The 90,465-nt window shown below is 72.2% G+C and carries 92 protein-coding genes and 2 pseudogenes; 45 read left to right on the forward strand and 49 right to left on the reverse strand.

From position 1 onward, the window contains the following. Positions 1–449 precede the first annotated feature (449 nt). Positions 450–761 carry a MazG-like family protein gene (locus AB0B57_RS32055; protein WP_357078404.1) on the reverse strand — a complete coding sequence of 104 codons (312 nt, stop codon included), beginning with the start codon at positions 759–761 and terminating at the stop codon, positions 450–452. A gap of 304 nt (positions 762–1,065) precedes the next feature. Between AB0B57_RS32055 and AB0B57_RS32060 the strand changes: the two genes are divergently transcribed. Both AB0B57_RS32060 and AB0B57_RS32065 read left to right on the forward strand, forming a co-directional pair. Next, entirely contained in the window at positions 1,066–2,436 is a 1,371-nt protein-coding gene (locus AB0B57_RS32060) for a hypothetical protein (RefSeq protein ID WP_357078407.1), read from the forward strand. Between the two features lie 94 nt (positions 2,437–2,530). Then, the gene (locus AB0B57_RS32065) at positions 2,531–4,159 is read left to right on the forward strand and encodes an alkaline phosphatase D family protein (RefSeq protein WP_357078412.1); all 1,629 of its coding nucleotides are present in this window, start codon (positions 2,531–2,533) and stop codon (positions 4,157–4,159) included. A gap of 62 nt (positions 4,160–4,221) precedes the next feature. Here AB0B57_RS32065 and AB0B57_RS32070 read toward each other — a convergent pair whose 3' ends face one another. Both AB0B57_RS32070 and AB0B57_RS32075 read right to left on the reverse strand, forming a co-directional pair. Beyond that, positions 4,222–5,007, reverse strand: a complete 786-nt coding sequence (locus tag AB0B57_RS32070; protein WP_357078415.1) for a hypothetical protein — start codon at positions 5,005–5,007, stop codon at positions 4,222–4,224. A gap of 585 nt (positions 5,008–5,592) precedes the next feature. Beyond that, positions 5,593–6,081, reverse strand: coding sequence for a VOC family protein (locus AB0B57_RS32075; protein ID WP_357078418.1), 489 nt, complete (start codon positions 6,079–6,081; stop codon positions 5,593–5,595). Positions 6,082–6,143: 62 nt separating this feature from the next. On the opposite strand from AB0B57_RS32075, the gene tsaA reads away from it, so the two are divergent. Further along, entirely contained in the window at positions 6,144–6,566 is a 423-nt protein-coding gene (gene tsaA / locus AB0B57_RS32080; RefSeq protein WP_357078421.1) for a tRNA (N6-threonylcarbamoyladenosine(37)-N6)-methyltransferase TrmO, read from the forward strand. A 33-nt stretch (positions 6,567–6,599) separates the two neighbouring features. Here tsaA and AB0B57_RS32085 read toward each other — a convergent pair whose 3' ends face one another. Together AB0B57_RS32085 and AB0B57_RS32090 are read right to left on the reverse strand one after the other, a co-directional pair. Continuing rightward, positions 6,600–7,229 carry an MBL fold metallo-hydrolase gene (locus tag AB0B57_RS32085; RefSeq protein ID WP_357078425.1) on the reverse strand — a complete coding sequence of 210 codons (630 nt, stop codon included), beginning with the start codon at positions 7,227–7,229 and terminating at the stop codon, positions 6,600–6,602. After that, on the reverse strand, positions 7,229–8,314 hold the full coding sequence (locus AB0B57_RS32090) for an S-(hydroxymethyl)mycothiol dehydrogenase (RefSeq protein ID WP_357078428.1): 1,086 nt from the start codon (positions 8,312–8,314) through the stop codon (positions 7,229–7,231). The genes AB0B57_RS32085 and AB0B57_RS32090 overlap by 1 nt, the downstream gene beginning before the upstream one ends. 129 nt (positions 8,315–8,443) lie before the next feature. Between AB0B57_RS32090 and AB0B57_RS32095 the strand changes: the two genes are divergently transcribed. From AB0B57_RS32095 to AB0B57_RS32105, 3 genes are all read left to right on the forward strand, one after another. Then, positions 8,444–8,863, forward strand: a complete 420-nt coding sequence (locus tag AB0B57_RS32095) for a hypothetical protein (RefSeq protein ID WP_357078431.1) — start codon at positions 8,444–8,446, stop codon at positions 8,861–8,863. Positions 8,864–8,883: 20 nt separating this feature from the next. Continuing rightward, positions 8,884–10,071, forward strand: a complete 1,188-nt coding sequence (locus AB0B57_RS32100; RefSeq protein ID WP_357078434.1) for a low temperature requirement protein A — start codon at positions 8,884–8,886, stop codon at positions 10,069–10,071. Between the two features lie 80 nt (positions 10,072–10,151). Next, positions 10,152–11,603, forward strand: coding sequence for a cryptochrome/photolyase family protein (locus AB0B57_RS32105; protein ID WP_357078437.1), 1,452 nt, complete (start codon positions 10,152–10,154; stop codon positions 11,601–11,603). A gap of 13 nt (positions 11,604–11,616) precedes the next feature. Here the strand turns inward: AB0B57_RS32105 and AB0B57_RS32110 are convergent, their stop codons facing one another. The 3 genes from AB0B57_RS32110 to AB0B57_RS32120 all read right to left on the reverse strand — a co-directional run bounded on the left by AB0B57_RS32110 (position 11,617) and on the right by AB0B57_RS32120 (position 14,098). Then, positions 11,617–13,098: an NAD(P)/FAD-dependent oxidoreductase gene (locus tag AB0B57_RS32110; protein ID WP_357078440.1), complete on the reverse strand. Its 1,482-nt coding sequence runs from the start codon at positions 13,096–13,098 to the stop codon at positions 11,617–11,619. A gap of 62 nt (positions 13,099–13,160) precedes the next feature. After that, entirely contained in the window at positions 13,161–13,619 is a 459-nt protein-coding gene (locus tag AB0B57_RS32115) for a hypothetical protein (RefSeq protein WP_357078443.1), read from the reverse strand. Then, entirely contained in the window at positions 13,619–14,098 is a 480-nt protein-coding gene (locus AB0B57_RS32120; RefSeq protein ID WP_357078446.1) for a hypothetical protein, read from the reverse strand. The genes AB0B57_RS32115 and AB0B57_RS32120 overlap by 1 nt, the downstream gene beginning before the upstream one ends. Before the next feature lie 44 nt (positions 14,099–14,142). On the opposite strand from AB0B57_RS32120, the gene AB0B57_RS32125 reads away from it, so the two are divergent. Genes AB0B57_RS32125 through AB0B57_RS32135 form a run of 3 tightly spaced genes read left to right on the forward strand, consistent with a single transcriptional unit; the run spans position 14,143 to position 17,228 of the window. After that, the gene (locus AB0B57_RS32125; RefSeq protein ID WP_357078449.1) at positions 14,143–15,141 is read left to right on the forward strand and encodes a WYL domain-containing protein; all 999 of its coding nucleotides are present in this window, start codon (positions 14,143–14,145) and stop codon (positions 15,139–15,141) included. Positions 15,142–15,192: 51 nt separating this feature from the next. Continuing rightward, positions 15,193–15,810: an ABC transporter ATP-binding protein gene (locus AB0B57_RS32130; RefSeq protein WP_357078452.1), complete on the forward strand. Its 618-nt coding sequence runs from the start codon at positions 15,193–15,195 to the stop codon at positions 15,808–15,810. Next, the gene (locus tag AB0B57_RS32135) at positions 15,807–17,228 is read left to right on the forward strand and encodes a DUF6297 family protein (protein ID WP_357078454.1); all 1,422 of its coding nucleotides are present in this window, start codon (positions 15,807–15,809) and stop codon (positions 17,226–17,228) included. The genes AB0B57_RS32130 and AB0B57_RS32135 overlap by 4 nt, the downstream gene beginning before the upstream one ends. Before the next feature lie 46 nt (positions 17,229–17,274). On the opposite strand, the gene AB0B57_RS32140 is transcribed toward AB0B57_RS32135, so the two are convergent. Next, positions 17,275–18,759, reverse strand: a complete 1,485-nt coding sequence (locus AB0B57_RS32140) for a PLP-dependent aminotransferase family protein (RefSeq protein WP_357078457.1) — start codon at positions 18,757–18,759, stop codon at positions 17,275–17,277. 62 nt (positions 18,760–18,821) lie between these two features. Between AB0B57_RS32140 and AB0B57_RS32145 the strand changes: the two genes are divergently transcribed. Both AB0B57_RS32145 and AB0B57_RS32150 read left to right on the forward strand, forming a co-directional pair. Next, positions 18,822–19,433, forward strand: a complete 612-nt coding sequence (locus AB0B57_RS32145) for a LysE family translocator (protein ID WP_357078460.1) — start codon at positions 18,822–18,824, stop codon at positions 19,431–19,433. 7 nt (positions 19,434–19,440) lie between these two features. Next, positions 19,441–20,181, forward strand: coding sequence for a phenylalanine--tRNA ligase beta subunit-related protein (locus AB0B57_RS32150; RefSeq protein WP_357078463.1), 741 nt, complete (start codon positions 19,441–19,443; stop codon positions 20,179–20,181). On the opposite strand, the gene AB0B57_RS32155 is transcribed toward AB0B57_RS32150, so the two are convergent. The 3 genes from AB0B57_RS32155 to AB0B57_RS32165 are packed head-to-tail and all read right to left on the reverse strand — an operon-like array spanning position 20,154 to position 21,524. Continuing rightward, entirely contained in the window at positions 20,154–20,756 is a 603-nt protein-coding gene (locus AB0B57_RS32155) for an MBL fold metallo-hydrolase (protein ID WP_357078466.1), read from the reverse strand. The two genes, AB0B57_RS32150 and AB0B57_RS32155, sit on opposite strands and share 28 nt — an antisense overlap. A gap of 25 nt (positions 20,757–20,781) precedes the next feature. Continuing rightward, the gene (locus tag AB0B57_RS32160; protein WP_357078689.1) at positions 20,782–20,919 is read right to left on the reverse strand and encodes a multicopper oxidase domain-containing protein; all 138 of its coding nucleotides are present in this window, start codon (positions 20,917–20,919) and stop codon (positions 20,782–20,784) included. After that, a complete protein-coding gene (locus AB0B57_RS32165) occupies positions 20,916–21,524 on the reverse strand; it encodes a hypothetical protein (RefSeq protein ID WP_357078469.1) in 609 nt (202 codons plus the stop codon). The genes AB0B57_RS32160 and AB0B57_RS32165 overlap by 4 nt, the downstream gene beginning before the upstream one ends. A gap of 178 nt (positions 21,525–21,702) precedes the next feature. Here AB0B57_RS32165 and AB0B57_RS32170 point away from each other — a divergent pair, with 178 nt between their 5' ends. The 3 genes from AB0B57_RS32170 to AB0B57_RS32180 all read left to right on the forward strand — a co-directional run bounded on the left by AB0B57_RS32170 (position 21,703) and on the right by AB0B57_RS32180 (position 24,115). Further along, entirely contained in the window at positions 21,703–22,800 is a 1,098-nt protein-coding gene (locus AB0B57_RS32170) for a DUF5919 domain-containing protein (RefSeq protein WP_357078472.1), read from the forward strand. Positions 22,801–22,849: 49 nt separating this feature from the next. Beyond that, positions 22,850–23,758 (forward strand): pentapeptide repeat-containing protein, encoded by a 909-nt coding sequence (locus tag AB0B57_RS32175; RefSeq protein WP_357078475.1) that lies wholly within the window; start codon positions 22,850–22,852, stop codon positions 23,756–23,758. Positions 23,759–23,878: 120 nt separating this feature from the next. Then, entirely contained in the window at positions 23,879–24,115 is a 237-nt protein-coding gene (locus AB0B57_RS32180; RefSeq protein WP_238648548.1) for a preprotein translocase YidC, read from the forward strand. Between the two features lie 7 nt (positions 24,116–24,122). Here AB0B57_RS32180 and rnhA read toward each other — a convergent pair whose 3' ends face one another. The 3 genes from rnhA to AB0B57_RS32195 all read right to left on the reverse strand — a co-directional run bounded on the left by rnhA (position 24,123) and on the right by AB0B57_RS32195 (position 27,401). Continuing rightward, complete coding sequence (gene rnhA, locus AB0B57_RS32185) at positions 24,123–24,596, reverse strand: ribonuclease HI (protein WP_357078479.1); 474 nt, start codon at positions 24,594–24,596, stop codon at positions 24,123–24,125. A gap of 211 nt (positions 24,597–24,807) precedes the next feature. Continuing rightward, on the reverse strand, positions 24,808–26,073 hold the full coding sequence (locus tag AB0B57_RS32190) for a lycopene cyclase family protein (RefSeq protein ID WP_357078482.1): 1,266 nt from the start codon (positions 26,071–26,073) through the stop codon (positions 24,808–24,810). Positions 26,074–26,129: 56 nt separating this feature from the next. Next, positions 26,130–27,401 (reverse strand): MFS transporter, encoded by a 1,272-nt coding sequence (locus tag AB0B57_RS32195; RefSeq protein ID WP_357078486.1) that lies wholly within the window; start codon positions 27,399–27,401, stop codon positions 26,130–26,132. Between the two features lie 145 nt (positions 27,402–27,546). Between AB0B57_RS32195 and AB0B57_RS32200 the strand changes: the two genes are divergently transcribed. From AB0B57_RS32200 to AB0B57_RS32230, 7 genes are all read left to right on the forward strand, one after another. Further along, complete coding sequence (locus tag AB0B57_RS32200; RefSeq protein ID WP_357078489.1) at positions 27,547–28,374, forward strand: metalloregulator ArsR/SmtB family transcription factor; 828 nt, start codon at positions 27,547–27,549, stop codon at positions 28,372–28,374. Positions 28,375–28,705: 331 nt separating this feature from the next. Then, positions 28,706–29,191 carry a hypothetical protein gene (locus AB0B57_RS32205; protein WP_357078493.1) on the forward strand — a complete coding sequence of 162 codons (486 nt, stop codon included), beginning with the start codon at positions 28,706–28,708 and terminating at the stop codon, positions 29,189–29,191. Between the two features lie 88 nt (positions 29,192–29,279). After that, complete coding sequence (locus tag AB0B57_RS32210; protein WP_357078496.1) at positions 29,280–29,891, forward strand: class F sortase; 612 nt, start codon at positions 29,280–29,282, stop codon at positions 29,889–29,891. 111 nt (positions 29,892–30,002) lie between these two features. Next, a complete protein-coding gene (locus AB0B57_RS32215) occupies positions 30,003–31,103 on the forward strand; it encodes a magnesium and cobalt transport protein CorA (RefSeq protein WP_357078499.1) in 1,101 nt (366 codons plus the stop codon). 139 nt (positions 31,104–31,242) lie between these two features. Further along, the gene (locus AB0B57_RS32220; RefSeq protein ID WP_357078503.1) at positions 31,243–31,671 is read left to right on the forward strand and encodes a YchJ family protein; all 429 of its coding nucleotides are present in this window, start codon (positions 31,243–31,245) and stop codon (positions 31,669–31,671) included. A 188-nt stretch (positions 31,672–31,859) separates the two neighbouring features. Beyond that, positions 31,860–32,609 (forward strand): hypothetical protein, encoded by a 750-nt coding sequence (locus tag AB0B57_RS32225; RefSeq protein ID WP_357078506.1) that lies wholly within the window; start codon positions 31,860–31,862, stop codon positions 32,607–32,609. After that, a complete protein-coding gene (locus tag AB0B57_RS32230; protein ID WP_357078511.1) occupies positions 32,606–32,992 on the forward strand; it encodes a VOC family protein in 387 nt (128 codons plus the stop codon). Before AB0B57_RS32225 ends, AB0B57_RS32230 begins: the two co-directional genes overlap by 4 nt. 40 nt (positions 32,993–33,032) lie before the next feature. Here the strand turns inward: AB0B57_RS32230 and AB0B57_RS32235 are convergent, their stop codons facing one another. The 3 genes and pseudogenes from AB0B57_RS32235 to AB0B57_RS32245 all read right to left on the reverse strand — a co-directional run bounded on the left by AB0B57_RS32235 (position 33,033) and on the right by AB0B57_RS32245 (position 36,571). Beyond that, complete coding sequence (locus tag AB0B57_RS32235; RefSeq protein WP_357078514.1) at positions 33,033–34,343, reverse strand: MFS transporter; 1,311 nt, start codon at positions 34,341–34,343, stop codon at positions 33,033–33,035. A gap of 677 nt (positions 34,344–35,020) precedes the next feature. Beyond that, positions 35,021–35,740 (reverse strand): annotated as a pseudogene (locus tag AB0B57_RS32240) (hypothetical protein); the annotation flags it as partial. Between the two features lie 360 nt (positions 35,741–36,100). Next, positions 36,101–36,571, reverse strand: a complete 471-nt coding sequence (locus AB0B57_RS32245) for a DIP1984 family protein (RefSeq protein WP_357078517.1) — start codon at positions 36,569–36,571, stop codon at positions 36,101–36,103. 207 nt (positions 36,572–36,778) lie between these two features. Here AB0B57_RS32245 and AB0B57_RS32250 point away from each other — a divergent pair, with 207 nt between their 5' ends. The 4 genes from AB0B57_RS32250 (at position 36,779) to AB0B57_RS32265 (ending at position 41,070) form a co-directional block, all read left to right on the forward strand. Continuing rightward, positions 36,779–37,888: an N-acetylmuramoyl-L-alanine amidase gene (locus AB0B57_RS32250; RefSeq protein ID WP_357078520.1), complete on the forward strand. Its 1,110-nt coding sequence runs from the start codon at positions 36,779–36,781 to the stop codon at positions 37,886–37,888. 85 nt (positions 37,889–37,973) lie between these two features. Next, positions 37,974–39,548, forward strand: coding sequence for an FMN-binding glutamate synthase family protein (locus AB0B57_RS32255; RefSeq protein ID WP_357078523.1), 1,575 nt, complete (start codon positions 37,974–37,976; stop codon positions 39,546–39,548). 404 nt (positions 39,549–39,952) lie between these two features. Continuing rightward, the gene (locus tag AB0B57_RS32260; RefSeq protein WP_357078526.1) at positions 39,953–40,477 is read left to right on the forward strand and encodes an N-acetyltransferase; all 525 of its coding nucleotides are present in this window, start codon (positions 39,953–39,955) and stop codon (positions 40,475–40,477) included. Continuing rightward, positions 40,474–41,070 carry a GNAT family N-acetyltransferase gene (locus AB0B57_RS32265; protein WP_357078529.1) on the forward strand — a complete coding sequence of 199 codons (597 nt, stop codon included), beginning with the start codon at positions 40,474–40,476 and terminating at the stop codon, positions 41,068–41,070. Before AB0B57_RS32260 ends, AB0B57_RS32265 begins: the two co-directional genes overlap by 4 nt. On the opposite strand, the gene AB0B57_RS32270 is transcribed toward AB0B57_RS32265, so the two are convergent. After that, positions 40,962–41,936: a WYL domain-containing protein gene (locus AB0B57_RS32270; protein ID WP_357078532.1), complete on the reverse strand. Its 975-nt coding sequence runs from the start codon at positions 41,934–41,936 to the stop codon at positions 40,962–40,964. The two genes, AB0B57_RS32265 and AB0B57_RS32270, sit on opposite strands and share 109 nt — an antisense overlap. An 86-nt stretch (positions 41,937–42,022) precedes the next feature. Between AB0B57_RS32270 and AB0B57_RS32275 the strand changes: the two genes are divergently transcribed. From AB0B57_RS32275 to AB0B57_RS32290, 4 genes are all read left to right on the forward strand, one after another. After that, the gene (locus tag AB0B57_RS32275) at positions 42,023–42,460 is read left to right on the forward strand and encodes a VOC family protein (RefSeq protein WP_357078535.1); all 438 of its coding nucleotides are present in this window, start codon (positions 42,023–42,025) and stop codon (positions 42,458–42,460) included. A gap of 57 nt (positions 42,461–42,517) precedes the next feature. Continuing rightward, positions 42,518–43,705, forward strand: a complete 1,188-nt coding sequence (gene dinB / locus AB0B57_RS32280) for a DNA polymerase IV (RefSeq protein ID WP_357078538.1) — start codon at positions 42,518–42,520, stop codon at positions 43,703–43,705. 124 nt (positions 43,706–43,829) lie between these two features. After that, positions 43,830–44,195, forward strand: a complete 366-nt coding sequence (locus AB0B57_RS32285; RefSeq protein ID WP_357078541.1) for a hypothetical protein — start codon at positions 43,830–43,832, stop codon at positions 44,193–44,195. A gap of 212 nt (positions 44,196–44,407) precedes the next feature. Continuing rightward, complete coding sequence (locus tag AB0B57_RS32290) at positions 44,408–44,845, forward strand: nitroreductase family protein (protein WP_357078544.1); 438 nt, start codon at positions 44,408–44,410, stop codon at positions 44,843–44,845. Here the strand turns inward: AB0B57_RS32290 and AB0B57_RS32295 are convergent. Beyond that, complete coding sequence (locus tag AB0B57_RS32295) at positions 44,790–46,250, reverse strand: nitrilase-related carbon-nitrogen hydrolase (RefSeq protein ID WP_357078547.1); 1,461 nt, start codon at positions 46,248–46,250, stop codon at positions 44,790–44,792. The two genes, AB0B57_RS32290 and AB0B57_RS32295, sit on opposite strands and share 56 nt — an antisense overlap. Positions 46,251–46,359: 109 nt before the next feature. On the opposite strand from AB0B57_RS32295, the gene AB0B57_RS32300 reads away from it, so the two are divergent. Then, positions 46,360–47,511, forward strand: a complete 1,152-nt coding sequence (locus AB0B57_RS32300) for a sensor histidine kinase (RefSeq protein ID WP_357078550.1) — start codon at positions 46,360–46,362, stop codon at positions 47,509–47,511. Beyond that, complete coding sequence (locus tag AB0B57_RS32305; RefSeq protein ID WP_357078553.1) at positions 47,511–48,164, forward strand: response regulator transcription factor; 654 nt, start codon at positions 47,511–47,513, stop codon at positions 48,162–48,164. The genes AB0B57_RS32300 and AB0B57_RS32305 overlap by 1 nt, the downstream gene beginning before the upstream one ends. 12 nt (positions 48,165–48,176) lie before the next feature. Here the strand turns inward: AB0B57_RS32305 and AB0B57_RS32310 are convergent, their stop codons facing one another. Continuing rightward, complete coding sequence (locus AB0B57_RS32310; RefSeq protein ID WP_357078556.1) at positions 48,177–49,160, reverse strand: NAD(P)H-binding protein; 984 nt, start codon at positions 49,158–49,160, stop codon at positions 48,177–48,179. A 63-nt stretch (positions 49,161–49,223) separates the two neighbouring features. Here AB0B57_RS32310 and AB0B57_RS32315 point away from each other — a divergent pair, with 63 nt between their 5' ends. After that, positions 49,224–49,349 carry a hypothetical protein gene (locus AB0B57_RS32315; protein ID WP_357078559.1) on the forward strand — a complete coding sequence of 42 codons (126 nt, stop codon included), beginning with the start codon at positions 49,224–49,226 and terminating at the stop codon, positions 49,347–49,349. Positions 49,350–49,357: 8 nt separating this feature from the next. Here AB0B57_RS32315 and htpG read toward each other — a convergent pair whose 3' ends face one another. Then, complete coding sequence (gene htpG, locus AB0B57_RS32320) at positions 49,358–51,286, reverse strand: molecular chaperone HtpG (protein WP_357078562.1); 1,929 nt, start codon at positions 51,284–51,286, stop codon at positions 49,358–49,360. A gap of 149 nt (positions 51,287–51,435) precedes the next feature. On the opposite strand from htpG, the gene AB0B57_RS32325 reads away from it, so the two are divergent. Continuing rightward, the gene (locus AB0B57_RS32325; RefSeq protein ID WP_357078565.1) at positions 51,436–52,134 is read left to right on the forward strand and encodes an SDR family oxidoreductase; all 699 of its coding nucleotides are present in this window, start codon (positions 51,436–51,438) and stop codon (positions 52,132–52,134) included. A gap of 109 nt (positions 52,135–52,243) precedes the next feature. On the opposite strand, the gene AB0B57_RS32330 is transcribed toward AB0B57_RS32325, so the two are convergent. Both AB0B57_RS32330 and AB0B57_RS32335 read right to left on the reverse strand, forming a co-directional pair. Continuing rightward, a complete protein-coding gene (locus AB0B57_RS32330; protein ID WP_357078568.1) occupies positions 52,244–52,750 on the reverse strand; it encodes a hypothetical protein in 507 nt (168 codons plus the stop codon). A gap of 135 nt (positions 52,751–52,885) precedes the next feature. Continuing rightward, positions 52,886–54,334: a M28 family peptidase gene (locus tag AB0B57_RS32335; RefSeq protein WP_357078571.1), complete on the reverse strand. Its 1,449-nt coding sequence runs from the start codon at positions 54,332–54,334 to the stop codon at positions 52,886–52,888. A gap of 203 nt (positions 54,335–54,537) precedes the next feature. Here AB0B57_RS32335 and AB0B57_RS32340 point away from each other — a divergent pair, with 203 nt between their 5' ends. Next, positions 54,538–57,309, forward strand: a complete 2,772-nt coding sequence (locus AB0B57_RS32340; RefSeq protein ID WP_357078574.1) for an ATP-binding protein — start codon at positions 54,538–54,540, stop codon at positions 57,307–57,309. 43 nt (positions 57,310–57,352) lie between these two features. On the opposite strand, the gene AB0B57_RS32345 is transcribed toward AB0B57_RS32340, so the two are convergent. Both AB0B57_RS32345 and AB0B57_RS32350 read right to left on the reverse strand, forming a co-directional pair. Next, positions 57,353–58,105: a hypothetical protein gene (locus tag AB0B57_RS32345; RefSeq protein ID WP_357078577.1), complete on the reverse strand. Its 753-nt coding sequence runs from the start codon at positions 58,103–58,105 to the stop codon at positions 57,353–57,355. Then, on the reverse strand, positions 58,102–58,602 hold the full coding sequence (locus AB0B57_RS32350; RefSeq protein ID WP_357078580.1) for a SigE family RNA polymerase sigma factor: 501 nt from the start codon (positions 58,600–58,602) through the stop codon (positions 58,102–58,104). Before AB0B57_RS32350 ends, AB0B57_RS32345 begins: the two co-directional genes overlap by 4 nt. A gap of 136 nt (positions 58,603–58,738) precedes the next feature. Between AB0B57_RS32350 and AB0B57_RS32355 the strand changes: the two genes are divergently transcribed. Further along, positions 58,739–59,575 carry a DUF3152 domain-containing protein gene (locus AB0B57_RS32355; RefSeq protein WP_357078583.1) on the forward strand — a complete coding sequence of 279 codons (837 nt, stop codon included), beginning with the start codon at positions 58,739–58,741 and terminating at the stop codon, positions 59,573–59,575. 22 nt (positions 59,576–59,597) lie between these two features. Here the strand turns inward: AB0B57_RS32355 and AB0B57_RS32360 are convergent, their stop codons facing one another. From AB0B57_RS32360 to AB0B57_RS32420, 13 genes and pseudogenes are all read right to left on the reverse strand, one after another. Further along, on the reverse strand, positions 59,598–60,365 hold the full coding sequence (locus AB0B57_RS32360) for a hypothetical protein (protein WP_357078586.1): 768 nt from the start codon (positions 60,363–60,365) through the stop codon (positions 59,598–59,600). Between the two features lie 178 nt (positions 60,366–60,543). Then, positions 60,544–61,077 (reverse strand): annotated as a pseudogene (locus tag AB0B57_RS32365) (snapalysin family zinc-dependent metalloprotease); the annotation flags it as partial. A gap of 172 nt (positions 61,078–61,249) precedes the next feature. Then, a complete protein-coding gene (locus AB0B57_RS32370) occupies positions 61,250–61,828 on the reverse strand; it encodes a dihydrofolate reductase family protein (protein ID WP_357078589.1) in 579 nt (192 codons plus the stop codon). Continuing rightward, positions 61,825–63,024 carry an RNA polymerase sigma factor gene (locus tag AB0B57_RS32375; protein WP_357078592.1) on the reverse strand — a complete coding sequence of 400 codons (1,200 nt, stop codon included), beginning with the start codon at positions 63,022–63,024 and terminating at the stop codon, positions 61,825–61,827. The genes AB0B57_RS32370 and AB0B57_RS32375 overlap by 4 nt, the downstream gene beginning before the upstream one ends. Positions 63,025–63,044: 20 nt before the next feature. After that, complete coding sequence (locus AB0B57_RS32380) at positions 63,045–63,398, reverse strand: YciI family protein (RefSeq protein ID WP_357078595.1); 354 nt, start codon at positions 63,396–63,398, stop codon at positions 63,045–63,047. A 40-nt stretch (positions 63,399–63,438) separates the two neighbouring features. Beyond that, positions 63,439–63,852 (reverse strand): DUF6069 family protein, encoded by a 414-nt coding sequence (locus AB0B57_RS32385; RefSeq protein WP_357078598.1) that lies wholly within the window; start codon positions 63,850–63,852, stop codon positions 63,439–63,441. A 119-nt stretch (positions 63,853–63,971) separates the two neighbouring features. Then, on the reverse strand, positions 63,972–64,361 hold the full coding sequence (locus tag AB0B57_RS32390) for a hypothetical protein (protein ID WP_357078601.1): 390 nt from the start codon (positions 64,359–64,361) through the stop codon (positions 63,972–63,974). 194 nt (positions 64,362–64,555) lie between these two features. Further along, complete coding sequence (locus AB0B57_RS32395) at positions 64,556–64,882, reverse strand: L-rhamnose mutarotase (protein ID WP_357078604.1); 327 nt, start codon at positions 64,880–64,882, stop codon at positions 64,556–64,558. A 362-nt stretch (positions 64,883–65,244) separates the two neighbouring features. After that, entirely contained in the window at positions 65,245–66,096 is an 852-nt protein-coding gene (locus AB0B57_RS32400; protein WP_357078607.1) for an NAD(P)-dependent oxidoreductase, read from the reverse strand. 371 nt (positions 66,097–66,467) lie between these two features. Then, on the reverse strand, positions 66,468–67,409 hold the full coding sequence (locus AB0B57_RS32405) for a hypothetical protein (RefSeq protein ID WP_357078612.1): 942 nt from the start codon (positions 67,407–67,409) through the stop codon (positions 66,468–66,470). Next, the gene (locus tag AB0B57_RS32410; RefSeq protein WP_357078614.1) at positions 67,406–67,741 is read right to left on the reverse strand and encodes a PadR family transcriptional regulator; all 336 of its coding nucleotides are present in this window, start codon (positions 67,739–67,741) and stop codon (positions 67,406–67,408) included. Before AB0B57_RS32410 ends, AB0B57_RS32405 begins: the two co-directional genes overlap by 4 nt. A gap of 191 nt (positions 67,742–67,932) precedes the next feature. After that, positions 67,933–68,130, reverse strand: coding sequence for a DUF397 domain-containing protein (locus AB0B57_RS32415; RefSeq protein WP_357078617.1), 198 nt, complete (start codon positions 68,128–68,130; stop codon positions 67,933–67,935). Then, entirely contained in the window at positions 68,123–69,001 is an 879-nt protein-coding gene (locus tag AB0B57_RS32420) for a helix-turn-helix transcriptional regulator (protein WP_357078620.1), read from the reverse strand. The genes AB0B57_RS32415 and AB0B57_RS32420 overlap by 8 nt, the downstream gene beginning before the upstream one ends. A 321-nt stretch (positions 69,002–69,322) precedes the next feature. Here AB0B57_RS32420 and AB0B57_RS32425 point away from each other — a divergent pair, with 321 nt between their 5' ends. The 5 genes from AB0B57_RS32425 (at position 69,323) to AB0B57_RS32445 (ending at position 72,982) form a co-directional block, all read left to right on the forward strand. Then, entirely contained in the window at positions 69,323–69,526 is a 204-nt protein-coding gene (locus AB0B57_RS32425) for a hypothetical protein (RefSeq protein ID WP_357078623.1), read from the forward strand. A 47-nt stretch (positions 69,527–69,573) separates the two neighbouring features. Then, on the forward strand, positions 69,574–69,786 hold the full coding sequence (locus tag AB0B57_RS32430; protein WP_357078626.1) for a hypothetical protein: 213 nt from the start codon (positions 69,574–69,576) through the stop codon (positions 69,784–69,786). A gap of 139 nt (positions 69,787–69,925) precedes the next feature. Continuing rightward, the gene (locus tag AB0B57_RS32435; RefSeq protein ID WP_357078629.1) at positions 69,926–70,555 is read left to right on the forward strand and encodes a TetR/AcrR family transcriptional regulator; all 630 of its coding nucleotides are present in this window, start codon (positions 69,926–69,928) and stop codon (positions 70,553–70,555) included. A 33-nt stretch (positions 70,556–70,588) separates the two neighbouring features. Then, positions 70,589–72,082, forward strand: coding sequence for an MFS transporter (locus tag AB0B57_RS32440; protein ID WP_357078632.1), 1,494 nt, complete (start codon positions 70,589–70,591; stop codon positions 72,080–72,082). A gap of 108 nt (positions 72,083–72,190) precedes the next feature. Beyond that, positions 72,191–72,982: a maleylpyruvate isomerase family mycothiol-dependent enzyme gene (locus AB0B57_RS32445; RefSeq protein WP_357078636.1), complete on the forward strand. Its 792-nt coding sequence runs from the start codon at positions 72,191–72,193 to the stop codon at positions 72,980–72,982. 41 nt (positions 72,983–73,023) lie between these two features. On the opposite strand, the gene AB0B57_RS32450 is transcribed toward AB0B57_RS32445, so the two are convergent. Then, a complete protein-coding gene (locus tag AB0B57_RS32450; protein ID WP_357078639.1) occupies positions 73,024–74,223 on the reverse strand; it encodes an RtcB family protein in 1,200 nt (399 codons plus the stop codon). A gap of 579 nt (positions 74,224–74,802) precedes the next feature. Between AB0B57_RS32450 and AB0B57_RS32455 the strand changes: the two genes are divergently transcribed. Both AB0B57_RS32455 and AB0B57_RS32460 read left to right on the forward strand, forming a co-directional pair. Next, entirely contained in the window at positions 74,803–76,194 is a 1,392-nt protein-coding gene (locus AB0B57_RS32455; RefSeq protein ID WP_357078642.1) for a glycosyltransferase family 39 protein, read from the forward strand. Positions 76,195–76,230: 36 nt separating this feature from the next. Next, the gene (locus tag AB0B57_RS32460) at positions 76,231–77,190 is read left to right on the forward strand and encodes a YafY family protein (RefSeq protein WP_357078645.1); all 960 of its coding nucleotides are present in this window, start codon (positions 76,231–76,233) and stop codon (positions 77,188–77,190) included. Here the strand turns inward: AB0B57_RS32460 and AB0B57_RS32465 are convergent. Further along, entirely contained in the window at positions 77,178–77,726 is a 549-nt protein-coding gene (locus tag AB0B57_RS32465; protein WP_357078649.1) for a hypothetical protein, read from the reverse strand. The genes AB0B57_RS32460 and AB0B57_RS32465 overlap by 13 nt on opposite strands. A gap of 66 nt (positions 77,727–77,792) precedes the next feature. After that, on the reverse strand, positions 77,793–79,100 hold the full coding sequence (locus tag AB0B57_RS32470) for an RICIN domain-containing protein (protein WP_357078652.1): 1,308 nt from the start codon (positions 79,098–79,100) through the stop codon (positions 77,793–77,795). Positions 79,101–79,257: 157 nt separating this feature from the next. Between AB0B57_RS32470 and AB0B57_RS32475 the strand changes: the two genes are divergently transcribed. Next, on the forward strand, positions 79,258–80,445 hold the full coding sequence (locus tag AB0B57_RS32475; protein ID WP_357078655.1) for a spore photoproduct lyase family protein: 1,188 nt from the start codon (positions 79,258–79,260) through the stop codon (positions 80,443–80,445). Positions 80,446–80,560: 115 nt separating this feature from the next. Here AB0B57_RS32475 and AB0B57_RS32480 read toward each other — a convergent pair whose 3' ends face one another. The 3 genes from AB0B57_RS32480 to AB0B57_RS32490 all read right to left on the reverse strand — a co-directional run bounded on the left by AB0B57_RS32480 (position 80,561) and on the right by AB0B57_RS32490 (position 83,088). Continuing rightward, the gene (locus AB0B57_RS32480; protein WP_357078660.1) at positions 80,561–81,067 is read right to left on the reverse strand and encodes a DinB family protein; all 507 of its coding nucleotides are present in this window, start codon (positions 81,065–81,067) and stop codon (positions 80,561–80,563) included. A 68-nt stretch (positions 81,068–81,135) separates the two neighbouring features. After that, a complete protein-coding gene (locus tag AB0B57_RS32485; protein ID WP_357078663.1) occupies positions 81,136–81,996 on the reverse strand; it encodes a M15 family metallopeptidase in 861 nt (286 codons plus the stop codon). Between the two features lie 123 nt (positions 81,997–82,119). Next, positions 82,120–83,088 (reverse strand): acetylxylan esterase, encoded by a 969-nt coding sequence (locus tag AB0B57_RS32490; protein ID WP_357078666.1) that lies wholly within the window; start codon positions 83,086–83,088, stop codon positions 82,120–82,122. A gap of 184 nt (positions 83,089–83,272) precedes the next feature. Between AB0B57_RS32490 and AB0B57_RS32495 the strand changes: the two genes are divergently transcribed. Continuing rightward, entirely contained in the window at positions 83,273–84,307 is a 1,035-nt protein-coding gene (locus tag AB0B57_RS32495) for a LacI family DNA-binding transcriptional regulator (RefSeq protein ID WP_357078669.1), read from the forward strand. Positions 84,308–84,427: 120 nt separating this feature from the next. Here the strand turns inward: AB0B57_RS32495 and AB0B57_RS32500 are convergent, their stop codons facing one another. From AB0B57_RS32500 to AB0B57_RS32510, 3 genes are all read right to left on the reverse strand, one after another. Then, positions 84,428–85,267, reverse strand: a complete 840-nt coding sequence (locus AB0B57_RS32500) for a peptidylprolyl isomerase (protein ID WP_357078672.1) — start codon at positions 85,265–85,267, stop codon at positions 84,428–84,430. Positions 85,268–85,387: 120 nt separating this feature from the next. Beyond that, complete coding sequence (locus tag AB0B57_RS32505; RefSeq protein ID WP_357078676.1) at positions 85,388–86,599, reverse strand: D-alanyl-D-alanine carboxypeptidase; 1,212 nt, start codon at positions 86,597–86,599, stop codon at positions 85,388–85,390. 47 nt (positions 86,600–86,646) lie between these two features. Continuing rightward, positions 86,647–87,375, reverse strand: a complete 729-nt coding sequence (locus AB0B57_RS32510) for a MerR family transcriptional regulator (RefSeq protein WP_357078679.1) — start codon at positions 87,373–87,375, stop codon at positions 86,647–86,649. Positions 87,376–87,541: 166 nt separating this feature from the next. On the opposite strand from AB0B57_RS32510, the gene AB0B57_RS32515 reads away from it, so the two are divergent. Continuing rightward, positions 87,542–89,836, forward strand: a complete 2,295-nt coding sequence (locus tag AB0B57_RS32515; protein ID WP_357078683.1) for an excinuclease ABC subunit UvrA — start codon at positions 87,542–87,544, stop codon at positions 89,834–89,836. 83 nt (positions 89,837–89,919) lie between these two features. On the opposite strand, the gene AB0B57_RS32520 is transcribed toward AB0B57_RS32515, so the two are convergent. Further along, positions 89,920–90,339, reverse strand: a complete 420-nt coding sequence (locus tag AB0B57_RS32520) for a protein-tyrosine phosphatase family protein (protein ID WP_357078686.1) — start codon at positions 90,337–90,339, stop codon at positions 89,920–89,922. Positions 90,340–90,465 lie beyond the last annotated feature (126 nt).

The following is a 90,465-nucleotide window of genomic DNA, read 5'->3' on the forward strand; positions in this document are numbered from 1 at the left end:
GGCGACCTGCGAGCGGGGGGCTCGTGGCGCCGGGGTCCAGGTGTAACGACCGGGGGGCCGGGGTCATTCCGGGTTGGCCCGTCGCGCGGCACCCTCGTCGGGGCGGTGCCTGCGGTCGTTCGTGGGGACTGCAACGACCTGCGGGCCGGGGGCATTCCGACCTGCGGGATCCGCATCCCCAACCCCTGCGGGTCGGGCGGGCGGCAGGTCGTGCTGCGATCGTCAGGGTGTGTAACGACCCCGGCCCGGCCACGATTCCGGCCCACGGGTGCGACCGGTCACCCGCCAAACACCCCAAAGCGGAAAAGCACCCCGGGCTACCCAGAAGGTCAGGCCCTGCCCCGGCTAGGGGTGATCCACTCAACTTTCAGGAAGTCGCGGTTTCCAACCCGGTGCGATGCCCGGTTTCCAGAAAGCCGAGTCGATCACCGCGTCACCCCCGGCGCCTTTCAGCCGGTGAGGCGGGAGCGCACCTTGGCGGCGCAGGCGTCCAGGACGGTCTGCGCGTCCAGTCCCAGGCTCTCGATGGCCACCAACGCCGTGAACGCGACGTCGGCCAACTCCGCCGCGACGTCCTCGCGGGTGTGCGTGACGCCTTTGCGAGGATTCTGCCCGAGCACCCCGATCCAGGCGGCCGATGCCTCCCCCGCCTCCTCGGTCACCTTGAGGATGCGGCAGGTCAGTTCGGTCTGCCCGGTGCCGTTCGCGGCGTCCAACCAGTTGCGCGACGCCCGGGCCGCCTCCCAGATCAACTCGTCCACGCCGACCAGTCAACCCGACCGGCCCACTGGCTCGGCCAACCGGGTGCACCCGTCGAGCGGCGAGGAACGCGACAACCCGCCACTGGGGGCAAGGGGGTGCGGATGGACGCACGGACCGGACGCGAAGAGCCGTACGTCGGGGCGTACGTGCAGGGTCTGATCGGCCGGACAGTCAGGCTTGACCAGCCGGTCAGCGAATCCATTGACACCTGTCGACGGCCGTCCTAGGTTCAGGACGCTACCGGCCGGTAGGCAACCGTCCCGCCTGGTCGCCCCGGGGCGACCTCCGTGATGGGGAGCATCGATGCTGTCCGCACCCGTTCGTACCCTCCGCCGTCTGCTCGCCACCACCGTGCCGCTGACCCTGGCGGTCGGGTTGGCCGGTGCCGCACCGGCAGGCGCCACCGATCGGGACGCGGGTGGCGGCCAGCCACTGCCCGGGTACACCATCGAGATCCCGCCGTTGGCCCCGCTGGTGGTGGGCGGCAAACCGACGACGGTACGCCAGGGCGTGCACCGCCACGCCGGGTACCTGATCGAGGTCCCCGCCCGGTGGAACGGCAACCTGGTGCTGTGGGCGCACGGCTACCGCGGCCAGGGCACGGTGCTCTCGCCGGAGCCGCCGGCCTTCGGGTTGCGCGAGCGTCTGCTGGAGCAGGGGTACGCCTGGGCGTCGTCCTCGTACGACCGCAACGGCTTCGACATCCGCTCCGGAGTGCTGGGCACCAGGGATCTGGCCGACCACTTCGGCCGGACTGTTCGCCGGCCACAGCACACCTACCTGGCGGGGGTGTCGATGGGCGGGTACGTCATCGGTCGCTCGCTGGAGCAGTACCCCGGCTCCTACGACGGCGCGCTGCCGATGTGCGGGGTGCTCGGTGACCAGGCGCTGTTGGACTTCTACCTGGACTACAACCTGGTCGCGCAGGCGCTTGCCGAGGTGCCGGCCCATCCCACTCCGGCCGACTACCTGACCAACGCGGTGCCCCGCATCCAGGTGGCGCTGGGCCTGGCGGGCCTGACTCCCACCGGGCCGGACACCACCACCGAGCGGGGCAAGCAACTGCGGGCGATCACGGTGAACCGTTCGGGTGGCCCTCGTCCCGGTGCGGACGCCGCGTTCGCGGTGTGGAAGGACTTCCTCTTCTCCATCAGCGTGCCCACCGGGAGTGGCAACTCCCCCGCCCAGCGGCCCGATCAACTCGCCACCAACCTGCTCACCCGCTACACCCCGAACAGCCCGGTCAACGTGAACGCCGCCGTGCGGCGGGTCGCACCGGAGAACGTCGTGCAGCGGCTCCTGCCGACGCTGACCGAGGTGCCGCGGATCGCCGGTCGGCCCAGTGCGCCGGTGCTCAGCCTGCACGGCCTCGGTGACCTGTTCGTGCCGTTCAGCATGGAGCAGGCGTACGCCGCCGACGTGGCGCGGCACGGTCGCGGCGGGCTGGTGGTCCAGCGGGCCATCCGGGCCGCGCAGCACTGCGAGTTCACCCCGGCGGAGGCCGGCGCCGCCTGGGACGACCTGGTGTCCTGGGTACGCACCGGCAAGCGCCCGGTCGGTGACACCGTGACGGATCCGGCGGTGGTGGCCCGACCCGACTACGGCTGCCGGTTCAGTGACCGGGACGCGTACGCCGCCGGGGTCGGCACTCGCCGCCTCTACCCGGCCTGCTGAGCGACGGGGTAATGGGAACCCCCGTCGACGGGTCGGCGAACACTCATCGACGGGGGCAGCGCACGAGCCATTATCGACGGTAGACACATAGACCATGACGAACACCCTTGACCGTCGTACTCTTCTGCGGGTGGCCGGAGCATCGGCTGGCACCTCCGTGCTGGCCGGCGTCACCCTCGCCGGTGGCATGCCGGCCCACGCGGCCGACGGCGCCTTCCAGCACGGCGTCGCCTCCGGTGACCCACTGCCGGACGGCGTCCTGCTCTGGACCCGGTTGACCCCGACCGCCGAGGCGCAGCCTGGCTCCGGCCTCGGCCCCGAGGTGGGCGTGACCTGGCAGGTCGCCGCCGACCCGGACTTCACCACGGTGGTAGCCGCGGGGACACAGCACACCGGACCGGCATCGGACCACACGGTGAAGGTGGCGGTGGGCGGCCTGGCACCGGCCACCACCTACTGGTATCGCTTCGGCCACACCGGCGGCTGGTCGCCGGCTGGTCGGACCATGACGGCGCCACCCGTCGACGCGGAGATCGACCGGCTGCGCCTCGGCGTGGTGTCCTGCGCGAACTGGGAAGCCGGGTTCTTCGCGGCGTACCGGCATCTGGCCGAGCGAGGCGACCTCAACCTGGTGGTGCACCTGGGTGACTACCTCTACGAGTACGGCAGCGGGGAGTTCGACGCGGGCGGCATGGTGGTCCGGCCGGTGCGACCCGCGCACGAGGTGCTCACCCTCGCTGACTACCGGATCCGGCACGCGCTCTACAAGACCGACCCGGACCTGCAGGCGTTGCACGCCGCAGTGCCGTGGGTGATCACCTGGGACGACCACGAGGTGGCCAACGACCAGTGGTCCGGCGGCGCGGAGAACCACACGCCGGGCACCGAGGGGTCGTTCGCCGGTCGGCTCGCCGCGGCGCGGCAGGCGTACCTGGAATGGATGCCGGTGCGTGTCGGGGTGGACGGCGCGATCTACCGCCGGCTGCGTTTCGGCCGGCTCGCTGAGCTGTCCATGTTGGACCTTCGCACGTACCGGTCACAGCAGGCGTCCGGGACCGCGGTCGACGACCCGGGACGCACCATCACCGGCGACACGCAGATGTCCTGGCTCAAGGCCGGGCTGGCCACGTCCAGCGCGCGGTGGAAGCTGGTCGGCAACCCGGTGATGATCGCGCGGGTGGACGTCGGGGCTCTGCCCGCCTGGCTGCTCGGCCCGCTGGGTGCCCTACTCGGCATCCCGCAGAACGGCGCGGTGCTCAACACCGACCAGTGGGACGGGTACAACGCCGACCGCAACGAGCTGGTCGACTACGTGCGCGCCACCGGCACCCGTGACGTCGTGTTTCTCACCGGGGACATCCACACCTCGTGGGCCAACGAGGTGACCACCCGATCCACCGGGCCGAACAACCCGGCCGCTGCCGAGTTCGTGGTGCCGTCGGTGACCAGCGACAACGTCAACGACTTCCTCGGCCTGCCCGCCGGCAACGCGCTCAGCGCGCTGGGTGCCGGCCTGCTGCGTTCGACGAATCCGCACGTTCGCTGGACCGAACTGGACGGGCACGGCTACGGCGTACTGGAGGTGACCCGCGAGCGGTGCCGGATGGACTGGTATCACCTGGCCGACCGCACCCGCGCGGCCAGCACCAGCCGGTGGGTCGCCGGCTGGTCGGTGGGCGCCGGCTCGGCGAAGCTGCGCAAGGAAGGCGCGCCGCTGGCCTGAGACCGGCACGACGACGCCGGCCGGCCCCCTGCACGGGGGCCGGCCGGTGTGTGTCGCGGGTGTCACCACATCTGCTGGACGATGTCCGCCGCCTGCTCCTCCCACTGCGCGTACGCATAGGGGAAGGCGGAGACCTGGACGGTCTGCGCGGCGGCGGTCAGCGGCAGGTCCTGCCAGCCGCCGATGTTCTTGAGCGCGGTGAAGAACGCCGTGGCGGCGTACTCCGGGTCGGTGATCTGGTCGGGCGTGCCCCAACCGGACGACGGACGCTGCTGGAACAGCCCCTGTGAGTCGTGGTCGTTGTACGCGCCGAGGTGGCCGAGGTTGTACAGCTTCGACTCCTGCAGCGAGGTGGCGACGCCGATCACGGCGCCCCGGTCGCCGACACCTGTCTTCTTGGCGGCGTCGACGATCGCTCGCGCGTTGGCCAGTTGCGCGTCGTCGAGCGGGATGCGCGACTGTGCGCCCTCAATGCCGTGCGGGATCAACTGGTCGCGGCTGGGCTTGCCGGCCGGCGGCTTGCCGGTGGCGGAGCCGGTGGTCAGCCCGGACTCGACGGGCTGGTCCTCCTGCCGGGCCGGGCTGGCGGCCTTGGCGGTGGCCTTGCCGGTGGCCAGGTCGATGGCGGCCACGGCGCCCTGGTGCGGTCCGGAGGTGACCGGGGCGGCGGCCGCGGTCGGTGCGAGCGCCAGACCGCCGAGGGCGGCCACACCCACCGCGCTGAGCGCGGTCTTGCGGTACGAGTCCTTGACGATGGCGGGGAGCCATCGGGTGTCCTTGGCGATGGCGGGAAGCCATCGGGTGTCCTTGGCGATGGCGGGAAGCCATCGAGTGAAGTCGACCTTCACGATGGTTGCCCTCTCGATCGTGCGGAACGCTCCGGGGTGAACGCTCCTCGGGAGATGACCGCGGAAGAGGGTTTGGGCTCCGGCGGTACGGGGGACACAACCAGGTTCACGTGTCGGTCATTCCGGAAATGCCCGACCGTCGGCCCGCTGCGGCGCCGGTCACGGGCGCAGAATCGGACATCGCGGGCTCGCCCGCATCGGGCCAGACGGCCGTGACAGAGGGTGTTTTTCGGAACCAAAGGCGATGCCTGGAAGCCAGCCTTTGCTCTGCATACCTATACGCACCAGCTACGTTTCGTGACGATGCGTTCGTATGGCGAAAAGCCTCGGCGTCGGGCGCAACGCGCCCATGCGCAGGTCACGGGGCATGGTGCATATAGGTAAGCAGAGCAAAGGGGCCAGGCAAGGGTGATGGGGGGGCAGGCAGTTGGCAGCTTGCCGCTACCGCCAGTGAGCCTCTGGGCCTCCGCACCCTGGGTAGTTGCCGTGCGGCTCTCCGTACCGGACGAGAAGTTGCCCGGTGACCGACACCGCGCCCCGGCCGATCAGCGCCGCGCCCACCGGGGGGACCGAAGCGGGGCAGGCTCAGTTGTCGCTGTCACGTCCGGGCTCCGCGTCCCGCCTCCCGACGCCCTGGTCCGGCTGGACGAGTTCCTGGAAGACGGTGATGTGCAGGCCGGCGGGGGCGTCGAGGCGGGAGTTGAGTGACTGCCACGGCGTACGCGTCGGCGGCGCGACCTCGCTCGCCCCGGCGGCCACCAGTCGGGCGGTCGTCGCCGCCGCGTCGTCCACCTCGAAGGCCACCCGGATGCGCGGCGCGACCTGCCGACCCACCTCGACCTCGTCGATGAGGCGTTTCTGCGCGGGGTTGGCGATCTCCAGGGTGGCGCGGCCGGCGTCCAGGATCACCACCCGGGCATCCCCGTCGCCGCTGAACGCCGCCTCCTCGGGCAGGCCCAGCGCGTCCCGGAAGAACGCGACGGCGGCTTCGTGGTCGGCGGCCTCCACCACGAGACGCAGCTGACGGACCACGGGCACGGGCGAGTCGGCGGGGACGGGCGAGTCGGCGGCCATGGGCGGGATCCTAGCGCCGCGGCGGGGCTAGGTTGGGACCGTCCACGAGGGAGGGAGCGAGGATGGTGGGGAGTGATGACGCGTACCTGTTGCACCCGGTCGGGCGGGTCGCCTCGTCGTTGACCGATGCGGCGAGCGCCCCGCGGCAGGGCGACGAGGGGGCGCCGGCGGCGTGGCTGGTCTTCGACCCGCAGGTCGAGCGGGCCCTGCGTGACCTGCGGGTCGGCGCGGAGTTGCTGGTGTTGACCTGGCTGGACCGGGCCCGACGCGACGTGCTGGCGGTGCACCCCCGGGGCGACGAGAGCCGGCCGGAGACCGGGGTGTTCAGCACCCGCTCCCCGCACCGGCCCAACCCGATCGGGCTGCACCGGGTGCGGGTGCTCGCGGTGGACGGGCTGCGCGTCGAGGTGGCCGACCTGGAGGCACTCGACGGCACCCCGGTCCTGGACGTCAAACCGGTGCTGGGCGCGGCCGACGAGCGCTGAGCCCGTCGACCACGCACCAGCACGCCGCAGGAGTCAGTGGCCGCGGGCCAGCCACTCCTGCAGGTGTGGCGCCTCCGCGCCGATCGTCGTGTCGTCACCGTGGCCGGTGTGCACGACCGTCTCCGCCGGCAGGGTGAGCAGGCGGGTGCGGATCGAGCCGACGATGGTGTCGAAGTCGCTGTACGAGCGGCCGGTCGCGCCCGGACCACCGGCGAAGAGCGTGTCGCCGGTGAACACCACACCGAGGTCCGGGGCGTGGAAGCTGCACGCGCCGGGGCTGTGCCCGGGGGTGTGCAGGACCCGCAGCGTGGTGCCGGCCACCTCGACGATCTGCCCGTCGTGCAGCTCGCCGTGCGGTGGCAGGTGCGGGTGGACCAGGTCCCAGAGGACCCGGTCGGCGGCGTGCAGCAGCACCGGCGCGCCGGTGGCCTCGGCCAGCTCGGGTGCCACCCGGACGTGGTCGTCGTGGGCGTGGGTGGCCAGGATCGCCCGGACCTTCCGATCACCCACCAGGGCGAGGATCGCGGCCACGTCGTGCGGCGCGTCCAGGACGACGCACTCGCGGTCGTCGCCGATCACCCAGACGTTGTTGTCCACGTCGAACGTCTGCCCGTCCAGGGAGAACGTGCCGGCGGTGACCGCACGGTCGACCCGGGCCGTCATCAGAACACCACCACCGAGCGGAGCACGTCGCCGTGGTGCATCCGGTCGAACGCGGTCTCGACCTGGTCGAGCGCGATCTCCTCGGTGACGAACGCGTCCAGGTCGAGCCGGCCCTGCAGGTACAGCTCGGTGAGCATCGGGAAGTCCCGGCTGGGCAGGCAGTCGCCGTACCAGCTGGACTTGAGGGCACCGCCGCGCCCGAAGACGTCCAGCAGCGGCAGCTCGATCTGCATCTGCGGGGTCGGCACGCCGACCAGCACCACCGTGCCGGCCAGGTCCCGGGCGTAGAACGCCTGCTTCCAGGTCTCCGGTCGACCCACCGCGTCGATCACCACGTCGGCACCGAAGCCGCCGGTCGCGGCACGGATCGCCTCGACCGGGTCGGTCTCGGAGGCGTTGACGGTGTGCGTGGCGCCGAACTTTCGGGCCCAGTCCAGTTTGCGGCTGTCGGTGTCCACCGCGACGATCGTCGTCGCGCCGGCGAGGGCCGCACCGGCGACCGCCGCGTCCCCGACGCCGCCGCAGCCGATCACCGCGACCGAGTCGCCGCGGGTGACGTTGCCGGTGTTCATCGCGGCACCCAGCCCGGCCATCACCCCGCAGCCGAGCAGACCCACGGCGGCCGGCCGGGCGGCCGGGTCCACCTTCGTGCACTGCCCGGCGTGCACCAGGGTCTTCTCGGCGAACGCGCCGATGCCCAGCGCCGGGGCCAGCTCGGTGCCGTCGGTCAGGGTCATCCGCTGCTTCGCGTTGTGGGTGTTGAAGCAGTACCAGGGGCGACCCCGACGGCAGGCGCGGCAGACCCCGCAGACCGCACGCCAGTTGAGCACCACGAAGTCACCCGGGGCCACGTCGGTGACGCCGTCGCCCACCTGCTCGACGATGCCCGCCGCCTCGTGGCCGAGCAGGAACGGGTAGTCGTCGTTGATGCCACCCTCGCGGTAGTGCAGGTCGGTGTGGCAGACCCCGCAGGACTGGATCCGGACGATCGCCTCCCCGGGGCCGGGATCGGGCACCACGATGGTGGTGACCTCGACCGGTGCGCCCTTGCTGCGGGAGATGACTCCCCGGACTTCCTGGCTCACTTCGCCTCCTGCTGGTGGTGTGTCGGCAGGCTACCGCGACCACCACGGCCAGCCCAGCCAGCCGGACGGGTTATCGCGGGTGTTGCGGGGTACGCGGGCCGCACTCGACCACGGCCAACGGGAGTAGCCATGAAACTCGCGCACCTGCCGCTACGGCTCAGCATCGGCGCGTATTTTCTCAACTCGGGTCTGGGCAAGCGCAACCTGGAGGGTGCCGCCGCGGAGGGCATGCACGGGATGGCGGTCGCCGCCATGCCGCAACTCGGCCAGTTGGACCCACCGCGCTTCGCGAAGCTGCTGGCGTACTCGGAGATCGCCCTGGGGGCCGCGCTGCTCGCGCCGGTCGTCCCGGCCCCGCTTGTCGGGTTGGGCCTGACCGCGTTCGGCGCGGGTCTGGTGCAGCTGTACCTGAAGACGCCGGGCATGCGGGAGCCGGGCAGCATCCGGCCGACCCAGCAGGGCGCCGGGCTCGCCAAGGACGTCTGGCTGGTCGGTGCCGGGCTGACCCTGGTGTTGGAGGGGCTGACCCACGGCCGTCGACGCCGGTGAGCCCAGCCTGAGGAGCGGCGGTGACCCACTCGCGTTCGGTGCGGCCGTTCTACCGGCCGATGCGGCCACGTCGCCGGGACGAACGGCACCGTGCGGCCACCCCACTGGAACTGTTCTTCGATCTCTGTTTCGTGGTGGCCGTGGCGCAGGCGGCCAGCAGTCTGCACCACGACGTCGCCGAGGGTCACCTCCGCCACGCCGCGACCAGCTACGCCATGGTGTTCTTCGCGATCTGGTGGTCGTGGGTGAACTTCACCTGGTTCGCCTCGGCGTACGACACCGACGACGACGTCTACCGGATCACCACCCTGGTGCAGATCTCCGGAGCGCTGATCCTGGCGGCCGGGGTGCCACGCGCCTTCGCCGACGGCGACTTCACCGTCATCACCTACGGGTACGTGGTGATGCGGCTGGCCGCCGTCGTCAACTGGACCCGAGCCGCCGTCGGCGACCCCCGCCACCGCGCGTCGGCGCGCCGCTACGGCATCGGCGTGACAGTGGTGCAGCTCGGCTGGCTGCTGCGGCTGGCGCTGCCCGTCGAGTGGGGCATGGCGACGTTCGTGCTGCTGGTGCTGGCCGACCTGCTGGTGCCGGCGGTGGCCGAACGCCCGGGCATGACGCCCTGGCACCCCGAGCACATCGCCGAGCGGTACGGCCTGTTCACCCTGATCGTGCTCGGTGAGGCCGTCCTGGCCATCTCGATCGCGATCCAGACCGGGCTCGACGCCGGGGAGCATGGCCTCTGGTCACTCGCGGCGGCTGGCGCGGTCATCGTGTTCGCGCTCTGGTGGCTCTACTTCGACCGGCCCAGCGAGGCGCCCGACCGGCTGCCGTACTCCCTGATCTGGGGCTACGGGCACTACCTGGTGTTCGCCGCGATCGCCGCGATCGGCGCCGGCCTGGGGGTGTCGGTGGACGTCGAGCGGCACCTCGCGCACGTCTCCGGGCGCACCGCCGCGTACGCGGTGGCGATCCCGATCGCCGTCTTCCTGCTCACGGTGTGGGTGCTCCAGGTACGCCGGCAGCAGCACGGCGCGGTGCTCGTCGCCTTCCCCGTCGTCGCGCTGCTGGCGCTGCTCGCGCCGCTCGGCCCGGCCCCGGTGCACGTGCTCGCGGCGCTGCTTGTCGCCCTCGTGACGCTGACCGTGCTGAGACGCCGCCGCGACGTCGGGCCGCACGCCGAGGTGGCCGGGGTCAACCCGGCCTGACCCGCCGTGGCGGGCATCCGGCAACCGGCGTCGGGCGCGGCACCGGGCGCGGCAGCCGGAAAGTAGGCAGAATTGCGGGCATGCCTCGCCGCCGATGGTTGCTGGCCGATCAGCTCGGGCCGCACTTCCTCGACGACCCCGACCAACAGGTGCTCCTGGTGGAGATCCGGGAGCTGTTCCGCGACCGGCCGATGCACCGGCAGAAGGCGCACCTGATCCTGTCCGCGCTGCGCCACCGTGCCGCAGAGCTGGGTGACCGGGCGCTGCTGCTGCGCACCGACACGTTCCGGGAGGCGCTGGCCCAGGTCGGTGACCCGCTGGAGGTGTGCCATCCGCACTCCCGGGCGGCGCTGCGTTTCGCCCGGTCGGTGCCGGGGCTGACCGTGCTGCCGCCACGCGGCTTCATCACCAGCCAGGCCGACTTCGCCCGCTGGGCGGACCGCCCGCGACGCGGCCCGCTGCGGATGACCGACTTCTATCGGCACGCCCGCCGCCACCACGAGGTGCTGACCGCCGCGACGGGGGCGGGACGCCGGCCCCGGGCCGAGACCCGGTCCGTGCCGGTGACGCCACCCCCGCCCCCACCGATCGTCGAGGATGACATCGACGCGGAGGTTCGCCGCGACCTGGACCGGTGGGCCGCCGACGGGGTGCGGTTCGTCGGCCGGGACGGCCCCCGCCTTTACCCGGCCACCCATGACGAGGCGCAGGCCCGGCTGACGCACTTCCTGACCCACCGCCTACCCGGGTACGGCCGCTACGCCGACGTGATGAGCATCGACGATCCGCTGCTCGCACACTCGATGCTCTCGTCCTCGTTCAACCTCGGGTTGCTGCACCCGGAGCCGGCGGTGCGCGCCGCCGAGCAGGCGTGGCGGGCCGGCACGGCCCCGCGTACGGCGGTGGAGCCGTTCATCCGGGGCCTGCTCGGCTGGCGGGAGTTCCTCTGGCAGCTCTACTGGTACTTCGAGCCGCGCTACCGGGGGGCGAACTGGCTGGCCGCGACCGAGCCGATGCCGCAGTGGTTCGCCGAGTTGGACGCCGACGCGGTGGAGGCCCACTGCCTGGCCGACGTCCTCGCGGCCGTCCGGGATCGGGCGTGGACGCACCAGACGCCCCGACTGCTGGTGTTGGCGAACTACGCGCTGCAACGCGGCTGGCGTCCCACCGACGTGGCGGACTGGTTCCAGCGCTGCTTCGTCGACGGCACCCACTGGGTGATGAACGCGACGGTGATCGGCATGAGCCAGTACGCCGACCTGGCCCGGGTGGACACCCGCCCGTACGCGGTGGACGGCACCGACATCGACGAGATCAGCGACTACTGCACCGGCTGCCGCTACACGCCGGAGCGGGCGCTCGGCGACCTGGCCTGCCCGTACACCGGGGGTTTCGAGAGTTTCCTGCACCGCAACCGGGCCCGGCTGCTGACCGATGCGCGGCTCGCTGCCGAACTGGAGCGCCGCGACGAGCCGGAGCACCGCGAGGCGGTGCTGGCCCAGGAGGAGAAGCGGGGCAGCACACCACCGTGACCCCGGCGGCAGCTCAGGCCACCTCGCGGGCCGGCGCCGCGGTAGCGCGGGAGAACCGAACCCCCTCGTCGGTGAGCCGGCCGTGCCGCATCAGCAGCACGTCGCGGGCGTAGTTCTGGTGCAGCCGCCAGGGCGCGCGCACACCCTGTCTGGGCAGCGCGTCGACACTGCGCAGCACGTAGGAGGACCGCAGGTCGATGAGCGGCGCCCGCTCGTCGTCGGCGGGCGGCAGCGGGGTGACGACCTGCTGGCCGGTGCGGTCCAGGTGGCGCAGCAGCCGGCAGACATACCCGGCGACCAGGTCGGCCTTGAGCGTCCACGACGCGTTGGTGTAGCCGACGGTCAGGGCGAAGTTCGGCACCCCGGACACCATCATGCCCTTGTAGGCCACCGTGTTCGCGAGGTCGACGTCGGTGCCGTCCACGCGCAGCCGCAGACCACCGAGGGCGAGCAGGTTCAGCCCGGTCGCGGTGACCACGATGTCGGCGGGCACCTGGGCGCCGGAGGTCAGGCGGACACCGTGCGCGGTGAAGGTGTCGATCGTGTCGGTCACCACCGACGCGTGGCCGTCGCGCACGGCGGTGAACAGGTCGCCGTCGGGTGCCACGCAGAGCCGCTGGTCCCACGGGTCGTAGCGGGGCGTGAAGTGCCTGTCGACGTCGTACCCCGCCGGGAGCCGGCGCCGCGCGGCCCGGCGCAGCACCCGCTTCACCAGGCCGGGGGCGCGCCGGCTGAGTTGGAAGGTGACGGTGGAGAGCAACACGTTCTTCCACCGCAGCACCGGGTACGCGGCCGTCGCCGGCAGCCGGCGCCGCAGCGCGTCGGCCAGCCGGTCGCGCGAGGCCAGCGCCAGGATGTACGTCGGCGAGCGCTGGAGCATCGTCACGTGGGCGGCCCGCTGGGCCAGCGCCGGCACCAGGGTGACCGCGGTGGCGCCGCTGCCGATCACCACCACCCGCCTGCCGGTGTGGTCGAGGTCGTCGGGCCAGTGCTGCGGGTGCACCAACCGCCCGGCGTACGCGTCGACACCGGGCAGGGCCGGGGTGTAACCCTCGTCGTAGCGGTAGTAGCCGGTGCAGGCGAACAGGAACGAGCAGGTCAGCATCACCGTCTCGGCGGTGTCGGTGCGCTGGGCGTGCACCGTCCACCGGGCGGTGCCGCTGTCCCAGTCGGCGCGCAGCACGCGGTGCCGGAAGCGGATGTGCCGGGGCACGTCGTACTCCCGGGCGGTCTCCCGCACGTACTCGCGGATGGTCGCGCCGTCGGCGATGGCCTTCGGGGCGGTCCACGGCTTGAACGAGTAGCCGAGGGTGAACATGTCCGAGTCCGAGCGGATGCCGGGGTAGCGGAACAGGTCCCAGGTGCCGCCGATGGCGTCGCGTGCCTCCAGCACCGCGTACGTCTTGTCGGGGCAGTCGCGGCGCAGGTGGCAGGCCGCGCCGATGCCGGACAGGCCGGCGCCGACGATGAGCACGTCGACGTGGTCGGAGGCCATCGCGTTCCTCCATCCGGGCGTGGTGCACGGACGTTAACACCGCACCCGGATGGAGGAAACGACTAGTCGGAGGCCTTGGTGGACGTCATGATCCAGTTGGTTTCCCAGGTCTGCTCGCCGTCGACCGAGAACGCCTGCTCCCAGCGGGCGGTGGTCGCGCTGATGTCCGACCAGATGAACCGGCACCGCACCGGCCGCCCCTCGTGCTGGTCGTCGGCGTAGAAACGGCCCACCCCGTCGACGAAGCGGCCCACCATCGGCGGCTGCCCCAGCACCCCGTCGACACTGCTCATCCAGTAGATCGACCACTCCTGCCGGGCCGGGTCGAAGATCCGGACGGTGGCGCCCGCGGAGCCCTTGGTCGGGAAGGTGATCTCGTCGAAGTTGCCGCCACCACCGAAGAAGCTGTGCGCGACCGACACCCCGGGAAACTCCTCCCACTCGTCGGAGCCCACCAGCCGCTCGCGCAGCCGCCGGTTTACCACGTTCCAGGTGCCCACATAGAAGTCGAAGTCGCCCATCAGCGGCCCACCGGCCCTTCCGCTCGCGTGTCGTTGAGATATCCAGCCAGGTTGGGGGTGTCCGGCGCAAGCAGGTGCCGAACCCAGGCGGCCCGCTCGTGCTCCAGCACCGCCAACTCCCACACACACCCGATCGCGGGTGGACGTACCTCCACGAAGTGGGTCGGGTCGTGGTCCGGGCAGTCCAGCGCCGGCTGCCCGGCCGCGGCGACGCGGACCTCCAGCGCGTTGTCCCACACCCAGGTGTACGCCAGCAGGTAGGCGCCGGTGTCCGCGCCCCGGTGCAGCACCACCCACCCGGCGGCCGGGGTGCCGTCGTCGACGATGTCCACCAACAGCAGGGGCAGTTGGTCGTACGCGGCCTTCTCCACCTCGGGCTCGATCGGTTGCTCCGGCTGGTCTATGTGGTAACGCTTGAGTTGCCGACCGTCCACCGTGATCGGTCCCGGCGTCCGTAGTTCCTTCTCGCGAAAAGCCATGCCGGGACGGTAGGACGGGTCCCCTGACAACTAGTGTCAGTGGAGTGCGGGCCTCTCGACTTCTTTCCCTCCTGCTGCTGCTCCAGCAGCACGGCCGGCTGACCGCCACCCAGCTCGCCGAGCGGCTGACCGTCTCCCCCCGCACGATCTACCGGGACGTGGAGTCGTTGCACGCCGCCGGCATCCCCCTCTACGGGGAGGCCGGGCACGCCGGCGGCTACCAGCTTGTCGACGGCTGGCGGACCCGGCTGACCGGGCTGACCACCGAGGAGGCCGACCGGCTGTTCCTGGCCGGGTTGCCCGGCCCCGCCGACGAGTTGGGCTACGGCGACGTGGTGGCCGCGCTGCAACTCAAGCTGCACGCCGCGCTCCCCGCGCCGCTGCGCGACCGGGCGACCCAGCTCCAACAGCGCTTCCACCTGGACACTCCCGGCTGGTACGCCGACGGCGACGCCTCCCCCGAGCTGGCCCGCACGGCCGAGGCGGTCTGGCGGCAGCACCGCGTCGAGGTGCGCTACCGCGGCTGGAACGGCGAGACGACCCGGGTGCTGGAGCCGTACGGCCTGGTGCTCAAGGGCGGCCGCTGGTATGTGGTGGCCGACCAGCCCGGCCGGGGCGCTCCGGCGACGTACCGGGTCAACCAGATCCTCGCGCTGACCCCGCTGCCGCAGGAGTTCGTCCGACCTGCCGACTTCGACCTGCCGGCCTGGTGGCGGGCGCACGTGGTGCAGTTCCGCGCCCGCCTGCACCGCGACGAGGCCACCGTCCGACTCTCCCCCGCCGGTCGGCAACGGCTGCGCGAGGTCGGCAGCGATCCGGTGGTGGCCGCGATGGACGCGAGCGCCCAGCCGCCGGACGCCCAGGGCTGGGTGACCGCGGTGCTGCCGATCGAGTCACTCACCCACGCCCACGGCGAGTTGCTGCGCCTCGGCGCCGACGTGGAGGTGCTGACCCCTGTCGCGCTGCGCGAACGCCTGGCCGCGACCGCCGCCGGGCTCGCCGCGCTCTACGCACCCGACGCGACGACGCCGCCGACCGCGTGACGTAGGTCGCTCAGGTTGGCCGCTGGCACCGCTCTGGGAGACTCTGTGCTCGTGGATGCGCTCTCGGTACGGGGACTTAGCCGCAACTTCGGCGACCTGGTCGTGCTCGACGACGTGAGTTTCACGCTCGCGGCCGGCCGGATCGCGGTGGTGCTGGGGCCCAACGGCAGCGGCAAGACCACCCTGCTGCGCTGTGTGGTCGGCGCCGACCGGCCGGACGCGGGTGAGGTGCTGGTGCAGGGTCGGCGGGCCGACGAGACCGACCCGCAGGTGCGGGCGCTGGTGGCGGCCGCCCTGGACGACATCGACTTCTTCCCGGACCTGTCCGTGGTCGAGCACCTGGAGCTTGTCGCGTACGCCCACGGGAGCAGCGCCGAGCCGGTCGAGGAGGTGCTCACCGAGCTGGGTCTGGAACCGGCCCGCGACCAGTTGCCGGTGACCCTGTCCAGCGGGCAGCGGCGCCGGTTGGCGTTGGCCTCGTGTTTCGTGCGGCCACGCCGGGTGCTGATCCTGGACGAGCCGGAGCAGCGCCTGGACGTCCGCGGGCGGCAGTGGCTCGCCGAGCGGCTGCTGCGGGAACGCGACGCCGGCACCGCCGTGCTGCTGGCCTCGCACGACCCGGAGCTGATCGACGCGGTGGTCGACGAGCGCATCGAGATCGGCCGGTGACCGCCCCGCCGGCCACGATCGCCGACACGCCGACCGGGGTGCCCACCGCCCGACAACTGCGTACCCACCTGCGTCGGGCCCGCAGCCGGCACCACGACCACTCCCTCGGCGAGGTGCTGGGCGACGCGTACGTCATCGTCCTGTTCACCGGCATGTACGGCTGGTTCGCGATCAGCGCCAGCCGCGACCTGCTGGACTCCCCCACCGTGGGCCAGGCCGAGCCGGGGGTGCGCTGGTGGCTGGCGGTCGCCGCGCTGCTGGCCGGCGCCGGCCTGGCCTGGCGTGGCCTGCGCGCGCTCGGCCCGCTGCTGGTCACCCCGGCCACGCAGAGTTGGGCGGTCAGCGCGCCGGTCGACCGGCGGGCGTGGCTGGCGCCGCGCTTCGTCCTGTTGCTGCTGGGGGCGGCGGCCGGCACCGCGGCGCTCGGGGTGGCCGTGGCGGCGCTCGGGGGCGCCAGCGATCCGGCCACGCTGGGTTGGGCGGCCGCGGCCGGCGCGGGGTGGGGTGCGGCGGCGCTGGCACTCAGCGTCGTCGCCCAGAGCAGCCGGGCGGGACGACGGTGGCCGGCGGTGGCCGGCGCGGCGCCGATGGTGGTGGCCGCCGTCCTCACCGCCGGAGTGGTGCTCCTCGGTCATCTCGGTGACGGGCTGCCCCGGCCGGCGGCGACGCCGACCGTCGCGCTGTTCGCCCTCGCGCTGCCCCTCGTCGGCCTGGGCACCATCCGCGCGGTGCGCGCGCTGCCCCGCGTCGACCGGGCCACGCTGACCACCGGCGCACAGTTCGCCAACGCCGCCGCCACGGCCACGATCCTGCTCGACCCGAGCCTGCTCGCCGGCCTGGTGGAGAGCCGCCGGTGGCGTCGGATCGGGCGGGTCCGCAGCCGCCGGTTCCTCCCCGGGCCCGGCTGGTGGGCGTTTTTGCAGGCCGACGTACGCCGGTTGCGCCGCCACCCGAGCGCCCTGCTGATCTGGGCGACGCTGATCGGGGTGCAGTACGCTGCCGCGCTCGCCCTGCCCGGGTTGGCCGGGGCCGCGCAGGTGGTGTTCGCGTACCTCGCCGCCAACCGGCTCACCGGTGGTCTGCGGTCAGTCAGCCGCTCACCCGGGTTACGACGGGCCCTCGGCGGCAGCGACGCCCTGTTGCGGGGGATCCACCTGGTGGTGCCGGCCGTCGGCGCGGGGCTGTGGTGGTTGTCGACCCTGCCGAGTGCCCCGCCGGGCCCGTCTTGGTTGGCGCCGACGCTGGCGCTCGGCGTGGTGGCCGCCGCGTTCCGGGCCGGCACCCGCCCGCCGATCAACTACGGTGGCGCGACGGTCAACACCCCGTTCGGCATGATCCCGGTCGACCTGGTGCGGCAGGGCTCACGCGGGCCGGCGCTGCTCGCCGGGCTGGTGCTGGTCCAGCTGTTCCTGGGCTGAGGAGTCGCCCCGCCGCCGAGGGGACGCACGGTGGCGGTGGCGGTGCTCAGGAGGGCCGGCCGCGGCGGCCGAGCGCGGCGGCGATCTGCGCGATGCCCTCGTCGATCTCGGTCGTCGTACGGGCCGCGTAGCCGAGCACGAGGCCCGGCCGGTAGGGGCGCTGGCAGTGCCAGGACAGCGGTTGCACCTTCACCCCACGCGCCAGCGTCGCCTCCGCCAGCTCGGTGTCGACCACGGCGTCGTCCAGCGTGATCATCAGGTGCAGGCCGGCGGCGGCGCCGTGCACGGTCGCCGACGGCACCGCGCGGGCCAGCGCGGCGATCATGGCGTCCCGCCGGCGGATGTGTCGGCGGCGGAGCAGCCGCAGATGCCGCTCGAAGGCGCCGGAGGTCAGCAGCTCCGCCAGCACCAGTTGCGGTAGCACGGCGTTGCCCAGGTCGGCGTTGCGCTTGGCGGTCACCACCGCCTCGCGCAGTCGCGGCGGCACGAGCAGCCAGCCGACCCGCAGGGCGGGGGCGAGCAGTTTGGAGACGCTGCCGGCGTAGCAGACCTGCTCGGGCAGCAGACCGCGCAGCGCCGGCACCGGAGGACGGTCGTAGCGGTGCTCGGCGTCGTAGTCGTCCTCGATGATCAGGCCGCCGGCCCGCGCCCAGGCGACGAGCTGGCGGCGACGGTCACCGTCGAGCACGACGCCGGTCGGGAACTGGTGTGCGGGGGTGAGCATCACGGCCGGCACGCCGCTGTCGGTCAACTCGTCGACCCGCAGCCCGGCGTCGTCGACGGTGATCGGCGGGGTGTCCATCCGCCAGTTGCTCAGGTGCTGCCGCACGCCCAACGAGCCCGGGTCCTCGACCCCGATCCGGTCGACGCCGGCAGCGGTGAGTGCCTGGGCGAGCAGCCCGAGCGCCTGGGTGACGCCGGCCACGATGATCACCTCGGTGGGGTGGACGCTGATACCGCGGTTGCGGGCCAACCAGGCCGCGACGGCCTGTCGCAGCGCCGGCGCGCCGCACGGGTCGCCGTAGCCGAGGTCGGCCGCGGCGAGCCGGCGCAGCACGGTCCGTTCGGCGCGCAGCCAGTCCGCGCGGGGAAAGGCGGTCAGGTCGGGTACGCCGGGCGCCAGGTCGATCGTCGCGTGCGCCGCGCGTACCGCCTCGAAGATGTCGGTGCTCGGTGCCGGCGGGAAGGTCGCGACAGGTGCCGGCGCGGCGGCCGGGGTGGGTGTGGGCGCGGCTGGCGCGCCGACGACAACCGTTCCGGCTCGGCCCCGACCGGAGATGTGCCCCTCCTCGGCGAGGCGCTGGTACGCCTCGGTGACCACGCCCCGGGAGACGCCGAGGTCGGCGGCGAGCACCCGGGTGGGGGGCAACCGTTGCCCGACCGGCACCCGCCCCTCGGCGATGGCCTGCCGCAGCCGGTCGGTCAGCCAGTCGGTGCGCCCGCCCGGCGCCGCGTCCGTGACGCTCAGGTGCAGGAAGTCCGACCCGGCCGATATGGACCCCTCGGACAGCATCGGTTTGGCTCTGCCCATCGGACCATTGTGGCAGCAGAGTGAGCAGGAGCCAGCCCCGTCAACTCCGCCGGAGGACGATCGTGACCATCCCGTTCCTGATCACCACGCTGATCGTGGTGGTCACCCCCGGCACCGGGGTGTTCTTCACCCTCTCCGCCGGGCTGTCCCGGGGCGCCCGAGCCGGCGTGCTGGCCGCGTTCGCCTGCACACTGGGCACGCTGCCGCACCTGCTGGCGGCGATGACCGGGCTCGCCGCGCTGTTGCAGACCAGCGCCGTCGCGTTCGACATCGTCCGGTACCTCGGTGTCGGTTACCTGCTCTACCTGGCCTGGTCCGCCGCACGCGACCGCGGCGCCTTCGCGTCGACGACCGACGACACACCCCACTCGGCGGCCCGGGTGATCGTCTCCGGCGTGGTGGTCAACCTGCTCAACCCGAAGCCGACGCTGTTCTTCGTCGCGTTCCTGCCGCAGTTCGTCGGCGACTCCACGGTGGGCTCGACCCAGGCGATGCTCACCTGCGGCGCGGTGTTCATGCTGCTCACCTTCGTGGTGTTCAGCGGCTACGGCATCTTCGCGGCCCGGCTGCGAGACCGGGTGCTGACCCGACCCCGGGTCACCGACTGGCTGCGGCGATCCGTCGCCGGCACGTTCGTCGCGCTCGGCGTGACGCTCGCCCTCACCCAACGATAGGAGTGCCGTGCAGTTCGAGCATGCGGCGCGGCTTCGCGTCGCGTACCCCGATCTGGTCGCCGGCGTGGTCCACGCCACCGGCATCACCGCCACCGCCGACGTGGCGCGGCGCACGGCCGGCCACCTCGCCGTCGCCCGCACGCGGTTGGCCAGCGGGGCCGAGAGCGGCTTCCCGGAGATCCAGGCGTGGCGGCGGGCGTACGCGGCGATGGGGTTACGGCCCACCCGGTACCGGTGCGCGGCGGAGGCGCTGCTGCGCCGCCTGCGCCTGGACGGCGAGCTGCCCCGGGTGCATCCGCTCGTCGACCTCTGCAACGCCGTCTCCGCCGCGTACGCCATCCCGATCGCGGCGTTGGACCTGGACCGGGTCGACGGTGACCTGGTGGTCCGACCCGCGCGTGGCGACGAGGAGTACCAGACCTTCGCCGGTGACACCGAGCATCCCGAGCCGGGCGAGGTGACCTTCGCCGACAGCGCCGGGCGGGCACACGCCCGGCGCTGGACGAACCGACAGAGCGGGTGGTCCGCCGTGCGGGCCGGCACCTCGTCGGTGCTGATCGTCGCCGAGGCGCTGCACGCCGACGCCGAACCGGCGATGACCCGGCTGGTCGCCGCGCTGGTGCGGGAGCTGACTGACGGGTGGTCCGCGCCGACGAGCCACGCGGTGCTGACCGCCGCCGCGCCGCGCTTCAGCGCCGAGACCTCCGGTGGCGACGTCGGTCAGGCGGTGTCGCCGGGGACGAGGTGACGGTAGCCGGGGATCGTCTCGCCGAACCAGCCGGCAACGCTGGCCAGGCCACGCTCGTTGAGCTGCGCGTCGTGGATCGGGTACGTCGCGGCGGCACCCACGGCACCGGCGAACCGGATCGCCTCGTCCAGGCGCAGCCACGACCCCTGGGCCGGGACGAGCAGGGTGTGCACCGGCTCGTCCGGCACGTGCAGCGCGTCGCCCGGGTGGTAGAGCCCGTCGCCGATCAGGTAGCCGAGGTTGGGGCAGTCCGGTTGTCCCTCGTGGATGAACGCGTGCCGACCGCCGTGGGCGCTGACCGCGATGCCGGCCGCCGTGAAGCGCTGCCCGGCGCTGACCCGGGTGACCGGCAGCGGAGCGAGATCCGGCAGGCGGGCACCGGCCGGGGCGTACACGGGGACGCCCCGGCCGGCCAACCGCAGCACGTCCACGTGGTCGCTGTGTTCGTGGGTGACCAGGACGGCGTCCGCGCCGACCAGGGCGCGGGGCTCACTCCACGTGCCCGGGTCGACGACCAGCACCCCGCCGTCGTGCTCGACGCGGACGCACGAGTGGGTGAATCGGGTGACCCGCATCCGGCGACCGTACGCCCCCGGCCGATCAGTCATGGTCCCCGTGACCGGTGTGCGTGGGCGGTCGACCCGGCGCCTGGCCCGGATCGACGACGACGAACTGCCCCATCATCCCGGCGTCCTCGTGCCAGAGCAGGTGGCAGTGGTACAGGTAGGGCAGCCTCAGCGCATGCGCCGGGCCGTCGCCCGGACGATGTACGTGAACTGCGCGCCGAACGCCACGAACGCGACCACCACCCCGACGACGACGGTCAGCCCGGTTCCGGCCCCGAGCGCCCCGGCCACCAGGGCGACGCCGAGCCCGCTCAACACCGCGTTGACCGCCCCCACCAGAGCGGCCGTGGTGAGCAGGAACTCCCACCGTCCCGGTCGGGTGCCGACCAGGCTCCACGCCGCCTGCATGCTGTCGTCGGCGATGACCGCGTCGGCGAAGAACTCCCGCTCGCCGGCCAACTCGTGCTGGTAGTAGGCCCGGATGCGCTGGATGCGCCGCAGGTCCAACGAGTTCTCGACGGTGGTCTCCACCAGCCGCAGAAACGTCAGCACCCCGATCACCACCAGGGTCGGCAGCACCGCGGCCAGGTACGGCCGGACCACCCGGTCGTTGCCGGAGACGAAGCCGAGGCCGATCAGCGCCGCCGACAACACCGACAGGAAGATGGTGGCGCGACCGGTGGACTCGGCGATGGTGCCGGCCCGGGAGGTCTGTAACGCGAAGTGCTCGGTGGTCAGGGCGGAGAGGAGCGCCTTCTCGCGGTCACCGTCGTCCATCCCACCTACCCTCCGCAGTCGTCCGACTCGGTTACCGTCACCCTATGAGCGTTGGCGGCGGTGCGGGCGGCGAAACCGGCAGTCCCGAACGGGACAGCGGGCGGCAAAGCCGGCACGTATTCTCCGCATTCCGGTGATCAGTAGGCGGCGGGGCCGGCCGACGGTGGAGGGAGAGCGGATGCCCGGGTGGGCTGGTCGGGGCGGGCGGCAACGACGCGCCTTCGCCGTCGGAGGGCCGCTGCTCGTGAGCGCCGCCCTCATGCTGGTGGCAGCCTGGCGCACCACCGGCTTCCTCAGCGACCTGCTGCTCAACCTCGGTGCCAGCGTGGTGCTCGCGGCCATCTCGTACGTCATCTTCGACCCACTGTTCGAGGAGGCGCGCAAGGCGCGGGTGCAGGAGCACCTGAGCTTCGACCAGCAGGCGTTCGTGACCCGGCTGCACCGCTCCGGCCGCCGCGTGCGCATCCTCGACACCTGGACGATCCTGCTGGAGCAGCGGCACCGCGAGGACACCCTGACCGCGATCCGCACGGCGCTCGGCAACGGCGCCCAGGTGCAGTTGCTGCTGCTCGACCCGGACTGCACCGCCGCGCAGCAACGCTCCGAGGAGCTGGAACGCCAGCGGGTGGACGTCCCCCGACAGATCCGCACCAACCTGCGGCACCTGGCCGCCTTCGCCGACGCCCTCGACTCGCGGCTGCGGCAGCGCCTACAGGTCCGGCTCTACGACGCGTCCCCGTCGATCCAGCTCTACCAGTGGGACGGGCGGGCGCTCATCTCGTTCTTCCCGATCGGGAAGTTGTCGTTCAACGTTCCGCAGCTCGAGGTGGACATGGACAGCCCGTGGGGCGGGTTCGTGCACGCCCGGTTCGAGGAGCTGTGGGAGCACGAGCAGGCCACCCTGGACCTGGAGCGGTACTGGTCGGTCACGGTCACGCTGCGCCACGAGGACTCGGACGTGGTCGAGGTGCGGGTGCCGTACGCGACTGTCGACGGGCAGCACTACGTCGACTGCCGCCGGTTCCGGGTGACCGGGCTGGTGACCATGCGGGCCGCGCTGCCACCCCGCTCGCCGGGAGCGGCCCCCGCGGTGTTCACGCTGGCCGAGCCGTCCGACGGCGACCACCCGCCGGTCGCCGCCGTGAAACGGCACTTCGACCAGAAGTACGGCCACGGCGACGGGGAACGGGAGATCTACCGCCTGGTCCCGCCCCCGGGCAGCCCGCGTCCCCCGGCACCTCGCGCCGCGGCGACCGGCGACGCGCACGGACGGTGACCCCCGGCGCACCCGATCGACGGCGCGCGGGAAACAATGGTGGCCCACCGTGACTGCCAGGAGGACCATCCGCGTGTCGCCCACCCCCACACCGCCAGCCGGGCCGGCGCAGCTGCGCGCCGACTGCGAACGCTGCTTCGGGCTGTGCTGCGTGGTGCCCGCGTTCGCCGCGTCCGCCGACTTCGCCATCGACAAGCCCGCCGGGCAGCCCTGCCCCCACCTGGGCCGGGACCACCGCTGCGGCATCCACACCGAGCTGCGGCAACGCGGGTTCCCCGGCTGTACGGTGTTCGACTGCTTCGGCGCCGGTCAGCAGGTCGCCCAGGTCACCTTCGGCGGGCGGGACTGGCGCGACGCGCCGGAGACTCTGCCGGCGATGGCGCAGGCGTTCGCGGTGCTGCGACCGCTGCACGAGCTGCTCTGGTTCCTCACCGAGGCGGTGGCGCTGCGCCTGCCCGCCGACCTGCGCGCCGAGCTGGAGCACGCCCGCGCCGAGACCGCCGCACTCACCGAGGGCGACCCGACGCACCTGGGCAGGGTGGATGTCGACGCGCATCGGGACCGCGTCAACCCGCTGCTGTCCCGGGCCAGCGACGCGGCCCGCTCCCCCGGGGGCGCCGACCATCGGGGTGCCCACCTGCTCGGCGCCGACCTCCGCCGGGTCGACCTGCGCCGGGCCAACCTGCGCGGGGCGCTGCTGATCGGCGCCGACCTGCGGGGAGCGGACCTGAGCCTGGCCGACGTCACCGGCGCGGACCTGCGCGGGGCCGACCTGGGGGGCGCGGACCTGCGGCGCACGCTCTTCCTGCACCAGACCCAGCTCGACGCCGCCCGGGGCGACACACACACCGGCCTGCCGGCGACGCGCACCCGGCCGGCGCACTGGACGGCACTGACCCTCACCCCGGTCCGCCAGCCAACCCGATCCCCCGCCGCCGCCCGCCGCCGACGCCGCTGATTTCCGCGCCTCCACCCGCTGTCGCTGATCCCCCGCCGACGCCGCTGGTCGGGAGGTTTCGGCCGTGACGACGCCGGGTAGCCAGCGCCGACGCGGACCGGCATCGACGGGGGGCACGGCGTGGGCTACCGAAAGCGCGACGGTGAGCTGCCGGGCGACCCGCAGCACAGCGAGGACGAGGCCGGCCAGGTGCCGCTGGTGCAGGTCGAGGCGGACACCGAGGTCCCCGCACCAGCGGACACCGACGTCCGGCCGGACATCGTGACCGAGCCCGACAACTCGGGCGTCGCCGGTGGTTCGTCCGGCAGTAGCGGCGGGGGTTCCAGCATGCCTGGGCACCCGGACGCGACCCGCTGACCCGGGCTCAGCGGCTGGTCAGCGCGCTCCGGGCCTCGGTCATGCCCTTGTTGGCGAGCCCGTCGGCCCGCTCGTTCTCCGGATGACCGTTGTGCCCCTTGACCCACAGCCAGGTGACCTCGTGTCGTTCGCAGGCCGCCTCCAGTCGCTGCCACAGGTCGGCGTTCTTCACCGGCTGCTTCGCGGCGGTCCGCCAGCCGTTGCGCTTCCACGAGGCCAGCCAACTGGTGATGCCGTTGCGCACGTACGTGCTGTCGGTGTGCAACTCCACGGTGACCGGCCGGTTCAGGCTCTCCAACGCCTGGATGGCCGCCATCAGCTCCATCCGGTTGTTGGTGGTCGGCGTGGCCTCACCGCCGCACAACTCCCGCTCGTGGTCGCCGTAGCGCAGCAGCGCACCCCAACCGCCCGGCCCGGGGTTGCCGCTGCACGCCCCGTCGGTCCAGATCTGCACGCCCCTGCCGGCCGCCGCGTCCACCATGCCCGGCAACCTACCGGGCGATGACCTCGTCCTCCCCGCGCGGGGGGCCGGCACACCGAAGCCGGGTGGCCAGCGCCGAAGCTGGGAGGCCGGAGGCCGGCACCCCGAGGCCCAGAGGCCGGCACGCCGAAGCCGGGTGGCCGGCACCGCATTCGGTGCCCCACTTCCGGGGCAGCTCTACCGGCGGCGCAGGAGATGGACGCCGGTCAGGTCAGCTGGCGTGCTCCCCATCCGCCCTGGGCTCCGAGCCCAGCGGGTCGCCCACCACGGCGGGCGGGACGGCCGGTGCGGGGCGGGTCGGGCGCAGCCGGTCGCGAACGCGGTGCGCCGCGTCGCCGGCGGTGGCGGTGATCATCGGCAGCAGTCTGGTGGAGTTCATGATCGCGACCTCCTCGGCCGGGGTGGTGGCGCCGTCGAGGAAGCGCAGCACCCGCTCGGCCGGATTGCGGTCGAAGAGCCGGTCGAAGAACTCCGGACCACCCACCCCGCCCCGGTCCAGCGCCCGCAACGCCACCGCGTCCATCCAGCGGTGCCGGCGCGGGTACGCCGCCCGCGGCACCGGCGGTCGACCCGCCGCGAGGGCGCGGGCCACCTGGTCGGCCTGGCGGTACATGGCGGAGAAGGTGAAGCCGGTGGACGGGCGGGTCGCGCCGCCCGCCGTGCCCAGGCGGACCACGCGGGGTGACGGTCGGGCCGGGAACGGGGCGTCGGTCATCGGGATCACCCCGTTCTCCACCTCGCGCAGCCGCAGCCCGGTCGGATCGAGCCCGAGCAGGTCCCGGTAGCCGGCGAGCGCCGTGTCGTACCCGGCGTCGGTGAGCAGGTCGGGCGAGAACTCGGTGTACTCGACGAGGGCGTAGCGGTCGCTGACCGGCAGCACGTACCCGAAGGACACGCCCCGGGGCGGCTGCGGGGTGCGGAAGTCCATCAGCACCGCCCGCGCCGGGTCGAAGACGGGCCGGTCGGCCTCCAACCACCAGCCGCGAAAGTGCTGCAACCAGGTGGTCCGCCCGGCCCGTGCCGGTGGGCGGGGGCGGGAGTCGAGCACCCAGCCGGCCCGCACGGTCCGCCCGTCGCCGACGCGCACCCGCACCCGGGTGCCGTCGTCGGTCACCGTGTCGGCGGGGGCAATGATCCGGGTGGCGTTCAGCCGGCGCTCGGCCTCGGCAGCCCGGTCGTAGACCGGGCCGGAGCGCAGCATGGCGTACCGCAGCGGGGTGAGGTCCAGAACGCGGCGCCGGGCCGCCGTGGCCACCTCGACCTGCTGCCACCTCGCGCTGAGCAGCGGGTCCAGGTCGGTGTCGGGGTGGCCCCAGAACGCCCAGGTGCGGTCCTGACCGCGCCGGCGGACCGGGTCGACGACGGCGATCCGCAGCCCGTGGACACCGTGCCGGTCCAGTGCGGCGAGCAGCAGCGACGCCGCGCCGCCGCCACCGAGCAGCGCGAGGTCGACGTCGAGCGGCGCGGCATCGGTCACCGCTTTACGCTGTCACACCGGCGGGCCCGGCCACGCGCCGCCACCGGGGCGGGCGCTCAGGCCACCGGGGCCGGCGACCGCGGGACCGGGGGCGGGTCGGTGAACGCCCGCGCGACCGCCGCGCGGTTGAAGACATGCCAGGTGGCGGCGGAGACGCCGATCGCCACCACCAGTCCGACCCAGTACGGGGCGGTGATGCCGAACCGGGCGGCGAGCAGCCCACCCAGCAGTGCTCCCACGCAGTTGCCCCCCGCCGCCACGAAGAGGGTGGTGCTGGCCACCCGGCCCTGCAACGTCGGTGGGGTGAGTCGTTGGCGCAGGGAGTTCGCGACGATGTTCCACAGCGCGCTGTGCACACCGAAGGCGAAGAGCGCGAACCCGACCACGAGGGTGCTGCGGGACGCGGCCAACGCCAGGTGCAGCCCTGCCTCGATGAGCAGGCCGACCCGGATCGTCCAGGTGGCGCTGATCCGGGCGATGATCCGGTCGCCGAGGAACGCGCCGAGCACCCCACCGGTGGCCATGCAGGTGAAGAGCAGGCCGTAGCCCACGGACCCGAGTCGCAGCCGCTCGCCGGCGAGCAGCACCAGCACCGCGAGCGCGGCGGTGAGGGTCACGTTGAGCAGACCGATCAGCACGGCCATCGTGCGCAGCAACCGCTGGTGGGCCAGCCACCGCAGGCCCTCGACGATCTCGGCGCGCATCGAGCGGGTGCGGCGTTCCTGTTCGTCGCCGACGACGGCCCGGGAGTCCCCGCCGATCAGCGCCACCAGTACGGCGCTGAGGGCGTAGGTGACGGCGTTGACCAGGAACGGGCTGCCCGCCGAGAGCGCGAACAGGAAGCCGCCGAGCGGGCCGGCGAGCATACTGTGCATGAGGGTGGCGCCGCCGCTGAGCCAGCCGTTGGCGCGTTCCAGGCGGTGCCGTGGCACCACGATCGGCACCATGGCCTGGCTCGCCGCGCGGAACACGATCTCACCGGTGTTGACCAGGAACAGCACCGCGAACAGCAGCGCCACCCCGCCTCGGCCGGTGAGGATCGCCGTGGCCAGCACGGCGAGCGCGACCACCCGGACCAGGTCGATGACGATCATCAGACGGCGCCGGTCCATCCGGTCCACCAGCACCCCGCCGGGCAGGGCGAAGAGCAGCCACGGCAGCCACGCCACGGCGGACGCCCCGGCGACCACGAGCGGGTCGTCGGTACGCGACGCCACGAAGAGCGGCGCGGCGACGGTGGCCAGGCCACTACCCAGGGCCGAGAGGGTGCTCGCCGCCCACAGTCGGGCGAACGCCGCTCCCAGCCCAGTTCCCACGTTCCGTGTCACGGCGAGCGAACCTACCAGCGTCTTCCCTGCACGCACGGGGATTTATCCCTCCGGTGGAGGCCGCCCCCCGGCCGGATTGACAGGCAACTTGCTGGTTGCCTATGGTGACAGGCAACCGATTGGTTGCCTGTTGCGGGGAGGGTTGATGGACGACGCGTTTCGGGCGCTGGCCGACCCCAGCAGGCGTCAACTGCTGGACCGACTCAACGAGCGCAACGGCCAGACGCTGCGGGAGCTGTGCGACGGGCTGACCGGCACCCGACAGGCCGTCAGCAAGCACCTGTCGGTGCTGGAGGCGGCCGATCTCGTCACGACCGTGCGGCGCGGCCGGGAGAAGCTGCACTACCTCAACGCCGCCCCGATCAACGCCATCGTCGACCGGTGGCTCAGCCGCTACGACCGCGCGCGCGCCGCCACCCTCGCCGACCTGACCACCGCATTGGAGCGACAACCCGTGGAGAGCCCAACCTTCGTCTACACCACCTACGTCACCACCACCGCGCAGCGACTGTGGTCCGCGCTCACCGAACCGGCGTTCACCCGTCGCTACTGGGGTGGAGTCGCGCTGGTTTCGGACTGGCAGGTCGGATCACCCGTGCTGTGGCAGGACGCACCGGACGGCGAGCCGCGCGACCTCGGCCAGCGGGTGCTCGTCGCCGAGCCGTACCGCCGACTCTCCTACAGCTGGCACGGCTTCCAACCCGAACACGCCGAGCACTTCGGCTGGTCCGCCGAGGAGCTGGCCGCCCGGCTCGGTGAACGCCGGTCGACGGTGACCTTCGAGATCGAGCCGCACAGCGCGTCGACCGTCCGACTGACCGTCATCCACGACGGCTTCCCTCCCGACAGTGAGATGCACCGGGCGATCAGCGGCCAGCTCGACGGCAGCGGCGGCTGGCCGGAGCTGCTGGCCAGCCTCAAGACCCTGCTGGAGACCGGCGAGCCGATGCCCGACCCCACCCAGGCCCGCTGACCCGACCGCGCACCCGACGCGCCCCGGTGGCGGATCGCTCCGGCCGGGTGGTGCATTTCCGCCGTCTGCGGCAATACCTCGCCATCGACACAGCGACGACAGCCCGACCGGATGGACATCGATCGGAGCACCGGTGCCGGTCGGGCCGTCCGGGCCTTTCCGCAGCTCTCCCCGCCTTCGGGTGGACACGTGACGGCAACGAGGATTTCTCATTTTCACCTGATCGAGGACCCAACCCACCTAGTGTTGGGCACACCGGTGCTAGTCACGGAGTTGGCCACCCGAACGACGTCCCACGCAGTCAGCGGACGAAAAGTGAGGGAAGACGCGTATGAAGGTCTCAACAGCACTCTGCTCGGCGGCGCTCGGCGTGGGCCTCGGCACGCTCCTGCTGCCGGGCGCCGCACTTGCCGACACCACCGTGTCACCGGCCACCACCCCGGTCGGTGGGACCGTCGTGCTCACCGCGACGACCTGCAACCCGAAGTCGGGTGACGCCCTCTTCCGGGTCACCGGCCCCAACCGCGACGAGAACGTCCGATCCACCACCGCCGCCGCCGGCGGCGGGCTCAGCGCCGAACTGTTCACCGCCGGCTTCACCCTGGGTACGTACACGGTGGCGGCGACCTGCGGCGACGGCAGCTCCGCCGGCACCGCGACGTTCACCGTCACCCCGATCGGCGGCGCACCGGCCGGCTCCGGCGCTGACAGCCGCGACACCGGCGCCCTTGCCGCCGGTGGCACGCTGCTCGGCACCGCCCTGGCCGGCGCGGTGGTCCTGATCCGCCGGCGACGTCCGGTGTCCACTGTCGCCTGATCGGCGACCGTTCCATCCCTGAGGACGGGTGCCCGCGCCGGTGACACCGGAGCGGGCACCCCGACGATGCCGTACGGGAGGTGCCCACGTGTGGTGGCGGCGGACCCTACCGGCCGTGGTCGCCCTGCTCGGCGTGACCGGGCTGGGGCTGATCACCGTCGGCCTCACCACCGACCCGACGCGACCACCACGGCCACCGGCCGACGCGCCGCGACGCACCCACCCCGCACCGGACCTGGCACCGTTGCCCCGGGCCGCGCCGGTCCGGGTGCAGATCCCCGCCATCGGCGTACGCGCGGAGGTCATCCCGGTCGGCGCGGACGCCGCCGGGGTGCTGGAGGTGCCACCACTGGATCGCCCCACCCTCGCCGGCTGGTACCGGCACGGGGTCAGCCCCGGCGAGACCGGCAACGCCGTCCTGGTGGGACACGTCGACTCCCCCGCCGGGCCGGCGGTCTTCTTCGACCTCGGTCGGCTGCGCGGCGGCGAGCAGATTCGGATCACCCGCGCCGACGCGCAGGTCACCACGTTCACCGTGGACGACGTCCGCGCGTACCCGAAGGAGCACTTCCCCACCACGCTCGTCTACGGTCCGGCGGACGCCGCCGGACTACGCCTGATCACCTGCGGCGGCCGGTTCGACGCCACGAGCGGCAACTACGTCGACAACGTCGTCGTCTTCGCCACCCGCACCGCCTGAGCACCGTCGCCCGCCTGTCGGGCGCCGGACCCCGCTCGGCAGAATGCGGTGGCACCATCCTCCGCGGGCACCGCGGCCGGGGCGGTGCGCGAACGACGGGGGAGGCACGCGGTGGATCAGCGACCGGTACGGGACCGGGCCGGTCGAGGCGTACGCGCCCTGGCCCGTCGACTGCTCGGCCGGGTCGAGGACGACTCCCCCACCCCGCGACGGTCCAACCCGGACGCGGTCGTCGACTGCGCCGTCTACCTCGACGGTCGGCGCGAGCCCGGCCAGCCGCACTACGCCGACGCGTACGCCCGGGCGCGGCACGGCCGCAACGCCTTCGTGTGGCTGGGCCTGCACGACCCGGGTCCGGCCGTGCTCGCCGCGGTGGGCCGGACCTTCGGCCTCGACGAGCTGACCGTCGAGCAGGCACTGTCCGACGGGCACCGGCCCACGGTGCAGCGGCACGGGTCGGTCACGCTGCTGGTGCTGCGCACCGCCGGGTACGTGGAACACGACGAGCTGACCGACACCTCCGAGGTGATCGACACCGGGGACGTGATGGTGCTGCTCGGAGACCGGTTCGCCATCACCGTGCGGCACGGCGCCGCCGGGGCGCTGCGCAGCGTCCGCGCCGACATCGAGCGCCGTCCCGAACTGCTGGCCGCCGGGCCATGGGCGGTGGCGTACGCGGTCTGCGCCCGGATGGTCGACTCCTACCTGGAGGTGGCCGGGCACGTGGAGCGGGACCTGGAACGCGTCGAGGAGGCCGTGTTCGCCCGCGACCGCAGCGCCGACATCCAGCACATCTACCAGCTCAAGCGGGAGGTGGTGGAGTTCAAACGGGCGGTGCTGCCCCTCCAGGCACCCATGCGTACGCTGCTCGACGCCGACGGCCCACCACGCACCCTGCACCGCTGGTTCGTCGACGTGGACGGCCGGCTGGCCCGGGCCGTCGACCGGGTCGCCGCGTACGACGATCTGCTCACCTCGATCGTGCAGTCCCGGTTGGCGCAGCTCGCCGTCGAACAGAACAACGACATGCGCAAGATCGCGGCGTGGGCGGCCATCGCGGCCACCCAGACCGGCATCGCCGGCATCTACGGCATGAACTTCGACCACATGCCCGAGTTGGCCTGGCGCTACGGCTACGCCGGTGCCGTCACCCTGATGGCCGTGGTCGCCCTGGCCCTGTACCGGCTGTTCCGCCGCTCCGGCTGGCTCTGACCACCCCCACCCTGCCTCGGCCCCGACCCGGCGATCTTGCATTTCCTGTCGCCCTTATGCCGCGACCGAAAGTGTGGGAGCGCGGGAGGGAGGCGCCGCACCGGGGTGCGGGAGGGCGGCAGGTCGGGGGTGGGGCAGGATGGGGAGCGTGGGTAAGGGTGCGACACGACGACGGGCGAACGCCACGACCGGCCCGGCCTGCCCGTGCGGCTCCGGCCAGGCGTACGCCGACTGCTGCGCGCCCGTGCACGGCGGCGACGCGCAGGCGCCGACCGCCGAGGCGTTGATGCGCTCCCGGTTCAGCGCCTTTGCCCTGGGTGACACCGGTTACCTGCTGCGCAGCTGGCACTCCTCGACCCGGCCGGAGGGTCTCGAGCTGACCCCGGGGCAGCGGTGGACCCGGCTGGAGATCGTCGACACCGAGCGGGGTGGGCTGCTCGACACCGCCGGCACGGTGACGTTCCACGCCCACTACCGGGAAGCCGGCCGGCCCGGCACGATGACCGAACGCAGCCGGTTCGTCCGCGAGGACGGCCGATGGGTCTACCTCGACGGCGACCAGCCCTGACGGCTGTCCTGGCGTAGGATGGGATCGGCGTCGTCCTACGCCGCACCTCCCTCCCGGCGCTCACGCCGCCGGCCACGCGGAGGCAAAGGGGGCCCGGAGCCCTCGGGACGTGGTGCCACATGCCCCACTCCGGCGGGGTCGGCGGGAGCGTGAGTCCCGGTGACCGTGCCGTTGACCGGGAGCATGTGATGACCAACCAGAGATCGTTCAAGGCCCGGGTCCGAACCCGGATGGCGAAGACCGGCGAGAGCTACACCACGGCCCGCCGCCACCTGATCAATCGGGCCACCGAGCCGTCCCCGGAACCCGCCGCCACAGCGCCCGACGCCGCACAGGCCGCAGGGCCCGCCGCCGCACAGACCGCAGCGCCCGCCGCCGCGCAGACCGAGCGGATCGCCGACGACCTGCTCCGCGCCCGGACCGGCCGCGGCTGGGCCGAGTGGTTCGCCCTGCTCGACGCCGCGGCCGCCACCGAGCAGACGCACACCCAGATCGCCCGTCACCTGGTGGCCGAGCACGAGGTGCCAGGTTGGTGGGCGCAGACCATCACCGTCGGGTACGAGCAGGCACGCGGCCTGCGCGCGCCCGGTCAACGACGCGGCGGCGGCTTCGAGGCCAGCGCCAGCCGAACGGTGGCGGTGCCGGCGGCGCGGCTGTTCGAGGCTTTCGCCGACGAGACGGCCCGCACCCGTTGGCTGCCCGACGTGGAGGTGCGCGTCCGCACCGCCACCGCGCCGCGCAGCTTCCGGGCCGACTGGGCCGGTGGACCCACCCGGATCGTGGTCGGCATCGACGCGGTCGGCGAGTCGAAGGCCCGGGTCAGCATCCTGCACGAGAAGCTGACCGGGGCCGAGCAGGCCGCCGAGCTGAAGGCGTACTGGCGGGAGCGGCTCGCCGCGTTGAAGGCACTGCTCGAATCGAACGGAGACCACCGATGACCACGACGTTCATCAACCTGCCGGTACGCGATCTGACCACCGCCGCCGAGTTCTACCGGGCGCTCGGTTTCAGCAGCGACCAGACCGAGCCGGACGGGGACAGCATGATGCTCACCGTCTCCGACAACACGCGGCTGATGCTGCACCTCCGCTCGGCCTTCGAGGCGTACACCGGGGTCGCCACCACGGACACGCAGACCAGCCGGGAGGTCATCGTCGGCCTGTCGGCGCGGAGTCGGGAACAGGTCGACGAACTTGTCGACCGGGCCGCGGTCGCCGGCGGCGAGTCGCTCGGGGCGGGGACGGTCAACGGGCCGATGTACATGCGCGGTTTCCGCGACCTCGACGGCCACCAGTGGTCGTTCCTGCACCTGGCCGGCTGAGCGTGGGCCCGGCGGCGACCACACCGCCGCCGGGCCCTGGTCAGTCGGGGCCGCTCGCGGTGCCGCCGGTGGGCACGGCCGCGCCGCGCCGACGGCGGGTCAGCAGCACCAGCCCCACGAGAAGGTACGGCCCGGCCGTCACCGCGAACGCCACGGAGGTGCCGGCCACCGTGGCGAGGAGACCGAAGCCGGCGTACGTCCCGATGATCAGCACGTCGGTGGCCATCCCCGCCAGCGACGTGACGGTGGCGCGGCTGTCGCCGGTGATCCTCGCCTGTAGCCGCGTGTCGGCCAACACGGTGGCCAGTTGCGCGGCCCCGAACGCCACCGCGAGCAACACGAAACCCGCCGGGTGCCGGAGCAGGGCACCCCCAGCCAGCGCGACGCCGACCAGGCCCAGCAGGGCGGCGTAGCCTAGGCGGCTCAGCCGCTCTCCCACCGGGGCGAGCAGCCCACCGATGGTCACCCCCGCCCAGAGCAGCAGGAGCAGCAGCGGCACGACCTGCGCGCCGACACCGGTGTCCAGGGCCAGCAGCGGGGTGAACTCGTCAAGCGCACCCCAGTCGGCGGCCACCACGGCGACCAGCAGCACGGCACCCCGTACCGGCGGTCGCGTGCGAACCTGCGTCACACCGGCCCGCAGCGTCTCCCACCAGCCCAGGCCACCATCGCCGTCGTCCCGCTCGGCCGGTGCACCAGCCGATTCGACATCCGGTGGACGCGCCGACCCGACAGCCGGTGGACGCGTCGGCCCGACGGGCGGTGGGCGGTGCTCCGGGAGGCGGGCGGCGACCAGCGCGGCGAGCAGGCAGGCGAGCACACTGGCCACGGCGACCGCCGGGTACCCGCCGGCGGCGAGCACCGGGCCGGCGAGCACTCCGGAGGCCACCACGCCCAACACGCCCGCCGTGCGGGCACGGCCGAGCACGCGGGCGAACCTGTCGACCGCGCCGAGCCGGTCCAGTTCGGTCCACACCAGCGCTTCCAGTGCGCCGGAGACCAACGCCCCGCCGGCGCCCCAGAGCAGGAAGCCGACCGCGAAGGCCAGGTACGACGGCAGCACCACCCAGAGCGCGTACCCGGTGGCGGTCACCAGCGGGGCGAGGCACAGCAGCAGCCGGCGGGACACCACGTCGGCCCACGCGCCGGAGGGCACCTCGAACAGGATGCCGGCCGCCGACCAGATGACGAAGAGCGACGAGATCTGCCCCACCGACAGCCCGGTGTCGGCGAAGAACACCACGTACAGCGGGTAGAGCAGCACGAGGTCACTGAGGAACGCGTACCCGTAGAGGGTGGCCGTCAGCCGGCGGACCGGCGGGTCGGGCACGCGCGAGGCGATGCGGATCATGAGGCCTTCCCGTGGGGGTGGAGACGGACACCGGACGTGCGGTGCCCGTGGTGGCCCACGGTTTCGGCCTACGCTGCGGGATCAATGTCGCCAGGTCATGCCGGCGATGCTAGCCGCGTCCCGCGGCGCGGGCGAGCGTTTTCGGCGTGCCGGGCAGACGGGCCGCGGGGCGGGGTCCGGAAGGGACCCCGCCCCGCTGGCATCGCCGGGTGTCAGCGGCGGTGCGGGTCGACCGGCGGGATGACCGTGGTGGTCTCGCTGTCGTCGCCGGTGCGCTGGCCGGGCACCGTGCCGCCGGCACCGGTGCTGATCACCTGGGTCGTGTCGGCGTCGTGCCGGGTGACCACCTGGGTCGTGTCGGCGTCCCGGCCGACCACCTGCGTCGTGTCGGCATCACCCCGACCCACCACCTGGGTCGTGTCGGCGTCACCCCGACCCACCACCTGCGTCGTGTCCGCATCACCCCGACCCACCACCTGGGTGGCTTCGGCGTCGCCTGCTGGGCTCGACACCCGCGCCGGGTCCAGGTCAGCCGGCCGGGTCACCACCTGCGTCGCCTCCGGATCGGACGGCCGGGTCACCACCTGCGTGGCCTCCGGATCGCCTACCGCCCTCGACGGACGGGCCGGGTCGACGTCGCCGGCGGCGGTAGCGGTGGCGGCGGCGGACGGGCGGACCAACTCGGCCTCGGCGTCGCGGCGGCCGGCCCGGTAGGCGCGGGCGTGCGAGGCGATCAACTGCGACTCCTGCTCGGCGCGGCTCAGCCACCCCTCCCAACGGCTCTGCATCGGGCGGATCAGGCCGCCGCCGACACCGACGACGAGGATCCCGCCGACGGTGGCCAGCACGGCGATGAGCACGGGCGTGGTGACCGCGGTAGCCACCCCGATTTGGTTCAGCGCGGCGATGACGCCGAGACCGAGGATGAACACCGAGGCGATGTTGGCCAGCACCCGGCCGTACGACAGACCGCCGAGGGCGCCACTGATGATGTCCTTGACGGCGTTGGCGATGGCGGCGGCGACCACGACGATGACGATCGCGACGAAGGCGCGGGGCAGCCACGAGATCACCGCGGCGAGCAGGTCGGAGATCGGGTTCGGCCCCCAGATGCCGAAGGCGAGCTGGAGGGTGAACAGCAGCACCGCGTAGTAGACGAGCTTCGCGACGATGTCGCTGGCGTCGTACCGGGAACGACTCAGCGCCCGACGGATGCCGCCGCGTTCGACGGCGCGGTCGAAGCCCACCCGTTCCAGGACCTTCTCCACGATCTTCAGGACGGCCTTCGCGATCAGCCAACCGGCCACCAGGATCGCCAGGAAGGCGACGGCCTTGGGCAGGAAGAGCATCACCGAGCGGAGGGCGTCGCCCACCGCGTCGCTGACGTTGTCACTCATCTGGTTCATTCCTTAGGAAGGGGCAGCCGGAACGGTCAGCCCCGGACCTACCCCCGACCCGCCCCGCGGAAACGCCGGCCAGGCAGGGTCGGCCGCACGACCGGGTGCCGGTGCGCGAACAGCACGCGGTCGCGCCGATGTGGAGTGCCCCGAGCCCGCCCTCGCCGTCATGGATCTGTACGTGGTGATGTGGCGTGCATGTTGCGGTGTCACCTGTCCTCGGTGCGGGGCTGCATCGTGCTTGGGGAGTCGAACCCCGCGCTGCCCACCGCGCGCCAGGAAGGGTGCCGGGGTTGCAGCCCGGCCCTGTGTGTACACGCCTCCACGACGGCTACCTGCTCCACATCGCTGCTGAACCGGTCAGTCCAGCAGGTCAGCCTCCCAGTTGGTGCGCTGGATCCGTACCTCCAGCTCGCGGAGCTGCCCGGCGAGCCCGTCGGCGCGTCCCCGAAGCTCGGCGACCGGCAGCGCGGCGAGCATCTTCAGCTCGGAGCGGAGCTGCCGAGCCGGGTGACCACGCCCGCTGCCGGCGGCGGCGTCGGCGGCGGCCGTGATGGCGCCGTGCCGCAGCCGCAGGACGTCGCGCCGGGCCAACGCGTCGGTGAGCGTGCCGAGGTCGTCGACCGGCACCGCGGCGTTGGTCCGGTTGATGCGCCGGATCAGTGACTCCAGGTCGTCGAGGACCTGGTCCAGCTCGGTCAGGAGCACCGCGGCGTCCTCCGGGGGCAGCTCGCCCTCCTGGTACCGGGCGCTGCCGTTGATCCGGGTCCGCAGCTGCTCGACCCGTCGTGCCGCCTCGGCGCGTTCGGTCAGCGCCTCACCAAGTTTCATCTTCCACCCCCGAGTCAGCGGCCACGCTAGCGGGACGTTGAGCTGTGGGTCGACCGGTTTTCCGGCTGCCCGTTGGGGTTGGGCGCCCTCTGGCGCGGGGCGCTTCTTGGCAATATTCTCCGGGGTGTGTGCGGCCACTGGAGCTACTTTTCATCCCCCCGCCGTCGGCCGCAGGAGGAGATGTCAATGCACCCCGACCATTCCGAAATGGACCGCCGGACGTTGCTGCGCGCCGGCCTCGGCGCCGCCACGGTCGCCGTCGTCGGCAGCGAGCTCGCCTTCCCCGCCACGGCGCAGGCCGCGCCCGGCACCGACCTGGACTGGATCATCAGCTGCGACGAGTGGGCCGCCCGCCCACCGAAGGACCCGCTGTCGGTGAGCGCCATCGCCACCAACAAGATCATCGTGCATCACATGGCGTTCCCGAACGTCACGGACTACTCCCGCGAGCAGGCGGTGAAGCTGGCCCACGACTGCCAGGACCTGCACATGGACGGCAACGGCTGGTCGGACACCGGCCAGCACTTCACGGTGAGCCGCGGCGGTTACGTGCTGGAGGGCCGCCGGGGCAGCCTGGAGCGCCTCGAAGCCGGCGACCGACAGATGGTCTCGGCGCACTGTCCGGGCGAGAACGGCCGGGCCATCGGCATCGAGAACGAGGGCACCTACGTCACCGAGACACCGCCGAAGGCACTTACCGACTCGCTGGTGAAGCTCTGCGTCGCCGTCTGCCGGCAGTACGGGCTGCACGCCTTCGATATATTTGGACATTGGGACTTTCGCACCACCGAGTGCCCGGGCGCGGCGTTCTACCGGCAGTTCCCCGAGCTGCGGCGGCGGGTCCACGCGGCCCTCGGCACCAGGCTGGGTGACGTGCCGGCACGGCGCTGGCCGGACCTGTGGCGCTTCGTCAACTCCCCCTCGGTCCGGGTCGTGCAGCACCTGCTCGCACACCGGGGCTACGCGGTGACGGTCAGCGGCACCTTCGACGCCGCGACCGTGACTGCCGTGCAGGACTGGCAGGCCCGAAACGGCATTCCGGTGGACGTGGACGCCACCCTCACCACGCCGACCTGGGAGACGCTGGTCCCGGAGCTCGACCAGCACGCCACCGGCGCGCCGGTCACGGCGGTGCAGGAAATCCTGGCCACCAAGGGGTACGCGGTCACCGTCACCGGGACGTACGACCACGCGACCCGGGCCGCCGTGCAGGGCCTGCAGGCGCTGCACGGCCTACCCCGCAACGGCAAGCTCAGTTTGAGCACGTGGTGCACGGTCGTCGGCGGGTCGGTCCGCGAGTCGTTCCGGCACCACTGAGCCACGGTGGCGGTGCGGGCACCTCCCCGCACCGCCACCAGCGTGTCCCGGTTTGGCGCACAGCGCGGGCGGAAAGACTGCCGTTATGAGATGGGCCCGTCGAGCCGTACCCGCTGCTGTCGCCGCCGTCGCGGCGCTCGCCGCGCGGGATCTGATCCAGCGTGACCACGCGTTGCTGCGCAACTTTCCGGTGCTCGGCCGCGCCCGTTACCTGCTGGAGGCGATCGGGCCGGAGCTTCGGCAGTACATCGTGGCCGGCAACGACGAGGAGCGGCCGTTCACCCGCGACCAGCGCCGCTGGGTGTACGCGTCGGCGAAGCAGGAGAACAACTACTTCGGCTTCGGCACGGACAACGACATCGAGCACACCCGCGGTTATCCGATCATCAAGCACCGCACGTTCGGCCGGGCGGTGCCGCCGTCGTCGCCGACCGCCGGGCACGACGTGCGGTTGCCCTGCGCGAAGGTGCTCGGCGCGGCCCGGGGCCGGCCCCGCGCCTTCCGGCCGGAGTCGGTGGTCAACATCTCCGGGATGAGTTTCGGCTCGCTCTCCGGCAACGCCATCGCCGCGCTGAACAAGGGTGCCGCGCTCGCCGGCTGCCTACAGAACACCGGCGAGGGCGGCCTGTCGCCGTACCACCGCAACGGCGGTGAGCTGGTCTTCCAGCTCGGCACGGCGTACTTCGGCTGCCGCGACGAGCACGGCCGGTTCAGCCTGGACCGGCTGAAGGACGTCGTCGCCGGCGCACCGGTGCGGGCACTGGAGATCAAGCTGAGCCAGGGCGCCAAGCCGAGCCTCGGTGGGCTGCTGCCCGGGGCGAAGGTGTCCGCCGAGATCGCCGCCACCCGGGGCATCCCCGCCGGGCAGGACTGCGTCAGCCCGTCCCGGCACGCCGAGTTCTCCGACTGCGACAGCCTGCTCGACTGGGTGGAGCTGTTGGCCACCGAGACGGGCCTGCCGGTCGGCATCAAGTCGGCGGTCGGCGACCTGGGCTTCTGGCAGGAGTTGGCCACCCTCATGAGCGACACCGGCCGGGGCGTCGATTTCGTGACGATCGACGGCGGCGAGGGTGGCACCGGCGCCGCGCCGCTGATCTTCAGCGACTCCGTGTCGCTGCCGTTCCAGCAGGGCTTCTCCCGGGTCTACCGGATCTTCGCCGAGCACGGTCTGCACGAGCAGGTGGTCTTCGTCGGCGGCGGCAAGCTCGGCCTGCCGGACAACGCCGTCGTGGCGTTCGCGCTCGGCTGCGACATGGTCAACGTGGGGCGGGAGGCGATGCTGTCGATCGGCTGTATCCAGGCGCAGAAGTGCCACACCGACACCTGCCCCACCGGGGTGGCGACGCAGAACGCCTGGCTGGCCCGGGGCCTGGACCCGGCGTTGAAGTCGGTCCGCGCGGCGAACTACCTGCGGACATTGCGCCGCGACCTGACCAAGGTCGCCGAGGCCTGCGGCCTGGAGCACCCCGGCCTGATCGGCACGGATGCCGTGGAGATCCTGGACGGCCGCACCGGTTCCACCCCACTGCACGAGGTGTACGGCTACCGACCGGAATGGGGACTGCCCTCGCCCACCGACCAGGCGGAGATCATCCGCCTGATGACCCCGGAGGCGCCCCAGGGCGGCAGCGCCCCACCCTCGGCCACCGCCATCGGCTGAGGTACCGGCCTGAAGTCCAAGGGTACGGCCTGGAACGTGCTGCTCTGGCCCAGCGGGTTCGGCGCGGCTGGCTTGGTATGCGAGCCCGGTGCCTCGGGCCTCGGGCCTCGGGCCCATGAGCTTGATGACTGTGAGGCATCTTGATGCCTCACAGTCATCAGCCGTTCTTTCGTCGTGCCCGGCGGGCGCGCCTGCCGGGCACGACCCCGAGGCGACGACCGCCGGCACAATCCCGTCAGCACAACCCTCAAGCGACGGCTGCCGGCACGACCCTTTAGGCGACCCCCGCCGAACGACCTCCAGGCGACGCCCCGCCGGTACCAACCCCAGGCGACGCCCGCCGGCACATCGGCGCACGTGCTAAAGGCGTGGAGCTGGCGACGCGGTGGGCCTATGGTGGCGCGGTGCTGATCAGACGTGAGACGCCCGCCGACGTCGACGCCGTCCGGGCGGTGCACTCCGCCGCTTTCGCTACGTCCGACGGCGGGGACGGCGTACCGGTCGAGGCGACGCTGGTCGACGCGCTACGCGCCGACGAGGGTTGGCTGCCCGCGTACTCGCTGGTGGCGACCGTCGCGGACGGCCAGGTGGTGGGACACGTGGTGGCCACGCGCGGCCGGGTGGGCGGAGAGCCGGTGGCGCTCGGTCTGGGCCCGCTCGGCGTGCTGCCCGACTGGCAGCGGCGTGGGGTCGGCCACGCGTTGATGCACGCGGTGCTCGGCGCGGCCGACGCGCGGGACGAACCGCTGGTGGTGCTGCTGGGGCACCCTGACTACTACCCGCGCTTCGGGTTCCGGCCCGCTGTCGAGCTGGGCGTCAGCCCGCCGCAGCCGTGGGGGCCGCAGTATTTCCAGGCCCGGCCGCTGACCGCGTGGCGGGAGTCGATCCGCGGCGAGTTCCGCTACGCCGGCCCGTTCGACGACCTGTGAACCAACCCCGGATCCGTCGGCGGCGCGCCACCGACCTGGACGCCTGCGTCGCGGGGCTCGCCGAGGTCCACCGCGTCGACGGGTACCCGATGAACTGGCCCGCGGATCCGCACCGCTGGCTGCGTGAACCGCACCCGGCGCGCGCCTGGGTCGCGGTCGACGTCGGCGCAGCCGTCGTGGGGCATGTCGCCGTGCACCGGTTGCCCGACCCGGCGGGCGGACCGCTGGCCCGGCCGAGGGCTGAGGTGGCTCGTCTCTTCGTGGTGCCGTCCGCCCGTGGGCTGGCGCTGGGCAGCGCGCTGCTGGACCGGACCCGGCAGTGGGCGAGCAGACGCGCAACGGACCTGGTGCTGGAGTTGGCCGGCGGTGGTGCCGCGGCCACTGCGCTCTACGAGCGCAGCGGCTGGCGGTGCGTCGGCACCAGCACGGCACCATGGACCGCCCCGAACGGCAGCCCGGTGTTGCTGCGCCACTACGCGCTGCGTCACGACCCGCCCGTCTCCGGGGGCCCGCCGGCCAGCACCGCGAGGCGGCGGGCGAGCAGGCCGGCGGCCTCGCGCAGCTCCGGAGGCTCCAGCACCTCCACCTCGTAGTCCAGGCGTGCGAGGTGCGCGGCGAGCCAGTCCAGGCTCTCCCCGCCGACGACCAGCACGCACCACCCGTCGCGGTCGTCCTCGACCCGCCCCACCTCGGGCGGCACCAACGACCGCACCCGGTCGGGCGGGGCGTGCACCCGCGCCCGGGCCAGATACCGGTACGGTGCCGCGGTCACCGACCGCTGCACGAAGGCGACCGGATCCGGGTGCTCGCGGCGGAAGCGCCAGGTCGTCGCCACCGCCGTGCTCAACCGATCCAGGCGGAAGGTGCGCCAGTCGTCGCGGTCGACGTCCCAGGCCATCAGATACCAGCGCCGACCGGTCGTGACCATCCGGACCGGCTCGACCGTCCGCTCACCCTCCCCGCCGTCGCGGGTGGCGTAGGTGAACCGGACCCGCACGGCGTCCCGACAGGCCCGGGCGAGTGTCACCAGCACCTCCGCGTCGATCTCGGCCACCGGGCCGACGAGGGTGTCCGTGGACCCGTGCACCGCCCGTACCTCGGCGCGCAGCCGGGACGGCATCACCTGGTCGAGCTTCGCGAGCGCCCGCAGCGCCGCCTCGGCCGCACCGGCGACCGTGCCTCCCGACGCGAGGCGCAGGGAGATCGCGGTCGCGATCGCCTCCTCGTCGTCCAGGAGCAGCGGTGGCAGCCGGGTGCCCGCGCCGAGTTGGTAGCCGCCGCCGACGCCCGACGTCGCGTACACCGGGTAGCCGAGCACCCGCAGACGCTGCACGTCCCGGCGCACACATCGGCTGGTGACCCCCAGCTCGGCGGCGAGCTCGGCGGCCGTCCAGGACGGTCGCCGCTGCAACAACGCCAGCAACCGAAGGACCCGCTCGGTCGTCGCCTCGACGGTCATGCGCCGATCGTTGCACGGATAGCGGAACGACCCTGTCCGCTATCCGGGAGAGGCTGCAGATCATGACCAGGAAAGAGGGAACTCACATGGCCCGCGACATACAGATCACGTTCGACTGCGCCGACCCGGGCGCGCTGGCGACGTTCTGGGCCGAGGCGCTCCGATACCAGGTGCAGGCTCCGCCCGGCGACTTCGAGTCGTGGGACCAGGCGCTGGAGGCGATGGGTGTGCCGCCGGAGCGCCGCAACGACGCGTCGGCGGTGGTCGACCCGGACGGCTCGGGGCCTCGGGTGTTCTTCCAGAAGGTGCCGGAGCCCAAGAAGGTGAAGAATCGCGTCCACCTCGATGTGCGAGCCGCTCCGGGGCTGGAGGGTGACGCCCGGATGGCGGCCCTGGAGGCGGAGGCCGACCGGCTCGTCTCGCACGGTGCCACCCGGCTCGATCGGCAGGAGCCCGCTCCCCCGCTCGGAGCCGGCCACCTCATCATGGCCGACCCCGAGGGCAACGAGTTCTGTCTCGACTGATCCGGCGTTCACCCAGCTCACCGCAGTCCTCGCCGGGCGCCATGCGAACATGTGTACGTGTCGCCCGGCGCCCACATCCTGCATGCCGACCTGGACGCGTTCTACGCGTCGGTCGAGCAGCGTGACGACCCGCGCCTGCGCGGCCGGCCGGTGATCGTCGGCGGCGGGGTGGTCCTCGCGGCCAGTTACGAGGCGAAGGCGCGGGGCGTCCGCAGTGCGATGGGCGGCCAGCAGGCGCGCCGGCTGTGCCCGGACGCGATCGTGGTGCCGCCGCGGATGTCGGCGTACACGGCGGCGAGCCGCGCGGTCTTCGAGATCTTCCGGCAGACCACCCCGCTGGTCGAGGGGCTCTCCATCGACGAGGCGTTCCTGGACGTGGGTGGCCTGTGGCGGCTGGTCGGGTCGCCGGCCGAGATCGCCGAGCGGCTGCGCGGGGAGGTTCGGGACCGGGTCGGCCTGCCGATCACGGTGGGCGTGGCCCGCACGAAGTTCCTGGCGAAGGTGGCCAGTGGGGTGGCGAAGCCGGACGGGCTGCTGGTGGTCGCACCGGACGCCGAGTTGGCGTTCCTGCACCCGCTGCCGGTCGAGCGGCTGTGGGGCGTCGGCCCGGTCACCTCCGCGAAGTTGCGGGAGCATCGGATCCGTACCGTCGGGGAGGTCGCTCGGCTCGGCGAGGCAGCGCTGGTGTCGCTGCTCGGCTCGGGGGCCGGGCGGCACCTGCACGCTCTGGCCCACAACCGTGATCCGCGCTCGGTGCAGGTCGGCCGCCGTCGCGGTTCGATGGGCGCGCAGCACGCGCTGAGCCGTACCCCGCATGCCCCGGCGGAGTTGGACGCGATCCTCACCGGTCTGGTCGACCGGGTCAGCCGGCGGATGCGGGCGGCCGGGCGGGCCGGACGCACGGTGATGGTGCGGCTACGGTTCGGCGACTACACCCGGGCGACCCGCTCGCACACCGTGGGCAAGGCAACGGCCGACACGATGCCGCTGCTGGCTGCCGCGCGCACGCTGTTACGGGCCGCGCTGCCCGAGATCGATCGCCGTGGTGTGACACTGATCGGCGTCTCGGTGGGCAACCTGGACGACAATCCGGTGCAGCCAGAGCTGCCGTTCCACAATGACCCGGGTGCGGAGTTGGATGCGGCGGTGGACGCGGTCCGTGACCGGTTCGGATCGGCGGCACTCACCCGCGCGGTGCTGCTCGGCCGGGAGCCGGGCGTGGAGATGCCGCTCCTGCCGGATTGACCGATCTGCGTGCGGTGTCCACCCGGCCAGCTGCGACCGGAGACACATCACAGCAGGTCGGCGGTTTAACCCGTGGCTGACGGGTGACCCTTGTGGGGTACAGCCTGACAAGGGGGGACCCAGAATGTCCGACGACGACACCAGCAACCGACCGAGCCGCCACGTCGAGCGCCCGCACGACGTGACCGACCCTCTGCTGTGGCAGCTGGCGATCGACGTGCTGAGCGCCCACGAGCCGGACGACGAGGGTCACTGCCGCAATCTCCAGTGCGCCGGGCAGTCCTGGCCGTGCGCGGCCCGCACCGGCGCCGAGCAGTCGCTGCGGCTGGCCCGCAGCACTCCCGACTCGGTCGAGATGACCGTCGACGGCGACGAGGGTGGCACGGGCTGGCCCAGGGCGAGCAGCACCGCGCCGGCTTCCCGCTGGGGCTGGAACGCCGGCCCGGCCGCGTCGCAGCGAGGCCCGAAGGCGTCCGCCTCCGCGGCGTGACGGCGCTTTCTGGCGGTACGAACGCTCGGGGCTGATCCGCATCACACGAACGCTCGGTCGGTGAACCGGCCGGGCGTTCGCGCTGAACATCGTGGATCGCTGCGGGTCAGGCGCGGTGCCGGAGCCAGCGCACGATGCGCCGCAGCAGTTCCACGTGCCCCGGCGACTCGTAGGACCGGGCCGCCGTCGCCCGGCTGTGGCGACTCGGCCTGATGGCGCCGCCACCGGCGTCGGGCGGCACCGGGGCGGCCTTCAGCCGGATGGACTTCGCCTCCGAGCAGTGGGGCCGGATCGCCGGCAGCCTGCACCACCTGGCGGACCACCTGCACGAGGTCCCGTTGCTGCTCATCCCCTGCCTGCGGGTCGAGTCCCGCGCCGAGTTGACAAGCGTGCGTGGGCAGGCCGGGGCCTGGGGTTCGGTCATCCCGGCGTTCTGGAGTTTCATGCTGGCCGCCCGGGAACGCGGGCTCGGCACCGCGTGGACCACGAGCCATCTCAGCTACGAACGGGAGATGGCCGACCTGCTCGGCATCCCCTTCGACACCGTCGTGCAGGTGGCGCTCACACCGGTGGCGTACACCCTGGGCACCGACTTCAAGCCCGGTCCGCGGGCCGACGCGGACGGGTTCGCCCACTGGAACCGCTGGTAGCGGACTGAGGTTCGCTCGCCGCGCGTCGCCGCCGCACCCCACCGACGGCGACGACCAACAGGACCACGGACAACAGCGGAAACCAATCTCCGGTACGCGCGTAGACCGTGCCCCACCCGGTCGTCGGAGCGGCCGGGACCAGCAGCTCCGCGTCACCGGCGGTGGTCGTCTCCCCCACCAGTCTGCCGCCGGGGTCGGTGACCGTCAGCCGTCCGAGCCAGGCGGCGCGGACCACGGTGAGCCCGTTCTCCACACCCCGGACCAGGGCCATCCGGCCGTGCAGCCAGCCGTCGGAGGTGAAGTCCAGGGCCGGGACGAGCAGCATCGTGGCACCCCGGGCCCGATACCCCCGGACCAGGCCCGGAAAGTCGAGGTCCTTGCAGATCGCGACACCGAACCGCCCGTCCAGGAGCACGTCGTCGTCCCCCGGCGTCATCCAGTCCTCCAGGCCCGGGACCAGATGCTGTTTGGCGTACGTCGTGCTCGTCCCGTCCGGGTCCAGCACCAGTGCGACGTTGCTCGCCGTGCCGGCCCGTCGGAGCACCGCGCCGACGACGACCCGGGCCCCGGGCTGGTGCAGCGCGTCCACCAGCAGCGGCAGCGTCGAATCCGTCACGGCGAACACCTTCTCCGGCAGCACCACGACGCGGGCCCCGCGGGCGACCAGGCCCGCCACCCGCGCTCCGTAACGGGTGAGCAGGTCCCGGCCGGCCGGTTCGTCGATCGGGATCCCGTCCTCCGGTTGCCGCAGGGCGACCAGGCCGACGGTCAGCGGAGCGGCCGGATCGGGGGAACGGCTCAGCGACCAGGCCGACCATCCGCCGGCGCCCAGCAGGAGGGCGAGCAGACAGGCCAGTGCGGGGCGTCGACCGATGCGGCTCGGCCGGGCACCGCCGAGCAGGGCGGCGAGGGCGATCGGCACGGCGAGCAGCAGGTAGGTGACGCCCCAGACGCCGGTGAGGGCGGTCACCTGGATGACCGGGCGGACGTCGGCCTGCGTGTAGGCGAGGCTCCACCAGGCACCGTTCGGGAGCAGGCGCGACGCGGCGTACTCGCCCAGCACCCACACGGACGGCACACAGAGGACGGCGGCCACGGAACGTCTGCGCAGCAGCAGCTCCCGGGCGAGCAGGACCGTGCCGCCCGCCAGGGCGAGGCCGAGCAGGGTCACGCCGGCCACCACGGGCACCGGTAGTCGCAGGGTGCCGAGGTAGTACCCCACCAGGCCGAGCTGACCGATCGACCAGGCGAGGACCGTCGCGCCGAGCGCGGTCCGCGGGCGTACCCGCAGCGAGGCGAGGATCAGCGGAACCGGGGCGAGCCAGGTCAGCGCGGCGACGGGGTGCAGCCCGGTGCCACCGAGCCAGAGCAGGCCACTGAGCAGCGCGGCGACGATCGTCATCATGCGTCGATCGTGCGGCGGGAGCGGCGCGAGCGGATCGCCGTACGAAGCGGGTGTGATCTGGTCCCGTGGAGGGAGGCGCGGGAGCGCCGGGCGCGACGATACTGCCGACGTGAAGCGGTACGTCAACGTCGCCGTCGCCGTGGCCGCCGTCGCCGCGACAGTGCTGCCCGCCCTGGCCGGCGGAGCACGCGCCTGGTGGGTGCTGCCGCTCGCGGTCGCGTCGTCGGTGCCGGTGCTGTGGCGCGACCGCGCGCTGGTCCCGGTCGCCGTCGTCGTGGGCGTCGCCACGACCGTCTCCGCCGTGCTCGGCGCGCCTCCGCTGCTGCCGGTCGGGCCACTCGTCTGCCTCTACACGTTCGCGGCGCGGTCCGCCCTGTCGATCCGCCTGCTGGGCATCGTGCTCACCGCCGCCGGTCTGGTGCTGTCGCTGCTGTATCCACATCCGGACGTGGAGGTGCTGCGGTACCTGTCGGTCGCCTACGTCTTCTCGTACGCCCTGGGCACCAGCGCCCGCGCCCGCCGCACCCAGGCCGCCGCCCTCGCCGAACGCGATCGTCGCGTCGCCGGTGAACGGGCGGCGGCTGTGCTGCGCGAACGCACCCGCATCGCCCACGACCTGCACGACATCCTCACCCACGCGGTCGGTGTCATGATCGTCCAGGCGGAGGCGGGTCCGCTCCTGGTCCGCCCCCACCCGGAGCGCGCCGACGCCACCTTCGCCACGATCGCCGCCACCGGCCGGGACGCGGTCGTCCAACTCCGCCGCGCGGTCGGCGGCCTGCGCGAGCCCGCCGATCACCCCCTCGACCAGCCGGGTCTGGCCCACCTCGGCGCTCTGGTCGAACGCGTCCGCGCCACCGGGCTGGACGCCGTGCTCACCGTCGCGTCCGAACCCGTCTCCGGTTCGCGGTCCGAGCCGCCGGCTGGGCATGTCGCCGGATCGCTCGTGGAACCGCCCGCGGACGTCGGGGTCGCCGCCTACCGGATCGTGCAGGAGTCGCTGACCAATGTGGTCCGGCATGCCGGGGCCGGGTCGGTCCGCATCCTGCTGGACTACACGGCCGAGGCCCTGACCGTGTCGATCACCGATGACGGCCACGGCGATCGGGGCTGCGGCGCCGACCTGCCCGGTTACGGGATCGTCGGCATGCGCGAGCGGGCCCAGGCCTGCGGCGGGACCCTGCGCACCGGCCCCGCCTCGGACGGCCACGGCTTCACCGTCACCGCCACCCTCCCCCTGCGGGCCCCGGCGGTGGCCTGATGCTGCGCGTCGTGCTCGCCGACGATCAGGACCTGTTCCGGGCCGGGTTCGCGACGATCCTCGGTGCCGAGCCGGATATCGAGGTGGTCGCCGAGGCCGCCGACGGCGCGGGCGCCGTGCGGGCCGCGCTCGACCACCGGCCCGACGTCGTCCTGATGGACATGCGCATGCCCGTCCTCGACGGCGTCGCCGCGACCCGCCAGGTGTGCGCCAGTACGCCGAGCCGGGTCCTGGCCCTGACCATGTTCGACACCGACGACTACCTGTACGCGGCCCTGCGTGCCGGTGCCAGCGGCTTCCTGCTCAAGGACGCCCCACGGGCCGACCTGGTGAACGCGGTACGCGTGGTCGCCGCCGGCGACGCGTTGCTCGCTCCCGCCGTCACCGCACGCGTGATCGGCGAACTGCACCGGCGCGGTCACCCGGACCCGGCCCTGGCCGCCGCGGTGACCGCACTGACCGCCCGCGAGACGGACGTGCTGCGCCTGATCGCGGCCGGTCTGTCCAATGCGGAGATCGCCGCGCACCACCACCTGAGCGAGCACACCGTGAAGACCCATGTCGGCAACCTGCTCGCCAAGCTGAGCCTGCGCGACCGAGCCCAGGCGGTGGTGGTCGCCTACGAGTCGGGCCTGGTGATCCCGGGCCGGTGACCGGCGGCGGAGTCAGCCCACGATGCGATGCGATGCGGTAAGGCGGAACACTTCGGTGTTCTCGACCGCCCAGTCGTCGACGCCGCGTAGTGGGCGGCCAATGATCTCGTGCACGGTCGGCCGTTGGGCGAGCGTCCAGGCGGTGAGTTCGGCGAGCCGCGCCCCGTACTCCTCCAGTGCGTACAGCGTCACGTCGATGCCACTGTCGGGCCAGCCGCCACGCCGCCACTTCGCGCGGCTCTCGTCGGGCGTCACCTCGACGGTGGCGATGTCGCGGCCGAGGGCTCTGGCGATGCTCGCCACCCGCGAACGGCTGCTGATCGGTAGACCGACGGCCTCCAACACGGCGCCGACGTGGTCGTCGACGCGCAGCGCCGCCGCCGCGACCGCGGCGAGGTCGTCCTCGTGGATGAAGGGGTAGTGGCCGCCGCCCAGAAACGCCTCCCGTACGACACCATCGCCCCGGATCATCTCCGGCCAGTCCGATCCCGTCGCCGGATAGGTGCCCTCGATCATCGCCCCCAGCACCGCCGACGGGCGGATGTGCGTCCACTCCATCCCGGAGCACTCGGCGGCCCGCTCGATGGCCAACCAGAACCACGTCTCCGGCGGATGGTTCTCTTCGTACTCCGGCCCGTGCGAGGACAGCACGACGACGCGTCGTACACCGGCATCCCGGGCGGCCTCCAGGGCATCCCGTACCGTCGTCGGAACGGCTCCGGCGAGGAAGACGCCGTGGACGCCGTCGAAGACGCCGGCGTACTCGAGCGGGCGGGTGATGGATCCCTCGACGACCTCGACCCCGTCGGGCCAGTCGTCGGCCTGGCCGGGCTCGGCGAGAACCCGCACCCTGTCGCCGGCGCCCAGCAGTTGCCGAGCCAGGCTCCGCCCGACGATCCCGGTGGGGCTGCTGCCCGCATCCTTGCGGGCGTTGACCGCGGTCAACAGGCGCAGACGGGCGTGCGATGGATTCGTCGGTCGATTGTCTGCAGGCACGGCAAGACTCCCAGCGCGAAAGCGGAGATCTTGCGCCTCCCGCTGGCCGGGAGGGTGCGGACCTTGACGTCGCCGACGTTACCAGGCGAGGGCACCAGCCTCGTCGATCATGAAGTTGTGGTGCCTGTTGGGCACGGTGACTGGCGCTTTGTCACCCACCACAACTCCATGATCGACGAGGCGACCTGATGGACGGCTTACAGGGTGCGGGCCAGGCGGTCGGCGAGCGTCCGGGTGAAGCGGGCCGGGTCGGTCAGCTCGCCACCCTCGGCGAGCACGGCCAGGCCGTAGAGCAGCTCGGCGGTCTCGGTCAGGGTGGCGGAGTCACTGCCCTGCTCGTGGGCCTTGCGCAGCCCGGAGACGAGCGGGTGACCCGGGTTGATCTCCAGGATCCGCTTGGTCGCGGGGATCTCGTGCCCCATCGCCCGGTACATCTTCTCCAGGGTCGGGGTGAGGTCCTGGGCGTCGCCGACGACGCAGGCCGGTGAGGTGGTCAGCCGGGACGACAGCCGGACCTCCCGTACACTGTCGGTCAGGGTGGTGCCCAACCAGTCGAGCAGCGCGGCGAACTCCTGTCGCTGCTGCTCGCGCTCGGCCTCGGCCTGCTGCTTCTCCTCGTCGGTGTCCAGGTCGATCTCGCCCTTGGCGATCGAGCGCAGCGGCCGGCCGTCGTACGTGCCGACCCGCTCGACCCACACCTCGTCGACCTGGTCGGTGAGCAGCAGCACCTCGTGGCCCTTGGCCCGGAACGCCTCCAGGTGCGGGGAGTTCTCGATGGCGGCCCGGGACTCGCCGGTGGCGTACCAGATGTCGCTCTGGCCGTCCTTCATCCGCGACACGTAGCCGGCCAGGTCGGTGGGCTCGGCGGGGTCGTTCGTGGAGGCCACCGACAGGATGTCCAGCAGCGTGTCCCGGTTGTCGGTGTCGTCGATCAGCCCTTCCTTGACCACCGCGCCGAACTCGGTCCAGAAGGTGCGGTAGCGCTCGGCGTGGTTGGCCTTCAGGTCCTTGACGCTGGCGAGGACCTTCTTGACCAGGCGGCGGCGGACGATCTGGATCTGCCGGTCCTGCTGGAGGATCTCCCGGGAGATGTTCAGCGACAGGTCGTGCGCGTCGACCACGCCCTTGACGAAGCGCAGGTAGGTCGGGACGAGCGCCTCGCAGTCGTCCATGATGAACACGCGCTTGACGTAGAGCTGGACGCCGCGGCGGCCCTGCGGGGAGAACAGGTCCAGTGGGGCGTGGCTGGGCAGGAACAGCAGTGCCTCGTACTCGAAGGTGCCCTCGCCCTTCATGTGCACGACCTCGAGCGGGTCGGCCCAGTCGTGGCTGACGTGCTTGTAGAACTCGTTGTACTCGGCGGCGTCGACCTCGTCGCGGGGCCGCGCCCACAGCGCCTTCATCGAGTTGAGGGTCTGCACCTCGCTGGTGGCGGCCTCGCCGTCGGCGCCGGGGCGCTCGACGGTCATCCGGATCGGCCAGGCGATGAAGTCGGAGTAGCGCTTGACGATCTCGCGGATGGTCCACTCGGCGGTGTAGTCGTGCAGGTTGTCCTCGGTGTCGACCGGCTTGAGGTGCAGGGTCACCGTGGTGCCCTGCGGGGCCTCGTCGACGGCCTCGATCGAGTAGGTGCCCTCGCCGGTGGACTCCCAGCGGGTGCCGCCGGTCTCGCCGGCCTTGCGGGTCAGCAGGGTGACCCGGTCGGCGACCATGAACGCGGCGTAGAAGCCGACGCCGAACTGGCCGATCAGATCCTGCTTGGCGTGGGCGTCGGCGGATTCGCGCAGCTGACGCAGCAACTCGGCGGTGCCGGACTTGGCGATGGTGCCGATCAGCGCGACCACCTCGTCGCGGGTCATCCCGATGCCGTTGTCCCGCACGGTCAGGGTGCGGGCGTCCCGGTCGACCTTGACGGCGACGTGCAGGTCGTCGGTGTCGGCGACGAGGTCCTTGTCGACAAGCGTGGCCAGCCGGAGCTTGTCCAGGGCGTCGGACGCGTTCGAGATGAGCTCCCGTAGGAAGACGTCCTTGTTCGAATAGATCGAGTGGACCACCAACTGGAGGAGCTGACGCGCCTCGGCCTGGAATTCCAACGTTTCGGCCTGGTTGCTCACACCGTCTCCCATCTCGGCTCGTGCGGAGGTTCGCGGAAAGGATACGAGTCGTCACCCGCCGCGTGGTGACCGCATCCCGTCGTATTCCCGATCGGGACGGACCGCCCTGGTGAGATAGCTGACTTTGGTAAACAGAAGTCAGGTGGGATAGCGTCGCCGCCATGAAGATCGCAGGCAGCACCGCCCTCGTCACCGGCGCCAACCGCGGCTTCGGCCGGCACCTGGCCGCCGAACTCCTCGCCCGTGGCGCCACCGTCTACGCCGGGGCCCGCAACCCGGACACCGTCGACCTGCCCGGCGTGACGCCGGTACGCCTCGACATCACCGACCCCGCCTCGGTGGCCGCCGCCGCCAAGCTGGCCGGCGACGTCAACATCCTGATCAACAACGCCGGCATCGAGACCGGCACCGACCTGCTCGACGGCGACCTGGACCTCGTCCGGCTGGAGCTGGAGACCCACTACCTCGGCAACCTGTCGATGGTTCGGGCGTTCGCTCCGATCGTCGCGGGCAACGGCGGTGGGACGATTCTCAACGTGCTCTCCGCGCTGTCCTGGGTCAACTTCCCGAACGTCGGGGCGTACGGCGCCGCGAAGTCCGCCGAGTGGGCGATGACCAACGCGCTGCGCCTCCAGCTCGCCGAGCGGGGCGTGCGGGTCGCCGGCCTGCACGTCGGTTACATGGACACCGACATGACCGCCGGGATCGACGCCCCGAAGTCCGACCCGGCGGTGATCGCCCGGCTCGGCGTGGACGGCATCGAGGCCGACGCGTACGAGATCGTCACCGACGAGACCAGCCGCCAGGTGCAGGCCGGGCTGGCCGGCGGCGTCGCCGCGCTCTACCCGCAACTCCCCTGACCTGCGACACCACGGCCGCGACCGGCCGCCGCCGACTCCCGCGGCGGCGGCCCGTCCCCCGGGTACGCGGGCGACCTTCGCCCCGCGTACCCGGCTCGACGCACGTCGCTCAGCAGCCACCGCAGCCGTAGAAGAGGATGTCCCAGTGGCTGCCCTCCTTGGTGTAGAGGTTGCCGGAGGGAGCGCGGTACTGGTAGCCGAAGCCGGCGATGTAGCCGACGTAGGTGTAGTTCGCCGAGATGTAGTTCTGGATGCAGGTGCTCAACGCGATGTCGAGCTTGTAGCCGTTCCAGTGGCTGTACGTGCCCCCGGCGTGCCCGGTCTCGGTGCCGGCGGTGACGGTGACCGCGCAGCCGCTGGCCCGCCTGAAGGTGATGATGCCGTCGATGGTGGCCTGCCGCACCCCGTCGAACGAGGTGCAGGTGGGCACGTTGCGGTCGCTGCAGTTGCCGCTGGAGGTCCAGGAGATGCCGGCGGCGCGCAGCTGTGAGGTGGCGCTGGAGTGGCTGATGGCGAAGGCCGGGGCGGCCAGGCCCAGCGCGGCGCCGACCGTGGCGAGGGTGGCCACGAGCAGCGTGAGCACGCGGCGGCGCAGGGTGGGTCGGGTGGATGACATGGCACTCCCGTTCGCATGAGGGGTGAAATTTTGCGAATCAGGGGCCGGCCTTGAAGGATTTCTACCAGAGATCGACCGGCGTGACTAGATGTCGGGTGGAGGGGACACTCGCCGCCCGCCTCCACCCGACGCCCGTCAGCTCGCCTGCAACGTCACGTCGTCGATGACGAAGCTGGTCTGCAACGACGAGTCCTCGGTGCCGGTGAACCGCAACGTCACCGTCTGCCCGGCGAACCCGGCCACGTTGAAGCTGCGCTGGACGTAGCCGGCGGCGGCGTTGAGATTCGAGTACGTGGCCAGTGTGGTCGACCCCACCTGCACGGTGAGCCGGTCGTACACCCTGGACCCGGTGGTCTCGGCCGTGTCGATGTGCAGCCAGAACGACAGCGTGTAGCTGGCGCAGCCGGCCGGCAGGGTCACCGACTGGTACAGGCTCTCGGTGCCGGTGCTGCCATTGCCGTTGAGCCACGCCTTGTACGACCCGGTCCGGGCCGGCTGGCCGCTGGCGTTGGTGATCACACCGGAGGACGCGGTCCACGGCGTGCCGCCGCTCTCGAAGCCGCCGTTGCCGACCACCTGACCGCCGGTGCAGCTCGGGGTGCCCCCGCTGACGGCGAGCTGCCACAGCGCGTACGCGACACCGTCGGCCGCCCGGTTCAACACGGTGGCGCTGACGTTCGCGGTGGTGTCGCAGGCCCGGTGGTAGCACGGGTCGTACGCCGAGTTGGCGGTGCCGCCCCACTTGGCCGCCTGGGAGCTGCTCTTGCGGGCGCTGGCGCCGGCCGCGTAGCCCGAGGTGGGGATGCCGGCCTGCTGGAAGTAGTAGTCGTCGGAGCGGCCCTGACCCTCGACGTTCTCCTCCGGCGACAGGCCCAACGAGTCCCAGTACGCCTTCAGTGGCGCCGCCGTGGTCGAGCTGACCCGGTTGATGAAGTAGCCGCCGTTGACCGAGCCGACCATGTCGAAGTTGTAGTAGCCCTTGATATAGCCGCGCTGGGTGCTGCTGAGCGAGTTGACGTAGAACCGGGAGCCGTTGAGCCCCTGCTCCTCGTCGGTCCACCAGGCGAACCGGACCCGCTTCGTCACCGTCGGGTTCTGCGCGGCCAGGACCAGCGCGTTCTCCAGCAGGGTCGCCGAGCCGGTGCCGTTGTCGTTGATGCCCGGACCGGCCGAGACGCCGTCCAGGTGCGCGCCGAACATGACGACCTGGTCGGCCGGACCGCCCGGCCACTCCGCGATCAGGTTGTTCGACGGGTACGTGCAGCTGGAGCAGTACTGCTCGCTGACGGTGTAGCCGGCCGACTGGAGCCTGGTCTTGACGTAGGTGAGCGAGGCGGTGTAGCCGGCCGAGCCGGCCCGGCGGTTGCCGCCGTTGCTGCTGGCGATGGCGTTGAACTGGGTCAGGTGGGCCTGGACGTTGGTGACGGAGATGTCCGGTGCGGCCAGGGCGGCGGCGGACGCGGCGATCGGCCGGGCCACTGTCGCGGTGGTGGGCGACGCGGTCACCGGCTGGGCGGCCAGCGTCACCGTCATTCCGGCGAACACGGCGAGCGCGACACCCGCGCTCAGCGTTCTGCCTCTCATGGGGGCTCCTCGGGGTTGGAGAGATACCCGTGAGACTTACAGATGTCTATGTCGCGAGCATCGGTCGTTCGTTTCGAACCGCCACCGCTTCGACGGTAGGTACCGGCGTCGGCACAGGTGAGTAGAGGTGTCAGGATGGGTAGGTAACGCCAGCAGGGGTCGTGGGGCCCGGAACGGGGGCTTGCGATGGGGCCGGGTCGAGCGTGACGGGACCCCGCACCGACCTGTTCACCGGTGGCGGTGACACCGGCCGGTTGATGGCAGAGCTGGACTGGGCACGCACCCCCCTCGGCCCGGTGACCGGCTGGCCGCAGAGCCTGCGCGCCGCGGTCCGGATGGTGCTCTCGTCCCGGTACCCAATGCTGCTGCTCTGGGGAGAGAGCTTCTCCCAGCTCTACAACGACGCGTACTCCGCGCTGATCGGCGACAAGCACCCGGCCGCGCTCGGCGACGACGTGCGGGTCACCCTGGCCGAGGGGTGGGACGTCCTCGCCCCGCTCATCGAGCAGGCCACGGCGACCGGGGTGGCCAGCTGGGTCCCCGCCCTGCGGCTGCTGCTGGAGCGGGCCGGCTACCGCGAGGAGGCGCACTTCAGCGTCTCGCACGCCCCGGTCCGCGACGACGACGGGGCCACCGTCGGCGTGCTCACCGTGTGCAGCGAGGTCACCGAGCAGGTGGTCGGCGAACGCCGGCTGCGGCTGCTGCGTGACCTGTCCGTTCTCGGCGACGGGCGCACCGTCGACGTGCACGCCACCGGCGCCCGGCTGGCCGACGCGATCGAGAGCCAACCGCTGGACGTGCCGTTCACCGCCATCTACCTGCGCGACGGCACGCTGCTGCGGCGAGTCGCCTGCACGGGCGGCGACCAGGGGTACGCGGGGGCACTGCCGGACACCGTCGAGCTGACCGACCCCGGCCCGGCCGCGGACGGGTGGGGGCTGGCGGACGCGGCGCAGGGCCGAGCGACAGCGGTGCCCGACGTCGCCGACCGGCTGCCCCTGCCCGGCGGCCCGTGGGGCGACCCGGTCCGCACGGCGTTGGCGCTGCCGCTGCCCTCGGGCGGTGAGGATCAGCCGCTCGGTGTCCTGCTGGCGGGGGTCAGCCCCAGCCGAGGGCTCGACGAGGCGTACCGGTCCTTCTACCAGCTCCTGGCCCAGCAGATCTCCGTGGCGTTGCGCAACGCACAGGAGTACGAGCAGGAGCGGCGTCGGGTCGAGGCGCTCGCCGAACTGGACCGGGTGAAGACCGACTTCTTCGCCAACGTCAGCCACGAGTTCCGTACCCCGCTGACCCTCATCCTCGGCCCGCTCACCGACGCCCTCGCGGATGCCACCGCGCCGCTGGCGGCGGTGCAGCGGGAGCGGGTGGAAACCTCCTGGCGTAACGCCACCCGACTGTTGACCCTGGTCAACAGCCTGCTCACCTTCTCCAGCCTGGAGGCCGGACGGGCCCGCAGCGACGCCCGCGTGGTCGACCTGGCGGCGCTCACCGCCGAGCTGGCCGGCGTGTTCCGGGCCGCCGTCGAGCGGGCCGGGCTGACTCTCGAAGTGGTCTGCCCCCCGCTGCCCCGCCCGGTCACGGTCGACCCGGTCAACTGGGAACGCATCGTCACGAACCTGCTGTCCAACGCCCTGAAGTACACGTTCATCGGCCGCATCCGGGTCGCCCTGGACGCCGACGACGAGGAGGTCCGCCTCACCGTCGCGGACACCGGCATCGGCATCGCCGAACCGGACCTGCCGAAACTCTTCGAACGCTTCCACCGGGTCCGGGGTGCCCGTTCCCGCAGCCACGAGGGCACGGGCATCGGCCTGGCCCTGGCGTACGAGTTGGCCCGGCTGGAGGGTGGCGAGGTGCGGGTGGCGAGCCGGGTGGGTGTCGGCAGCACGTTCACCGTGGCGCTGCCCTGGTCCGCGGCTCGCCGCACGGCGGTGAGCGAGCCGTCGCCGGTCGGACGGGGCGACGCGGCCCGCGCCACCGCCCAGGAGGCGATGGGCTGGCTCACCGAGCCGGGCGGCGACCCGACCGGGTCCGGCGACGCCTCCGGTCCGGCCGTGGACGAGCTGGCCGGGGCGCGGATCCTCATCGCCGACGACAACGCCGACATGCGGGCGTACCTCAGTCGGTTGCTCACCGGGCAGGGCTGGCGGGTCCGGGCCGTCACCGACGGCCGGCAGGCCCTCGACGAGGTCCACCGCGACCGTCCGGACCTGGTCCTCACCGACGTGATGATGCCGGTGCTGGACGGCTTCGACCTGGTCCGCCGGCTCCGCGCCGACCCGGCGACCCGGTCCCTGCCGGTGCTGGTGCTCTCCGCCCGTGCCGGCGGTCAGGCCAGCGTGGAGGGCCTCACCCTGGGCGCCGACGACTACCTGGTGAAGCCGTTCGCCGGGGCGGAGCTGATCGCCCGGGTCCGGGCCGGCATCCGGCGGGCCCGCCGGATGCCGACGGGCGACGCCACCGCACCGACTGTCGACGCGGCGTCGGCGCGGCCCGACCCCCGCAACGCCGTCGCGCCGCCCCGGACGGTCACCGCCGGGCGGGACGCGCCGGTGCTGGCGCAGGCCCCGACCGACCCGAGCGGGCTGGGCGACCTCCTGGACGTCGGGTGGACCTACCCGTCCACCCCCACCTCGGCGGCGGCCATGCGTCGGGACGTCCGGCTGACGCTTGACGACCTCGATGTCGACCCGGACGTGTTGGAGGATCTTCTGCTCGCCGCGTCCGAGGCGATGAACAACGCGGTCGAGCACGCGCAGCGGCCCAGCCGCCCGGAGGTGCGGGTCCGGCTCCAGGTGGGCGGCGGGCTGATCCGGGTCTCGGTACGCGACTTCGGCACCTGGCGGGACCGCCGGCCGGCGATGGATCGCGGGCGAGGCGCGTTGCTGATGAACGCCTACGGCGACGTGCGGCTGGTCTCCACCGCCGAGGGCACGACGGTGACCATCGAGCGCCGGTTGGACGACCCGGCCTGAGCCGACCCGGCCCGAGCCGACCCTGCGTGATCGGGCCTGCGCGTCAGAGTCGGCGGCCGTCGGCGTCGCGGGCGATGATGCCGTCGAGCCGCTCCCCCGGGGCCAGCGTGGCCGGCTCGAACCAGAAGATCACCACCTGCTTGTCGAGACTCCACCGGGCCAACCGGGCATCGACCTGCCGACCGTCCACGGTGCCGATGATCCGGACGGCGGGGCCGACGAAGTAGCCGAAGGTGGGCACCGGTTCGGCGGACAGGCTCTCGTCGTAGCCGATCTCGTGGAACCCGGCGCTGCGGTCGGACCCTTCGACGTCGTTGACCAGGAGGTCCGTGGTCAACAGGCCGTCCGGATCCTGGCGACCGGCGGCCAACCCGATGGTCACCCCCGGCTCGCCGGGCACCGACAGCCCGATCATGTAGTAGACCCGCCGGTCGGAGCCGTGCCGCACCCCGCTGTCGATCAGCTGGCCCAGGGGCTTCGGGGGCGGCACGTCACGGACCTTCGTCGGCGGTGACGTGGGCTTCATCGCCTCCGGCACCATCGAGACACCGGCCGACGGCGACCCGACGGCGACCGGGGGTGGGCGTTCGGGGGCGGGCGGATCGCCCGGCCGGGCGACGACCCCCACCACGACGACGGCGGCGACGCCGGCCGCGAGCGTCGCCGCTCCCGCTCCGGCAACCCGCCGACGGGTACGCAGCCGACGCCCCTCGCGCATCACCAGGGTCAGGTCGAGCATGGGGTCGGGGCGCTCGGTCGCCCGCATGGCGTCGCGGAGCCGTTCCCACTCGCTCATCGGCGCGCCTCCCTGTCGGCCGTCCGCGGCGCGGCGGTGCGCAGCTTCTCCAAAGCTCGCGAGCTGGTGCTCTTGACCGTGCCCACGGACACGGCGAGTTCCCGGGCCACCTGCGCCTCCGTAAGGTCGAAGTAGTAGCGCAACACGACGATGGCCCGCTCACGGGGGCTGAGCGCGCCCAGGATGGTGATCAACCACCGCCGGGTGGCCACCTCGTCGGCCACGTCGTCGCGCCGCTGTTCCGGCACCTCGTCGGTCGGATACTCCCGCATCGGTCGCCGCCACCCGTCGACCAGGTGGTTGACCAGGGTGCGGCGGGCGTACCCGTAGGCATCGTCGTCGTGGACCCGCGACCAGGACGCGTAGGTGCGGACCAGGGCGGTCTGCGCGGCGTCCTCGGCCTGGTGGTGGTCACCGGTCATCAGGAACGCGGCATGCACGAGTCGCGCGGACGCCGCTCTCGCGAACTCGACGAACTCCGCGTCACCCCGCGCCACCGTGAACCCTCCCCGTGCCACCACCGCTAGGGACGGGCGAGACCGGAAAAAGGTTGAGCCGACATCACCTCAACCTTTCGCCGCGGTCACCCGTCTTCTCCTCCGCTGCCGCCGATCGGCACGCGAGGGGAGAGACATGTCGACGAAGGTTACCCGCCGATGGCGTACCGCCTCGGGGGCGTCACTGCTGGTGGTGGCGCTGCTCACCGGGTGTGGTCCGACAACCACCGGGCAGGCCGACGCCGACCCCGTCGCCGCCACACCGCCGCCCGGCCGGCCGACGCCGACCTCCGCCGCGGGTCGGCCGACCGGAGTCGCCGGTGTCCCACCCACGTCCGCGCCCGCCGTCCCGGTCGCCTACCCCGCCTCCGGCAGCAACCGCTGGTCGACGGCGCCCGCCGAGGCCGCACCCGCACACGGGACCGGCGGTCGGTTGCTGCGCTACCGGGTCAGCGTGGAACGCGACATCCGGGGCCTGCCGGTGGGCGACATCGCCACGGCGATCTCCACGACGTTGAACGACCCCCGCGGGTGGACGGCCGGCGGGGCGTGGCGACTGCGCCGGGTGGGTGCCGGTGACCCGACCGACTTCACCATCTACCTGGCGACCCCCGGCACCCGTGACACGCTCTGCCAGGACGTGCCGGACGCCTACACCTCGTGCCGCAACGGTGCCCGGGTGGTGCTCAACGTGGCGCGCTGGGTCAAGGCGGTGCCGGGCTACGGCGCGAGCCTGACCACCTACCGGGAGTACATGGTCAACCACGAGGTGGGGCACAAACTCGGGTTCGGTCACGAACGGTGCCCCGGGCAGGGCCGGCCGGCGCCGGTGATGCAGCAGCAGACGTTGGGCCTGCACGGCTGCACGGCGAACGCCTGGCCGTACCCGAAGGGCACGGTCCGCTACAGCGGGCCGGTCGGGGCGTACGACGACGACATCCCGCGGCGCGAGGGCGCATACTCGGCGCCCTGATCCCGGCGCCCGGGGGCCGGGATCAGGTGCGGCGACGTTCCTGTTCGAGCCGCTCGTCCAGCCGACCCAGTTCGTAGATGTCGTTGAGGGTGGTGGGCAGCCGCCGGACATTGTCCGGCGCGGCCTCGAAACCCGGCTCAGGATCGAGACCCGGCTCAGGGTCGAAACCGGGCTCAGGGTCGAGGGCCAGCTCGGGGCCAGGAGACGGCGCGGCGGGGCCGCGCGACAGCTCGGGGCCGCGCGACAGCTCGGGGCCGCGAGACAGCGCGGGGCCGCGAGACAGCGCGGGCGCGGCGGCCGTCCGGCGGCGGCGCAGGAACAGCAGTGCCAGCACCGCGAGGGCGGCGGCGACCAGCAGGGAGTACGCGAGGGGCCACCCGTCGCGAGCGGGGCTGACGAGTACCGGCGAGGCAGCCGAAGCGGGGGTGTCGGCGCCGTCGCGCGGGGGCACGGTGGCCTCGCGGGTGCCCGTGCCCGTGCCGGTGGCGGGGCCGGCGGGGCCGTTCGGGGCGGCGGGGCCCGCCGGTGCGCGGACGGCGACCGACGACCCGACCTGCGCCGGGGTGGCGCTGGGCCCCGGCAGGGTGGGGCGGTCGGTGGCCGTCGGTGACCCGGGCGTGGCCGTCGGGGTGGCGAACGGCGTCGCGCTCGGCGTCGCGCCGTTGCCGAGCAGGTCGTCGACGATCCGGCCGACGCCGCCGAGGAGGTCCCCCACCGGGTCCGAGGTGGCCGACGGGGACGGCGCGGGCGCGAGGGCCAGGGTCAACATGAGGGCGACGACGGCAGGCACGGGTCCACCTCCGGGGTGTCGGTGTGTCCGGCACCGTACCGCAGGGTGAAAAGGTGTGGGTGACCCCGCCCGGCCGTCGGCGGGGACGCGACCCGCGCGTCCCCGCCGAGGTGTCCCGGATGGTTCGACGGGCAGACCGCCGACCTGGGTGGAGGTCCACCGTCGGCCCGATGTCCTAGGCGCCGGCCCAGGTGTACGTCGTGCTGGCCGGTGCGGCCAGGGTGCCGGCGAACAGCGAGTTCACCCGGCTCGCCTCGGCCGAGCTGGGGTTGGCGTTGCGGCAGGAGACCGGGGCGCTGCTGCCGGACATCAGGTCGGAGCAGAGCCCGGTGCGCCGGTCCGGCAGGCCCAGGATGTGGCCCAGCTCGTGGGCGGCGATCCGGTTGCGGTCGTAGCCCTGGTTGACGGCCGTGCGGCCCATCCAGATCCGGCCCGAGCCGAGGCCGGTCGGCTGCGCGCGGGGCCAGCCGTCGTCGACGTAGATGGTGATGCTGGCCGGGGTGCCGGGCTGGAGCCGGACGGTGCTGACCCGGCTGTTCCAGATCTGCGCGGCCTGGTCGAAGTTGGTGCGGAACTCGCCGGTCCGGCTCGCGTCGTAGTAGACGGTGCGTACGGCGGCGGCCGGCGCACCGGTGGTGAGCTGCACCCCGGCTGTCGCCAGGATCGCCACCAGCATGGCCAGCGCCGTCCGTAGCACTTGTCGTTGGAACATCACGCACTCCCCTGCGGTCGTCCGGCGACCGTCGGCCAGCCGCCGATCATTGATGCGTGTCAATGCTACGGCGGTGACTGTCGATGTTCGGCATAGCGGAAGCGTCATACCGGCGTCCTCTCGGCGGCGATGCGGTAGGCCGACGAGGGCTCCGGATGGCTGTGCGGATCGGTCAGACGTGCAGGGTGGGCCGGTAGATGAGCTCCTGGGTGCGGCCGTCGAGGGTCCGGCTCTCGATCAGCTCCAGGTCGAAGTCGGCCGCGCCCTGGAAGATCGGCTCGGTACCGGTCTTTCCGGTGATCACCGGGAAGACCGTCACCTGGACGAAGTCGACCAGACCGGCGGCCATCAGCGCACGGTTCATCGACAGGCTGCCGTGCGAGCGCAGGGGCACCTCGGACTCCTCCCTGAGCCGGGCGACGACGTCGACGGCGTCGCCGCGCGCGACAGTCGCGTCCGGCCAGTCGAGGGGGCCTTCCAGCGTGTTCGACACCACTGTCGCCGGGAGGGCCCTCATCCGGGTCACCCAGGCGTCGCGGACCTCGGACTCCTCGGTGCTCGCGGCCAGCATCTGCGCGAACGCCCGGTACGTGCGGGCGCCGAAGACCATGCGCTGCTCCGCGCCGTACGTGGCGAGGCGGTGCGCGAGCAGCTCGGGGCCCTGCTTGCCCCAGTAGCCGCCCCAGTTGCCGCTGGTGGTGCCGAAGCCATCGAGGCTGGCGAAGACGTCGACGGTGTAGGTGGCGGTCATGATGCGCTCCTGCTGTGGGTGAGTGCGGCACGACGTGTCCGCAGGTGGGCGTGCTCGGTCTCGTTGCTGGTCAGCGCCATGGCCTGGTCGTACGCGGCCCGGGCCTCGTCGTCGCGTCCGAGCCGGACCAGCAGCTCGGCTCGGGTGGCGGGCAGCCGGTGGTAGCCCGGCAGGTCGAGGCCCGCCAACTCGGCGAGGGCCACCGCCGGTCCGTGCACCTCGGCGACGGCGACCGCGCGGTTGAGCGCGACGACCGGGGTCGGCGCGAGCGCGAGGAGCTGGTCGTACAGCGCCAGGACCTGCGCCCAGTCGGTGGCGGCGCCGTCGGTGTGCACCGCGCCGATCGCGGCCTGGATCTGGTACGGGCCGGGCCGGTTGCGCCGCAGGCATCGCCGGACCAGGTCGTGCCCCTCGACGATGAGTGCCCGGTTCCACAGTGACCGGTCCTGGTCGGCCAACAACACCAACTCCCCGGTCGGGCCGAGCCGGGCGGAGCGGCGTGCCTCGGTCAGCAGCAGCAGGGCGAGCAGGCCCAGCACCTCGGGCTCGTCGGGCATCAGCGCGGCCAGCTCGCGGGCGAGTCGGATCGCCTCGGTGCACAGGTCCGTTCTGATCAGCGGGCCGGCGGTGGACGCGTAGCCCTCGTTGAACATCAGGTAGAGCACGGTGAGCACGTACGGCAGGCGGTCCGGCAACTCGTGGTCGGCGGGTACCCGGTAGGGGATGCCCGCGTCGCGGATCTTCTTCTTCGCGCGCACGATCCGCTGCGCGATCGTCGACTCCTGAGTCAGGTAGGCCCGGGCGATCTCCGGTACGTCGAGACCACCGAGCAGGCGAAGCGTGAGGGCGGTCCGCGCGTCCGGGCCGAGCGCCGGGTGGCAGCAGGTGAAGATGAGTCGTAGTTGGTCGTCTTTCACCGGTCCCACCTCTCGGGGTTGGTCCTGTTGGTGCAGCAGCAGGGCCTGGGCGTGCCGGGCCTCCCGGGTCGACTCCCGGCGGAGCCGGTCGATCGCCCGGTTGCGGGCGGTGGTCACGATCCAGGCACCCGGGTTCGGCGGCGGGGTCTGCCACTTCTGCACAGCGGTGGTGAAGGCGTCCTGGACCGCCTCCTCGGCGAGGTTGAGGTCACCGAGGAGGCGGGTCAGGGTGGCGACACAGCGGCCGTACTCCGCGCGGTAGATGCTCGCCAGGTCCATGTCGGGTGACCGGCTCCTGGTCAGGCCTGGGACAGGTCGTCGAAGGGGCGCACCTCGATCGGGCCGCAGGCCGCCGCGCACTGCTCGGCCCAGGCCAGCGCCTGGTCCAGGTCCGCGCACTTGATGACCCAGAACCCGGCGATGTGCTCCTTCGTCTCGGCGAACGGGCCATCGCTCATGGTGGTGGCGCCGTTCTCGATCCGAACGACTGTGGCACTGTCCGGCGACCGGAGACCTCCGCCGAAGACCCACGCGCCCGCGGCCTGCATCTCGTCGTTGATCCGGCCGGTCTCCCGGAACATGGTCTGCATCTCCTCGTCGGACGGGTCCGGCTCACCCTCGACGACGTGCACGGACAGCAGGTACTGCTTCATGACGATCCTCCGCTGGTTCGATGGTGGAATGGGCGGTCGGTCAGGCGGCCAGGCGACGTGCGACAGCAGGGACAACGATCGCGGCCGCGACCAGGTGAGTGAGCATCAGCAGCGCCTTGGTGGCCGCCCCCGCGTCGACGATGACGTCCGGCACCAGTGACAGCACCGTCAGCACGACCGTAGTGCGAACGAACACGCGTCGCGGGTGCCGGGCGAAGCGCGACAGCACCGCGGCGAGGATCACCCCGACCAGCGAGAACGCGGCGGTCAGCACACCGAAGCCCGACACCGGAATCGGCGCGTCGGCCACGTCGAGGCTGATCCCCGCCGCTCGGCCGGCGGCAGCGATGGCCATGGTGGCGGCGCTCGCGGCGACCGTGGCGGCGATACCGGTCCGGATCAGCGCGCCGACGGTCGACGTGGTGGCGCGGGTGGTGGTCGCTGTGCTGGTCATCGTGCCCTCCGGTGGGTGTGCGGCCCGCCGCGGTGGCGGGCTCTCACCAGGACTACGAACTGAACCGATCCCAATCGACAGGTACGCCAAATATTTTTTCCCCGCTGTGCCGAGCGCGCTCAGGAGGGGCGGTAGACGAACAGCGCCCAGAGGAGTGGAACGGCGGCCAACGGCGCCACGCACAGGGCACCGATGCGCACCCAGGACGGCAGGCTGGCTCTGCGGGCCAGCACGACGGCCGCCACGCCGTACCCGCCCGCCAGTAGCGCGGTCGGCAGTGACGCCCACGGCTCGGGCCCGCACTCCGACGGGTCCTGCACGAAGGGGGGCCGGCACGGCTCGGACGGGGCCATGGCCGTGGCCAGCGTTATGCCCGACAGGCACATGATCGGCAGTAGCGGGACGGCCAACAGCGCGAGTGTGACAGCTACCCCGAGGCTGGTGCGGCGCCGCGGTGTCGTCCCGTGCTGCTGCCCGTCCGCGCCGCCCCTGCTTCCACGATCGGTCACCGTCGCCCCCGCGATGCCCAGGTGATCCGTTGTCACAGGACCACTCGGATCCAATCTCGACACCGGCATCGTAGTGCGGTCCCACACATCACTCGCCGCGTCGATCATGGAGTTGTGCTGGGTGACAAAGCGGTAGTTAATCGCCATTTCCGGCACCACAACTCCATGATCGACACGGTCGACCACCCCGGAGGTCAGGCCTGGGCGGGTGCCTCGTCGGCCAGGTGCCAGATCTCCCGCATCGGGGCCCACCAGTCCCCCGAGCCGGGCTCGGCGATCGATTCCTGACACGGGTCGGTCAGCTTCCACCACTCCTGCGTCTGCGGGTCCGCCGCGATCAGCCGCAGGTCGGCCTCGTAGTCGTCGCCGACGTACTCGTAGTAGCCGAAGAGCAGGTCGCCGTGGAGAAAGATGGTGTAGTTGCGGAAGTTCGCCTCCCGCAGCGTCTGCTCGACGCTCGGCCAGACGTCGGCGTGTAACCGCAGATAGGTTTCCCGCTGTTCCGGGCGGAGTCGGATCACGCAGCCATGACGTTGCACGTCGGGCCCCCTCGTGTGAGCTGGTCGGTTCGAGCTGGCCCGGAGGCCACGGTCAACGACCCCACACCGTCCGCCGGCCGGTGGCCGTGGTGGACGATGCGCGCTGACCGCCGGACCAGGCGGTGTGCCGGTCCGAGCGACCGATGATCTCAGCAGCCCGCGTCGAGATCAACGATTGGTGCAACGCCCGTATTCGTGACCGGTCGTATTCGTCCGCGTCCCGGCCAGCAGTGTCGGCGTACGGCTTCGAGTGCAGAGCCGGGTACGCCACCGAGCACACGGTAGCTATCGACATCTACGAGTGCGGCTGCGGCTCGCGGCCGAGCTCGCTCGGCAAGGATTAACTACAGTCGCCGTTGGGTGGATGCTCGTCCTGAGGAGGGGACAGGGGGCGCTACGACATGTCGCAGAGAATACTCGGCGCTGGTGTAGGTGCCGCCTTGAAAGGCTGCGGCGTCGATCGGCGTATCCGAGCCGGGCACCCGAGCGGCATAACTCTCCGCGTCGTCTACCGGCAGATAGCCGAGCTGCGCTCCGGCGGCGGTGTCCCAGAACGCGCGTGTATTGGCGGAAACGGCGTAGGCGGTAACAAAGTGCACATCCGGCGCGGTGATAGCCGCACGGATGAAGCCGACGCCGTCGCGCGGGCTCAACCAGGTTGCCAGATACCGGGCCTCGGTCGGCTCCTCCTCGAAACTGCCGATTCGCAGGCACACCACCGACAGCCCGAACTTGTCGGCGTACATGCGCCCGAGTGCTTCGATGGCGACCTTGCTCACCCCGTAGAACCCGTCCGGTCGAACCGGTGCGTCTGGTCCGACAACCTGCCCGACCGGGTAGAAGCCGGTGACACGGTTGCTACTGGCCACGACAACTCGTCCTACCTTCTGTCGGCGGGCTGCCTCCAACACGTGATACGTGCCCAGCACGTTGGTGTCCAGCAGGTCGGCCAAGGGTGCCTCATCCGGAAGCCCGGCCAGATGCACCACGGCGTCCGCCGCCTCCAGAGCGGCGACTACGGCGTCGAGGTCTGCCAGATCCAGTCGGATCGCCCGCTCTGTCGGAGACTGTGGCTGCACCGGAACCCGATCGACCAGCACGAGTTGGCGAACCTCATCGCGCAGGTGTTGACAGACTGCCGATCCGATCCGACCTGCTGCACCCGTGACCACGACCGTGCCCAGTTGTGAACTCATGGCCTACATTCTGGCGGTACACACCGACAGGATGATCATTGTCGCGCCGATGACGCAGCCCGCGCGACAGACCTAAACGAGCATGCAACCCGGCCAGAATGTCCGCGCCGCCGCGCTGAGAGCGGAAGGTCGAATGGTTGTATCAGATGCAACTCGGCCTATTTACTCCGCCGGGGCGAGATGTCCGTGCGGAGCGACCACGCCGCCTAAGGCCTGTTTCATAAGGGCGGTCGAGCCGAGGCGGAGTCCGGGCGGCGATCCGGCAAGGCGCGGTTTCGTCCGGATACCGGTGTCGTATCCGGACGAAACCGCAACGCCGCCGGTCGTCGCCCGGGCCCGCCGCAGGCCGGCCAGTTCTTGTGAAACAGGCCTTAGAGGGCGACCTGCTGGCGGGCGGCCATCCTGCTGACCGCGACGTTGATGGCGAAAATCCCGGCCACGGCTCCCAGGAGCACAGTTCGAGGGCTCAACTCCCAGTACTCGCGCTGCCAGTCCGCTGGCTGGTAGGGCAGCGTCGCCAGGATCGGCACCAGGAGGAGCACGCTGGCCGCGATCGACATCCGCACATCCAACGCCGCCCCCACGAGGGCCGCCACCAGCCCACCGACCGCGATGACTGGCAGCGTGAGCGGGTCTTCCCAGCCGTTGAGTGGATTGGGCGTCAGGACCGTCACGCTGATCGCCGCGCCGACAAGCCAGGCCCACTGTCGCGTGCCCCGTGGTTGGCGCGCTCGAAGCAGCGGCACCATCGTCAGCACGGCCAACAGGCAGGCCCACGTCGGAAGCTGCATGGCCAGGTGGAGAACGGCCTGGAGCCCCAATGGGTGTGCCTCGCCCCCCATCTCCGGATCCGCGTACCACCCGGAATACCACATTTTCGCACCGAGCGCGCCGATGGCCAGGGCGAACGCGAGGCGGTAGCGAGCCCATGCCGCGGCGGCCAACGCGAGGAGCAACAGTCCGGGTGTGGCCAGGCTGCCCGCGAAAACCGGGAGGTCGAAAGGGAGCGCGGGCAGCAACAACTGCACCACGACGGGCTTGGCCGCGAGGGCGATGCCGCCCACGAGCAGGGACAGCGCGGTCAGTCGCAGCGCGGAGTGCAGCAGTGCGGCTCGGGAGCCGAGCCGGTCCACGCCGGTACGGACCCGCAGACCTGCCACCACGAGTGCCGCGGACTCCCGAAGGCTCAGGTGCCTCCGGTCCGTCTCACCCCCGCCCAGCAGCGTTTCCAACATCTCGTCGGCGCGGTACTGCCGGTAGGCCCGAGGGTAGGCGCGCAGCAGCCACCGGTAGCGGCGCTCCAGCCCGGTCATGCCGGCACCGTCCGCACGGTCGCAGCCGTCGACGGCAGGGAACGGTCTCGAACGATCCGAGCCGCAGCGGCCAACCGTGCCGCCTCCTCCTGGAGTGCGGACAACCCGTGCCCGGTCAGCTCGTAGGTGCGGCGGGCGCGGCCGTTGACCACCGTCTCCGCGGCAAGTCGCACCATCTCCTCGCCGGCGAGCCGGTCCAACGCGGCGTACAGCGTGCCAGTCGTCAACCGCACCCGCCCGTCGGACAGGTCCTGCACGCGCTTGACGATGGCGTAGCCGTGCAACGGCTCGTCCTGCAACGCGGCGAGGATGAAGTAGGTGGGTTCACGCATCGGCACGGAGCGTTTAGGCATGTCACTTACATAAGCAGATCAACAACCTATCGGTCAAGTGCGGATCCATCCCCAGTTGGCCTGGCTGCGGTCGTACCCAGACACGGAAGAGGGAGCCTTCCGCGAAGAAGGCTCCCTTCTATGCCTGGAATCCTTGGCAGGAACGCCTGCGGTGACACTCCGGGGCGTGCTCAGCTCAACGCATCAGCACGAACGCCAGTAACGAACGTTCGCCAGGCGTCCACAGTGAACGTCAGGGCCGGCCCCTGCACATCCTTGCTGTCCCGCACGCCGACGACGACAGGAAGGTTGTCAGCCACCTCGACGCAGTTTCCCTCGTTGCCACTACGGCTGCTTTTACGCCAGAGAGCACCAGTCAAGTCACTCATCGTAAGTCTCCTTAATCACTGTGCTGATCAGATCCTCTGACGCGCGCTCGCTGAGTGCAAGATCCAAGAGCGACTGCCAGACCTCAGAGTACGTCTCAACCTCACTCCGCCGGTCCAGGTAGAGGCTGCCGGTCAGCGACTCGCAGTAGACCGTGCTTGGCTCCGCCGGCCGCGTACCAACCGCCGGAAAGTCAAGCAGCACGAACGCTCCGGCAACGGACGCGCGGTGTGGCCCGGTGGCCAGCGGCAACACTCTGACGGAGATGTTCGGAGCCTGCGCAGCGTTCACCAGGTGGGCAAGCTGAGCACGCCACGCGTCGATGTCACGGATGGGGCTGCGGACTACTGCCTCGTCAATGACCGCATGGAAGCCGGGTGCCGCCGGGCTGCGCCTGCTCAGGAGCTTCTGTCGCTCCATCCGCAGGGCGACCTTCTGCGCCACCTCCTGAGCGCTGCGGTTGGGCTTGGTCTGGAAGACAGCCGCCATGTACTCGGGCGTCTGCAACAGGCCAGGGATAAGCGTCGGTTCGTAGTGGCGTATCCGAGTGGCTGACGCTTCCAGCCCTACGTACAGCTCAAACCAGCCAGGGATCACGTCGTCGTAGGCATGCCACCAGCCGCGAGACTTGCTCTCCCTGGCGAGGCTGACCAACACCTCTGTCAGCTCAGCCGACGTGCCGTAGTGCTGGCACATCAACATCACGTCATGTGTCCGTAGGGACGTCTGACCACTCTCCAGCCGGTACATCTTGGCTCGCGACCATTCAAGGTCGTTGGCTGCGGCTTCCAGGTTGATCCCTGCTTCCTCTCGGGCCTGCCGCAGCAACCGTCCGAGTTGCCGCCTTGGTACGGAGGAACCCGCTTCACCCATCCACCCTCCCAGTCTCACTCCGTGCACCTGTGTGTCTCATTTGGAACAGCGTGCACGGCCAGATGGCCCAGCGTCAATCTCCGAGCGTCAATTTCGATGTGAGACGTTGCAGAACAGCGCCCGAAACATGGATTGTGGCTGGTAGATGGCCTGTTCGACGATGATCTCGGGAGGCAGACGTGCGCCGATGGAAGTGGTTCCAACGTCCAGAAGTGCCGATAGACGTTGTTGAGCGCTCCGCCTACCAACCCGTGGCGTGCGACTCCCCCACGACATCACCGAAGCCGGATGAGGCCACGAGCAAGCGACGAGCGCGCAAGCGTGGCAACCAGCGAGACGACCGTCATGATGCTTGAGGAGATCAGGCCCGAGCCGCCGTTCCTGGTGATCATGGCCGGTTACGTGATCGACCTTCACCACCGCGACGTGTGCTCCAAGTGCCGGCCCGACGGCTCGTGCCCTCGTCTGCGGCAGGCCGCCATCCGCCTCAACGCCTGGCGCGACCGAAAGAGCCGGCAGCCGTGAAGGCGGGCGACGTACTGCGGCTGGATCGCGCCGTCAGCGTTCAGTTCATGATCCCGATTACGGTACGGGTGATCAGAAAGCTCGACTGGCCCACCTACTACGGCTGGTGCTGGATCGACTGCTACCAGGTCGACAGCAGAGGAGAAGCCATCGCGCGGCGCTCCCTGTTCCTTCGGCCCGACCACGTCCAGTACGCGCCACCCCCACCACCGAGGCCGCCTGCCACCAGGCGGAAGCCGCCGCGGCCGTCCCGACTCTGACCACTTGATTCATCCGACGGACGCCGGCTGGAAACGCAATCGTTTCCTGGATGCGGTGCGACGCAACTCACGAAAACCTGCACGATCACACAACCGCGAACTAGGGTCAGTACGACATCGTTTCGCGGGGGGTGCGGGCATGCTGGGTGGTCAGCAGGTGGGAGCGGGTGCCGGGGTCCCGGCGGCCCGGGTGCCCCGCTGCACCGAGAGCGACCTGTTCGCCGTGGTCATCGACCTGCTGCGCGAGGTCGGCTTCGACCGGATGACCATCGACGCCGTCGCCGCCCGTGCCCACGTCAGCAAGGCCACCATCTACCGGCGCTGGGACGGCAAGGCCGAGTTGGTGGTGGCCGCCCTGCGCGACCGGCACGTGGGTGTGCACAACCCGCCCGACACCGGCACCCTGCGCGGCGACCTGATCGAGTTGCTGCGCGCCACGGCCGCGATCTGCGTGGCCGACTGCGACCTGATGCAGGCGTTGACCTTCGCCATGCGGACCAACCCCGAGTTGGAACGCCTGGTGCGCCACCAGGTGCTGCCGGCCGGCCGGGTGGCCAGCACCGCCATCCTGGTCCGTGCCGCCGCGCGCGGGGAGATCCCGCCCGAGGCCGGCGAACGGGAGCTGTTCCACGATCTCGCGCCGGCGCTCACCCTGTCCCGCATCGTCGCGCACGGCCTGCCCGCCGACGACACGTTCCTCACCCAGGTCGTCGACCAGGTGCTCATCCCGGTCCTCCGCTACCAGCCCGACCGCCCGCTTCAAGCCTGACTCATCGACATCCGCAACACGGAAGGCTTCACCATGCCCGGAACCACCTCGACCGCACCTGGCGCACCCGGCGCCGGAGCGTCGACAAGCACGCCGCACCCGCGGCGCTGGATCGCGCTGGCGGTCATCGCGGTCTCGCAGCTGATGGTCGTCCTGGACGCCACCATCGTGAACATCGCACTGCCGCAGGCCCAGGACGACCTGGGCATCACCGACGCGAACCGGCAGTGGGTGATCACCGCCTACACGCTGGCCTTCGGCGGGCTGCTGCTGCTCGGCGGTCGGATCGCCGACTACTGGGGCCGCAAGCGCACCTTCCTGGTCGGCATGACCGGTTTCGCGCTCGCCTCCGCCCTGGGTGGCCTGGCCACCACCGGCGGCATGCTCTTCGCCGCCCGCGCGTTGCAGGGCGCGTTCGGCGCGCTGCTCGCCCCGGCCGCGTTGGCGCTGCTCACCGTGCTGTTCACCGAGGCCACCGAGCGGGCCAAGGCGTTCGCGGTGTACGGCGCGATCGCCGGCGGCGGGTCGGCCGTCGGTCTGCTGCTGGGCGGGGTGCTCACCGAGTACGCCGACTGGCGCTGGTGCCTGCTCGTCAACATCCCGGTCGCCGCCATCGCCATCGCGTTCGCGATCCCGCTGGTGCCGGAGAGCCGGGCGCACGGCAACACCCACTACGACGTACCCGGCGCGGTCGTGGTGACCGCCGGCCTGGTCTCCCTGGTGTACGGCTTCACCAAGGCCGCCGAGGACGGCTGGGACGCCGCCGCGACGCTCGGTTTCATCGCCGCGGGCGTGCTGCTGCTCGCCGTCTTCGTGGTGATCGAGCTGCGCTCCAGCCACCCGCTGCTGCCGCTGCGAATCGTCCTGGACCGCAACCGGGGCGGGGCGTTCCTCACCTCCACGCTGATCGGCGCCGGCCTGTTCGGGGCGTTCCTCTTCCTGACCTTCTACTTCCAGGTGGTGTTGCAGTACAAGCCGCTGGAGGCGGGTCTGGCGTCGCTGCCGGTCACCGCCGGTGTGCTGATCGCCGCGGGTGGCGCCAGCCAGCTGATGCCGCGACTGGGTGCCAAGCCGCTGATGGTCGCCGGTGCCGTGCTCGCCGCCCTGGGCATGCTGGTGCTGACCCAGATCGACGTGGACACCTCGTTCCTCACCCACCTGCTGCCCGCCCAGGTGATCCTGGGCCTGGGGCTGGGCTTCACCTTCGTGCCGCTGTCCAGTCTCGCCCTGGTCGGGGTGCCGGAGCACGACGCCGGCGCGGCCAGCGCGACGCTCAACGCCACCCAGCAGGTCGGTGGTTCGTTGGGCACCGCGCTGTTGAACACCTTCTACACCAGCGCGGTCGCCGCCTACCTGGTCGACCGGGCGCCGAACCCGGTCAACCAGGTCGCCGGCCTGGTGCACGGCTACCGCGTGGCGTTCGCGTGGGGTGCGGTGCTGATCATCCTCGCCGGCCTGGCGACCCTGTTCCTGGTGAAGGTGCGCAAGGAGGACATCCCGACCGGCAGCACCGTGCACATGGGCTGAGCTGACCGACGTGGCCGCCGGTCGGACGCCCCGAGCGTGGGGTGGGCCGGCCGGCGGTCGTGTCCGGTACCGTCCCGACCATCGTCGAAAATCCGTTTGAGGAGATCCATGTCAACCCCTGCTGACCAGATCATCACCGCTCTGCGCGCGGGCCACGAGGAGCTCGCCGCGCTCGTCCGCGACCTCAAGGACGACGACCTGCTCCGCCCGTCGGGGGCCAGCGAGTGGCAGGTGTCCCAGGTGCTGAGCCACCTGGGCAGCGGCGCCGAGATCAACCTGGCGACGCTGGACGCCGCCCGCACCGGCGCGCCCGGCCCGGACGGCGACTTCAACCGTGGCGTCTGGGCGCGCTGGGACGCGATGTCCCCGGCCGAGCACGCCGCCGGGTTCCTGGCCGCCAACGAACGGTTGGTCGAGGCGTACGAGGCACTGGACGCCGAGACCCGGGCGTCGATGCGGATCGACCTCGGCTTCCTGCCGGAACCGGTCGACGTGGCCACCGCGGCCCGGTTCCGGCTCAGCGAGTTCGCGCTGCACCAGTGGGACGCCGAGGTGGCGTTCAACCCGTTCGCGGCGGTGACGCCGGATGCGGTGTCGCTGCTGCTCGACCAGGTCGCCGGCATGCTGGGCTGGACCAGCCGGCCGCAGGAGCTGGCCGGGCGGGAGGCCACCCTGCTGGTTCGCCTGCACGCACCGGAGCGGGCGTTCGGGCTGCGGCTGGGCGAGAAGGTCGAGGTTGTCGACGCGCCTTCGCAGGCCGACGGTGAGTTGACCGCACCCGCCGAGGCGTGGCTGCGGTTGGCGGTCGGCCGGCTCGGCTCCGCGTACACCCCGGAGGGCGTGCGGGTGACCGGCCCGCTCACCCTGGACGACCTGCGCCGGGTCTTCGTCGGCTTCTGAGCGTCGCCGCGCGGGCCGGTCGGCCCGGCCCGCGCGGCACGTCAGCCCTTCACGCAGACCACCTGCTTGAGGTGCGCCACCACCTCGACCAGGTCGTCCTGCTGGGCCATCACCTCGGTGATGTCCTTGTACGCGCCGGGGATCTCGTCGACCACCCCGGCGTCCTTGCGGCACTCCACCCCGGCGGTCTGCGTGGCCAGGTCCGCCGTGCTGAACGTCCGCTTGGCCTGCGCCCGCGACATCCGCCGCCCGGCCCCGTGCGAGGCCGAGCAGTACGCGTCCGGGTTACCCCGGCCCCGCACGATGTACGAACCGGTGCCCATCGAGCCGGGGATGATGCCCAGGTCGCCCCGGCCGGCCCGGATCGCGCCCTTGCGGGTGACAAGCACGTCCACCCCGTCGTAGCTCTCCTCCGACACGTAGTTGTGGTGGCACGAGATCGGCTCGTCGTAGCCGACCTGCGGGAAGTGCTCGCGCACCACCCCGCAGAGCAGGGCCAGCATGACGGCCCGGTTGCGCCGCGCGTACTCCTGCGCCCACCACAGGTCCCGCCGGTACGCGTCCATCTCCGGCGTACCGGCGAGGAACACCGCCAGGTCCCGGTCGGGCAGGTCGGCGTTGTGCGGCAGCCCCCGGGCCACCCCGATGTGCCGCTCGGCCAACTCCTTGCCGATGTTGCGGGACCCGGAGTGCAGCATCAGCCACACCCGGCCCTCGTCGGCACCGCCCTGCTCCAGGCAGACCTCGATGAAGTGGTTGCCCCCGCCGAGGGTGCCGAGCTGCCGCCGCGCCCGGGTCTCCAGCTGCGCCACCCGCCGGTCCAGGCCCGCGAAGCGGCCCCAGAAGTCGTCCCAGCCGGCCTGCTCCAGGCCACGGATCCGACGCGTGTCGACCGAGTCCTGCCGCTGGGCGAAGCCGACCGGGATGGTGGCCTCGATCGCGGACCGCAGCCCGGCCAGGTCGTCCGGCAGGTCGGCGGCGGTCAGCGAGGTGCGCACCGCCGACATTCCACAACCGATGTCGACGCCGACCGCGGCCGGCGAGACGGCCTGCCGCATGGCGATGACCGAGCCGACCGTGGCGCCCTTGCCGAAGTGCACGTCGGGCATGACGGCGACGCCCTGCACCCAGGGCAGCGCGCCGATGTTGCGCAGTTGCCGGGCGGCCTGCGGCTCGATGGCGTACGGGTCGGTCCAGACCCGGACCGGTGCCCGGGCACCGGCGAGGGGGGTGAATCCCATCGTGGTCTCCTTCTGTCGTGCGGTGACCGATAATGATCAAGTTTTGTCCGGCCGGGTCCGGCGGCGGGCGCGGATACGAAACAGCCGCCCGATCCCGGTGGGAGGGGCGGCCGGCGGACGCGTCAGCGTCGGCGTCAGTCGCGCCACCCCGGCTCGTTGCCCCGCAACGCGCCATCGGCACAGGATGTGGCAGTGCCGAGCACAGACGCGCCGGCAGGAAGCAGGCGCCAGGCGGCATCGGTGCGGATGCGTCGCGGCACGGCGTACTCCCTCCGGGTGTGCTCTTCTCGACCTTGCACCGACGAGACTAGGAGGGCGGCGGGGCGTCCGCAATGGATATCGCCGCTCCCGGCCGCCGGCACACTGTTCACCGGCTGTCCGACTGCGCGCCGTGGCGTGCTCACCTGGCGCGGCTAGCTTCGCGCGGGCACTGTCCGCCCCTGTTCCGGGAGAACCACCATCACCACCACCTGGCCACCGCACCGCGTCGGCACGATCGACACCGCAGCGGACCTGACGGGCACGGACACGGATCGGAAGGCGTACGGCACGGGGTCTGGCTGGACGGTGGTGAGCTGGGTGGCCCCCGCGCTGGTGGCGCTGGTGCTGGGCCGGTGGCGGCTGACCGGTCCGGCGCTCTGGGCCGACGAGTTGGCCACCTGGGGCGCGGTCCGGTTGAGCTGGTCACAGCTGTGGCAACTCGCCGGTTCGGTGGACGCGGTCCTGACGCCCTACTACGCCCTGATGAAGGCGTACACCGCAGTGGCCGGCACGTCCACTGCCGCGTTGCGGCTGCCCTCGGTCGCCGCCGTCACCGTCGCCACGGTGGTGGTGACCGCGCTCGGGCGTCGGCTCGGCGGCACCGGGACGGGCCTGCTGGCGGGGCTGCTCTTCGCGATCCTGCCGGTGACCTCCCGGTACGCGCAGGAGGCCCGCTCCTACGCCCTGGTGATCCTCGGTGCCGCTGTCGCCGTGTGGTTCCTGATCAGCCTGCTGGAGGAGCCCACGCGCCGGCGCCTGGTCGGGTACGCCGCCGCCGTCGGTCTCGTCGGGCTGCTGCATCCGCTCAATGGCCTGCTGATGCTCGCGGGTCACGCCGTCGCGGTCGGCTGGTGGCAGCTCCCCCGACGCGCCCAGGGCTGGCGGACCGTGCGGCGGTGGGTGACGGCGGCCGGTGTGGGAGTGCTGCCGGCGCTCGCGCTGTCCGTCTGGGGCTGGGGGCAGGCGGCCCAGGTGTCCTGGATCGCGCTTGTCAACCTGAGTGCCCTCCAGGCGTTCCCGGAACGGCTCTTCCACTCCGCGGCCGTCGGCGGGCTCGTCCTCGTCCTCGCGGTTCTCGGCGTGCGCCGCGCCCCGGCGTCCGTCTGCCTGGCCGGCGCGGCGTTCGTCCCGATGGCGCTGCTGTTGCTCGCCGGCACCCACCTGCACGTCTGGGTGGCCCGCTACGTGCTGGTCGTGCTGCCGGCGCTTGCCGTCCTCGCGGCGTCCGCCCTGGCCCAGGTCGGGCGGTCGTCGGCAGTCGTCGCGGTCGGCCTGGCCGTCGTCCTGGCCTTCCCCGCACACGTCGCCGTGCGCTCCCACGCCGGCCACAGCCAGGACTCGTACCGCATCGCGGCGGTCATCGGTCCCCGCTACCAACCCGGCGACGTCGTGGTGTTTCCGGACAGCCACCCGAGCATCCCCTGGTCACCACGCGACATCTACGAGCGCTACCTGCCCGCCCCACGCCCCCCGGACGTGCTGCGCGTCGCCCCGCAACGCAGCGACGGCAGGTTCCTGGCAACCGAGTGCCCGGACGCCAGCTGCCTCGGCACACCACCGCGCATCTGGGTCGTCGGGGCCGATCCCTCGGCCGACCCGTTGCGCGACATGGTGGTCGGCAAGCGGGAACGGATCAGCGGCGGCTACCGGGAGGCACAGCGCTGGCGGTACCCGCTGCTCAGCATCACCCTCCTGGAGCGCACGACCTGAGGGCCGGCTCCGCGACGGTAGGGCAGACTCGCGGGCATGGTGGAGACCTCGGTGCGCCTGCTGCGGCTGCTGACCCTCCTACAGGTGCGCCGGGAGTGGTCCGGCGCGGAGCTGGCCGACCGGCTGGCGGTCACCACCCGCACCGTACGCACCGACGTGGAGCGGCTGCGGGTGCTGGGCTACCAGATCGAGTCCCACCCCGGGGTCGCCGGGGGTTACCGGCTCGGCGCCGGATCGGCCCTGCCGCCGCTGCTGCTCGACGACGACGAGGCCGTGGCGGTGGCCGTCGGGCTGCGGGCGGCAGCCGGCGGTTCGGTGACCGGCATCGAGGAGACGTCGCTGCGCGCGCTGGCGAAGCTGGAACAGTCGTTGCCGTCGCGGCTGCGGCACCGGGTGGACGCCCTGCGGGCGGCGACGGTCTCGGCCGCGGGCGGCGGCCCGACCGTGGACGCCGGCACGCTCACCGCCATCTCGACGGCGGTGCACCGGGCGGAACGCCTGCGCTTCGACTACGCCGGGCACGACGGCACGGCCACCGTGCGCGACGTCGAGCCGTACCGGCTGGTCTACACCGGGCGGCGCTGGTACCTGCTGGGCTGGGACACCGACCGGGCCGACTGGCGGACCTTCCGCGCCGACCGGATCCAGCCCCGGGTGCCGACCGGTCCGCGCTTCGCACCCCGGGAGCCGCCAGGTGGCGACGCGGTCGCGCACGTGCTGCGCGGCGTCGGCTCCGCCGCCTGGCCGCACCCGGCACGGGTACGCCTGCACGCGTCGGCGGACCAGATGGCGCAGCGGATCCCCACCACGGCGGGCCTGCTGGAGGCGATCGACGAGCGGACCTGCCTGCTGCACACCGGTGGGGAGTCGCTGACCAACCTGGCCGCGTTCATCAGCACCCTGGAGGTCGACTTCGACGTGCTCGACCCGCCGGAGCTGCACGCCGTCGTGCGTGCCGTCGCCGCCCGGTTCGGTCGGGCCGCTCAGGTGTCGTAGCTGCCCTGCCGTCGCCGGTGATAGGCGTAGGCGACCGCCGCGAGCAGTGGTCCCCACAGCAGCAGCGGGAGATAGCAGGCATAGAAGATCGCGGCCTCCCACGCGCCGCCCTGGGTGGGGAAGTCCGCCGGGAGCGGCGTGCCTCTCATGGTGACCCCGGCGGGTATCCGGGCGAAGGCTGTGGTCCACAGGACGGTCAGGAATGTCGCGCCGAGCGTCGCGGGTATGAGGGCGGCCGGCGTCGGCACCCGGCGGCCAGCCAGCCACGGAATCCAGCGCGGGAACCGCTCTCCCCAGGCGGCGACGAGCCCGACGGCGGTGAACGCGATCAGCTCCGCCACGATCGAGAGGCAGACGACGTACACCCGTCCGTCGAACCCGATGCCGTCGCGGAACGCGACCGGAAGCCGCCAGAGGCCCGACGGCAGCACGGTGAACGGGATGAGGTACGCGGCGTTTCGCGCCCAGCGGGGCACTCCCGCGACCGGGGCGTGGGCCGCGCGCCACGCCCCGGTAAGCCGATCACTTGTCGTCATGCCGCTCACGCTAGGAACCGAGCGTGCGCGGCACCTCCCTCCGGCGAGGGAGTGCGCTCCCCCCGGTCAGGACTGCGGCACCAGCCGGAACGACTGCGCCGCGGTGCCGTTGCAGGCGTACTGGATGAGCTGGACGCTGTCCGCCGTGGACGCCCCGGGCACGTCGAGGCATTTGCCGCTGAGCCGGTTGACCAGGCGGTAGTAGCCGCCGCCCTCGGACTCGGCTCGCCACTGCTGGTTGTTGCCGCCGCTGTAGGACCAGAGCTGGATCGGCGCCGAGTCGGCCGTCGACCGGTCGGTCACGTCGAGCACCTGGGCGGCGTTGGTGCGGTTGTTGACCCGCAGGTAGCCGCCGCTGGTCGGCACGAACTGGTACTGCTGCGCGGCGCTGCTGTTGCACGCGTACTGCTGGATGGCGGTGCCGTTCGCGCTGGCGGCGGCCCGCGCGTCCACGCACTTGCCGTTGCCCCGGTTGACCACGGTGTGCCAGGCCGTCGGCGAGATGCCGTCGGTCGGCGGGGGCGTGGTCGGGGGGACGGTGCCGGCACCGGCGAGCCAGTGCAGCCCGTCGATCAGCAGCTGGTTCTGCTGCGCGCTGTCGAACGTCGACGACAGCCCGGTGTTGGTGCTGTAGTTCATGGCGTTGTGCCCGAAGTTGGCGTAGAGCATCTTGTACTGCCGGTTGCTCCACACCAGCGGGTAGTACCCGCCGTACCAGGACTGGTTGGGGTCGGTGCCGACCGGGAAGCTGGACGCGTCGACCGAGGCGAGGATGTCGATGTTGGGGTTCTGCCGCAGGTCGTTGCTCCAGGAGTACCACTCGCTGATCGACGAGGGGAACGTCGCGGGCAGGTTCCGGGTGGCCGGGTGGGTGCGGTTGTCGGCGCGCATGGTGACCCGGGTCGGCCCCCAGGTGTTCGTCTGGAACGAACCGGTGCCGAGGAAGGTGTTGTAGTACCAGCTCCAGCTCGACGGGTTGTCGGTCCAGGCGCTGACGTGGAAGCCCAGCCACGCCCCGCCGTTCTGCATGTACTGCTGGAACGCGGCCCGCTGGGCGGTCGGCGGGGCGTCGTCGAGGAACATGACGACTTTGTACTGGGCCAGGTTGGCGGAGTTCAGCAGGCTCCAGTTGTTGGTGGCCTCCCAGGAGAAGCCGTACTGGGCGGCGGCCTGCGGGAACCAGGCCCGGGCGTCCTTGACGAAGTCGATGTGCGCGGCGTCCCAGGTGCCGTTGTAGAAGGCCAGGACCTTGAAGGTCGGCGCGGCCTGCGCACTCCGCGAGGCGTTGACCGCGAGGCCGGCGCTCACCGCGACGACGAGGGCGACGAACAACGACAGGATTCGTCTGGTACGGGAGGAGAGTTCTGCGATCACCTGATCGTCCCTTCGGTGGGGACGCGCGCCGCCGCGTCGACCTGGATCTGTTCACAAGGTTTACAGATAGACGAAAGGTTATGCGGTGTCACCGGTGGCGTCAATCGCGGGTCGGCCGATCGGGTGGGATTCCCGCGACAGCGGGTACCCCGGCCGGATGACCAGCCCGGATGCCGTCGACGTCGACCAGCCACTCGCCGTCGACGTGCCCGCCGCGCCGCACGACGCCAGCGGCGAGTGGGTGCCGACCCGTGACCTCGCCGGGCTCGCACCCGCGGCTCGGCCGGCCCGCCGCTGGACCCCGCGTCGGGTGGTGGCCACCCCGGCCGCCCTGGACCACCCGCACGGTCAGCGGATCGTCGAGCGGGTGCGGGCACAGGGCATCGAGGTGGAACACCTGCGCGCCAACCGGCTCACCGGGGTACGCGGACAGACCGACCGGGAGACGTACGCGCGGGCCAAGGCCACCATGGCGATCGTGGTCAGCCCACCCTCGCGGCGCACCCTGCAACCCATCGCGCCCAGCGCCGACTGGCGGGTCGACCTCGCCGAGGGCTGCCCGGCGCACTGCCAGTACTGCTATCTCGCCGGATCGCTGTCCGGCCCACCGGTGACCCGGGTGTACGCGGACCTCGACGACATCCTGGCCGGGCTGGCCACGTACGCCGGGCGCGGCACGGTGACCAGCCGCAACGCGCGGCGCGCCGACGAGGGCACCACCTTCGAGGCGTCCTGCTACACCGACCCCCTCGCGCTGGAGCACCTGACCGGCAGTTGGCGGCGGGCGGTGCAGCACTTCGCCGACTGGGACGCGCCCGTGCAGTTGCGCTGGACCACCAAGTACGCCGACGTGGACACCTTCGTCGGGCTGCCGCACGCCGGCCGCACCCGGGTCCGCTTCAGCGTCAACTGCGCCCCGGTCAGCGAACGCTTCGAGGGCGGCACCGCCCGGGTGCCGGAGCGGCTGGCCGCACTGCGCCGGCTCGCCCTCGACGGCTACCCGGTCGGGCTGACCATCGCCCCGATCATCGCGCTGCCCGACTGGCGGGACCGCTACGGCGAGTTGCTCGACCAGGTCCGCGCGGCGGTCGACGGGGTGCCGGAGCTGGACCTGACCGCCGAGCTGATCACCCACCGGTTCACGCCGGGCAGCAAGGAGGTGCTGCTCGGCTGGTACCCGCGCACCCGGCTGGAGATGGACGAGGAGTCGCGCAGCCGCAAGCACGGCAGGTTCGGCGCGGTGAAGTACGTCTACCCGCGCGACACGATGGCCGAGCTGCGCGCCTGGTTCACCGCCGAGCTGGCGACCCGGGTGCCGGCCTGCCGGATCCTCTACTGGACCTGACACGAACAGGCTGCGCCGGCAGCAACGGCGCCAGCACAGCCCACTCGTGATTCGTCAGATCGCCACGTGCCACAACAGGTCTAACGAGCGAGATTCATGATCCGCGAGACAGAACCTAGACGCCAACGGTGCCGTCGATGCCCTCGCGGAGGAAGTCGGCGTGCCCGTTGTGCCGGGCGTACTCGTGGATCAGGTGCAGCATCACCAGCCGCAGCGACACGGTCTCGCCGGAGCGGACGTTGTGGCCGGTCACGTCGAGCGACGGGGCAGCGCGCTCGATTCGGCGGGCCTGCTCGACCTCACGCTCCCAGGCGGCGAACGCTTCCGAGCGGGTGGCCGAGCTGGCGTCGTACGCCTGCTGGAAGTCGCCGGTCTCCGACCAGACCAACGGAATATCCTCGCCGTCGATGACCCGCCGGAACCAGGCGCGTTCCACCTCCGCCATGTGTCGTACCAGGCCGAGCAGGCTCAGCGTGGAAGGCGGCATGGACTGCCGACGTAGCTGCTCGTCGGACAGACCCTCGCATTTGAGGGCCAGGGTCGCCCGATGGAAGTCGAGGAAGGCGCGCAGCGTCTCCCGCTCCTCGCCGGTGACCGGGGGGCCGATCCGTTCGGTGCTCATGACAGCGATCATGCCGTAGGCAGCGGCAGCGGCAGCGGCAGCGGCGCCGGTGCCGCCGGGCCGGGCGGTCAGCCGACCGACGAGCGGGCGACCGGCGCGGCGAAGAACGTGTCCGGGTACGGCTCGTCGCGCAGGCTGTAGTGCCACCACTCCCGGTCGTAGTTGACGAACCCGGCGTCGGTCATCAGCCGCTGCAACAACCGCCGGTTGTTCCGCGCCGCCCCGCTGACGCGGGGGTCGGCGGTGTGCGCCCGGGAGTCGAAGCAGTCGAAGCCCGTACCCATGTCGATGCTGTTGTCGGCGAAGCGTTGCCCCCGGGGTGCGGTGCAGGCGACAAGCGGCTGCCCGGCCCGGTACGCGGGCTGGCCGGCGGCGGGCTCGTCGACGAGCGTCAGGTCCATGGTGCTGCCCCGGCTGTGTGCGGTGGGTGCCCCGATGTAACCGTCGGCGAAGAGCCGGTTCTTGGCCAGGTCCGGGTAGAACTCGGCCTTGGTCTGCTGCTCACCGGGGTGCTTCGACCAGGCGACGAAGTCGTCCACCGCCGGCTGCGGGCGGTAGCAGTCGTACACCTTGAGGCTGTGCCCACCGGCCAGCGCGGCGTCCTGCACCCGGCGCAGCGACTCGGCGGCCTGCCGGGTGAGCAGGCACAGCGGCTCGGCGTAGCCGGTGATCGGGCGGCCGACGAAGTTGTGCGCCGTGGCGTAGCGGATGTCGGCGTGGATGCGCGGGTCCAGGTCGGTCAGCACCACGAAGCCCGGCAGCCGGAGCGCGGCGGCGGCAGACGCGGTGGGGGTGGGCCTGGGGGCGGGGCTCGGCGTGGGGCTGGCCGGCGTCGACGACGGCGTGGCCGGCGCGGGGCGGGGCTCCGGTCGCGAACAACCACCGAGCAGCGCGGCGAACGCGAGCACGACGGCGATGCGATGGCGCACGAGTCCTGTCTATCAGCCCCACCCGGCACGGGGTGCCGGATCGGCCGGCCCGGCCCGCCGTGCTGGCTCAGCCCTGCCCGGCACCCGGTGCCGGCTCAGCCCCGCCCGGCACGCCGTGCCGGCTCAGCCCTCGGTCAGGTGGTCGCGGAGGAAGACCAGCGCCGACTCGTCGTCGTCGATCCCGCCGGCCTCGTGGCCGTTGTACCGCCACACGGCCAACTCGGTCGGCCCGGCGTGCGCGTTGACCGCCGCGTACACCGTCGACGGCGGCACGATGTCGTCCATCAACGCCACCGAGTACTTCGCCGGACGGCGGCAGCGCCGGGCGAAGTTGACCCCGTCGACGTACGCGAGGGTGGTCAGCACCCGCTCCTCGGCGCCGCGGTGGATCGCCAGGTAGTCGCGGATCTCCCGGTAGGGGCGGACGGCGGTGGTCACCACCGCGCGCGGAATGTCGCAGAGGAACGGCACGTGCGCGACCACCGCCCGCACCCCGGGTGCCAGCGCACCGGCGGCGAGTGCCAACCCGCCGCCCTGGCTGTGCCCGAGCACCGCCACCCGGGTCGGGTCGACGAGCGGCAGGGTCCGGACGGCGTCCACCGCCCGGACCGCGTCGGTGATCAGCCGCCGGTAGTAGTAGGTCTTCGGGTCGGTGATGCCCCGGGTGGTGACGCCGGGTGCCTCCGGGCCGGCCACGCCGAGATCCGGGGTGTCGCCTCGGCTCCATCCCGAGCCCTGCCCCCGGGTGTCCATCTGGAGGTGCGCGAACCCGGCCGCCGCCCAGAGCAGGTTCTCCAGCGGGTGCCCGCGCCCGCCGCCGTAGCCGGCGAACTGGACCACCGTGGGCAGTGCCGCGTCAGCGCCGTGCGGCACCCGCAGCCAGGCTCGCACGGTCTGGCCGGCGAACCCCGCGAAGGTCACGTCGAGGACGTCGATGCTGGTCAACTCGGTCGCGACCGGCTCGACCCGGACCGGCCAGCCGGCGTCCCGGGCGTCCGCCAGGGTGTCGGCCCAAAAATCGTCGAAGTCCGCCGGCTCCCGGACGACGCCCCGGTAGTCGCGCAGCTGTTCCTCAGGTAGATCGGTGTACATGCTGCCCTCGGTCCGCCGAACTTCCGGAAAGCTTCCGCAACTTTGCCGAACGCTAGAACCGACCTGGCATGTCGTCAACCCCCGTCGGTGAGGCAAGATGACGCGTGGAACGGGCACACCGTTCCGGGATCCTCGGTTGACGACGGCTTGTGGTCGTTCTTCCGGCTCGGTGAAGGAGACGCGGGTGAGCGCGGACGACGGACGCAGGGTGACCATCACCGCGATCGCACGGGAGGCCGGGGTGTCGGTGCCAACCGTGTCGCGGGTGCTCAACGGTCGCTCCGATGTCGCCCCGGGCACCCGGGAGCGAGTCGAGGAGTTGCTGCGCCACCACGGCTACCGGCGTCGCACCAGCCGCAGCGTCCGTCGCGCCGGCCTCGTCGACCTGGTCTTCAACGACCTGGACAGCCCCTGGGCCGTGGAAATCATCCGGGGCGTGGAGGATGTCGGGCACGGCGCGGGCGTCGGCACGGTGGTCTCCGCGATCCACCGACAGCCCACCGCCGCCCGGCAGTGGCTGCAGAACCTGCGCACCCGGGCCACCGACGGCGTCATCTTCGTGACCTCGCACCTGAGCCCACCGCTGCACGCGCAACTGCGCCGCCTCAACGTGCCGGTGGTGGTCGTCGACCCGGCCGGCGTCCCGGCCATGGACGTGCCGACGATCGGTGCCACCAACTGGGCCGGCGGGATGGCCGCGACCGAGCACCTACTCGCGATCGGGCACCGGCGCATCGGCCTGGTGGCGGGTCCGACGCACCTGCTGTGCAGCCGGGCGCGGCTCGACGGTTACCGGGCCGGGCTGGAGAGCGCCGGGGTGCCGGTGGACGACGCGCTGATCTACCCCGGCGACTTCTACCACTCCTCCGGGTTCGCCGGCGGGACCGCGCTGCTCGACCTCGCCGATCCGCCGACCGGCATCTTCGCCGCGAGTGACCAGATGGCCTTCGGGGTCTACGAGGCCATCCGGCGCCGAGGGTTGCGGGTGCCCGACGACGTGAGCGTCATCGGCTTCGACGACCTGCCGGAAGCCCGCTGGGCCTCGCCACCACTGACCACTGTGCGCCAACCGTTGGTCGAGATGGGACGGTTGGCGGCACGGACCGTGCTGCGGCTGGCCCAGGGTGAGGGCATCGACTCGCCGCGGGTGGAACTCGCCACCGAGCTGGTCGTCCGCGACAGCACCGCCCCACCGTCCGGGTCGTCCGGCCCGTCGTGACGGTCGGAACCGGGTCGGAGACCGGGTGGACCAGTTCCGGTCCGATCCCGAAAATTTCGGGTGCCGGGGTGAGCACGCCGGAGCGGTGAGCGACCGGGAGTCGCCCACCGCGCCGTACGGTCAGTGGTGGTGGTGTGCGCGGACGGCCTTGTGGATGGTCACCGGCAGCGCGGGCGCGCCGTCGACCGGCGCCGGGTCCTCGGCGGTCGGTGCCACTCCCCCGGCGGCGATCCGGTCCAGGGTGGCCAGCCCGGCCGCGTCGACCTCGCCGAAGATCGTGTAGTTGGGCCGCAGCGCCGAGTTGGCGTAGACCAGGAAGAACTGGCTGCCGTTGGTGTCCGGCCCCGCGTTGGCCATGGCCAGCACACCCCGGGCGTACACCCGGCGTTCCCCGGTCGGGTCGGTGGGTGCCGGCGGGAGGCCGGTCGGCAGCTCGTCGCGGTAGCGGTATCCCGGGCCGCCCTCGCCGGTGCCGGACGGGTCACCGCACTGCAGCACACTCAGCGTGGGATACGCGGTGAGCCGGTGGCACGGGGTGCGGTCGTAGAAGCGCTTGCCGACCAGGTGCAGGAAGCTCTGCACGGTGCACGGCGCGGCGGCCCGGTCCAGGGTCAGCCCGATCGACCCGTGGTTGGTCTTCAGGGTCACCCGGACGCTGCCCCGGGCCGGGGTCCGTCGCGGGTCGGGCGGCAGCGGCACCGGCCGGGCCGCGGGCTCGTCGGGTGTCTCGGTGTACGCGCACGGGCCGTGGGTGGTGCGCGGCGGTCGGGTGGCGGCGTCAGCGGCGGTGGACGACGCGGTGGAAGCGCCCACGGGGGCGGCGGGCGCGGCGACCGCGCTCGCGGACGCCCCGACGACAAGCGCCCCGGCGAACACTGTCGCTCCCGCGAGGCGGGACAGGGCGCGCAGCGGTCGACGGGGTGCCGCCACGCCGGGGCGCGGTTCGAGTTCACTCGACACGGTGATCCTCCTGGACTCGTGGTGCCAGAAAGACCGGAGTCTATGGATGCCCGCGCCCGATGTCGATCCGTCCGGGCAGCCGCCGGCTCAGGCAACCGCCGACGCGGCGCGGTCCGCGGCTCAGGGCAGCCGGCGGCGACGCCGCCACAGCAGCCCACCCAGCAGCGCCAGCACCGCGGCGCCGCTGGTCGCGGTCACCGCCCACAACCACCCCGAGCCGGTACGCGCGGGCCCGCTGGCCGCCGCCGGCCGGGGCGCACCGGGTGCCGCCAGCGCGGACGGTCCCGCCGTCGGCGTGGCGGTCAACTCCCCCGCCTCGACCAGCCGACCGACGGAGGCGTCCCGGGGCAGCGTGAAGCCCCAGTCCAGCAGGGCCGCACCCTGCTCCCACCCGCGTTTCGGCGCCGACTCGGCACCCAACAGGGTCACCACCAGACGCCGCCCGTCACGTTCCGCCGCACCCACGTAGGTGTGCCGGGCCAGGTCGGTGAAGCCGGTCTTGCCCCCGAGCGCACCCGGGTACCGGTAGATGAGTTGGTTCTCGTTCTGGATCTGGAAACCCTTGGTGCGCTGCGCCGCCTGGGTGGGTATCTCCGCCTGCTCGGTCAGCGCGTACCGGCGGAAGGTCGGCTCGGCGAAACAGGCCCGGGCGATCAGCGCCAGGTCGTACGCGCTGGTGAACTGCCCCCTGCCGTCCAGCCCCGACGGGGTGACCGCGTGCGTCTGCAGCGCGCCGAGCCGGTGGGCCTGCTCGTTCATGGCGCGTACGCCGCCGGCCGCGCCGTCCGCCCCACCACCCAGCCGGGCCAGCACGTTCGCGGCCTCGTTACCGGAGTTGAGCAGCAGACCCAGCCAGACCGTCTCGATGGTGTAGCGACCGCCCGCGACCAGGCCCACCGCCGAGGAGCCGGGCTCGATGTTCATATCGTCCTCGGTGACGGTGACCGGCTGCTTCGGGTCCAGCCGGGGCAGCATCGTGGCCGCCAGCAGGAGCTTCTGCACGCTGGCCGGCGTGCCGTACTCGTGTGGGCCGCAACCGCCGAGCACCTGGCCGCTGTCCAGGTCGGCGACCAGCCACGACGTGGCCGTGATCGCCGGTGGCGCGGCGGCGTCGGCCGGCACGACCAGGCCGGCCGTGTCCAGCGCCGCGCCGCCGACCACCCGCTGCTCGGGCACGGCGGGCGGGGGCGAGGGCCGGGGTGGACGCGACATCGCCGGGGCCGGCACCCGCGGGCAGCGCACGGGTGGCCCGGCGGGCGTTCCCGCGGCGGCGACCGGCGCGGGAGCGAGCAGGACGGCGGACGCCGTGGCCGCCAGCAGCGCAGCTCTCATGTGCCCGACCCTAGTCAACAAGATCGCCCGGCGGGACGGGATGACCGTCAACCCGCGTCGCCGCGAGCGCGCAGGTAGTCGTACAGGGCGGCACTGCCCCGCAGCCGGCGCAGGCTGCGCGCGTGCAGGTCCTGCTCGCGGCGGGCAAGCTCGGCGCGAACCCGCTGCGGGCTGCCGGTGGTCCGCAACTCCCCCAGCACCGCCGCGATGATCTCGAACGGGTACGCGCCTCGGCGCAGCAACGCGATGACCTGCGCGGCGCGTAGTTCCGCCTCGTCGTACACCCGGTAGTTGGTGCCCGGGGTGCGGTGCGGCCGCAGCAGCTCGCGCTGCTCCCACAGACGCAGCTGCGAGGTCCGCACCCCGACCAGGGCGGCGACCTCGCCGATGCGGGCGCCGTGGCGTGCCGCGGGCCGGGCCGCCGGTGGGCTGGCCAGCACCGTCTCGAAGGCGCCGAGCACCCGGCGGATCTCGGCGCGTTCCCGGTCCAGCTCGGCATGGCCGCCGTCGAGCGCCGCCAGGGCCGCCGGCAGGTCACCCCGGTGCACCGCGGCCATGACCTCCCGGGTACGGCTCCAGCCGTGCCCCTCGGCCAGCCGCCGCGCCACGGTCAGCGCCCGGGCGTGCTCGCTGGTGAAGATCCGGTAACCGCTCGGGGTGCGGCGCACCGGCGGCAGCACACCCAACTCGACGTAGTTGCGCACCTGCTGCACCGAGATCCCGACGGTGGCCGCCAGGTCCACGGCACGTAACCGATCCTCCGGGGCGACGTCCACGCCAGCCACCGTACCGCTTACGTCGTGATTTGAGACTTCCCGGGGCGTCTCGCCACTCTCACCGCTGCGCTGTCGCCGAAAGTCTCTACATGGGGATGAATGAGACAATAGAACCCGTCAGCTTCGGCGGGGGACGAGTCCCGCCACGACTCTGTGAAGGGTTCGCATGTCGCAGCCAGCATGGTCCGCCGCCGACAGCCACGACATGATCGAGGTACGCGGAGCGCGGGAGAACAACCTCGCCAGCGTCTCGGTCGACATCCCCAAGCGCCGGTTGACCGTCTTCACCGGCGTCTCCGGCTCGGGCAAGTCGTCGCTGGTCTTCGGCACCATCGCCGCCGAGTCCCAGCGCATGATCAACGAGACCTACAGCACCTTCCTCCAGTCGTTCATGCCGAACCTCAACCGGCCGGACGTCGACTCGCTGCGCAACCTCAGCGCGGCCATCGTCGTCGACCAGGAGCGGATGGGGGTCAACTCCCGCTCCACGGTTGGCACCGCCACCGACGCGTACGCGATGCTGCGGATCCTCTTCAGCCGGCTCGGCGACCCGCAGGTGGGCGGCGCCGGAGCGTTCAGCTTCAACCTGCCCGAGGGCATGTGCACCACCTGCGAAGGGCTGGGCCGGGTCTCCGACCTCGACGTGCACCAGCTGGTCGACGTCGAGCGTTCCCTCAACGACGGCGCGATCACCGTGCCCAACTTCGCGGTCGGCTCCTGGTACTGGCAGACCATCGTCGGCTCCGGCCTGTTCGACCCGGACGCCAAACTCCAGGACTTCACCCCGCAACAGTGGGACGACCTCCTGCACAAGCCGTCCACGAAGATCAAGGTGGGCGGCAACAACCTGACGTACGAGGGTCTGGCGGTCAAGGTCAAGCGGCTCCTCCTGGCCAAGGACCGCGAGTCGATGCAAGCGCACATCCGTGCCTTCGTCGACCGGGCCGTCACCTTCACCACCTGCGGCGACTGCGGCGGCACCCGGCTCAACGCGGCGGCCCTGTCGTCGCGGATCGCCGGGCGCACCATCGCCGACTGCTCGGCCATGCAGATCAGTGACCTGGCCGCGTTCGTCCGGGGCATCGACGATCCATCGGTGGCGCCACTGATCGCCAACCTGCGGGACCTGCTGGAGTCCCTGGTCGAGATCGGGCTGGGCTACCTCAGCCTGGACCGGGAGTCCGCCACCCTGTCCGGCGGCGAGGCGCAACGGGTGAAAATGGTCCGGCACCTCGGCTCCAGCCTGTCCGACGTCACGTACGTCTTCGACGAACCCACAGTCGGCCTGCACCCGCACGACATCGCCCGGATGAACGACCTGCTGCTGCGGCTGCGCGACAAGGGCAACACGGTGCTGGTGGTCGAACACAAGCCGGAGACCATCGCGATCGCCGACCACGTGGTCGACCTCGGGCCGGGGGCCGGCACCGCGGGTGGCCGGATCTGCTTCACCGGCGACGTGCCCGCCCTGCGCCGCTCCGACACCCGCACCGGCCGGCACCTGGACCACCGGGTGACCCTGCGCTCCGACGTGCGCCGACCGACCGGGCAGCTCCCCATCCGCCAGGCCGACCTGCACAACCTGCGCGACGTGGACGTGGACATCCCGCTCGGGGTGCTCACCGTGGTCACCGGTGTGGCCGGCTCCGGCAAGAGCTCGCTGATCCACGGCTCGCTGCGCGGCCGATCCGGGGTGGTCATCGTGGACCAGTCCGCCATCCGCGGGTCGCGACGCAGCAACCCGGCCACCTACAGTGGCCTGCTCGACCCGATCCGCACCGCCTTCGCCAAGGCCAACGGGGTCAAGGCGGCCCTGTTCAGCGCCAACTCCGAGGGTGCCTGCCCAGCCTGCAAGGGGATCGGGCTGATCTACACCGACCTGGCGATGATGGCCGGCGTCGCCAGCGTCTGCGAACGGTGCGAGGGACGACGCTTCACCGACGAGGTGCTCACGTACACGCTGCGCGGCAAGAACATCAGCGAGGTGCTGGCCATGTCGGTCACCGAGGCGTACGCGTTCTTCCCTGGTGGTCCGGCGCACCTCATCCTCGGTCGACTGGTCGACGTCGGGCTGGGCTACCTCAGCCTCGGCCAGCCGCTGACCACCCTGTCCGGCGGGGAACGGCAACGACTCAAGCTCGCCATCCACCTGGCGGAGAAGACCACCACGTACGTACTGGACGAACCCACCACCGGCCTGCACCTCGCCGACGTGGACCAACTGCTGGCCCTGCTCGACCGGATGGTCGACGCCGGCAACACGGTGATCGTCATCGAACACCACCAGGCGGTCATGGCCCACGCCGACTGGCTCATCGACCTCGGCCCGGGCGCCGGCCACGACGGCGGACAGATCGTCTTCACCGGCACGCCCGCTGACCTGGTCGCCCAAGGTGACACGCTCACCGCCACCCACCTGCGTGAGTACGTCAACGCGCCGGCGGTGGTCGGCCAGGGGTGACACCACCGACCGCCGCCACCGCCGTGCCGTAGAGCGCGGAGGCGGTGCGCTGCGCCGGGTCGGCGGCGGGCGGGCGGTGCAGGTCAGGCGACGCGGCGCAGCCAGCGCCGCTGCCAGGGCGTCTCCACCGCCTTCGGGTGGTAACCCGCACGGACCCAGGCCACCGCCCGCTCGGCCGGCAGGCCGTCGAGGATCGCCAGCGCGGCCAGTGCGGTTCCGGTGCGCCCCACCCCACCCCGGCAGGCCACCTCGACGCGCGCACCGTCGTGCGCACGCCGCAGCGCCTCTCGCAGCGCGTCGAGGGCATCCGCCCGATCGGTCGGCACCCAGAAATCAGGCCACCGGATCCGCCGATGCATCCAGGCCGGCTCCGGACCATCCGCCAACAGCAGGGCGAAGTCGGCGGGCGAGGTCGACGCGGCGATGCGGCGTCCGCGCACTGTCGTCCCGCTGGGCAGTACGAGCAGACCCGGCTGCTCGGGCCAGGGCTGAAAATCGGTCACCCGAACAATTGTGCCGGCTCCGGCCCCACCAACAGCGCCGCCCCCGGCTGTGTGGGCCGGGGGCGGCGCTGGTGTCGGTGTGCAGGTCGCCTCTCGGCGAGTGGCACGACGCGGCTCCAGCCGAAC

The organism is Micromonospora sp. NPDC049101, assembly GCF_040648675.1.
Classification (GTDB): domain Bacteria; phylum Actinomycetota; class Actinomycetes; order Mycobacteriales; family Micromonosporaceae; genus Micromonospora.

What these genes read in the sequence shown, in the direction of transcription:
- AB0B57_RS32060 (WP_357078407.1), top strand. Translation starts at nt 1,066, where the DNA reads ATGCTGTCCGCACCCGTTCGTACCCTCCGCCGTCTGCTCGCCACCACC.
- AB0B57_RS32065 (WP_357078412.1), top strand. Translation starts at nt 2,531, where the DNA reads ATGACGAACACCCTTGACCGTCGTACTCTTCTGCGGGTGGCCGGAGCA.
- AB0B57_RS32075 (WP_357078418.1), bottom strand. Translation starts at nt 6,081, where the DNA reads ATGGCCGCCGACTCGCCCGTCCCCGCCGACTCGCCCGTGCCCGTGGTC.
- tsaA (WP_357078421.1), top strand. Translation starts at nt 6,144, where the DNA reads ATGGTGGGGAGTGATGACGCGTACCTGTTGCACCCGGTCGGGCGGGTC.
- AB0B57_RS32085 (WP_357078425.1), bottom strand. Translation starts at nt 7,229, where the DNA reads ATGACGGCCCGGGTCGACCGTGCGGTCACCGCCGGCACGTTCTCCCTG.
- AB0B57_RS32095 (WP_357078431.1), top strand. Translation starts at nt 8,444, where the DNA reads ATGAAACTCGCGCACCTGCCGCTACGGCTCAGCATCGGCGCGTATTTT.
- AB0B57_RS32105 (WP_357078437.1), top strand. Translation starts at nt 10,152, where the DNA reads ATGCCTCGCCGCCGATGGTTGCTGGCCGATCAGCTCGGGCCGCACTTC.
- AB0B57_RS32110 (WP_357078440.1), bottom strand. Translation starts at nt 13,098, where the DNA reads ATGGCCTCCGACCACGTCGACGTGCTCATCGTCGGCGCCGGCCTGTCC.
- AB0B57_RS32115 (WP_357078443.1), bottom strand. Translation starts at nt 13,619, where the DNA reads ATGGGCGACTTCGACTTCTATGTGGGCACCTGGAACGTGGTAAACCGG.
- AB0B57_RS32120 (WP_357078446.1), bottom strand. Translation starts at nt 14,098, where the DNA reads ATGGCTTTTCGCGAGAAGGAACTACGGACGCCGGGACCGATCACGGTG.
- AB0B57_RS32140 (WP_357078457.1), bottom strand. Translation starts at nt 18,759, where the DNA reads ATGGGCAGAGCCAAACCGATGCTGTCCGAGGGGTCCATATCGGCCGGG.
- AB0B57_RS32155 (WP_357078466.1), bottom strand. Translation starts at nt 20,756, where the DNA reads ATGCGGGTCACCCGATTCACCCACTCGTGCGTCCGCGTCGAGCACGAC.
- AB0B57_RS32165 (WP_357078469.1), bottom strand. Translation starts at nt 21,524, where the DNA reads ATGGACGACGGTGACCGCGAGAAGGCGCTCCTCTCCGCCCTGACCACC.
- AB0B57_RS32170 (WP_357078472.1), top strand. Translation starts at nt 21,703, where the DNA reads ATGCCCGGGTGGGCTGGTCGGGGCGGGCGGCAACGACGCGCCTTCGCC.
- rnhA (WP_357078479.1), bottom strand. Translation starts at nt 24,596, where the DNA reads ATGGTGGACGCGGCGGCCGGCAGGGGCGTGCAGATCTGGACCGACGGG.
- AB0B57_RS32200 (WP_357078489.1), top strand. Translation starts at nt 27,547, where the DNA reads ATGGACGACGCGTTTCGGGCGCTGGCCGACCCCAGCAGGCGTCAACTG.
- AB0B57_RS32205 (WP_357078493.1), top strand. Translation starts at nt 28,706, where the DNA reads ATGAAGGTCTCAACAGCACTCTGCTCGGCGGCGCTCGGCGTGGGCCTC.
- AB0B57_RS32220 (WP_357078503.1), top strand. Translation starts at nt 31,243, where the DNA reads ATGGGGAGCGTGGGTAAGGGTGCGACACGACGACGGGCGAACGCCACG.
- AB0B57_RS32225 (WP_357078506.1), top strand. Translation starts at nt 31,860, where the DNA reads ATGACCAACCAGAGATCGTTCAAGGCCCGGGTCCGAACCCGGATGGCG.
- AB0B57_RS32230 (WP_357078511.1), top strand. Translation starts at nt 32,606, where the DNA reads ATGACCACGACGTTCATCAACCTGCCGGTACGCGATCTGACCACCGCC.
- AB0B57_RS32235 (WP_357078514.1), bottom strand. Translation starts at nt 34,343, where the DNA reads ATGATCCGCATCGCCTCGCGCGTGCCCGACCCGCCGGTCCGCCGGCTG.
- AB0B57_RS32245 (WP_357078517.1), bottom strand. Translation starts at nt 36,571, where the DNA reads ATGAAACTTGGTGAGGCGCTGACCGAACGCGCCGAGGCGGCACGACGG.
- AB0B57_RS32250 (WP_357078520.1), top strand. Translation starts at nt 36,779, where the DNA reads ATGGACCGCCGGACGTTGCTGCGCGCCGGCCTCGGCGCCGCCACGGTC.
- AB0B57_RS32255 (WP_357078523.1), top strand. Translation starts at nt 37,974, where the DNA reads ATGAGATGGGCCCGTCGAGCCGTACCCGCTGCTGTCGCCGCCGTCGCG.
- AB0B57_RS32270 (WP_357078532.1), bottom strand. Translation starts at nt 41,936, where the DNA reads ATGACCGTCGAGGCGACGACCGAGCGGGTCCTTCGGTTGCTGGCGTTG.
- AB0B57_RS32275 (WP_357078535.1), top strand. Translation starts at nt 42,023, where the DNA reads ATGGCCCGCGACATACAGATCACGTTCGACTGCGCCGACCCGGGCGCG.
- AB0B57_RS32285 (WP_357078541.1), top strand. Translation starts at nt 43,830, where the DNA reads ATGTCCGACGACGACACCAGCAACCGACCGAGCCGCCACGTCGAGCGC.
- AB0B57_RS32290 (WP_357078544.1), top strand. Translation starts at nt 44,408, where the DNA reads ATGGCGCCGCCACCGGCGTCGGGCGGCACCGGGGCGGCCTTCAGCCGG.
- AB0B57_RS32295 (WP_357078547.1), bottom strand. Translation starts at nt 46,250, where the DNA reads ATGATGACGATCGTCGCCGCGCTGCTCAGTGGCCTGCTCTGGCTCGGT.
- AB0B57_RS32305 (WP_357078553.1), top strand. Translation starts at nt 47,511, where the DNA reads ATGCTGCGCGTCGTGCTCGCCGACGATCAGGACCTGTTCCGGGCCGGG.
- htpG (WP_357078562.1), bottom strand. Translation starts at nt 51,286, where the DNA reads ATGGGAGACGGTGTGAGCAACCAGGCCGAAACGTTGGAATTCCAGGCC.
- AB0B57_RS32325 (WP_357078565.1), top strand. Translation starts at nt 51,436, where the DNA reads ATGAAGATCGCAGGCAGCACCGCCCTCGTCACCGGCGCCAACCGCGGC.
- AB0B57_RS32330 (WP_357078568.1), bottom strand. Translation starts at nt 52,750, where the DNA reads ATGTCATCCACCCGACCCACCCTGCGCCGCCGCGTGCTCACGCTGCTC.
- AB0B57_RS32335 (WP_357078571.1), bottom strand. Translation starts at nt 54,334, where the DNA reads ATGAGAGGCAGAACGCTGAGCGCGGGTGTCGCGCTCGCCGTGTTCGCC.
- AB0B57_RS32345 (WP_357078577.1), bottom strand. Translation starts at nt 58,105, where the DNA reads ATGAGCGAGTGGGAACGGCTCCGCGACGCCATGCGGGCGACCGAGCGC.
- AB0B57_RS32355 (WP_357078583.1), top strand. Translation starts at nt 58,739, where the DNA reads ATGTCGACGAAGGTTACCCGCCGATGGCGTACCGCCTCGGGGGCGTCA.
- AB0B57_RS32370 (WP_357078589.1), bottom strand. Translation starts at nt 61,828, where the DNA reads ATGACCGCCACCTACACCGTCGACGTCTTCGCCAGCCTCGATGGCTTC.
- AB0B57_RS32375 (WP_357078592.1), bottom strand. Translation starts at nt 63,024, where the DNA reads ATGGACCTGGCGAGCATCTACCGCGCGGAGTACGGCCGCTGTGTCGCC.
- AB0B57_RS32380 (WP_357078595.1), bottom strand. Translation starts at nt 63,398, where the DNA reads ATGAAGCAGTACCTGCTGTCCGTGCACGTCGTCGAGGGTGAGCCGGAC.
- AB0B57_RS32385 (WP_357078598.1), bottom strand. Translation starts at nt 63,852, where the DNA reads ATGACCAGCACAGCGACCACCACCCGCGCCACCACGTCGACCGTCGGC.
- AB0B57_RS32400 (WP_357078607.1), bottom strand. Translation starts at nt 66,096, where the DNA reads ATGAGTTCACAACTGGGCACGGTCGTGGTCACGGGTGCAGCAGGTCGG.
- AB0B57_RS32405 (WP_357078612.1), bottom strand. Translation starts at nt 67,409, where the DNA reads ATGACCGGGCTGGAGCGCCGCTACCGGTGGCTGCTGCGCGCCTACCCT.
- AB0B57_RS32410 (WP_357078614.1), bottom strand. Translation starts at nt 67,741, where the DNA reads ATGCGTGAACCCACCTACTTCATCCTCGCCGCGTTGCAGGACGAGCCG.
- AB0B57_RS32415 (WP_357078617.1), bottom strand. Translation starts at nt 68,130, where the DNA reads ATGAGTGACTTGACTGGTGCTCTCTGGCGTAAAAGCAGCCGTAGTGGC.
- AB0B57_RS32420 (WP_357078620.1), bottom strand. Translation starts at nt 69,001, where the DNA reads ATGGGTGAAGCGGGTTCCTCCGTACCAAGGCGGCAACTCGGACGGTTG.
- AB0B57_RS32430 (WP_357078626.1), top strand. Translation starts at nt 69,574, where the DNA reads ATGATCCCGATTACGGTACGGGTGATCAGAAAGCTCGACTGGCCCACC.
- AB0B57_RS32435 (WP_357078629.1), top strand. Translation starts at nt 69,926, where the DNA reads ATGCTGGGTGGTCAGCAGGTGGGAGCGGGTGCCGGGGTCCCGGCGGCC.
- AB0B57_RS32440 (WP_357078632.1), top strand. Translation starts at nt 70,589, where the DNA reads ATGCCCGGAACCACCTCGACCGCACCTGGCGCACCCGGCGCCGGAGCG.
- AB0B57_RS32445 (WP_357078636.1), top strand. Translation starts at nt 72,191, where the DNA reads ATGTCAACCCCTGCTGACCAGATCATCACCGCTCTGCGCGCGGGCCAC.
- AB0B57_RS32450 (WP_357078639.1), bottom strand. Translation starts at nt 74,223, where the DNA reads ATGGGATTCACCCCCCTCGCCGGTGCCCGGGCACCGGTCCGGGTCTGG.
- AB0B57_RS32460 (WP_357078645.1), top strand. Translation starts at nt 76,231, where the DNA reads ATGGTGGAGACCTCGGTGCGCCTGCTGCGGCTGCTGACCCTCCTACAG.
- AB0B57_RS32465 (WP_357078649.1), bottom strand. Translation starts at nt 77,726, where the DNA reads ATGACGACAAGTGATCGGCTTACCGGGGCGTGGCGCGCGGCCCACGCC.
- AB0B57_RS32475 (WP_357078655.1), top strand. Translation starts at nt 79,258, where the DNA reads ATGACCAGCCCGGATGCCGTCGACGTCGACCAGCCACTCGCCGTCGAC.
- AB0B57_RS32480 (WP_357078660.1), bottom strand. Translation starts at nt 81,067, where the DNA reads ATGAGCACCGAACGGATCGGCCCCCCGGTCACCGGCGAGGAGCGGGAG.
- AB0B57_RS32490 (WP_357078666.1), bottom strand. Translation starts at nt 83,088, where the DNA reads ATGTACACCGATCTACCTGAGGAACAGCTGCGCGACTACCGGGGCGTC.
- AB0B57_RS32505 (WP_357078676.1), bottom strand. Translation starts at nt 86,599, where the DNA reads ATGAGAGCTGCGCTGCTGGCGGCCACGGCGTCCGCCGTCCTGCTCGCT.
- AB0B57_RS32515 (WP_357078683.1), top strand. Translation starts at nt 87,542, where the DNA reads ATGTCGCAGCCAGCATGGTCCGCCGCCGACAGCCACGACATGATCGAG.